The organism is Streptomyces sp. ISL-98 (assembly GCF_018614055.1).
Classification (GTDB): Bacteria; Actinomycetota; Actinomycetes; order Streptomycetales; family Streptomycetaceae; genus Streptomyces; species Streptomyces spiramyceticus.
On record NZ_JAGGPB010000068.1, the window covers coordinates 1 to 99877 of the forward strand.

Below are 99877 nucleotides of genomic sequence, written 5' to 3' on the forward strand. Positions count from 1 at the left end.
AAAATTGTATTAGAGACAGTTCCAGGGGTTATTGGGCTTATTGGGTCGCCTCGGCGCGTGCGGGATGGCAGCATCGGCGGCATGGAACACGTGATTCGGCCCGTGGGCGCCGGGGAGTGGGAGAAGGTGCGCGAGCTGAGGCTCGCCGCGCTTCAGGATCCGGTCGCGCACCTCGCCTTTCTGGAGACGTACGAGAAGGCCGTCGCTCAGCCGGATTCGTACTGGCAGGAGCGTACGGACAAGGCTGTCCAGGGCGTCGAGGTACGGCAGTTCGTCGCGGAGGCGCCCGACGGGCGGTGGGTGGGGTCGGTCACCGCGATCGTCGAACGGGCCGGTGCGCCGGCGAGTTTCGTCGAGGCGGCGGAGGTCGACCAGGTGCATGTGGTCGGCGTGTTCATACGGCCCGAGACGCGCGGCGCCGGGCTGGCGGAGGAGCTCTTCCGGGCCGCGCTGGAGTGGGCGTGGTCGCTGAACGAGCCGCGGATCGAGCAGGTCAGGCTGTTCGTGCACGAGCGCAACACGCGGGCGGAGGCTCTCTACCGGAAGGTCGGGTTCGTAACGAGCGGTGCGACAGCGCCGGTTCCGGGTGACGCTTCCGCGAAGGAGATCGAGATGGTGGTCCCGCGGCCTTCGGTGTCCTAACCGGTCGTCAAGGTGTGGTCCGGCCAGCGGGCTCGGCCCTGTTCCTGCGAGCGGAGCAGGACCAGAGCCGACAGACCCTGGTCCTGGCCGGTCGACAGCAGCTCCGGAAGCAGGGGAAGCGGTGCCACAGCCGCAACGTCGTCGAGAACGAACGTCATTGGTGGGTCGAGCCGACCGTCGGTTGACCGTGCGGCCATGCGGCGGCCGTGCTCGACCACGCTTGATGCCAGTGCGGTGAGCAGAGGCATTGCTCCCGGGCGCGACTTGGGGTCCTCGATTGCTTCACCCACCACATAAAGGGTGCCCCCCTCGTCGATAAATGATTCCAAAGTGAGCGAATCGGTTCGGTTCGGGGTGCAGGCCTCGCGGATGTGGATCGAGGACAGCGCGGCGAGAGCACGGACCGTCAACTCCTGTGCGACTTCGCGACGTTCGGGGTACGCCGTGAGCGCCGACTCCAGGAGGCCCGCGGCGCCGCTCGACGCCTTGGGATGCGTACGGAGGATACGTACCGCCTCATGTGCACTGCTGCCCTGCGCCCAGCGGTGCACCTGCCGGAAGGGGCGCCCGTCCACGGCGGCGGCATGCAGCCAACTGCTCAGCAGCGTCTCGGCGGTGTCGGCCATGGCGGCGTCCAGGCGGGCCTGGGGACGTACGGGCGCCAGGAGGGCCACTGCCCGTGCTGCTGCCACGTCGGGGTGCTCGCAGCCGGTGGTGGGGGACCAGTGGAGGCGGGCCGGGGTGTCGCAGAGGTGGCCCGGGTCGTAGACGAGGACGGGGCCGAGCTTGGCGCGGGCGTCCTTGGTCTCGGCCCACACGGTGGGGTCGGAGGTGACGACGAGCGCGGCGCCTTCGGCGTCCAGGACGGCCTGTACGGCGCTGGGGCGGCGGGTCTCGGGGCTGCCGTAGAGGACGCGGGGGATGCGGGGCGTCGGGACGGCCGGGGTTGTTGGGGCTGCCGGAGCGGTGGGGACGGTTGCGGTGGTCGGGGCCATCTGGACCGATGGGACCGGGGGGATGGCCGGAGTGGTCTGGTCGGTGGGCGTCGTCGCCCCGGGTTCCGGTCTGCTCTGCGCCTTGTCGTCCACCCCGGCGTCCACCCCGGCGATCACCTTGGTGTCCGCCCTGGTGTTCTCGACTGCGGTCGGCGGTCCGGCGACCGCACCCGCGCCCGCCATCGCACGCTCCCGGGTCACCGCTCGCTGCACCTTCAGACGCGCCAGCACACCCAGCACGAAGATGGTCAGTACCACCAGGACCATCAGCTCGCCGATCAGCAGGCCCCAGAACAGCCCGTACCCCGAAAGCTGGTCCGCCGGCGCGTCCGGCCATGCCCCCGGGATGTTGTGCGGGGCGCCCATCAGGTGGCGCAGGGCCAGTGGCGTGCGGGTGAAGGTGACGCCGTCCGGCCACGCGCCGTGGGTGAACAGGGCCGCCAGGCCGGTCGCCAGCCATGTCAGTACCGTCAGGGCCAGCAGGAATCCCAGCAGGCCGATCAGCAGTGAGTCGGGAATTCCGCGTTCCGGCGCTCTCCGGCGCTCGCTGTCGTACATCTCAGGCGACCGTCGATTCGTTCGACTCGTTTATCTGCTGCTCGATGAGTGTCGCCCTCTGCTCCGCCTCCAACTCCGCGGCTCGCATGTCGTCGGAGATCATGTTGTCGCGGATCATGTCCGCCGAGGTCTCCGTCATCGCGCGGTCCGTGAAGACCAGTGGTCGTTCCGCCTCTGTGATCAGGTGTTTGACCACCTGGACGTTGCCGTTCACGTCCCACACCGCGATGCCGGGCGTCAGGGTGGGGATGATCTCGACCGCCCAGCGGGGCAGGCCGAGTACCCGGCCCGTCGCCCGTGCCTCGTCCGCCTTCTGGGCGTAGATCGTCCTCGTCGACGCCATCTTGAGGATCGCCGCTGCCTCTCTCGCCGCCGCGCCGTCCACCACGTCCGACAGGTGGTGGACCACCGCCACGAAGGACAGACCGAGTCGGCGGCCGAACTTCAGCAGCCGCTGGAAGAGCTGTGCCACGAAGGGCGAGTTGATGATGTGCCACGCCTCTTCCACCAGGAAGATGCGCTTCTTGCGGTCCGGCCTGATCCAGGTGTGTTCGAGCCATACGCCCACGATCGCCATCAGGATCGGCATCGCGATCGAGTTGCGGTCGATGTGGGAGAGGTCGAAGACGATCAGCGGCGCGTCCAGGTCGATGCCGACCGTCGTCGGGCCGTCGAACATGCCTCGCAGGTCACCGTCGACGAGACGATCCAGGACGAGGGCGACGTCGAGGCCCCAGGCCCGTACGTCGTCCAGGTCTACGTTCATCGCCTCGGCCGACTCCGGCTCCGGGTGGCGCAGTTGCTCGACGATGTCCGTCAGGACCGGCTGCCGGTCGACGATCGTCTCGTTCACGTACGCGTGCGCGACCTTGAGCGCGAAGCCGGACCGCTCGTCGAGGCCGTGGCCCATCGCGACCTCGATGATCGTACGGAGCAGGGCCAGCTGGCCCGTCGTAGTGATCGCCGGGTCGAGCGGGTTGAGGCGGATTCCGCCGTCGAGCGCCGCCATCGGGTCGAGCCGGATGGGGGTTATACCCAGCTGCTGCGCGATGAGGTTCCACTCGCCGGCGCCGTCCTCGCCCTGTGCGTCCAGGACGACCACCTGCCGGTCCTTGAAGCGCAACTGGCGCAGTACGTACGTCTTCTCCAGCGCCGACTTGCCGTTGCCGGACTCGCCGAGGACCAGCCAGTGCGGCGCGGGGAGCTGCTGTCCGTACAGCTGGAAGGGGTCGTAGATGTACCCCTTGCCGCTGTACACCTCGCGGCCGATGATCACGCCGGAGTCGCCGAGGCCGGGCGCCGCGGTCGGCAGGTAGACGGCCTGGGCCTGCCCCGTCGACGTACGGACGGGGAGTCTGGTCGTCTCCACCTTCCCGAAGAGGAAGCTGGTGAAGGCATCCGTGAGGACGGACAGCGGATCTCGCATGGCGGGTCTGCCCTCTCGGCTAACGACGGATGCCGGTGGCGAACGGCAAGGTGTTGACGAACGCCCGGTGGTGCTCTCGGTCGCACCACTCCAGCTTCAGATACGACTTGCCCGCCGAGGCCCTGATGGTCCGCTTGTCACGGGCCAGCGCCTCGGGCGAACGGGACGACACAGTGATGTACCCGACCAGGTTCACCCCCGCCGCACCGCTCGCGAGATCTTCACCCCGCTGGTCGAGCCGGCCGTGGGCCGCGATGTCGCGCGGGTCGACCGTCCGGTTCATCTTGGCCTGGCGGCTGGCCTCCGCCTCGTCGTTCGTCTTCTCCGTCAGCATGCGCTCGATAGCGACCTCGGTGGGTTCGAGGTCCATGGTGACCGCGACGGTACGGATCACGTCCGGGGTGTGAACGAGCAGCGGCGCCAGGAAGTTCACACCGACCGGCGTCATCGGCCACTCCTTCACCCACGCGGTGGCGTGGCACCAGGGTGCGCGTGTTGACGACTCACGCGTCTTGGCCTGGAGGTACGTCGCCTCCATGGCGTCCAGCTCGGCCGGCCAGGCGTTGCGCTTCGTCATGGCCTGGATGTGGTCGATGGGGTGGTCCGGGTCGTACATCGAATGGACGAGGGACGCCAGCCGTCCCTGTCCGAGCGGCTGGCGGACCCGGATGTCGGCCTCCGCGAGCCGCGCGCAGATGTCGGTCAGCTCGCGCGCCATGACGACGGCGAGACCGGAGTCGCGGTCGAGCTTGCGGCCGCTGTGGGGGCGGGCGGCGCGGGCCATGGCATGGGCCTCGGCGGCCAGCTCGCGGGAGTAGTGCATGCAGGCGACGAGGTACGCGCGGTGCTGCTCGCTCGATGTCGACACCATGGACTGGAGCTGCTCGTACGACTCCTGCAGCCATCCGGGGGCATGCGCGTCACCGCGCTGGGCGACGTCCTTGGCGTGCGCGTCGGGGTCGGCGGGGAGGGTACGGGCGAGCATCTGAAGGCGGGTCACAAAGCCGTCGCCGTTCGCCACATGCTTCAGCAGTGTGCCGAAACGGTCCACCAGCGCTTCTTGGTCCTCGCTGTCGCGCAGGCCGACGCCCGGGCCCTCGATCTCGATGGCGGCTGTGACGGTTCTGCGGTCGGCGTGCAGGAGTACGGCGATCTCGTCGGGGCCGAAGGGGGCGGCGAGCCAATTGATACGCCCGATGCCGGGCGGGGGCCCGACCTCGACCTCGCGGCCGTCGCTGCGTACGCCCGCTTCCATGGCGGAGCTGCGGTACGTCGTGCCGTTGCGCAGGGTGCGCTTGTAGCTGCGGTTGATCTCGAACCACTTGTAGAAGGTGCGGTGCTTGAACGGGACGTACACCGCCATCAGTGCGATCAGCGGGAAGCCCATCAGCAGCACGATCCGCAGGGACAGGACGGGGACCAGCAGCCCGCTCATCATGCCGAGGAACGCGCCGGCGATGATCAGCGCGATCTCGCCGGTCTCGCGGTTCTTGCCGACGATCGCGTTCGGCCGGGCTCGGCCGATCAGATACGTACGGCGGGGCGCGATCGGTTGGGACTGGGTGGTCAACGCCCTCCACCTCCTGCTCCTGTGCTGTTGGTGCCGGTACCCGTGTTGCCGGTACCCCGGTTCGTGTGGGTGCTGTTGCTACGGGCCGAGGGTGCGGCGGAGGGGACAGTTCCGCCGCCTCCTCCGGTCCCGCCGCCGCTGGCGCCGGAGGCGCTGGGTCCGGCGGAGCTGCGGGCGCTGTGGGCGGCGACGCCGCCGCTGACGGGGTTGGCCTGGCGGGGCGGCGAGGTGCTGCCACCCTTGCCGCCGTCGCCGCCTCCGCCGCCTCGGCTGCTGTGGGTCTTGATGCCCTGCGAGACGAGTGCGGCGGGGGAGCTGATGACGGCGGCCGCCTGGGCGCCGTCGGTGGCCTTGTTGCGGTTGCTGCGGGCGCTCGCGATCTCGTCGCCGAAGCCGGGGACGAAGCGGTAGATCATCCCGGAGGCGAAGATCGCCAGCAGGATGATGGCGAGGCCGGACACGACGGCGGAGAAGGCGTTCGGCCCGTCGTCGGAGGAGAGGGCCCCGGCCAGGCCGAGGACGATGACGATGACCGGCTTGACCATGATGATCGCGATCATGATGCCGGCCCAGCGGCGTACGTGACCCCACATGTTCTTGTCGACGAGTCCGGCGTAGACGACCACGCCGAGGAGTGCGCCGACGTAGAGGAGCAGCGCGCGGATGAACAGCTCGAGGAAGAGGATGCCGGCGGCGAGGACGGTCACGAGCGAGACGACGATCAGCATGATCGGCCCGCCGCCGATGTCGTCCCCCTTCTTCAGCGCCTCGGCGAAGGACCCGAAGAACACGTCGGTCTGGCCGCCGCTGCTGGAGGCGATGACCTCGGTGATGCCGTCGGTGGCCGATACGACGGTGTAGAGGATCAGGGGCGTGAACGCGGACGCGAGGACGGTGAGCCAGAGGAAGCCGATGGCTTCGGAGAGCGCGGTGCTGAGGGGCACGCCACGGATGGCCCGCTTTGCGACGGCCAGGAGCCAGAGGACGAGCGTCAGGACGGCGGAGGCGGCGAAGACGACGGCGTACTGCTGGAGGAACTTGGGGTTGGTGAAGTCGACGGTCGCGGTCGACTTCACGGCTTCGGAGAGCTTCCCGACGATCCAGGCGGCGGCGTCGGCGCAGCCTTTGGCGAGGGAGGAGAGGGGGTCGAGGGACTCGGCGGGGTCGGTGGGGGCGCGGAGGCGGGAGCCGCCGCCGTCGCCGCCTTCGCAGTAGTCCTTGGCGGGACCCCGGATGAGGTCGCAGGGATCGTCACTCTTGTCGGGACCCGGGGTTGGGGTCGGCGCTGCGAACGCACGGCTCGCCATCAGTACGAAGGCGGTTTGCACGGCTGCTGCCACTGCCGCGAGGGAGAGGACGCGACGGGATCGCTTACCTGGCATAGGTGAACCCTCCGAACTGTTCCACGGCCTCGGCCATGTCCTCTGCAGTGGAGGCGGCTTGATCCCGGCCGACAGGCGCCGGGCCGTCCTTCTGGGTGAAGTCGGCGACCTTCCAGTCCCCGTCGACCCACTTCAGCTTGAAGGTGTTCGTGTACCAGCTCTCGGCCACGGGGTTCTTGGACCCCTCGCCGGCCAGCCCGAAGAGGGCCGAGTACCAAACGGAGACGCTCGCGGCGTCGCCTGTGAACTCCTCGGCCTTCGCACCCACGGGGTTGAAGCGCGAGATGAAGGTCAGGCCCTTCGGTGCGGTGCCGTCTGTGTTCAGCCCGATGCTGGTGAGGAACGCCTTGTCGGAGTACACCTTGTCCAGGTCGGCTTCGCGGGCAGCGGCCACGTCAGGCGCATAGACGGTGTCCACGATTGCACGGCGGCGGTTCTTGTCGTACATACCGTCAGAACCGAGGGCGATGAGGTAATTGGTCGCAGCTGACTGCGCGCCCTGTTCGTTCTGCGCGAAGCCGGAAGGGATCGTCCCGTTCTTGTTCGTGACCGGTCTCACGCCCGACGCCGCCGTCGGTTCCGCCCCGCCGCCCCGCTTCGCCTCGTCGACCGAGCCGTCGACGCCGCCGTCGCCCCGGTTCGCGAATGCGATAGCCGCGATCAGCAGCACCACCACGCCGACCACCGTAATCAGGGAGCGCGAGGTCCGTACGGGCCGCCGCGCACCCCCGTACACGTCGCTTCCACCGCCTCCGGGCAGGCGTGTGCGGGTCTGGCCGGAGCCGCCGACACGGTCCGTACGACCCGTGTCGCTGCCGTAGCCGTGCTCGTCGCCGAGACTCATGCCGCGTACGCCCCCTCAACCGTTTGCAGTTCCGCGTAGTACGACGGTAGCCGTGCTGGTTCCCGCGCGGGCGCGGTGTGGTGACTCGACATCAGGGAGACGCAACCTCAGCCGGTGGGCACGACGGACGGGTGGGGTGGGGGAGTGGAGCCGGGAGCACCGGTGATGGCTGACGGCGCGTTAAACAGCCATCCCGTACACGATGGTGAAGAGCGTGCCGAGCGAGCCGATGATGAAGACGCCGGTGAGACCGGCGACGATCAGCCCCTTGCCCTGCTCCGCGCTGAACGTGTCCCTCAGCGCGGTCGCCCCGATCCGCTGCTTTGCCGCGCCCCAGATCGCGATGCCGAGGCAGAGGAGGATGGCGATGGCCATCACGACCTCGATCATGACGCGGGCCTCGTTGCCGAGGGTTCCGAACGGACCCCAGTTCGGGGCGATTCCACCGATGATGGTGGTGATGTCGCCCTTTTCGGCTGCCAGGTTCATGTAAGTCACCGCCCCTGTTGGGTAGTTCGTCGCCCCCGTCGCACGACAGGGGTCACGTCCTATCTTCGCTGATGAACCGCACTCGTATGTCGACTTGGCGGCGGTCTTTACCCGAGCTCCGCACGTATCGCCGGCCGGACCGCGCTGACCTGCGGTGCCGACCGGTGTATGCGCAAACGCGTATGGTCACTCTGTGTATCACGGAGGGTGACTCCGGGCAATGACTGGCGTTATGCACCTTTACGCGGTGCCCGCTGTGGCGTCAGTCCTCGCCGAGGCTGAGCAGGTCGCCGGGCTCGCAGTTCAGCTCGCGGCAGATCGCGGTCAGCGTGGTGAAGCGGATCGCTTTGGCCCGGCCGTTCTTCAGGATGGAGAGGTTTACGACCGTCACGCCGACCCGCTGCGCCAGCTCGGCCAGGGTCATGCCCCGGTCCCCCAGTAGCTGGTCCAGGTGGACCTTGATCCGGTGTTCTTCCTCCGGCGGCATCAGACAAGCCCCTCCGTATCGGCTCGCAGCTTCGCACCGCGCGTGAAGGCTTCGGCGAGAGCGAGGATGAGGAGGGCGGCGAGTACGGGCAGGCCGGAGACGGTGTACGAGAAGGGGATCTCCTCCGCGGCCGGCGTTCCGCTCACCAGGGCGTCCGTGGTGGCCGCCGTCAGCAGGGGGACGGCGTAACCCAGCAGCAGTGCCGTGACCCCGATGATGCGCAGCCGTCGGGCGTTCTGCGGTACGAAGACGTCGCCGTCGCGCAGGGTGTGGGCCATGCGGAGCAGCAGGCTGAGGATCAGGACGATCAGCAGGCTGTCGACGATCTCGGGCAGCGCGAGCAGCAGGCGCTGAAGTGCGTCGGGGTCGTCGAGGACGAGGTCTGCGTTGCGCGTGCCGACGAGGGACACCTGACCCTCTGTCACCGGGCCCGCCAGCTGTGTCGTGCCGTCGATTGCGACCTCGCGGACGTGTATCGGATCGAAGGGGCCTGTCACTCCGAGGACGGGGAGGAGTACCCCGAAGAGGCTCACGAGCAGGATGGCCAGAGCCAGGCCGCCCTCCAGGAGCCGGTTGTCCGTGCGGCTCCACCATGACTTCGTACGCATGACGCTCCCCCGTGCTTGCCCTTGCCCTTGCCCTTGCCCTATCGCTTATCGATACTATCGATAAGCGATAGGCGGCTCAAACGATGGGAGCGCCGCCCCCGTCACCCACACGGGTCGAACTCGTGGCATATGCGCATAGTGCGACGCTCCCGGACACGAACCTCTCCGGCACTTCAGCCAAATCGGCTTCAAACAGGGAGAGTTGCTCATGCTCACACCTCATCGGGTCGCCCTCGCCACCGCCGCAGTCCTCGGCGCGCTCGTCATGTCCGTCGCACCCGCCGCCGCCCATTCCGCAACGGCCGCCGCCCCTGTCTCTGCCGCCCAGCTCGCCCCGCCCGGGTACTGCGGCTACTACGACGGCACTGCCACGACCCAGCGCGGTGATTTCGGCGACCAGGTCCGGGAGGTGCAGTGCCTCATCAATCTCTGGAGCGGCTACGAAGCGCTTGCCGTTGACGGGACTTCGGGCCCCGTACCGAGAGCTGGATCGTCCACTACCAGGACGTGAACGGCCTCCAGGTCGACGGCATCGTCGGTCCCCAGACATGGGACGCCCTGCGCGCTCTCTGACCCGTAAGCAACCAACGCCGCGTCCGCCGCCCTGGCGGGCGCGGCGTTTTGGCTGAAGGAAGAGCGGAGTCGGCGGGCGCGCGGCGAAAACGGTAGTGAACCCGGACCGCATGGGGGAGGGTTGTGGGGTGCGAAAAGTCTGGGTGGCCTCGGGGGTCGGGATAGGGCTCTGCTTGAGCTTTGTCGCGCTGCTCGTCGTCGGGACCTTCTCCGCCGCCGCGGGGCTGGCCGGCAGTGCGGGTGGCGGGCGGGCGGTCGGGCTGGCCAAGGGGGCTGTGCCCGCGCTCTATCAGCCGCTCGTACAGAAGTGGGGCAACCTCTGCCCGGCCATCAATCCGGCCTTGCTCGCCGCGCAGTTGTACCAGGAGAGCGGTTGGAATCCGCAGGCCAAGAGCCCGGCGGACGCCCGCGGCATCGCGCAGTTCATTCCCGGCACGTGGGCGACCCACGGGGTGGACGGGGACAAGGACGGGGACCGGGACATCTGGGATCCGGCGGATGCGATTCCGTCAGCGGCCTCGTACGACTGCGAACTGGCCGGGTATGTGAAGAAAGTGCCTGGGGATCAGACCAAGAACATGCTGGCCGCCTACAACGCGGGCGCGTACGCCGTCATCAAGTATGGGGGCGTACCGCCGTATCGTGAGACGCAGAATTATGTGAAGGTCATCACCACCCTGGAGCAGAGCTTCGCGAAGCCCGTCGGGCGGGTGCAGCCGTCGCGGCAGGCCGCTGGGGCCATCTACTTCGCGCAGAAGAAGCTCGGCACGAAGTACCTGTGGGGCGGGAACGGGACGCCCGAGCAGGGCGGGCGTTTCGACTGCTCCGGGCTCACGCAGGCGGCATACCGGACCGTCGGGATCGAACTGCCGCGCGTGGCGAACGACCAGTACAACGCCGGGCCGCATCCTTCGAGGGACGAGCTGCTGCCCGGGGACCTGGTGTTCTTCTCGGACGACCTCACCAACTCGCGTGAGATCCGGCACGTCGGGCTGTACGTCGGCGGCGGCTACATGATCAACGCGCCGTTCACCGGCGCCGTCATCCGCTTCGACAAGATCGATACGCCGGATTATTTTGGTGCCACCCGGGTCACCGAGGATGGCGCAAAGGCGCTCCCGAAGAAGCGTCCGGAGTAGGAACACACCGGTGGCACCCTGTCCTGAGCTGCGACTACGCATCTCTCTTCGATAACGTCATGGTGATCTTTCGGTGGAGAGTGGAACGGCAGGGGCGGGCGGAGCGTTCCCTGAAAACGGGACAACTGCACTGACCATGCACTGACCCACCGCACAGCAGCAGACACGGACCACCGGGGGATTCGCAGAAGCGGCACGCACACGCGCGTGCCGCGCAGCAGGCAACAAGGCAAGGGGCCGCGGCAGATGGCTGGACTCGCACTCGATGGGGCCAACCCCGATGTCAGTCTGCTCTACGACATCAACGGACTGGCTGCGGACGCCCCCGGCTGGTTCGACCGGGTCATGGAATTCATCGGTGAGTACGGGATCATGCTCGGCATGGTCCTGGTGGCGCTCGGGTGCTGGTGGAGCGTGCGCCAGCGCGAGGACGCGGTTGCCTCGGTGGCCGGGCTCGTCTGGGCGCCGCTCGCGGCGGGGATCGCGCTGCTGATCAATATTCCGATCCGTGGGTTTGTCGAGCGGCCGCGGCCGTTCAAGGACCACACGGGGCTCGAGGTCCTCGTCGCGGGCAAGACGGACTACTCGTTCGTCAGCGACCACGCGACGATGGCGATGGCGATCGGCGTCGGAGTCTTCATCGCCAACCGGAAGTTCGGGCTCGCCGCGATCGGGCTGGCCGTGCTCGAGGGCTTCTGCCGCGTGTACATGGGTGTGCACTACCCGACCGACGTCGTGGGCGGCTTCGCGCTCGGCACGGCCGTGGCCCTGCTGCTCGCGCCGCTCTCGATGGCGCTGCTCACGCCGCTCATGGCTGCCATCTCGCGCTCGGAGAAGGTGGGTTGGCTCGTACGGGCGAAGGGGGCGGCGGCTTCGGAGGGTGCGGAGCCGGAGGGCGTGCCCTCGTTCCCCGGCCAGCGGGTGGCCGGGGACGACGAGCGCAGCGATCTCGCGGCGTGACGGTTTTTACGTTCTTGATGTGCCGTACGTAAGTCAGAGTGCCTGTGGGAAGTTGAAGAGCCTGTCGGGGTCGTAGCGCTTCTTGAGGTTGGTGAGGCGGCTGGCTGCCGGGCCGTAGTACGCCTTCCGCCAGTCCGTCAGGGTCGCGTCCGTGTAGTTCTGGTACGCCGCCCCCGAGGCGTACCGGCGCATCGCCCCGTGGGCGTTTTTCAGCCAGGCCTGCTGGGCTGTGCCGGCGGTGCCTGCGCGCCATGAGCCGATGTACTGGGCGAGCATGCGCGAGCGGCGGTGCACGAAGGCCGTCGCGAGCGGGTCCACGCGGTTCACCGCACCGCCGAGCGCGGTCAGCGCGATGCTGCCGCCGCCACCGCCCTGGTCCACGGGGATGCGGGTGAAGGCCTCCGCCTGGGCGAGCAGGGCGCGTATCCCGGCGGGCGAGAGTGAACGGTTGAAGAAGTCGGAACGGGCGGCGTAGGTCTCCCGGCCCAGGGCGCCCTGCGGGGTGCGGCCGGGGGTGGTGCCGGGGAGGTGGCACTGGGCGTCGGTGAAACCGGCGCAGCCGGCGTAGATCAGCATCGACTCCTGGTACGTGCGGCGGCGCAGGGAGACGGAGCGGGCCGGGGCGCCGATCTTGTCGGCGAGGCGGTCGACGGCGTTCTGGAGGTCGGTGTACGTACCGAGGGAGAACGCGGAGATGCTGACCGTGGGCTGGCGGCCGCCGGCGCCGGCGGCGAGGTGCGCCGACGACCAGATCTCGTCGGGCTGGGACGGGCCCCATTCCTGCCAGGCGTTGATGACCGCCTGGGCCTTTGACCAGGGCCAGGAGAGGAATGCGGTCACCGCGGCGGGGGCGGGGTGGGTGCGGAAGGTCAGGTCGGTCACTACGCCGAAGTTGCCGTTGCCCGCTCCGCGCAGGGCCCAGAAGAGGTCCGCGTTCTCGGTGGCGGTGCAGTGGAGGCGCTTGCCCGCGGCGGTGATGAGCGTGGCGGAGGTCAGGCTGTCGCAGGTCAGGCCGTACGCGCGGGAGGCCACGCCGTGGCCGCCGCCGAGGGTGAGGCCGGAGATGCCGACGGTGGGGCAGGAGCCTGCGGGGATGGTGCGGCGGCCGTTGCGGGCGAGGCCCTGGTAGACGTCGATGAGCTTGGCGCCGGCGCCGATGGTGGCGGTGGTGCCGTTCGCTTTGATGCGGGCCAGCTTGGATACGTCGATGACGAGACGTCCGGTGCCGGAGGACCAGCCGGCGTAGGAGTGGCCGCCGTTGCGGATGGCTACGGGGGAGCGGTGCCTTCTGGCGAAGGCCAGGCACTCCTTTATGTCCGCCTCCGTGGCCACGTAGGCGACTGCGGCGGGCTTCAGGTTGTCGAAGCGGGTGTTGTAGAGCTGGCGGGCGGTTTTGTAGGCGGCGTCGCCGGGGCGGACGAGGGGGCCGTCGAGGCCGCGGGCCAGGGCGGTCCAGTCGGGGGTGGCGGCGGTGGCTGCGGTGCGGGTTGCTGTGCCTGTGGCCGTTGTTGTGGCGGTGCCTGTGCCTGTGGCCGCGCCGGTGGCCGTCCCCGTGGTTGTGCCTCTGCCCGTCGCCGTGCCGGTGCCTCCGGTGCAGGCGGTTGCTGCTGCGGTGGCTGCGATCGCCGCTGCCGAGGTGAGAAGTGTGCGCCGTTCCATATGTTTGTTGCCTCCCGGAGGTCGAGACGGCTTTGCGGGGGAACGGGTTCCATGTGCCCGGCGCGGGGCTGCGGGTACAGCGGTGGAGTTTCCCCAACCCCGCCCCTTCCCGAAACCGTGGGCAAGCCCCCGGACCCCCGGGTGGGTGGCGCCGGCACGGTGCGCGAACGCCCCGGCCCAGTGCGGCCGCTCCGCGGCGCACGGACCCCCGGTCGGGTGGGGCTTGGGTGGGTGGCGTCCCCGGCCCCGGTGCCGCCGCTTCGCGGGTACGCGGACCCCCGGGTCGTGGGTGGCGTCCCCCGGGCCTGGTGCGGCCGCTTCGGGGCGCACGGGTGTGCGGGCAGGTGTGGGGCTTCCGCGTGCACTGGCGTGTGCGTCGGGTGCGTGTGCTCGCCTGGCGGGTGCTTCGTGCTGCAGGGGGCCGGACAGGTGGCGTCGCGGTGCGGGGCGCTTGCGGTGCAGGTCAGGGGGTTGTTTCGTGCAACTCTGCGTCGGTACGTGCCCGTTCGCGGGAGCGGCGGGCCGGACCTCGCCAGCCGCAGGTGCAATGGGCGAAGCAGAAGGAGCCGCGTTCGGTTGTGCCGGTGCGGTGGGTGGAGGCGTCCGGAGAGGCTTCTTGGAGCACGTGCCTACGGTACCGGTGTTGCGCTCGCCGGTCGCCGGTCGCCGGTCGCCGGTCGGAGGCCGGCTTAGCGGTTGGAGTACGTGCCTGCGGTGCCGGTGTTGCGCTCGCCGGTCGGAGGCCGGAGGCCGGCTTAGCGGTTCGAAGCTCAGGAGGCCCGCAGAGCGCGTTGGGGAGGGGCGGCTTCTTGGAGTACCTGCCTGCTGTGCCGGGGGCGGGCTCGGTGGTCTGCCCGTCGGGGGTTCGGGGGCCCTGGGGCGTGTGGTGCGTGGGGGGTGTCGAGGGGGCGGCGCGTGACCGGGAGTGGGCCGTGGTCGTTATGCAGGGCGGGATCTTACTGGTGCGTTGGGGGTTGGCGGCGATGGTGGTGCGGCAGCACAGGGTTAAGGGTGGCGCGGTCGCCGTGACCGTCGTCGTGGGGCTGATCGCGTCCGCCGGGTGCTCCGGTGCCGGTGCGGTGGACGGGGATCAGCGCGGCGGCGACCCCGTCGATGCCATGCGCCGGGCAGCCGATGTGCTGGCCGCCGCCGGGAGTTCCAAGGCGCGTACGTCCATGGAGATGGCCACCGGCGGTACCCGGGTCACCATCCGGGGCGAAGGGGCGTACGACTTCCGGAAGCACGTGGGGCGGCTCAAGGTGCTCCTGCCGCCCGATCCCGCCGGGGCCGACAAGCGCCGGCCCATCACCGAGCTGCTCGCGCCCGGCGCGCTCTACATGAAGAACCGGGGCGCGGGCGTGCCTGCCGACAAGTGGGTGCGGGTCGATACGACCGGGCTGGCGGACGGGAATCTTGTTACGGGTGGGGCTACCGATCCGCTGGCCGCTGCCGAGTTGCTGCGGGGTGTGAAGGATGTGGCTTATGTGGGGCAGGCCACGCTGGGCGGCGATGACCTTCGGCATTACCGCGGGGTGACCGACATCGGCCGCGCCGCCCGCGCCGCCTCCCCACACGCCCGCGCCGCGCTCGCCGCCGCGGCGAAAGGCTTCGCCAACGACGTCGTCGCGTTCGACGCCTACCTCGACGAACGGGGGCGGCTGCGCAAGGTGCGCCACCGGTTCAACTTCGTCAACGCCGGGCGCAGCGTCGCTGTCGCCTCGACGACCCTGCTGTACGCGTTCGGGGCCGCGGTCGAGGTGCGGCTGCCCGCCGGACGGGACATCTTCGCCGGGAAGATCCAGTCGTAAATGGTCCGTCCGTGCCATGCGCGGTGCGTGTCGTGCTGCCTACGCTAGGAATTCGACGACGGCTGAAAGAGGTGATGCACGTGGCTCCGATGCGCAGTACGCCCGTCCAGGACCACATCGCCCTCGCCGAGATCGAGCTGTGCGGTGAGTTGATGATCGCGGCGTCCGCCGCGGACGGGGAACGGCTCAGCCCGGACCGTATCGACGAGGTACTGAAGGTGGGCGCGGACGTAGTTGTCGAGTGGCCCCGCCAGCGCCGCCGCAGCTGTGGTGGTGGCGGCCGGAGCTGACCGCCGGTCCTGACGGCCCGGGAGGGGGCGGTGCGCCGCCGCCCCCCGGAGCCGGGCCGTAGCCCTCAGGTCCGCAGCAGGCGCGCGATCGCCTTCGTCGCTTCCTCCACCTTTTCGTCGATCTCGCCGCCGCCCTTGACCGCCGCGTCGGCGACGCAGTGCCGCAGGTGCTCTTCGAGGAGCTGGAGCGCGAAGGACTGGAGCGCCTTCGTCGACGCCGAGACCTGGGTGAGTATGTCGATGCAGTAGACGTCCTCGTCCACCAGGCGCTGCAGACCGCGGATCTGGCCCTCGATCCGGCGCAGGCGCTTGAGGTGTTCGTCCTTCTGCTTGTGGTAGCCGTGGACTCCTGCTGAGATTTCGGAGGGCGCTTCGGTCGTCGTCGCGCCGGTCGCCTCGGTGGTAGACATCGCGTCCTCCCGTTGTCCTGAAAGGGGCTGTATACCCCTCGTGGGTATATCGTAACGAATTTTGCGGGTAGGGGCTCGGGGGCCCGTACGGAGCACTGTGCCTGATGGGCGACACTGAAGAACGCCGGTTAGCCGTGGCCGGATGATGCGCCTAGCATCAGCCTGACCAAATCCAATGCACCCCGAGGACCCCACGTGCGCTTTCGTCTGACCCCCAGGGAGACGAGCTTCTACGACATGTTTTCCGCATCCGCGGACAACATCGTCACGGGCTCCAAGCTCCTGATGGAACTGCTCGGTGCGGACGCCTCCGCCCGGGTCGAGATCGCGGAGCGGATGAGGGCAGCGGAGCACGCGGGGGACGACGCGACCCACGCGATCTTCCACCAGCTGAACTCCTCGTTCATCACGCCGTTCGACCGCGAAGACATCTACAAGCTCGCTTCGTCCCTCGACGACATCATGGACTTCATGGAGGAGGCCGTCGACCTGGTCGTGCTGTACCAGGTCGAGGAGCTGCCGAAGGGTGTCGAGCAGCAGATCGAGGTGCTGGCACGGGCGGCCGAGCTGACCGCCGAGGCCATGCCGCACCTGCGGACCATGACCAACCTCACCGAGTACTGGATCGAGGTCAACCGCCTCGAGAACCAGGCCGACCAGATCCACCGCAAGCTGCTCGCGCACCTGTTCAACGGCAAGTACGACGCCATGGACGTGCTCAAGCTGAAGCAGATCGTGGACGCGCTGGAGGAGGCGGCCGACGCCTTCGAGCACGTCGCCAACACGGTCGAGACGATCGCCGTCAAGGAGTCCTGACCTCCGGTGGACACCTTTGCGCTCATCGTGACCATCGGGGTCGCGCTCGGATTTACGTACACCAACGGCTTTCACGACTCCGCGAACGCCATCGCGACTTCGGTTTCCACGCGGGCGCTGACCCCGCGCGCGGCCCTCGCCATGGCCGCCGTGATGAACCTCGCCGGTGCCTTCCTCGGCAGCGGCGTCGCCAAGACCGTCAGCGAGGGGCTGATCGAGACGCCGCACGGCGACAAGGGGATGGGCATCCTCTTCGCCGCGCTGGTCGGCGCGATCGTCTGGAACCTCGTCACCTGGTACTTCGGTCTTCCTTCGTCCTCCTCGCATGCGCTCTTCGGCGGCATGGTGGGTGCGGCGCTCGCGGGCGGGACCGAGGTCATCTGGTCCGGGGTGCTGGAGAAGGTCGTCATCCCGATGTTCATCTCGCCGTTCGTCGGGCTGCTGCTCGGCTACCTCGTGATGGTCGTCATCCTGTGGATGTTCCGTAAGGCCAACCCGCACAAGGCCAAGCGCGGCTTCCGTATCGCGCAGACGGTTTCCGCGGCCGGCATGGCGCTCGGGCACGGTCTCCAGGACGCGCAGAAGACCATGGGCATCGTGGTGATGGCGCTGGTCATCGCCGACGTCGAGGACCAGGGCGACGCGATCCCGATCTGGGTCAAGATCGCCTGTGCGCTGACGCTTTCGCTCGGTACGTACGCGGGTGGCTGGCGCATCATGCGGACGCTGGGGCGCCGGATCATCGAGCTGGACCCGCCGCAGGGCTTCGCTGCGGAGACCACGGCCGCGTCCGTGATGTACACGGCCTCGTTCATGTTCCACGCGCCGATCTCGACGACGCATGTCATCACCTCCGCGATCATGGGCGTCGGCTCGACCAAGGGGTCGCGTGCGGTGCGGTGGGGCGTCGCCAAGAACATCGTGATGGGCTGGTTCATTACGATGCCGGCCGCTGCGTTCGTGGCTGCGGCGAGCTACTGGATCGTGCTGCTGGCCTTCGGCTAGTTGCCGGTTGCAAAAATGGGCCCGCCCCCGCTCCTTGTGAGGAGTTGGGGCGGGCCCTTTGCCTTGCGGTGGCACCGCCATGCAGCACCGCAGGACATCGAGTGCCGGCTCAGCCGAAGCGGCCGGAGATGTAGTCCTCCGTCGCCTGGACGGACGGGTTGGAGAAGATCCGCTCGGTGTCGTCGATCTCGATGAGCTTGCCGGGCTGGCCGACCGCCGAGAGGTTGAAGAACGCCGTACGGTCCGAGACGCGCGCCGCCTGCTGCATGTTGTGCGTCACGATGACGATCGTGAAGCGCGACTTGAGCTCGCCGATCAGGTCCTCGATGGCGAGGGTCGAGATCGGGTCAAGGGCCGAGCACGGCTCGTCCATGAGCAGGACCTGCGGCTCGACCGCGATCGCGCGGGCGATGCACAGACGCTGCTGCTGACCGCCGGAGAGGCCGGAACCGGGCTTGTTCAGGCGGTCCTTGACCTCGTTCCAGAGGTTGGCGCCGCGGAGGGACTTCTCGACGACCTCGGCCAGCTTGTTCTTCTTGTACGAGCCGTTCAGGCGCAGGCCGGCCGCCACGTTGTCGAAGATCGACATGGTGGGGAACGGGTTCGGACGCTGGAAGACCATGCCGACCGTACGGCGCACGGCGACGGGGTCGACGTCCTTGCCGTACAGGTTCTCGTCGTCCAGGAGGACCTTGCCCTCCACGCGGCCGCCCGGGGTGACCTCGTGCATGCGGTTGAGCGTGCGCAGGAAGGTGGACTTGCCGCAGCCGGACGGGCCGATGAAGGCCGTCACCGAGCGGGGCTCGACGGTCATCGAGATGTCGTCGATCGCCTTGTGGGTGCCGTAGTAGGCCGAGAGGCCGCTGATGTCGATTCGCTTGGCCATCTGAATCACTGCTTCTTTCCTGAGCCGCGTCAGCGGCCGGTGCTCGGGGCCTTCCAGCGGGCGATGCCGCGGGCCACCAGGTTGAGGATCATGACGAAGGCGATCAGGACCAGGGCGGCGGCCCAGGCGCGGTCGTACGACGCCTCACTGCCGACCCGGTACTGCTCCCAGATGTAGAAGGGGAGCGAGGACTGAGCGCCGTCGAAGGGGTTCGAGTTGATCAGCTGGCTGCCGAAGACGAGCAGCATGATCGGCGCGGTCTCGCCTGCGATACGGGCGATCGCGAGCATCACACCGGTGGTGATGCCGCCGACCGCCGTCGGCAGGACGACCTTCAGGATCGTGCGCCACTTCGGTACACCGAGGGCGAGGGACGCCTCGCGCAGCTCGTTCGGTACGAGCTTGAGCATCTCCTCGGTGGAGCGGACCACGACCGGGACCATCAGGATCGTCAGGGCCAGGGCGCCCATCAGGCCGGACGGCTGGAGGTCGGCCATCAGCATGATCGACAGGATGAACAGACCCGCGACGATCGAGGGGATGCCGGTCATGACGTCGACGAAGAACGTCACGGCCTTGGCCAGGCTGCCCTTGCCGTACTCCACCAGGTAGATCGCGGTGAGCAGACCGATCGGGGCGGCGATGACGGTGGCGAGGCCGACCTGCTCCAGCGTGCCGACCAGCGCGTGATACACGCCGCCGCCGGTCTCGATGCTGGGGACACCCGCCATCGAGTGGGAGAGGAAGTACCCGTCCAGGACCTTCAGGCCGCGGCTGAGGGTGACCCAGATCAGGGAGAGCAGCGGGACGATCGCGAGGATGAAGCAGACCCAGACGACGCTGGTCGCGACGCGGTCCTTGGCCTGGCGCTTGCCCTCGACCACCGAGGCGACGGTGTACGTGATGAGGACGAAGAACAGGGCCGAGATCAGGCCCCACTGAATGCGGCTCTCCCAGCCGGCGACGGAGCCGAGGCCGCAGCCGAGCACGACGGAGACGACGGCGAAGGCGGCCGGTGCCCAGCGGGGCAGACCCTTGCGGGACAGGCTCTGCGGGCTCACGGAGGGAGTGGGGCGCTTGTCCTGTATGGCTACGTGGCTCATGCGTTGGCCCCCGAGTACTCCTTGCGGCGGGCGATGATGAGGCGGGCCGCGCCGTTGACCAGCAGAGTGAGCAGGAAGAGGACGAGACCGGACGCGATCAGCGCGTCGCGCCCGAAGCTGTTGGCCTCGTCGAACTTCGCGGCGATGTTCTGCGCGAACGTGCCGCCTCCCGGATCCAGCAGATGGCCGGAAATGAGGAAGTTCGGCGAGAGAACCGTGGCTACGGCCATCGTCTCGCCGAGTGCGCGGCCGAGGCCCAGCATCGAGGCGCTGATGACGCCCGAGCGGCCGAAGGGCAGCACCGACATGCGGATGACTTCCCAGCGCGTAGCGCCGAGCGCGAGTGCGGCTTCCTCGTTCATCTTCGGGACCTGGAGGAAGACCTCGCGGCTGACGCTGGTGACGATCGGCAGAATCATGATCGCCAGCAGGATGCCCACGGTGAAGAGGTTCCGGGCGGCGCCCATTTCCGTCTTCTCGAAGAGGTACGTCCAGCCCAGGTACTCGTTCAGCCAGGAGTTCAGGCCGTCGAGATAGGGGACGAGGAAGAGCGCGCCCCAGATGCCGTAGATGATGCTCGGCACTGCTGCCAGCAGGTCCACGACGTAGGCGAGGGGCGAGGCCAGCTTGCGCGGCGCGTAGTGGGAGATGAACAGGGCGATGCCGACAGCGATCGGAACCGCGATGACCATCGCGATGATCGAGCTGACGACGGTGCCGTAGAGCAGGACCGCGATACCGAAGACCGGCGGGTCGCCCGCCGGGTTCCAGTCGAAGGTGGTGAGGAAGTTGCCCTCGTCCTTCGAGATGGCGAGTACGGAGCGGTAGGTCAGGAAGGCGGCGATCGACGCCATGACCACCAGGAGCAGGATGCCCGAGCCGCGGGACAGGCCCACGAAGACCTTGTCGCCTGCGCGGCCCGTGGACGTACCGCTCGCTTCTATGACTGGCGGTGCCAGTGGAGAGTTCGTTGGGGTAATAGCCATGGTCTTTCCGGTCTGTGGTGGGGGAGCGGGGCTCCCCTGGCGGCGGTGCACCGGATGGGTGGTGGCGGCCGGCCCGGGATTGGTGCTCCGGGCCGGCCGCCGACTGCGTGTCAGGCCTTAGGAGAGGGAGCTGACCGTCTCGCGGACCTTGGTGTTGATCTCGGCCGGGATCGGCGCGTAGCCGGCGTCGGAGAGAACCTTCTGGCCCTCTTCGCTCGCCGTGTAGGTGAGGAAGGACTTGAGCGTGCTCAGCGTCTCGGCCTTGTTGCCCTTGTCGCAGGCGATCTCGTAGGTCACCAGGACGAGCGGGTACGCGCCCTCCGCCTTGGTGGCGTAGTCGAGCTTCAGGGCGAGGTCCTTGCCCTGGCCCTCGATCTTGGCGGCGGCGATGGCCTTCGAGGCGTTCTCGGAGGTGGCCTCGACGGGCTCGGCCGCACCGGTGTTGATCTTGACGGTGTTGATGTCCTGCGAGGATGCGTACGAGAGCTCGAAGTAACCGATCGAGCCGTTCTCCTGCTTGACCTGCGCGGCGACACCGGCGGAGCCGGAGGCGGCCTGGCCACCCGGGGCCGGCCACTTCTTCTCGGCCTCGTAGGGCCAGTCGGCCTTGGCGGTGGCGCCGAGGTACTTGCCGACGTTCTGCGTGGTGCCGGAGTCGTCGGAGCGGTGGAAGGCCTGGATCGCCGTGTCCGGGAGCTTGACGCCCGGGTTCAGCTTGGCGATCGCCTTGTCGTTCCACTTCTTGATCTTGTTGTTGAAGATCTTGGCGACCGTGGCGGCGTCGAGGTTCAGGTCGTCGACACCCTCCAGGTTGAAGCCGATCGCGACGGGGCCGCCGACCATCGGCAGGTTGATGCCCTGGCCGCCCTTGCAGATCTTCTTCGACTCGGCGACCTCGTCGGGCTTGAGCGCCGAGTCGGAGCCGGCGAAGCTGACGGTGCCCTGGTTGAAGGCGACGATGCCCTCACCGGAGGAGGAGGACTTGTAGTTGACCTCCACGCCCGTGCAGGCGGCCATGTAGTTCTTGACCCAGAGGTCCATGGCGTTCTTCTGCGCGCTCGAGCCGGACGCGAGGAGCTTGTCCTTCGCACCGTCGCACTTGATGTTGCTGGCGGCCTTGGTGTTCTCACCGGAGCCACCGGTGGAGCCGCTGTTGTTGTCCGAGCCGCACGCCGTGAGGACCAGGGCGCCGGAGACGGCGAGGGCGCCGAGCGCGGTGGCGCGAAGCCGGTTCTTGCGCTGAAGCTTCACTTTCGGGTGTTCCTTCCAGGAGCCGCCGGTCCGTATGTGGCTGGCGGCGTGCGAAGAGGTGTTTTTTCTCGGTGTTCAGCTACCCAGCGGCGGGCGTCTTGCGATGCGCCTCGCACTGTGCACGACCGAAATTAGGCAGAACAGGTGAAGCGGCCGACGGGGGAGAGTGAACGGAAGGTGAACCGTGCCGAACGGTGTGGTGTGGCTCCGCTCGGCTGATCCCCCCCGGAGCGCCGCCGAATGCCGCAGCGCTGCCGCCGAATGCCGCCGAGCGTCACTGCGTGTGGTGCAGGGACTCCAGCAGGGCGGCTATCAAGTGGCGGTCCCGCGGTTGCGTCAGGCGGTTCCCGGCTGCCATGGGCGGGAGCCAGACGATGCGGTCCACCTCGTTACTCGGGGCGAACGTGCCGTCCGTGGCCTCCGCCGCCCAGTACAGAACCCGCTTCGGGCGGCCGTGTGCGACGTAATACATCGTGGGGAGCGGTGCGCCGGGCGTGCAATGGTGGCCCGTCTCCTCCAGGACCTCCCGAATCGCCGCCGCCAGCGGGTCCTCGCCACGCTTGAGCTTGCCCTTGGGGTGCGACCAGTCGTCGTACTTCGGGCGGTGTACGAGGCAGATTTCCACGGCGTCGTCGAAGGGGGACCGGCGCCACAGCACGCAGCCCGCCGCCTGGACGGTGCCCTCGTTCATGAGGTCGCCACCGCCGCCCCCTGCCACACCTGCTGGAACGCGAAGCGCGCCGCCTCCACCTCGTGCCGCTGGTCGGCGTGCAGGACGCCCAGTGCGTACGCCGTCGCCGGGGCGATGCGCGGCGTACGGGCCGCCGACGCCGCCGCACCCGCCGCCTCCGCCGCGTCCCGGTGGCGGTCCAGCGCCTGGGCGGCCAGGAGTGTGCCGGCCGGGGCTCCGACGAGCTCCTGGGCGTAGCGGTGCATGCGCAGCAGCAGACGCACCTGGTGCCACGGGGCGTCCTGTGCCTCGCTGGTGGGCGCGGCGGCGAGACCGTGGACGAGGGCCTCCGCGTTGTACGGGTGCGCGGCACGCCCCAGCGGCAGTGCGGCCACCGCTTCCAGCAGCCGCTGCTCGGCGCCGACCGCGAGGGGCGAAAGCACCTCGGCGGCGGGCGCGGCGGCGGCAGGGCCGAGCGGAACGTCCGAGGCCAGTAACGCCACCGCGTCGGCGACCGCGTGGAACCGCGACGAGCCCAGGGCCTGAAGCGCCGCCGAGTGCGCCCGTGTCCTGGCCAGCGTCAGCTGCCGCTCCAGCAGTGCCCCGGCCCGCGCGGCCCCTACGGTCAGCGAGCCCCCGGGCTGCGCACCGCCGCCACTGCCGCCGCGCGCCCCTGGCACCGGGCCGGCCTGGGGCGGAGGCTGCGAACCCGGCCCCGACAGGCGGGTCAGCGCGTCCAGGAGCCGTGCCAGGCGGGCCGCGTAGGCGTGCTCGCGGGCCAGGGTACCCGAGAGCCAGGCCAGTTCCGTGCGCAGGGGGTCGGCCCACGCGGTGTCGGTCAGCGGGCGGAACGTATGCAGCGTCCCGCTGATCCGGCGTGCCGAGCGCCGTAGCGCGGCCGCCGCCTCCACGGCGCCGGCCGCCCCCTGGGGGTCCTGGCCGCTCTCGCGGTGCAGGCGCAGGCTGCGCAGGAAGTCCGATGCCTGCGCGTGAAGGTAGGGAGCCAGGACCTCGCCGGCCACGACGTCACCCCGTACGAGGTCGCCCGTAACGAGGTCACCCATTGCACCCTCCCCGGTTGCGACGTCGCGGGCTCGCGATGCGGTCTCACGGTGTTGCACGCCGGCGCCTCCGGGCGTCTATGAGCATCTCCTGTACGTTCCGCAGCGGCTGCCCGTCCGAGTCCGTCGCGTGCCGCGTCCAGTTGCCGTCGGGACCGAGGTGCCAGGAGGACGTGGTGTCGGACATGCCGGTCTCCAGGAACCGGCTCAGGGCCGCGCGGTGGGCCGGGTCGGTGACCCGGACCAGTGCCTCTATGCGACGGTCGAGGTTGCGGTGCATCATGTCGGCGCTGCCGAACCAGACCTCGGGCTCGCCGCCGTTGCCGAAGGCGAAGACCCGGGAGTGTTCGAGGAAGCGGCCGAGTATCGAGCGGACCCGGATGTTCTCGGAGAGTCCGGCGACCCCGGGACGTATCGCACAGATACCGCGCACCCAGATGTCCACGGGGACGCCGGCCCTCGCCGCCCGGTAGCAGGCGTCGATGATCGCTTCGTCGACCATCGAGTTGACCTTGATCCGCACGTACGCGGGGCGGCCCGCCTGGTGGTGCGCGGCCTCCTTGTTGATACGGGCGACCAGGCCGTCCCGCAGCGACTTGGGCGCCACCAGCAGCCGTCGGTAGGTCTCGCGGCGCGAGTACCCCGACAGCCGGTTGAACAGGTCCGACAGATCCGCGCCGACCTGCGGGTCGGCCGTCAGCAGCCCCAGGTCCTCGTAGAGCCTCGCCGTCTTCGGGTGGTAATTGCCGGTCCCGACGTGCGAGTAGCGGCGCAGGGTGTCGCCCTCCTGCCGGACCACCAGCGACAGCTTGCAGTGCGTCTTCAGCCCGACCAGCCCGTACACGACATGGCAGCCGGACTCCTCCAGCTTGCGCGCCCACTTGATGTTGGCCTGCTCGTCGAAGCGGGCCTTGATCTCGACGAGGACGAGGACCTGCTTGCCCGACTCGGCGGCGTCGATCAGCGCGTCGACTATCGGGGAGTCGCCCGACGTCCGGTACAGCGTCTGCTTGATCGCGAGGACGTCCGGGTCGGCCGCCGCCTGCTCCAGGAAGGCCTGGACGGAGGTCGAGAAGGAGTCGTACGGGTGGTGCAGGAGTACGTCGCGCTCCCGCAGGGCCGCGAAGACGTCCGGCGCGGACGCCGACTCGACCTCGGACAGATCCCGGTGCGTACCGGCGATGAACTTCGGGAACTTCAGCTCCGGCCGGTCCAGCGCGGCAATCCCGAACAGCCCGGTCAGGTCCAGCGGACCCGGCAGCGGGTACACCTCGGCGTCCGACATCTTGAGCTCGCGGACGAGGAGGTCCAGGACGTACGGATCGATGGACTCCTCCACCTCCAGCCGCACCGGCGGCCCGAAGCGGCGCCGCATGAGCTCCTTCTCCAGGGCCTGCAGGAGGTTCTCGGTGTCGTCCTCCTCGACTTCGAGGTCCTCGTTGCGCGTCACCCGGAACATGTGGTGCGCGAGGACCTCCATCCCCGGGAAGAGCTCTTCGAGGTGCGCGGCGATGACGTCCTCGAGCGGTACGTACCGCTGGGGCGACGCCTCCAGGAAGCGGGACAGCAGCGGCGGGACCTTGACGCGGGCGAAGTGGCGGTGGCCGCTGACCGGATTGCGTACGACCACGGCGAGGTTGAGCGACAGCCCCGAGATGTACGGGAAGGGGTGCGCGGGGTCCACGGCCAGCGGTGTCAGGACCGGGAAGATCTGCTGCCGGAAGAGCGTGAAGAGGCGTGCCTGCTCCTTCTCCGTCAGCTCGGGCCAGCGGATCAGGTGGATCGACTCGTCGGCGAGGGCCGGGGCGATGTCCTGCTGGAAGCAGGCGGCGTGCCGGGCCATGAGCTCGCGCGAGCGGGTCCAGATGAGCTCCAGGACCTCGCGGGGCTGCAGACCGGACGCGGAACGGGTAGCGACTCCGGTCGCGATGCGGCGCTTGAGTCCCGCCACCCGGACCATGAAGAACTCGTCCAGGTTCGAGGCGAAGATCGCGAGGAAATTCGCCCTTTCGAGCAGCGGAGTGGCCGGGTCCTCGGCCAGTTCGAGGACGCGCTCGTTGAATGCCAGCCAGCTGCGCTCCCGGTCGAGGAACCGGCCCTGGGGCAGCTCGGCGTCGGCCTCCGCGTCCTCGACGTACGCATCCGGATCGGAGTCCAGGTCCGGGTCCAGATTGGGCACCCGCGAGGCCGCCACGGTGTGCGAGCGGTGCGCGGCGATGGACCCGACGGACGGCTGAATGTGCTGGACAGGGGCATCGGCGCTCGGCTGCTGGCTCATGACCCCATTGTTCCGCGCCGGAGGGTCGGCAGGCGCGTCGAGAAGGGGTGATGTGCGGGCGGCTCTCCCGTTCCGGGAGGGTGGCACAGCGGGCTGCATTCCGAGAGGGTCGCAAGCGCGTCTGAATGCCCGGTAACGGGGACATGACGTCCGGGATGCGACGCAGGGGCTCACGGGGTGCGTTTCTGCGTCCCCGGGAGCCCTTGTGCGCTGGGTCGGGCGGACGTCAGGCGTGGCGGCGGCGCACCACGTAGAAAGCGGCGGCGGTGGCCAGGGCGGCGATGGCGAGCGCGATGCCGGTCTCTACGAGCTGGAGCGGCCAGAAGTGCGAGGCGGGGTGGTACTCGATGACCGAGCCGGTGATGTTGTGGACGTCCAAGCACTGCTCGAAGTCGTCGACATTCCAGCAGGCGTCATCGGAGACCCGCTTCCCGTCGGCGGTGGTCATCCACTCGCCTACGGGCATGGCGTTGTCGGGGAAGATGTCCAGCGCGTCCGGTTCGGTACTGGTGGCCGTCCTGGTGGCCCAGAGCCCGTCACGCGCGGTGCCAAGGACAAGCAGCAGGAACCCGGTGACGAGCCCGGTGGCAGCCATGGCGGGCACGGTGCGGCGCACCAGCAACCCGACGAGCGCGCCGATGGCGGCACCGAGGAGGCTGTTCGCGACGGCTACGGGGCCGATCGCCTCGTACACCTTGGACTCGTACCAGGGGCGGTACGCCTCCGACACTTGCGCCCAGCCGAGCCGGAAGGCCAGGACCAGGATCGTCGCGCCGATGACCACGACGACGGCGGGCAGGGCGAGCTTCGTCGCGAACCAGCGGACGGGGGTGACGGACTGCGTCCACAGCAGCTTGTACGCACCGCTCTCCAGCTCGCGGGCGATCATGGGGCCCGCCACGAACGCGCCGACGAACATCGGCAGGAGCACCATCGCCGTACCGCCGTAGTCCACGGCGATCTGTACGCCCCCGAGGGCCTGGTTGTAGTGGAGGCTGTCGGTGCCGAACATGTCGTCCCGGGCTTCGGCCAGCCACCAGCGCAGGCCGGCCATGGCGCCCGCCGACAGCACCAGCAGGGCGAAAACGATCTGCAGGGCGCGCCGGTGGGCGCGCACGGCCACCCAGGCCGGGCCGCGCAGTGCGAGCGCGCTCATTCGCTCGCCCCCGTCGCACTGGTGGTGAGCAGGGCAGGAGCTCCGGGGGAGCGGAGATGGGCGAGCAACAGTTCCTCCAGGGAAGGCTCCATGGTCTGCCAGTCCTTGTCGACGGGACCTTCGCGCCGTACCAGCGCGGTGAGCTGACGGCCTGTTGTGCGGGACTCGACCACCGTGTGCGGGGCAAGGTCCCGTACCGGACCGGTCAGCACGGCGTGCGCGGCGAGGATGTCCTCGGTCTCGCCGCCGAGCCTGACCCGGCCCCCGTCGACGAGCAGCAGGTAGTCACAGGAGCCCTCCAGCTCGGCGAGGACGTGCGAGGACATCACGATGGTCGTGCCGCTCTCGGCGGACTCCGCCATAAGCGCGCCCATCAACTGATGGCGGGCGAGCGGGTCGAGGTCGGCCATCGGCTCGTCCAGCAGCATCAGTTCGGGCCGCTTGCCGAAGGCGAGGGCGAGTGCCAGACGCGTGCGCTGGCCTCCGGAGAGGGTACGGACGCGGGCGCGCGGCTCCAGATTTCCCTCCCGTACGATCCGGTCCGCCACTGCCGCGTCCCAGCGCCCCGCGTTGAGTTCGAGCCCCATGCGCAGGGTTTCCCCCACGGTCAGCTGCGGCAGCAGCGGCTTGTCCTGGGCAACGTAGGCCACCCGGTCGCGAGCGGCGGCCGGGGCGGTCCCCAGGACCTGGACGGTGCCCTCGGTGGGGCGCAGGAGGCCGGCCGCCTGGGCGAGCAGCGTCGACTTGCCCGCGCCGTTCGGTCCGACGAGTGCGCAGATACGTCCGGTGGGCACCCGGAACGAACAGTCCCGCAGCGCCCAGCCGCGGCGCCTGCCGTAGGTCTTGCCGAGGCCGGCTGCCTCGATCGCCGGTGTCATGCGTCGTCCCCCAGGTTGTCAACAACGGAAGTGAAGAGCGCGGCCATGTCGTCCTTCTCCAGACCCGCCTTGCGGGCCCGCGCCACCCACTCGGTGAGCTCGGCGCGCAGCGGAGTGTCCGATGCCTGCGCGCCGAGTGAGCGTGTGACGAACGTGCCGAGCCCCCGCCGCGCTTCGACCAACCCCTCGCGCTCCAGCTCGCGGTACGCCTTGAGCACGGTGTTCGGGTTGATCGCGGTGGCCTCGACGACCTCGCGGGCCGTGGGGAGCTTGTCGCCCGGCTCCAACAGGCCCAGGCGGAGGGCGTGTTTGGTCTGCTGGACGATCTGCAGATAGGTGGCGACGCCGGAGCGCCGGTCGATTCTGAACTCGACCACGTGCTTGCACCCCCCTTTCACTAATTAAGTAGTGGAAGCATGATCCAAAGAAGGGGGCGGTGTCAACCGACCCCGCCCCCTTGGCCGTTCGCGGGCGCTACGACTCCGTGCGGTACATCAGATCCGTCTCGTGCGTGACGAAGCCCAGCCGTTCGTACACCGTCAGCGCCGCCGTGTTGTCCGCGTCGACGTACAGCATCGCCGTCGGCACCCCCTGCGCCGCCAGGTGCCGCAGGCCGGTCAGCGTCAGGGCCTTGCCCAGGCCGCCGCCCTGGGCGTCGGGGCGGATCCCGAGGACGTACACCTCGCCGAGCTGCTCCTCGGCGTGGACCTTGGTCCAGTGGAAGCCGACGAGTTCGCCGCCGCGCTCCGCCAGGAAGAAGCCCTTCGGGTCGAACCACGGCTCGGCCTTGCGGTCGTCCAGGTCCCGCTGGGTCATGCCGCCCTGCTCGGGGTGGTGGGCGAAAGCGGCGGCATTCACGGCCAGCCACGCCGCGTCGTCCTGTCCCGGCACGAAGGTACGGACGCTCACACCCGCCGGGTACACGGGCTCGGGCATGTCCGCCGTCGTCAACGGGCGCCGCATCTGCCGCAGTTCCCGGAAGAGGCTGAGCCCGAGGACCTGCGCGAGGTGCCGCGCCGCCGACTTCCCGCCGTGCGCCCAGACGCGCAGACGCTTCCCCGACGCGTCGAGCACGGTCGTCCCGAGCGTGCGCCCGTGCCCGTGCCCGCGGTACGCCGGGTGTACGACCAGCTCGGCGGCCGGCGCCTCCACGGGGTCGGTGTCCTCCAGCTGGGCGTAACCAAGGAGGGCGCCGTCGCCGACGTACAGCAGAAAGTGCCGGATGCCTTCACGGTGACCGCCGCGGAGCTGGAGCCTGCCCTGCTCGGAGACGGCCTGCATGCCGTCGACGCGGGCGGCTTCGTCGAGGAGGTCGATGACCTGCTGGGCCTGCTCCTCGGTGAGCTCGTCGAGGGTCTCGATCTTCCTGAGGGGGGCGGGGGCTGGTGGGTCAGTCGTCATGAGTACGAGCCTACGGCCGCCGCAAGGCAACCAGCTTGTAACCCGTCACCCCCTGTTGCGCTACGCGCGTTGACTTTAGGCTGCGGCTCGACCTTCACGCTGAACTCACAAGGGGACCGATGTCAGCGAACCCTCGTACGCACCACCGCGCGACCCGGCGAATACTCGCCTCGGCCGCCGGACTCGCCACCGCAGGCGCGCTCGTCGCCGCGATGCCGGCCGGCGCCGCTCCGGACAGCGCGCCGAGCCACAAGACCAAGCCGTCGCGCACCGTGGACGTGCAGCTGCTGTCCTTCAACGACCTGCACGGCAACCTGGAGCCCCCGGCGGGCTCGGCCGGCACCGTCACCGAGACGCAGGCCGACGGAACGACCAAGGCCGTACCGGCCGGTGGCGTCGAGTACCTGGCCACCTCGCTGCGCAAGGCGCGCGAGGGCCAGCGGTACTCCGTCACCGCGGCCGGCGGCGACATGGTCGGCGCAAGCCCGCTCATGTCCGGGCTCTTCCACGACGAGCCGACGATCGAGGCGCTGAACAAGCTCGACCTCGATGTGACGGCCGTCGGCAACCACGAGTTCGACGAGGGCGCCACCGAGCTGGCACGCCTTCAGAACGGTGGCTGCCACCCGGTCGAGGGCTGTTTCGAGAAGGGCAAGGAGTTCGAGGGAGCGGACTTCCCCTACCTCGCCGCGAACGTCACGAACGAGAAGACCGGCAAGCCGATCCTCAAGCCGTACACGGTCTGGAAGAAGGACGGCGTCAAGGTCGGCTTCATCGGGGTCACCCTCGAAGGCACGCCGGACATCGTCACGGCCAACGGCGTCAAGGGCCTCAAGTTCCACGACGAGATCAAGACCGTCAACAAGTACGCCAGGGAACTGGACCGCCAGGGCGTCAAGTCGATCGTCGCGCTGATCCACGAGGGCGGCTCGCCGGCCAGCGGCTCGTACAACTACAACTGTGACTCGCCGGGCGCGGGCGACGGCATCTCAGGACCGATCGTCGACATCGCCAAGGGCATCACCTCGAAGGTCGACGCACTGGTCACCGGGCACACGCACCAGGCGTACGTCTGCACGGTCCCGGACCCGGCGGGCAAGCCGCGCATGGTCACTTCGGCGGCCTCGTACGGCAAGCTCTACACGGACACCACGCTGACGTACGACCGCAGGACCAAGGACATCGTCCGTACGTCGGTGACGACTGCCAAGTCCGCGAACCACATCGTCAGCCGCGACCAGCCGAAGGCCGCGGACATGACCGACCTCATCGGGCGCTGGAACACCCTCGCCGCCCCGATCGCCAACAAGTCGCAGGGCTACATCTCCGCCGACATCAACGGCCGCGGCGCGACGACCCCCGAGAAGCCGCTCGGCGACCTGATCGCGGACGCGCAGCTGGAGGGCCTGGCGCCGGCCGACAAGGGCGGGGCGCAGATCGCCTTCATGAACCCGGGCGGGATCCGCTCCGACCTCGTCCACAAGGCGAGCGGCAGTGAGGGCGACGGTGTGGTGACCTACGGCGAGGCGTTCACCGTCCAGCCGTTCACCAACATGATGAACGTCGTCGACCTGACCGGCGCCCAGCTGATCACCGCGCTGCAGCAGCAGGTCAGCGGCCCGAACGAGGCCTCGCCGAAGATCCTTCAGGTCTCGAAGGGCTTCACGTACACGCTGGACATGACGAAGACGGGCGCGGCGCGGATCGACGCGGCGTCGGTGAAGCTGAACGGCGTGGCGCTCGACCCGGCGAAGACGTACCGGGTCGCGATGAACGAGTTCCTCGCGGGCGGCGGCGACGGCTTCCCGGTCTTCAAGGAGCACAAGAACAAGCTGGTCGGCGCATCCGACCTGGAGGTCTTCAACGCCTACCTGGCGAAGAACTCCAGCGCGGCAAGCCCGATCGCCCCGCCTGCGGCCGACCGGATCACGGTCGTCAAGTAGGCGCTGCGGAGCGATAGTTCAACGCGGGGCGGCATCCGGGAAACCGGGTGCCGCCCCGCGCTGCTGTTCACGCGGTCTCGGGCGGCGGCGTCGGCGCCCCCGGCAGCCTGATCAGGGCCTCCGTGCCGCCGGCTCCGTCCCTCGGGCGCCGCAGCGTGATCGCGCCGCCCGCCTGCTGGACCGTACGGGCGACGATCGACAGGCCGAGACCCGAACCGGGCAGGGCGCGGGCGGACGGGGAGCGCCAGAAGCGTTCGAAGACGTGGGGGAGTTCGCCTTCCGGGATGCCGGGGCCGTGGTCGCGTACGGTCAGCTCGCCGTGCTGGTTCAGCGCCACGTCGACCTCCCCGCCCGGCGGGCTGAACTTCACCGCGTTGTCCAGGACGTTGACCAGCGCCCGCTCCAGGGCCGCCGGCTCGGCCCGTACGTACCACGGGGAGAGGTCCGCGTTGATCGTCAGCTCGGGGCCGCGCAGCCGGGCCCGCTCCAGGGCGGCGGCGGCGATCTCGTGCAGTGCTACGACGCGCAGCGGGCTGCCCTGGTCGGCCGTGTCGGGGCGGGCCAGCTCCTGCAAGTCGCCGATCAGGGAGGCCAGCTCGGTCATCTGCGCCTTGACGGACGCCATGAGCGCGGCCCGGTCGTCGGGCGGAATGGCCCGCCCGGTCTCGTCGCTGCGCGCGAGCAGCTCCACGTTCGTACGCAGCGAGGTCAGCGGGGTGCGGAGCTCGTGGCCCGCGTCGGCGATCAGCTGGGCCTGGCGGTCACGGGAGGACGCGAGGGCGCTGGTCATGGCGTTGAAGGAGCGCGAGAGGCGGGCGATCTCGTCCTCGCCCTCGACGGGGATGCGTACGGTCAGGTCCTCCGTACGCGCCACATGCTCGACGGTGTCGGTCAGCTTGTCGACGGGACGCAGGCCCGCGCGGGCGACCCACAGCCCGGTCGCGCCCGCACCGAGCACTCCGATACCGGAGAGAACGAGCAGCACCCAGGCGAGCGAGCCCAGGGGATCGTCGACCTCGCTCATCGGGCGGGCCACGGAGACCGCGAGCGCGGAACCCGGGAACAGATTCTCCGGGCCGTCGTCGAACGGATAGGTGTACACCCGCATCTCCGCGCCGTCGTCGGCATCGGTGGTGTGCAGGGCGTCGCCCTGTCGGCGCGTGGCCACGGCGATGTCACCGGGCTGTGCGGGGATCGGCGAGGACCTCGGGGAGGTGCAGGTCTCGCCCGAGGCGAAGACGATCTGCACCCGGTAGGAGCCCTCGGGCGGCACGATGGGGGTGCCGCCCGCGCAGGCCTGCCGCAGGTTCCGCACATAGGCGTTGTCGACCTTGACGTTGCGCAGCGAGTCGTCCAGCTGTTCCTGCAGTTCCGCCCTGGTCACGAACCAGCAGGACGCGGCGACCGCCGCCACCGCGACCGCCACCGCCGTCGCCGTCAGCAGCGCCAGCCGGGACCGCAGCGGCAGCGCGCGGAATCTGCGCAGCGGACCGCTCACGCCTCACCCCCGCGCAGTACGTAGCCGACACCGCGCACCGTGTGCACGAGGCGCGGCTCGCCGCCGCCCTCCGTCTTGCGGCGCAGGTACATGACGTACACGTCGAGCGAATTCGAGCTCGGCTCGAAGTCGAAGCCCCACACCGCCTTGAGGATCTGCTCGCGGGTCAGCACCTGGCGCGGGTGCGCGAGGAACATCTCCAGGAGCGTGAACTCGGTGCGGGTCAGTTCCACCCGTCGGCTGCCGCGCGTCACCTCGCGCGTCGCGAGATCCATCCGCAGGTCGGCGAAGGACAGGATGTGGCCGGGCGGCTCCTCGCCGCCCGGACCCGTGGCCGCGTACGAACTGCGCCGCAGCAGCGCACGGATGCGGGCGAACAGCTCGTCCAGTTCGAACGGCTTCACCAGGTAGTCGTCGGCGCCCGCGTCGAGCCCGGTCACGCGGTCGCCGACCGTGTCGCGGGCGGTCAGCATCAGGATGGGGATGGTGTCGCCGGAGGACCGGATGCGGCGGGCGGCGGTCAGGCCGTCCATGCGCGGCATCTGGATGTCGAGGACGATCAGGTCGGGCTCGTACGACGCGGTCTTGGCGAGCGCGTCGATGCCGTCGACGGCGACCTCCGTCCCGTACCCCTCGAAGGCGAGGCTGCGCTGGAGGGCCTCGCGCACGGCGGGCTCGTCGTCGACGATCAGGATGCGCTCGGCGGGGCTGCTCATCGGTCTTCTCGGTCTTCCTCGGGATGGGGACCGGGACCGGGATCGGTCTCGGTCGCTGCGCGGGTCATCCAGCGTCGCACGGGCGTGCGGCGGCGCCAGTCGTCGTCAGTCGCTGTCGCCCGCGCGGAGCTTCGCCAGGTCGGCCTTGACCGTGTCGACCGGGATGGCGAAGCCGAGACCGACGCTGCCCGCAGTGGACCCGGTGGCTCCGCTCGGGGCGTACATCGCGGAGTTGATGCCGATGATCTCGCCGTTCATGTTGATGAGGGCGCCGCCGGAGTTGCCGGGGTTGAGGGAGGCATCGGTCTGGATCGCCTTGTACGTCGTCTTCGACGACCCCGTGTCGCCATTGAACTCCTGCCCGCCGAACTCGAACGGCCACTGGCCGCCGCCCTGCTGCCCCTGCCCTTCCTGGCCCTGCCCCTGGTCCTCCTCCTTGGACACCGTCACGTCCCGGTCGAGCGCGGAGACGATCCCGCTGGTCACGGTCCCGGTCAGTCCCTCGGGCGAGCCGATCGCGACGACCTGGTCGCCGACCTTCACGTCCTCGGAGCTCCCGAGCGTGGCCGCCTTCAGCCCGCTCGTGCCCTGGAGCTTGATGAGGGCGAGGTCCTTGTCCGGGTCGGTGCCGACCACATCGGCGGTGTACGTCTTGCCGTCGCTGAGCTTGACCTTGACCGAGGAGGCACCGGACACGACGTGGTTGTTGGTGATGATCTCGCCGTCGCCGGTGATGATCACCCCGGACCCGGTGGACGCACCGGACGCCGACGTCGCGCTGATCTCGACGATGCTCGGGCTCACGGCCTGCGCGACCCCGGAGACGGTTCCCTTGCTGCTCTGCGCGACGTTCGTACCGGTGACGCCGGTGCCGGTGCCCGAGCCGTTGTCCGTGAGGCCCCGGGCGAAGGCCCCCGCGCCGCCGCCGATCGCGGCGGCGACGATGGCGACCGCGGCCAGCAGGGCCACGGGCCGCTTGGCCCGCTTGCGCCCGGCCCCGGGCCGGGCCTCGGGGGTGCCGGGGTGGGCCGGTTCGTATACGGGCGGCGGCGGGTACGCGGCGGCGTACGCCTGCGCCGCGCGATCCGCGTCGTACCTGGCGCGCTGCCACGCCTCGTCGCCTGATCCGTAGGAGGGCTGCTGCTCGGGCTCGGGGTACTCGCCGCTGCGGCGGGGGCTCTCGGTCATGTCCCAGAGCTTCGCCAGCGCTCATGAGAACCGTCTGAGGAGCCGCTGAGAAGCCCGACAGAACCGCGTATGCCCGATGTAAAGGACCGCCGGAAGCGGTTACGTCGTCCGACAGGCCCTAAGACAAGCGGCGCGTCTAGAGGCTGTCGCAGCCGCAGGAGCGGCGTACCACCAGTGCCGACGGGAACTGCTTCAGCCGCTCCCGCCGCGACCCCGCCACCCGCAACGCCTCGTCCAGCACCAGGTCCACCGCCGCCCGTGCCATCGCGGGCCGGTCGGAGTAGACCGTCGTCAGCGGCGGATCGGTCAGGGCCGCTTCCTTCACGTCGTCGAAGCCGGCCACCGCCAGATCGCCCGGTACGTCGATACGCAGCTCACGCGCCGCGCGCAGCACACCGATCGCCTGGTCGTCCGTGGAGCAGAAGATCGCGGGCGGCCGGTCGGGGCCCGCCAGCAGGGTCAGGGCGACCTGGTAGGCGTCGTACCTGTTGTACGGGGCCTGGAAGAGGCGGCCCTCGGTGGCCCGCCCCGATTCCTGCATCGCCCGGCGCCAGCCCTCGACGTGGTCGGCCACCGGGTCGCCGACCGCCGGTGTCGATTCCACCCCGCCCAGGCAGGCCACGTACGCGTGACCGTGTTCGAGCAGGTGACGGGTCGCGAGCTGAGCGCCGCCGATGTCGTCGGTCACGACCGCCACGTCGTCGATCGCCTCGGGCCGCTCGTGCAGCAGTACCACCCGCGCGTCCCACGCCTCGATCTCGGCGGCGGCCCGCTCGCTCGGGCCCTGGCTGACCAGGATCAGTCCGGAGACCCGCATTCCGAGGAAGGCCCGCAGATAGTGGACCTCGCGCTCGTCGCGGTAGTCGGAATTCCCGACCAGGACCATTTTTCCGCGGTCGGCGGCGGCCCGTTCGACCGCGTGCGCCATTTCGGCGAAGAAGGGCTGCCGCGCGTCCGGGACGATCATGCCTATGAGGTCCGTACGCCGGGACGCCATGGCCTGCGCGACCCGGTCCGGCCGGTAGCCGAGCTCCTTGATCGCGGCGAGGACACGCTCGCGCGTGGCCGGGGCGACCGGCCGGGGTCCGTTGTTGATGACGTAACTGACGACCGCGGTCGAAGTCCCCGCCAGTCGTGCCACATCGTCCCGCGTCACCTTGGCCACGCGCGGCAGTCTACGCGTGGTGACCTACCGCTGGGCAGGCCGTACGGCTGCTTCCTCCAGGGAGGCCGTGTCCGCCACATGAGTGACGGGCGAAGCGGTCGCGGCCGCGGGCTCCGACGCGGCCCGGGAATCGGCCTTCGCCTTCGCCTTGGCCTCCTCGGCCGCCGCCGCGCGCTCGACCTTCTCGGGCGTCACGAAGCGGTAGCCCACATTGCGTACGGTCCCGATCAGCGACTCGTGCTCGGGGCCGAGCTTGGCCCGCAGCCGCCGTACGTGCACGTCGACCGTGCGCGTACCGCCGAAGTAGTCGTAGCCCCACACCTCCTGGAGGAGCTGTGCGCGCGTGAAGACCCGGCCGGGGTGCTGCGCCAGGTACTTCAGCAGCTCGAATTCCTTGAAGGTCAGGTCCAGGACCCGCCCCTTGAGCTTCGCGCTGTACGTCGCTTCGTCGACCGACAGGTCTCCGTTGCGGATTTCCATCGGGCTGTCGTCCGAGGTGATCTGCTGGCGGCCCGTCGCGAGCCGCAGCCGGGCCTCGACCTCGGCCGGACCGGCGGTGTCGAGCAGTACGTCGTCGATGCCCCAGTCGGCGGTGACGGCCGCGAGACCGCCCTCCGTCACGACGAGGATCAGCGGGCAGCCGGGTCCGGTGGACCTCAGCAGCTGGCACAGCGACCTGACCTGCGGGAGGTCGCGGCGGCCGTCGATCAGGATCACGTCGGCACCAGGGGTGTCGACGAGGGCCGGGCCCTCGGCGGGAGCCACCCGCACACTGTGCAGAAGCAGGCCGAGGGCGGGAAGCACCTCCGTCGACGGCTGGAGGGCATTGGTCAGGAGCAGTAGAGAACTCATCGTCGGCCACCTGCCCGGGTCGTCCGGTCATGCACGTTTCGCTCGCCCATTACGTCGGTTCCTCCTCGGTCCCTGCGAGGACGTATGCGGCACTGCTTCGTACGATGCGGCTTCGCGCCCTGGAGCCGCCCGCGTCATCTGTCCGTAACAACGGTCAGAAAACACAAAAGGACCCGGGGGCAACATTGCCCAGGTCCTCTTGCCATCAGAATAGCTCACATGGGTTCCGAGGCAGAGGGGCAAAACCGCAGATCAATTGTTCCCTTGATCACGCGCAGGCCCCGGCGCACGACTCTGCGTACGGATGACGGCGTACGTATCGAGGCGCTGTACGAGCCGTGGGACGGCACGCCGGGCGGCCTGTCGGGGGGCGCCACGGGGGAGTTGGCCATCGTGGTCGCGCACGGCTTCACGGGGTCGGTCGACCGGCCCGCGGTGCGGCGCGCGGCGCGGGTATTCACGCAGTATGCGGCGGTAATCACATTCTCGTTCCGCGGCCACGGCGGCTCCGGCGGCCGCTCCACGGTGGGCGACCGCGAGGTGCTGGACCTGGCGGCGGCGGTGCGTTGGGCGCGCTCGCTGGGATACGCGAGGGTGGTGACGGTCGGCTTCTCGATGGGCGGCTCGGTGGCGCTCCGGCACGCGGCGCTGTACGGGAACGGGCCGGGTGTGCACGGGGGGCGCACAGAAGCGCGTACGGCCATGGCTGTGTCGTCGAGCGCCCCCGCGCACACCGACGCGGTCGTGGCGTCGAGCGGCCCCGCCCACACCGACGCGGTCGTAGCTGTCAGCGCCCCCGCCCGCTGGTACTACCGCGGCACCGCCCCCATGCGGCGGCTGCACTGGGTCGTCACCCGGCCCGTGGGGCGCCTCGTCGGGCGCTTCGGGTTCCGTACGCGGATCCACCGCCGGGAGTGGGATCCGGTGCCGCTCTCGCCGGTCGAGGCGGTGGCGCGGATCGCGTCGGCCACGCCGCTGCTGATCGTGCACGGCGACCGCGACCCGTACTTCCCGCTGGACCATCCGCGCATGCTGGCCGCCGCTGCCGCCGGCACCTCCGGCCTGCACGAACTCTGGATCGAGCCCGGCATGGGGCACGCCGAGAACGCGGCCCACGAGACGCTCCTCACCCGCATCGCGGCCTGGCTCGCCGGGGTCACGGCGGCATAGCCCATCATGGAAGCCGAACGGACCCCGACGTAAGGAGCGCCGCCATGGCAGTGGGCACCATCCGCTACTGGGCCGCGGCCAAGGCCGCCGCCGGGATCGCAGAGGAGCCGTACGCGGCCGGGACGCTCGCCGAGGCGCTCGACGCCGTGCGCGAACGCCACCCCGGGGAGCTGACGCGCGTACTCCAGCGGTGTTCGTTCCTCATCGACGGTTCCCCCGTCGGGACCCGCGGTCATGAGACCGTACGGCTTGCCGAGGGCGGCACGGTCGAGGTGCTCCCGCCGTTCGCAGGAGGATGACCCCCAGATCATGAGCAACCAGCAGCCTTACCCGCACGAGGGGAACGACGGGTACCCGGAGCAGCAGCCGTACGCCCAGGAGCCCCACACGCAGACCTGGGACGCCCAGACCTGGGACACGCAGCACCAGCCGGTCCAGCAGCCGTACGGTCAGCAGCAGCCGTACCAGGCGCAGCCCCAGGCCGCCGACACCGCGTACTTCCCGCCCCAGAGCGGCGCCTACCCGCTGCCGCCCGAGGCGCCCTCGCCGACCACGTACGCCCAGGACCCGGCGCCGTACGAGCCCGTCCGCGCACCGGAACCGGCCGCCGCCTCCCCCGCCTCCTCCTCCGCGGCGTACAGCTCCCCGACCACCGCGGGCAACGCCCGGATCACCGACGCCCAGCGCGCCCGCGCCGAAGGACGGTCGCCGATCATCGCGCCCGGGATGCAGCCCGCCGCGCTGACCGCCGCTCTTGCGCTGCTGATGGCCGTGGCCGCGGCCGTCGGCCAGTACGCCCTCGTCGTGCCGCTGGTGCTGCTGCAGGCCGTCACCGCCGCGGGCTGGTTCCGGCTCAACGGGATGTGGCCCGCCAGGCAGGGCATCGCGCTCGCCTTCCTCGGCGGCGTCACCGCGGACATCGCGCTGCTGGCGGTCGGCGCCGAGCACGCGCCCGCCGCGATCCTGGGCACGCTCGGCGTCTGGGTGCTGCTCGCGCTCGTACTCCAGCTGCGCAATCGCGCACCCGCCGACGAGCGGATGTACGGCCTGACGGCCACCGTCACCTCGGCCGCACTCGCGGTCGTCGCGGCCGGGCACCTCGCGGCGGCCCACGAGGCCGTGACGGTCGGTGGCGTGGCCGTCGCCGTGGCCGTACTGGCCCGCGCGCTGCCGCTGCCCGGCATCGCGTCGGTCGTCGTCGCGCTGCTCGCCGCCACGGGCGCCGGTGTCGCGGCCGGCGGGATGACGGACGTGGGCACCGGGGGTGCGCTGCTCGGGCTCGGCGCCGGGGCGTGCGCGCTGATCGGGCTGCGGGTGGCGAGCTACGACTATCCGTCCCGGTTCGTCCATATGACGGCCGGTGTGGCGCTGCCGCTCACCGCCGCGGCCCCTGCCGTGTATCTGATCGGCCGGGCCGTCGCCTGAGCCCGAGTGGTACCTACCAGTAGGCTCGCAAAGGTCAAGGGGGCGTGAACGGGCCGTCGTACGGCGGCCCGGCGAGACAGGTGGGGGAACCGCAAGCAATGCGTGCACTGCGAATACTGCTGGTCGTCGGCGTGATCCTCGGCGGCATCTTCGTCGCCCTGGACCGCTGGGCGGTCAGCATGGCCGAGTCCGAGGTGGCGGAGCGGGTCCAGGCCCAGCAGGGGCTGGCCGGTGGCACCGAGGTGTCGATCAAGGGCTTTCCCTTCCTGACCCAGGTCATGTCCAAGCGGCTCGACCAGGTCGACGTCACCCTCGAAGGCATCGAGGCGAACGCGGCCGGCCGCAAGGTGCGGGTGAGTGAGATGACCGCCCAGCTCCACGACGTAAAGCTCCAGGGCAGCCTCACCGGCTTCTCCAGCGCGAAGGCGGCGCGCGCCACGGGCACGGCGAATGTCTCGTACGAGGACCTCTCCGAGGCATCCGAGAGCGACGTGACCCTCTCGTACGGCGGCAACGGCAAGGTGAAGGTCACCGGCACCGTCGCCATCCTCGGCCGCAATGTCACGCGCAGCGTGCTCTCCACCGTGAGCCTGGTCGACGGCAATACGATCCGGGTGCGGGCCGACGCGGTTCCGGGTGAGGGCATCCCCGGGCTGGAGGGAATGGTCCGCCAGAAGACCGACTTCGACCGTCAGATCGGCGGTCTGCCCGACGGGCTGGAGCTCGAAAAGGTCCAGGCGGCCCAAGGTGGCGTAGAGATTTCCGTCACGGGTACGGATGTGAACCTGGCCGGATGAGCCGGCCGGAAGACCATATGGCCGGATAGTGAGACGCAGGCGTCCGCCCCTCAGATGACGGGCGGACGCGGCGCGTTCGGGGGCATGGCCGGCGGCCCGCACCCCACCTCACATCCCGGAATGTGGACGATCGCGTCTCAACATCCGACACACCGGTGACACGTCGGACGTGACGTCCCTACGATCGGACCCATGCAGAAGCGACAGGCGGACCTCACGAAGCGGCGGGCAGTAGACCTGTGCCGCGTCGCCGCCATGCTCTGTCGCACTGTCTGAGTGGGTTTGTCCGGAGAAGCGGAAGCCTCCGAAACCCCGCGTTCCCCGGCCCTCCCGACCTACGAAGGTCGCCTCAGGGCCACCCCGGTACGGCCGTACGCCCCTCGCTCGGCGTACCCGCACACCCGCACCCCCCTCGCGCATAACCGCCGCACACTGCCCCGGAGGAGAACAGCATGAGCCGCAGCGACGTACTGGTAGACGCAGACTGGGTCGAGGCCCACATCGAGGACCCGAAGGTCGCCATCGTCGAGGTCGACGAAGACACCTCCGCGTACGAGAAGAACCACATCCGCAACGCGATCCGCATCGACTGGACCAAGGACCTCCAGGACCCGGTCCGTCGCGACTTCATCGACCAGGCCGGCTTCGAGAAGCTCCTGTCCGGGAAGGGCATCGCGAACGACACGACGGTCGTCCTCTACGGCGGCAACAACAACTGGTTCGCCTCGTACGCCTTCTGGTACTTCAAGCTCTACGGTCACCAGGACGTCCGCCTGCTCGACGGCGGCCGCAAGAAGTGGGAGCTCGACTCCCGCGACCTGGTCGCCGAGGTCCCTCAGCGCCCGGCCACGGACTACAAGGCCAAGCCGCAGGACACCTCGATCCGCGCCTTCCGCGACGACGTCGTCAACGCGATCGGCAACACGAACCTCGTCGACGTGCGCTCCCCCGACGAGTTCAGCGGCAAGCTGCTCGCCCCGGCGCACCTCCCGCAGGAGCAGTCGCAGCGCCCGGGCCACGTCCCGTCCGCCCGCAACATCCCGTGGTCGAAGAACGCCAACGACGACGGCACCTTCAAGTCGGACGAGGAGCTCAAGGCCCTCTACGAGGACGAGCAGGTCGACCTCTCGAAGGACACCATCGCGTACTGCCGCATCGGCGAGCGCTCGGCCCTGACCTGGTTCGTGCTGCACCAGCTGCTCGGCCAGGAGAACGTCCGGAACTACGACGGTTCCTGGACCGAGTACGGCTCGCTCGTCGGTGTTCCGATCGAGCTCGGCGCCAACAAGTAATCCCCCGACCTTCGAGAATCTGGAGAACAACATGTGTGGAGCGAAGGCCGGCGGCCCCGACGCCTCGACGATCAAGCCCGGTGAGACCACCATCCAGGGCAGCGTGACCCGCAACGGCGAGCCCGTCACCGGTTACGTCCGACTGCTGGACTCGACCGGCGAGTTCACCGCCGAGGTCCCGACCTCGGCCACGGGCCAGTTCCGCTTCTACGCGGCCGAGGGCACGTGGACCCTGCGCGCACTCGTCCCCGGCGGCACGGCCGACCGTACAGTCGTGGCGCAGACGGGCGGCCTCGCAGAGGTGGCCATCGCAGTCTGATTCCTGCGAATCCTGCGCGAATACTGGCCGAAGGGCCGCACCCCAGGGGGTTGGACGCTACCTGGACCGGGTGCGGCCCTTCGGTCGTACCGTGGAGGTATGTACGCGCGGCGCCGTCGCAACTATTTCCTGCTGATGGGCGGATGCCTCTTCCTCTTCGTGTCCGCCTGGTCCGTCGTGCGCCTGTGGTCCGTGCCGGTGGCCGTCGGGATGTGCGTCGTCGCCATGGTCATACCGCCGATCGCGGCGATGATCGCCAACCGGCGGGGCCCGGAGGACCGCTGGTGGGACGATCCGTCCGGGGACCCGAAGTCCGACGAGTGGTGGGACGAGCTGGACGGCAAGAAGCACCACCCGTAAGCCGTCGCTCAATACACCAGCCGCTCAGTACACCAGCGCCTGGACGCCTTCGCCCATGATCTCGCTGACGAAGACCTGCGCGCCCGCGATCCGTACGCCTTCGATCACGTCCTTCTCGGTGATCTCGCGCCGCGCCGCGCATTGCGTGCACAGCGTGATCTGCCCGGTGGCCGTGATCGACTCGATCAGATCCGGCAGCGGCGCCGCATGCGGCAGTTCGAACTCGGCGGCGCGGCCCGGCAGCGCGAACCACGAGGACTCGCCGGTCAGCCAGAGCGAAACCTCCACCCCACTGGCCACGGCCACCGCCGCCACCGTGAAGGCCTGCGAACACCGCTCCGGGGCATCGGCCCCGGCAGTCACCTTGATCACGAGCTTCTTCGCCATGTCCGAACTGTAATCCGCCTGTACGACGAGTCGACGCCGCACGGTGCCGTGCACGTCCGGCACGCGTACATCTCCTGCAGAACCAGCTGCTCGGCCGAGCCCCCGCACGCCCCTCGCAGAGAACGCCGGGCCCCCGCCCATTAAGCTGGGGCCCGGTCCCGTACCGCCCACCGCTCACGCAAGGAGCACCCCGTGACGATTTTCTTCGAAGCTCTGCTGGTTCTGGTCTGCGTCGGCGTTCTCGCCTTCACCGCCCTGGCAGTGAAGAAGCTCTACCAGGGTCAGCGCTAACCCACCCCTCCCCTCACAGATCGCCTGAGCAGCTCATGATCGAGATCCCGTCCGACCTCCACCCGGACCTCGTCCCCCTCGTCTTCCTCCTCGGAAACTGGACGGGCGCGGGCGTCACCGACTTCCCCGGCGAGGAGAAGGCCAACTTCGGCCAGGAAGTCACCTTCAGCCACGACGGCCGTGACTTCCTGGAGTACGTCTCGCACTCCTGGATCCTCGACGCCGAGGGCAACAAGGTGAGGCCCCTGGAGACCGAATCCGGCTACTGGCGCATCGACAAGGACCGCAAGGTCGAGGTCGTCATGGTCCGCGACCAGGGCGTCGTGGAGATCTGGTACGGCGAGCTGGCCGACCAGAAGCCGCAGATCGACCTGGTGACGGACGCGGTCGCACGCACCGCCGCATCGGGTCCGTACAGCGGTGGCAAGCGGCTCTACGGGTACGTCAAGAGCGACCTGATGTGGGTCGGCGAGAAGGCCACCCCGGACGTCGAGCTGCGCCCGTACATGTCGGCGCATCTGAAGAAGGTCGTCACGCCGGAAGAGGTCGAGCAGATGGCCAAGAGCCTCGGTGACCTCCCGGACGACGGCATCGCCTTCTTCAAGTAGGCCTTCACCCCGTCCCCCTACACTGGGGGCGTGGTGAGCACCGACTGGAAGAGTGATCTGCGGCAGCGCGGTTACCGGCTGACACCGCAGCGCCAGCTTGTCCTCGAAGCCGTCGACGCGCTGGAGCACGCGACGCCCGACGACATCCTCACCGAGGTGCGCAAGACCGCGTCCGGCGTGAACATCTCCACCGTCTACCGGACGCTGGAGCTGCTCGAAGAGCTCGGACTGGTCAGCCACGCGCACCTCGGGCACGGGGCGCCGACGTACCACCTGGCCGACCGCCATCACCACATCCACCTGGTCTGCCGCGACTGTACGAACGTGATCGAGGCCGATACCGAGGTCGCCGCCGATTTCATCGGCAAGCTGCGCGAGACCTTCGGCTTCGAGACGGACATGAAGCACTTCGCGATCTTCGGCCGCTGCACGAAGTGCGCCGCGGCGGCGTCGGCCGCCGAGTCGTAGGCAAGTCGTAGGCTGACCGGTATGAAGAGTCCCCTGCTCTCCCTGCCCGGCGCCGTCCCCGCCGAAGGGCGCGACGAAGGCGTCGCCGCGCACTACGGCGATCTGTTCCGCGAACAGCGCGCGCTCGCCGGCGGCACCGGTTTCGTCGACCTCTCGCACCGCGGTGTCGTCACCGTCACCGGCGACGACCGGCTGAGCTGGCTGCACCTCCTGATCACGCAGCACGTCAGCGAGCTGCCCGCGGGCCGGGCCACCGAGGCGCTGATCCTCACCGCGCACGGGCACGTCGAGCATGCGATGTATCTCGTCGACGACGGCGAGACGGTGTGGATGCATGTCGAACCGGGCACGCAGGGCGATCTCATCGCGTACCTGGAGTCGATGAAGTTCTTCTACCGGGTGGAGACCGCCGACCGGACCGACGACTTCGCCGTCGTCCACCTCCCCGCGGGCTCGATCGCGGAGGTACCCGAAGGCGTGGCCGTACGGGAGACCTCGTACGGCCGTGACCTCTTCCTGCCGCGCGGCGACCTGGAGTCGTACGCCGAAAGCCACGGGCCCGCGATCGGCATCCTGGCGTACGAGGCCCTGCGCGTCGAAGCGCACCGGCCCCGCCTCGGCTTCGAGACCGACCACCGCACCATCCCGCACGAGCTGGGCTGGATCGGCAGCGCCGTACACCTCCAGAAGGGCTGCTACCGGGGCCAGGAGACCGTCGCCCGCGTCCAGAACCTGGGGAAGCCGCCGCGCCGGCTGGTCTTCCTGCACCTGGACGGCAGCGAGGTCCTGCTGCCCGGTCCCGGTACTCCGGTGCGGCTCGCGGCGGACGGCGAGGAGGGGCGCCAGCTGGGGTTCATCACCACGTCGGCCCGCCACCACGAGCTGGGGCCCATCGCGCTCGCGCTCGTGAAGCGCAATGTGCCGGTCGATGCCGAGCTGCTGGTGGGGAACACCGCAGCCGCGCAGGAAGTCGTCGTAGAGCCGTAAGCCCGTGGAAGAGCCGATCCGTCGAAGCCGTAAAGCGGGCCCTACACCTCGACGATCACCGTGAACGGGCCGTGATTCGTGAGCGAGACCCTCATGTCCGCTCCGAACCGGCCCGTCTCCACGTGCGCGCCCAGCGCCCGCAGCTGCGCCACTACCTCGTCGACCAGCGGTTCGGCCACCTCGCCGGGCGCCGCGGCGTTCCAGGTGGGGCGGCGGCCCTTGCGGGCGTCCCCGTAGAGAGTGAACTGTGAAATGACCAGAAGCGGCGCATTCACATCGGAGCAGGACTTCTCGCCCGCAAGGATCCGAACCGACCACAGCTTGCGGGCGAGCTGTGCCGCCTTGTCCTTTGTGTCCTCGTGGGTCACTCCCACCAGCACACACAGGCCTTCGCCGACGATCTCGCCGACCGTCTGCCCCGCCACGACGACGCTCGCGCCGTCCACCCGCTGAACCACTGCACGCATACGGACCAACCTATCCGGGGCTGAACGGGCGACGAGCGCCTGCGTACCCCCCGTCAGGAGTGGCACGATGCACGGAGGCGGTGCGCGCCGCACCGGTGCGCACCGGTCGAGGGGACGGAACATCCATGAGCACACCTGGCATCGGGCAGCCACCCGGGCCCGTACCTATGCCGCTGATCCAGCTGGCGTCCGCCGCTGCCGCCTCCGCCGCACGACCACCGGCGCAGCGGACCGGCGACAGCGATGCCGGTGTCCTGTCACTGCTCCGGCTGCCCGAACTGCGCGCACTGCGCCGTGACTCGCAGCGGAACGAGGCGGACCTCAGCTATGTGCGGCGCCTGCTGCACGGGCGGATCGACATCCTCAGGGCCGAGCTCTCACGGCGTACGGGGCCGGAGTCCCCGGTCGTGGACCGGCTTTCCGAGATCCTCGCCGACGCCCCGTCGAGCCACCGCTCCTCCGCCCGGCACGTCACGATGTCCACGCCGCACAGTGAGGAGTCCCGGCTGCTGGCCGCCGAGATGCTCGCGGATGTCGAGCTGTCGGACCTCGGCGCGCGTACGGACGAGGAGCTGCACGAGGCGATGGGACGGCTGGTCCGTTACGAACAGCAGGTCTCGCGGCGCAGGCAACAGCTTCAGCGGACGGCGGACGATTGCAGTGCCGAGATCGCCCGCAGGTACCGTGATGGGGAAGCGCAAGTAGACGACCTGCTGACCTGAGGCACTGACCTGGCCTTACGGGGAGCCTGGTCCAGCCCTCCTCGGAAGGTCGAAGATGTCATCGAGCACCGCCGTCCCCGTCATATCCCCCTCCCCGGTCCTCGCCGAAGTCGTTCGTTCCGGTTTCGTCGAGGGCCATCACCGGGGATCGCTCGTCGTTCTGGCGGCGGACGGCAGTGTGGACCTGGCGGTCGGTGACCCGTACGCCCCCGTCTTCCCGCGCTCCAGCAACAAGCCGATGCAGGCGGCCGCGGTGCTGCGGGCCGGTCTGGAGCTGTCGGGGGAGCGGCTGGCGCTGTCGGCCGCGAGCCACTCCGGGGAGCCGTTCCACCTGGATCTCGTACGGAAGATGCTGGCGGAGGCGGGGCTCGCGGAGTCGGACCTCCAGACTCCGCCGGACCTGCCGCTGGACCCGGTGGAGGCGGAGACGTACCTCGCCGCGGGCGGGGTACGCGAGCGTCTCACCATGAACTGCTCGGGCAAGCACGCCGCGATGCTGGCCGTGTGCGCCGTCAACGGGTGGGACGCAGAAACGTACCTGCACCCCTCGCACCCGCTTCAGCAGCTGGTCCTGAAGGTGGTCGAGGAGGCGAGCGGCGAGCGCGTCACGGCGGTCGGGACCGACGGCTGTGGCGCCCCGCTGATGGCCATCAGCCTCACCGGCCTCGCCCGTGCCTTCCGCCACTTCGTCGTCGCCGAGCCGGGCACGGCGGAGCGCCGCGTCGCGGACGCGATGCGCGCCCACCCCGAGTACGTCGCCGGTACGCGCCGCCCCGACACGTGGCTGATGCGCGAGGTGCCGGGAACGCTCTCGAAGATGGGCGCCGAGGCGGTCCAGGCGGTGGCTCTGCCGGACGGCCGCGCCCTCGCGTTCAAGATCGATGACGGTGCGACGCGGGCACTCGGCCCGGTGCTGGCCGGCGTACTGCGCAAGCTCGGCGTGGACGGGCCGGTCGTCGACCGCATCGGGCGGTCGCCGCTGATGGGCGGGGCGGCGGAGGTCGGGGAGATACGCGCGGCGCTCTGAGGACCTGCCCGGGGCCGACGGCCGGGGCGTGGGCTCGGAGCGAGGGCGTGTAATTTGCGGGCGTTTCAATACGGGCGACAGGCGGCGTCTCGTGTGCCTAGCGTGTGCGCATGAGTGTCGACGTCCGTACGATCACCGCGTCCGAGTACCCCGACTGGCTCGCCGCCCTGGCCACCGGCTTTCTCCGCCGGACTGTCGCCTCGGAGGCCGAAGTCGCCGAACGCATGGCGTATACGGGCCTGGAGCGTGTGCAGGGCGCGTTCGACGACGGGCGGTGCGTCGCGACGTACCGCTCCTTCGCGCAGGAGCTCACGGTGCCCGGCGGCGCACAGCTGCCTGCGAGCGCCGTGTCCAACGTGACCGTGACGGCCACGCACCGCAGGCGCGGTCTGCTCAGCCGGATGATGGACACGGACCTGGCGGCGGCGAAGGAACGCGGCGACGTCCTGTCGACCCTGATCTCCGCCGAGTACCCCATTTACGGGCGGTACGGATTCGGGCCTGCTGCCGGCTTCACCGAGTGGGAGGTCGACGTGTCCCGGTCCGGGCTCGACCCGCGCTGGGCGGGGCCCGACGACGGCGGCCGGGTCGATCTGACCGACGGGGCCGACGTACGCAAGATCGGGCCCGAGCTGTACGAGCGCTTCCGGGCGGTGCAGCACGGTGCGATCGACCGGGACGAGCGCTGGTGGCAGCTCAACACCGGGCAGGTGACCCAGGCGCACCAGCCCTGGAGCAAGCCGTTCTACGCCGTCTACCGTTCGGCGCACGGCGAGGTCGAGGGCCTGATGGTCTTCGATTCCGACGAGAAGTGGGCGGACGCCAAGCAGCCGCTGAACACGGCGACCGTACGCGGCATGATCGCGGTGACGCCGACCGCGGAGCGTGCGCTGTGGCACTTCGTCTGCGCGGTCGACTGGATCACGTCGGTACGGTCCGGATACCGCGCCACTGACGATCTGCTTCCCCTCCTGCTCCCGGATCCCCGGGCTGCCAGAATCGTCAGTCAGGCAGATTTCCTGTGGGTGCGGCTGCTGGACGTCGTACGGGCCCTTGAGGCCCGTACGTATGCGGTGCCCGCCTCGCTCGTGCTGGAGGTGCACGACGCGGCGGGGCTTGCGGGCGGGCGCTTCCGGCTGGACGCGGCGCCGGACGGGGCGGTGTGCGTCCCGTCGTCCGAGTCGCCCGGTCTGACGCTGGATGTGCGGGAGCTGGGTGCGCTGTACCTGGGTGAGGAGTCCGCGGTGCGGCTGGTGGCGCTGGGGCGGGTGACGGAGGAGGTGGCGGGCGCCGCCGTCATTGCCGACGCCTTGTTCCGTACGTCCAGGCGGCCGTGGTGCCCGGACATCTTCTGAGACCCGGCTAACCGAACGCGGGCTGTAAGAGCAGGACCAGAACGATGGCGCCGAGGCTCAGGCATGCCGTGTTCTTGGCCTTTACGCCGATGGACAGCAGGGCGACGGCGACCAGACCCATGGCGCCGAACTGCCACTGGATGAGCTCTTCGAGGGTGAAGAAGACTGCTGCGAGGAGGATGGCGATGAGCGGCATTGCGGTCCCTCCCTGGGATTCGTCCCACTTGGCAGCTGGTTGGCCAGGTTGTTCAAGTTGGCCACCAACTCTAAGGAAGTTGTCCCCTACTTGGACCGAGAGGTAACCATTCCGCTTCCAACTCCCGCTAAATGGTGCGGAGTTGGAGAAGTTGTGTCGGAGATGTGGTTCAGGCCGTCGGGCCTGTCACCTGCATGGCGATCACCACGGCGCCGATTCCGGCGCAGGTGGGACTCTTGGCCTTGACGCCGACGGCGATCAGCAGCAGCCCTACGGCGCTGAGGGCGCCGTACTGCCACTCGGCGAACTTCTCGAACCCGACGACGACAACGGCGGCGAGCAACAGGAGTGCGGGCATGGTGGTCCCTCCTTCGGGGCGGGGCTGCGAGGGGCTGGTACTGGCATCGCCAAGTCGGGTCGAGTTGGCAACCAACTACACCAAGTTTGTGCCCACTTGGCCGGGGTCAATAAACAACTTGCAAACAACTCCCGCTAGATGGCGAGTAGTTGTAGCGTCGAGTTGTGAACCAGGAGAAGCTGACAGTGAACGGCAGAAAGCTCTCGTACGTGGAAGTGGCGGACGCCCTGCGCGAGCGCATCCACAGCGGTGACCTCAAGGCCGGGAACCCCATGCCGACGCAGACCCGCCTGGCCGGCGAGTTCGGCGTCGAGCGCGGCACGATCCGCAAGGCGCTGCGGGTCCTCCAGGAGGAGGGCCTCCTCACCGGTGTCACACGCGGCGCTCCGGCCCGTATCGCGGACGCACCGCCCGGCGCACCTGCGGCGCCGGAGCAGGCGCAGCCGACGATGGTCAGCCTGGGGCCGCGCATCACCACGGCCTTCGCGGAGCCCCAGGTGCGCATCGACGCGGTCAGCCTGACCTCGGAGTCGCTGACGATTGCGCTGGGTGAGCCGCTGCGGCTGATCCACGAGGGCCGCATAAGGCCGGAGACCGTGGAGGCCCGGATCCTGCTCCCTAGCCGGGAGATCGCGCTGGCCTTCCCCACCCCGGTGGTGGACCCGACCGACGACGGCCCGGTCCACGAGCGCTGGCTCGCCCAGCGCAACTCCCAGGGGCAGGTGCTGCGCCACAACCTGCTGGCGCTGCGGCGCTCGCACGGCATCGACGTCAGGGTGACGTTCCGGGCGCTGCCGTTCACGCCGCCCGTGAAGCTCTACCTCCTCAACGGCTCCGAGGCGCTGTTCGGCTACTACATGATCCAGAAGCGGGAGGAGGAGATCGAGGACGTGACGACGGAGATGTACGACACGCTCGGCCTCAAATCGCTGCTGTTCTCGTTCGGTTCGGACGAGGGTGCGCGCAACGCCAAGTTCGTTGAGGAGTCCCAGACTTGGTTCAACGCACTCTGGAACACCATCACGTCGGACCTGACACTCTCTTAGTGACTTCTGACGCGACTCAAACCGGACAGGCGGCATCGGTGATCGAAAAAGTGCGGAATTTGATCACGGGTGCGGAGTGTGTGCTCTTCGATTTCGACGGCCCCATCTGCCGGCTGTTCGCCGGCCACCAGGCGCACCAGGTGGCGGACAGCCTGGTCGACTGGCTGGAGAAGCGCGGCCGGCATGTGCTGCTGACGGAGGAGGAACTGGCCTCGGACGACCCGCAGGACGTACTGAAGGCCGTGGCCCGGATGCATCCCGGCAGCGACCTGGTCGAGGCGCTGGAGGAGAAACTCACCCGCGAGGAGCTGCGGGCGGCCGCCACCGCCCGCCCCACGCCCTATGCCGACCCGCTGATACGCACCTGGCGCGCTGTCGGAAGCCGCCTCGCGATCACGACGAACAATTCCCCGCTGGTGGCCGAGCAGTACCTGACCGGCCGCGGCCTCGCGGACTGCTTCAGACCCCACATCTACGGCCGCACCACAGACCTGGACCGGCTCAAACCGGCCCCGGACTGCCTCAACCGCGCCCTGACCGCGCTGGGCGCCCGCCCCGCCGCCTCCCTGATGATCGGCGACACGCCTTCGGACCTGATCGCGGCCCGGCGGGCGGGCGTGAGGTTCCTCGGCTACGGACGGGACCAGCCGCGCATGGAACGCCTCCACAAGGCGGGCGCGGACACGGTCGTCGACGATCTGGGGCAGGTACTCCACCTGGTACGGACGCTGGGCCGGGCCTGAGCCGTCACCCGTACCCCGTTCGGAGCAGGCGTCACCCGCTAGGCCTAAGGTGCCCCAAGTCACGGTGTAACCAAGGAACTTCGCAGTTACTCTGTGCGCATCGTCATAGATCCCCCCGCGCGAGTATCCAGGAGAGGCCCGTGGGCAGTCTCCCTGCGGCCGTGGTGATCAGGACCTGGCAGGATGAAGCCCAGGTCCTTGCCGCCGTCAGAAAGGTGCTGCCCCACGCACCGGACCCTGTGCATAGGTATGCGGAAGGCGTGCGGCTCTCCAGCATCAGTGAGAACGGCAAGCCCGTCGACTCGTGGCTGATCCAGGCACTGGCCGGACTCCTCGCGCAACTGGCCGTACTGCGCCGGGAGGACCTGCCCAGGCTGCCCCCGGAGTGGCCCCGCGACGGACACGGCCGGTCGTTCCTCCGCAAGCTGGCCCTGCTCACCGAACAGCACGTATGCCGGCCGAACCGGCCCGAATTCGGCGGGCTGTTCGCGGCCCTGGGAATCCCGGAGGACGCGCTGACGGCGTTCGCCGCGCGGGTGCCGCCCATGGTCGGCCGCCCGTTCGGCCTGCTCCACACCGACCTGCACCGGGACAACGTGATCGTCTCCCCGCATGCGGACCCGCCCGTGACCTGCGCCGACTGGAGGCGGGCCACGTACGGGGATCCGCTGCACGATCTGGCCACCCACCTCGTGCGGATGCGGTACCCGGATAAATCTCAGCGGCAGGAGGCCGAGCGCGCCTGGTACCGGGCCATGCTCCGGATCAGACCGGCGGCCGCCAACGGCCTGGAATCCGACCTGCGCCACTACGTGGACTTCGAGTACGCGCAGTCCGTATATCCGGACGTGATGCGCGCGGCCAGATCCCTGGGGCGGGAGCAGCGGCCGGAGGGACTGGAGACGGCGGCGGAGGCCGTGGAGCGGGCGCTCGGCCTCGCGCTGCAGCCGCTGAGGCTGTCCGATGTGCCCGGCAGAGCCGAGATCGAGAGACTCCTCTACCGCTGGCACGCGGCCCGCGTCGGCCGGTCCGGCACCTGCCTGCCCGCATCCTCGCCCGCCGTCTCCTGGGTGACGGACGAGCACATCCCCGAAGACCCCGCCTTCCCCTGGAGGGCGGTGACCGAGGCCCTCGCCGCGGAGGGCGCCGCCCCCGCCCGGCGGGTGTTCAAGGGCACCGGGCACCTCAATACCGTCGTACAGGTCGAGAGCACCAGTGCCACCGTCGTCGTACGCCGCAAACTCAACGCCGCCGGTCGCAGGGAGCCGTGCTTCCTCGACGAGCATGTGGTGCTGAAGGCACTGGAAGAGCTGCGCGGCAGGGTGCGGGCGCCCAGGATCTACGCGACGGGCGTCAGCGCACTGTCGGACCGGTTCGCCGTCCACTCCTACGAAGGCCCCGCCGACGGGTCACGGCCGCCGAACCACCCGGTCAACGGCCTGCTGCCGCACGAAGCCGACGATCTCGTCGACCAGCTCTGCGCCCTGGTCGACGTGGACGCCGCCGCCCTCGACCCCACCATGGGCAAGGACGGCTTCTATCACTGGCTGAGCGACCGTCTCGTGGAGATGGTCGGAGCCCTGCCCAAGGAATCCCTCCAACTGGCCCGCGTTCTCGGGCTGCCCGGCGCACAGCGGCTGAAGCAGATCCTGGCGCGGCACACCGTCACCCCGCGCGCCCCGGTGCTGCTGCACGGCGACCTCAACCCCTGGAACCTCGTCCGAGGCGACAGGTCCGGCCAACTCGTCCTCATCGACTGGGAGATGGCGATGGTGGGCGACCCGCTGTACGACCTGGTGCGCCATCTGCACCTGACCCCGCACCGCCCTGAGATCCGGCGGCGGATGTACGAGCGCTGGGAACGCAGGCTGGGGACGCGCGGCGACGCGTACGTGGACGGCTGGGAGCAGGACTTGCGCACGTACCGCTGGATCGAGATCGTCCGCTCCGCCTACGTGGACCTCGACCGCCTGGTGACCGGGGCGAGCCTGGACGCGCCCAATGTGCGCCGGGCCGTCGACTCGTACTCGATGACCTTGCAGGCGGCCACGGCTTCCCTCGGCCTGCGTGGCGCCAGGACGAACAACCCTTGCCTTGCCCTGGCGACACTTGCGCCGTCCGCCTCCTGAACAGCCTCTCCGGTTTCGAGTTCTCCTTCGGGCTCGACCGGCTGCTGGACTGGGTCGAGGTGCTGGTGCGGAAGCGGAAGCGGGCCGGAGGGTAGCCGGAGTCGCGCTGCCGGGGCAGGTGGCGGGGCCGGTGGGCCCGCATGTGAGACACGTTCGGGTGCACTCTTCATCTTATGTGATTGACATATGCCTGCTCATGGGGAAATTCACGGTCCTACCCGGCCGCAGACGAGCGGTAGCCCGTACGGGGCATCGCATGACCTTGAGGGGCGGTCCGATGGCAACGCTGTGCAGACCGGCTGTTTCCGTACCCGAGCACATCATCACCGTCGCGCAGACGCTCGACCTGGCCCGGACGTTGCACGCCGATCATCCTCAACTCGCCCTGGCACTAAGGCTGATCGAAAACACCGGCGTACGGAAGCGCCACCTTGTCCAGCCGATCGAGGAGACCCTGCGCCATCCAGGGCTCCGGGCACGCAACCTGCGATACGAGTCCGAGGCGAAGGCGCGGGTGCCGGAGGTCGTCCGGCGCGCGCTGGACCACGCCGAACTGCGGCCGGCCGACATCGGCCTCATCGTCTACGTCTCGTGCACCGGCTTCATGATGCCGTCCCTGACAGCCTGGATGATCAACACCATGGGGTTCCGCTCCGACACCCGGCAGATGCCGATCGCCCAGCTCGGCTGCGCGGCGGGCGGGGCGGCGATCAACCGGGCCCACGACTTCTGCACCGCCTATCCGGGCGCCAACGCGCTGGTGGTCTCGTGCGAATTCTGCTCGCTCTGCTACCAGCCCACCGACATCGGCATCGGATCGCTGCTCTCCAACGGGCTGTTCGGTGATGCGGTGGCGGCCGTCGCCCTACGCGGCACCGGAGGCACCGGCATGTCGCTGGAGCGCAACGGCTCCCATCTGGTGCCCGACACCGAGGACTGGATCGCGTACAGCGTCCGCGAGACCGGATTCCACTTCCTGCTGGACAAACGGGTCCCCGGCACCATGGAGCCGCTGGCCCCGGCACTCAAGGAACTGGCCGCCCAGCACGGCTGGGACGCCGGACAGCTCGATTTCTACGTCGTGCACGCCGGCGGTCCGCGCATCCTGGACGACCTGTGCCGCTTTCTCGACGTACCCCCCGAGGCATTCCGCTTCAGCCGGGCGACGCTGACCGAGTACGGCAATATCGCGAGCGCCGTGGTGCTGGACGCCTTCGGCAGATTCTTCGACGAAGGCTCCGCCGTCGACTCCGCGCGGGGTCTCATCGCGGGCTTCGGGCCGGGCATCACGGCCGAGATCTCCCTCGGCAGCTGGGTCACGGACACGGCCCCTGCCCCCGTACGCACCTTCCTCTCCCCGGTGACCGCCGGGCTGCCTGCGGTCGCGGTGCTGGACGAGGAATGCCCCGCAGTCTGAACACAGGACCGTGAACCCAGGCCGTGAACTCAGGACCGTGAACTCAGGACCGTGAACTCAGGACCGTGAACTCAGGACCGGAGATGACCGAGTTGCTTTCCCCCACCGTCACCACACCTCCCCCGGTCCACCCCTGGGACCTGGACGACGTACCGGAGCTGGAATTCGACCCCTTCCTCGCCCGTCAGCTGCGCGAGGAGCCCGTCTCCCGCATCCGGCTGCCGTACAGCACCGGCCACGCCTGGCTGGTGACCCGCTACGAAGACGTCCGGCTCGTCACCTCCGACCCGCGGTTCAGCCGGACCGCGGTCGCCGGGAAGGACGTCACCCGTATGACGCCGCACCAGATCGCGGCGAACGAAGCCGTCGGGTACGCGGACCCGCCCGAGCACACCCGGCTGCGCCGGACCGTGGCGAAGGCGTTCACCTCCCGTCGCATGGACAGCCTGCGGCTCCGGGCCCGCAGGATCGCCGACGAACTGGCGGACACCATGGCCGACCACGGACCGCCCCTGGACCTCGTCGCCCATCTGCACATGCACAAGCCGCTCCTGCCGGTCGTCTGGTGACTCTCGTCAGCCCTCCGGAGGGCCTGGTCGTGCCGCCGGGCGAGGGGCGCACTCTGGCCGCTGCGGCGCAGCGGGTGACGTTCAAGGTGACCGGGGAACACGCGCGCGGCGCCTCCAGCTTCGAGGTCGTCGTCCCGCCCGGGTTCGATGTCGGGGCGCACGCGCATGCCCGCAGCGAGGAGTTGTTCTACGTACTCGAAGGCGAGCTCGACGTGCTCGCCTTCGAGCCGCGCGTGCGGACGCCCGACAACTGGCGGGAGTGGGAGTCCGCGTCCGGGCGCCGGTACGTACGGGCCACGGCGGGCACGGTCATCCTCGTCCCGCCGGGCTGCCCGCACGCCTTCGCCAACCCGACGTCGGACCCTGCCCGGATGTTCTTCCAGGCGTCGCCGCCCCCGGACCACGAGAAGTACTTCGAGGAACTGCTCGACATCCTGAACAGTGCCGGTGACTCGGGCGTCGACCAGGCGGCGATTGCCGCTCTGCGCGTGCGCTACGACATCGAACAGATCACGCCGCTGCGGCACGAGGGCTGAATGGTGCGGCGCGCTGCTGGGGTGCGTTGCGTGGCTTGGGCCCCTTGCGTGCTTGGGCTCCCCGCGCCACTTGGACCCCTCGCGCTACCTGCGCAAGGTGTCCTCGCCGACCGTGAGCAGCGCCTTGCCCGCCACCGACCGCGCCTCGATCGCCCTGTGCGCATCCGCCGCCCCCTCCAGCGGGAATGTCGTGGCGATCACCGGGCGAAGCCGTCCCGCCGCCGCCTCTGCCAGCGCCCTCGCCGACAGTCGCGTGATCGTCTCCGCCGTGAACTGGACCTCCGCGATGCCCCGCAGCGTGATGCCGCGGCGCTCCGCCTCGCCCGCGTCGATCGCCGCGAAGCCGCCGCTCGGTGCGCCGTGCGCCGATACGCGGCCGCCGTCGGCCGTCAACGCGAAGGCTGCGAGGCCGAGTTCGCCGCCCACACCGTCAAGGAGGACATCCGGGCCGGAGCCGCCCAGGGCCTCGCGGGCCCGCTCCGTCCAGCCCGGCTCGGAGTAGTCCACGACCGCGTCGGCTCCCAGCTCCCGTACGAGGTCCAGCTTCTGCTTGCCCCGCGCCGCCCCCACGACATGCGCCCCTGCCGCGTGTGCCATCTGCACCAGCAGCGTGCCCATGCCGCCCGACGCGCCCAGGATCAGGACCCGCTCGCCCGCCCGGATGCGTATCGCGTCGAGGATGCCGGTGCCGGTGACGCCGTCGTGGGCGAGTGCGGCGGCCTCGCGCAGGCCGAGGCCGTCCGGGACCGGCGTCAGCCGGTCGACGGGGGCGACGACCCGCTCGGCGTACGTCCCGCTGACACCGGGGCCCGCCACGACCCGGCGCCCGACCCACCCCGGGTCCACGCCCTCGCCGACGGCCAGCACGGTACCGGCGGCCGCGCCGCCCGGCACGTAGGGCGGGGTGACGTCGAAGTACTCGCCCCAGCCGCCGCGGATCTGCGTCTCGACGTAGAGGGTGTCGGCCACCGAGACCCCTACGACGGCCTCGCCCGGCCCGGCCACCGGATCCGGCAGCTCGGCCGCCACCAGTACCTCCGGACCGCCGAATTCCGTCACCTGAATTGCGCGCATGACGCTCTCCCCCACTCACTCGGTGCGTGTGTGCCTGTGTGCTGCGCCCGAGTCTGTGACCTCAAGTCCGATTGAGGTCAAGCACGTACGCTCCTGGTCATGGGTTTGCGGGAGCGTAAGAAGCAGCAGATGTACCGGGTGATCTCCGACGCCGCGATCGCCCTCTTCCTGGAGAAGGGCTTCGACAACGTCTCCGTGGCGGAGGTGGCCGCCGCGGCCGACATCTCCAAGCCGACCCTCTTCCGCTACTTCCCCTCCAAGGAAGACCTCGCGCTGCACCGGTTCGCCGACCACGAGGACGAGCCGGCCCGGGTGGTGCTCGCCGGGCGGACCGAGGGGCTTTCGCCGCTGGACGCCCTGCACCGGCACTTCGTGGCCCGGCTCGAAGCGCGCGATCCGGTGACCGGGCTGAGCGATGCCGCCGAGGTGCTCGCCTTTCATCGGCTGCTGTACGGGACTCCGAGCCTCGTCGCGAGGCTCTTCGCCTACGTGAACCGTTCCGAGGAGGCACTGGCCGCCGCCCTCGGCGGGCCCGACGCACTCGCTTCGCGGCTCGCCGCCGGGCAGATCGTCGCCGTACAGCGGATCCTCGCCGAGGAGAACTGGCGGCGGATCGAGGCGGGGGAGCGCGCGGAGGCGTTGCTGCCGGGCGCGGTGGAGGTGGCGGACCGGGCGTTCGGGCAGTTGCGGGAGGGGCTCGGGGAGCAATTTTAGGGCTCGCTCTATTTTGTAACTCGGTAACGTTATTCTGGGTGGATGACGTCACCCGACCACGCACTCAGCCATGCACTCAGCCAGGAACGGACCTTCCACGACGCCTGCCGGGCCGCCCTGACCCGGATGACCGAGGACGCCGGTGAACAGGTCGTCACCGGCGAGGACGTCTCCGCCTCCGGCGCCGACGCCGAAGTCCTCGGCTTCCATCTGCGCAGCTATGCCAAGGAGTTGCGGGAGGAGCCCGAGAGCCCGCTCTTCTTCGGACGTATCGACCTGGCCGACGGGCAGAGCCACCACATCGGCCGCCGCCGCATCGCCGAGCACCCGGCGGATCCGCCGCTGGTGATCGACTGGCGGGCGCCTGTGTCCCGCGCCTTCTACCAGGCGAGCGTGCGCGACCCGCAGGGTGTCGTGGTGCGACGCCGGTTCGGCTGGGCGCCGTGGAGCAAGGGGGCGTCGGAGGATCTGACGGGGCTGGAGGACGAGTGGCTGGTGGAGGGCGCTCCTGGTGGCGGCCCCGGTGGCGTACGGGATGGCGGCCCCGGTGGTGCACCGGGTGGCATCCTCGCCGGGGAGATCGAGCGGCCCCGCGTCGGCCCGATGCGCGACATCGCCGCCACGATCCAGCCCGAACAGGACGATCTCGTACGCTCCGAGCTCGCCGCGTCGGTGTGCGTACAGGGCGCACCCGGCACCGGGAAGACCGCCGTCGGGCTGCACCGTGCCGCGTACCTGCTCTATACGTATCCGCAGCGCCTGCAGCGCAGTGGGCTGCTCATCCTCGGGCCCAACCGGACCTTCCTCTCGTACATCTCCGAAGTGCTTCCGGCTCTTGGCGAGGCGGGCATCCGGCAGTCGACCGTCGACGACGAGCTGGCCCGCCATCCCGTCCGCGCGCAGGACGAGCCGGCGGCCGCCGCCGTCAAGCACGATGCCCGGATGGCGGCCGTGCTGCGGCGCGCGCTGTACGGGCGGGTGTCGGCGCCCGTCGAATCCGTTGCCGTACCGGACGGCTCGTACCGCTGGCGGATTCCGCTCGGCGAGCTGGAGCGGATCGTCGCGGAGGTACGGGCGGAGGCGCCGCCGTACGCCGTCGGCCGTGAACGCGTCCGTACGCGTGCCGTCCGCGCCCTTCAACTGCAGGCCGAGCGACGGGCGGGGCCGCCGGGGAACGAGTGGCTGAGGAGGATGGGGCGGGCTCGGGCGATCGGGGCGTTCGTGGACTCGGTGTGGCCGAAGGTGCGGGCGGAGGAGGTGGTGGCGGGGGTGCTCGCGGACCCCTGCGACCCGCTTCTTACGGACGCTGAGCGGCGGGCGATCCGGTGGGCCGGGCCGCCACGCTCCTGGAAGAGCGCCAAGTGGTCGGCCGCGGACCTGGTGTTGATCGACGAGGTCGCGGGCCTGATCGAACGCCCCGAGAGCTACGGCCACATCGTCATCGACGAGGCGCAGGACCTCTCCCCGATGCAGTGCCGGGCGATCGCCCGCCGCGTCGACTTCGGCTCGGTGACGGTGCTGGGCGATCTTGCGCAGGGTACGACGCCGTGGGCGGCCCGTACGTGGCCGGAGCTCCTGGCGCACCTGGGCAAGGACACGGTCGCGGTCGTCCCGCTGACCACGGGGTTCCGCGTACCGAAGGCGATCGTGGCACTGGCGAACCGGCTGCTCGGGGCGCTGGACGTCGACGTACCGCTCGGGCGGTCGCTGCGTGGGGGAGGGGAGCTGACGGTACGTGAGGTGACGGATGTGGTGGCGGCGACGGTGGATGCGGTGCGGGCGGCGCTGGCGAAGGAGGGATCGGTGGGGGTGATCGCGGATGCGGGGGAGGTGGGGGCTTTGCGGGAGGCGTTGGGGGCGGCGGGACTGGCTCAGGAGGCCCGGGTGTCTGTGGTGGCTGCGGCGATGGTCAAGGGGCTGGAGTACGACCATGTCGTGGTGGTGGAGCCGGCTGCGATCGTGGGGGCCGAGGGGCGGGGGTTGCACCGGCTGTACGTGGTGCTGACGCGGGCGGTCAGCCGGCTGGTCGTCCTGCACAGGCTTCCGCTGCCGGGGGAGATGGCGGGCTGAGGTCGTCCGTCGGGTGCGGGGTCGGGCCGGTGGCCCATCCGGCCCCGCTCGCTTGGCGGTTGGTCCGTTAATGGCTCGACAGGGGACCTGGGGCCGAAGACTATTCAGCTCAATGACACGAACCGACATGCCAACGACGTTCGACGAGCGGGCCTCGTTGACCACCTTCCTCGACTACGTCAGGGACACCGCTCGCGCGAAGTGCGACGGCGTATCGGCCGAAGACGCGCGCAAGGCGCCGCTGCCGGGGTCGCCGCTGATGACGCTCTGCGGGCTGATCAATCACCTGCGCTGGGTCGAGTACTACTGGTTCCAGGTGGCGTTCCTCGGGGAAGAGGACCAGGGACCGTGGACGGACGAGGACCCCGACCGCGAGATGCGGATCGCCGTCGACATCCCGCTGGCGGAACTTCTGGCGGAGTACGAGGCACAGAGCGCCCGTTACCGAGAGCTGGTCGCCGCGACCGATCTCGATGCGAAGGCCAAGACGCCGTCGCGCAACGGCACGCACGTCAATCTGCGCTGGGTCATCCTGCACCTGATCGAGGAGACGGCCCGGCACAACGGCCATCTCGACATGCTGCGGGAGCTGGCCGACGGTCAGACCGGCGTCTAGGAGGGCCGGGATACGGCCTATCCGGTGGCGTAGGACACTATTGCAAGCGTTCGCTTGCAATAGTTAGCACCGATGGCGCACCATCGAGGTATGGCATCACTCAACGTCGGCAATCTCGGTGAGTACCTGCGCGAGCAGCGGCGCAGTGCGCAGCTGTCGCTGCGGCAGCTCGCCGAAGCCGCCGGGGTGTCCAATCCGTACCTGAGTCAGATCGAACGCGGCCTGCGCAAGCCGAGTGCGGACATCCTGCAGCAGCTTGCGAAGGCGCTGCGGATCTCCGCCGAGACGCTGTACGTCCAGGCCGGGATTCTTGACGAGCGGGAGCGCGAGGAGCTGGAGACGCGTGCCGTCATCCTCGCCGACCCCTCGATAAACGAGCGGCAGAAGCAGGTGCTGCTGCAGATCTACGACTCGTTCCGGAAGGAAAACGGAACGGATCCCGCCGGTAGTGATGCCCCCTCACCCTCGAACGAGAACTGAGATCCGGGAGGACCACAGTCATGGCCATCACCGATGACCTGCGTAAGACCCTCACCGACCCGACTCCCCTCTACTTCGCGGCCGGCACCGCGGACCTCGCCGTCCAGCAGGCCAAGAAGGTGCCCGCGCTGATCGGGCAGCTGCGCGCCGAGGCTCCGGCCCGTATCGAAGCCGTGCGCAACACCGACCCCAAGGCCGTACAGGAGAAGGTGGCCAGCCAGGCCAAGGAGGCGCAGGCCACCGTCCAGGCGAAGGTCAGCGAGGTGCTCGGCACCCTGGACACCGACCTGAAGAAGATGGGCGAGCAGGCCCAGCACCTGGCGCTGCGGAGCGTGGGCGTGGCCGCCGAGTACGCGGTCAAGGCGCGTGAGACGTACGAGAAGGTCGCCGAGCACGGCGAGCAGAGCGTGAAGGCGTGGCGCGGCGAGGCCGCCGAGGAGCTCACCGAGATCGCGGTCGCAGTCGAGCCCGACACCGAGCCCAAGGCGGAGTCGGAGGCCAAGGCCGAGGAGCCCGAGGCCGCCGAGTCCAAGGCCGCCCCGGCCAAGAAGGCGCCCGCGCGCAAGCCGGCGGCGAAGAAGGCCACGCCGCCCGCCGACAAGTAGGCAGGCGGGGTCAGCTCTGCCGGGGTCAGCTCTGCGGCGCCGGGGTTAGCTCTGCGGCGCGGGCCGGGCACCTTTCTGGGTGTCCGGCTCGTTGTCCAGGTACCTTGGCCGCGAGGCGCTCATCCACTTTTTAGGCGGTGCACAGCATGTTGCTCTCGGGATTCGGCAATCTGGTGTCGTTGCTCTACCTCGCCATGCTCGTCCTCGCCGTGGTGGCGCTGTTCTTCGCCGCGACGTCCCGTGAGGATGCGTACCGTGCCGCCGACAAGCAGACCAAGGTCTTCTGGCTGGTCATCCTGGGCGTCACGGTGGCCGTGAACCTGTTCGTTCCGATGCTGTTCCTGCAGATCGCGGGGCTGGTCGCGACGATCGTCTTCATGGTCGACGTACGGCCGGCGATCAAGCAGATCTCGGGCGGCGGCGGCCGCGGCGGACGCCGGGGCGGCAGCAGCAGCGACGGCCCCTACGGGCCGTACAACGGCGGGCGCTGAGCGCCCAGGGCCTCGGGCGCTGAGCACCTCGGGGCCGGGAGTGCCTCGGGCTTTTGAGGACCTCGGGGCCGGGAGCGCGTCGGGCCTTTGAGGACCTCGGGCCCTGGAGGACCTCAGGCCCGAGTGCCTCGGGCCCTGGAGGGCCTCAGGTCCTCTCTGCGGTCGAGCAGCAGGAGCGCCACGTCGTCCGTCAGCTCACCGCCGTTCAGGTCCCGCGCCTCGTTGACCGCGGCCTCCAGGAGCGCCTCGCCGCCGAGACCGGCCGCCAGCTGGCGGTTGATCATTTCGACCATTCCGTCCTGACCGAGCCGCTGCTTCGCCTCCGGCGGGCCGACGCGTCCCTCTATCAGGCCGTCCGTGTACATCATCAGGCTCCAGGAACCGCCCAGTTCGACCTGGCGGCGCGACCAGCGGGCACGCGGAAGCAGACCGAGCGCGGGGCCCCCGTCGTCGTACGGGAGCAGCTGCGCGGGCCGGCCGTGGCGGGCTATCAGCGGTGACGGGTGGCCGGCCAGGCACATTCCGGCCCGCCGTCCGTCCGGCGCGATGTCGATCGTGCAGAGCGTCGCGAAGATCTCGTCGTTCTCCCGCTCGTGCTCAAGGACCTGCTGCAGCGTGGAGAGCAGCTCGTCGCCGCACAGGCCGGCGAACGTCAATGCCCGCCAGGCGATCCGCAGTTCGACGCCGAGTGCGGCCTCGTCCGGGCCGTGGCCGCAGACGTCGCCGATCATCGCGTGGACCGTGCCGTCGGACGTACGGACCGTGTCGTAGAAGTCGCCGCCGAGCAGCGCGCGCGAGCGCCCCGGCCGGTAGCGGGAGGCGAAGCGCAGGTTGGAGCCTTCGAGCAGCGGGGTCGGCAGCAGGCCGCGCTCCAGGCGGGCGTTCTCCTGGGCGCGCAGCCGCGACTCGGCCAGCTTGTGCTGCGCGGTGTCGGCGCGCTTGCGCTCGACCGCGTACCGGATGGCGCGGCTGAGCTGGCGCCCGTCGAGCTCGTCGCGGAACAGGTAGTCCTGCGCGCCGACGCGCACCGCGTCAGCGGCCCGCTCGGCGTCGGTCTCGGCGGTCAGCGCCAGCACGGCGTGACCCGGCGCGAGCCGCAGTACGTGCCGCAGCGTGGCCAGCTCGTCGCCCTCGTCGGCGCCGGACGGGGTCGGGAGGGACAGGTCCAGGAGGATGCAGTGGACGTCGTCCGTGAGCAGCCGCTCGGCCTCGGTGAGGTTGCGGGCGGTGCGGATACGTACCCGGGTCCCGGCGGCGTCGAGCAGCGAGGGCACGGTGAACGTCCCTGCCGGGTCGTCCTCGATCACCAGCAGGGTGAGGTCGTGCTTGTTCGCGGACACGGCAGAGACGGCGGACAGGGCGGGCGCGGTGGGCGCCGTGGCCTCTCTGCCGTCCAGGGCGCTCCCGGTTTGCTGCTTCGGCAGGACGGCCTGACCGTTCTCCACGGCCGGACTCTGTCGCTGCCGCGGTACGGGTACGGGCATCGGTTCGGTTTCCTTCCCTCCCCCCGAGGGCGCGGCGACACATCGATCGACGCGCCGCCAAACGGGGACCTTAGCGTTACCGGGCGCCGCAACGGAATGGCGATCTGAAAGCCGCCGCAGTCATATGCCGCGTCCCGCAACGCATCCGGAGGGGTTGGGGCGGAACAGCCCCATGACGAACATCACGCCCGGAGCGCCCGTCCAGGACGCCCCGCGTGATCCCCGTTACTCCCGTTTCTCCCTTTTGCGCACCGGCTTATTCGCCCGGCTTCACCTGTCCGATTTCACCGGCGCGATTCACCTGTCCGGCCGTACGACGCCGAGGATCGGCATCGAGCCCGCCCCCGCGATCGTCACGTCCCGGCCCGGACGCGGGGCATGGACCATCGCTCCGTCGCCCACATACATCCCGATGTGGCTCGCGTCGTCGAAGTACACGATCAGGTCACCGGGGCGCATGTCCTTCACGTCGACGCGCGGCAGCCGCTTCCACTGCTCCTGCGACGTACGCGGTATGCCGCGCCCGGCCGCCAGCCACGCCTGCGACGTCAGGCCCGAGCAGTCGAAGGACCCCGGGCCCTCCGCTCCCCACACGTACGGCTTGCCGATCTGCGCCGTCGCGTATGCCACGGCCGTCTTCCCGGCTTCCGAAGCCTCGCCGCCGATGCCCTTGAGCGCGCCGGAGTCGAGCCAGGCGGTCTGCGCCTTGTACGCCGCGTCCTGCTCCATCTTGAGGAGCCGCTCGCGCTCCTCCTTCTCCAGCGTGGCTTCGATCTTCTCGGCGGCGGAGATCTGCTTCTTGATCTCCTTCTTCGCCGCTTCCTTCTTCTTGCGGCCGGCCTCCAGCTGCTCCCAATGGGAGGTCGCGTCCTTGGTGTAGGCCTGCAAGTCGGCCTGTGTGCGGGCCAGTTCGCCAAGGAGCCCCTTGGCCGCCTGCTGGCCCTCACGGATCCGGCCCGCCCCGTCCAGGAAGTGGCTGGGGTCGCCGCTGAGCATCAACTGGGCCTCGGGCGGCAGGCCGCCGTTGCGGTACTGCTCGCGCGCCTCGGCGCCCACCCGCTTCTTCAGCCCGTCGATCCGCTTCTGGCCCTTGACGATCTCCTTGGCCAGTTTCACGATCTCGGCCGACTGCTTGTCGGCCCGCTCCTCGGCGAGGTTGTACGCGTCCGTGGCGGCCCCCGCCTTGCGGTAGAGGGCGTCGATCTCGCCGCGTACCTCCTGGAGGCTCTTCTCGCTTCTCGGAGGCTTGACCGGCTTCGGGTCGGCGAACGCCTGCCCAGGTGCCGCCAGCACGGTCAAGGCGCAGACCAGCGCGATTGCGGCAGCGGCGCTGCGACGTCGGTTCACGATCTCCCCCCGGGTCCCAAATCCCACATCCCGAATCCCGAATGTGATTTACCGTCAGTAACTTGGCTGGCAATGCCGTGATGCTGCCACGCCGCCCGTAAAAGCGACAGAGGCCCCCGCCCACAGGTTTCTGACGAACAGGCAGCAGTCCGCGTTCCCCGTTCCGGGTGACCTTTCGAGTGATCCGATCCGGGTTTCAGGCGGTGCGGGGCTGGAGAGATGCCCAGTTCACCGTGACTTCGCCCTGCCGCCACCGGCGCTCCCCGTCCGCCAGTGGCCAGTCCGCCGAAAGGTCACGCACGGCCTTGATCCAGCGCTGCCGGGCGCCCAGTGAGGCGTACGGAGCTGCCGCCGCCCACGCCCGGTCGAAGTCCCGGAGGAAGGCGTGCACCGGCTCGCCCGGCACATTGCGGTGGATCAGCGCCTTGGGCAGGCGCTCCGCCAGATCGGACGGGCGGTCCAGCGACCCCAGCCGGGTCGCGAAGGTGACCGTGCGCGGTCCCGCCTGGTCGAGCGCGACCCACACGTGCCGCCGCCCGATCTCGTCGCACGTCCCCTCGACCAGCAGGCCGCCGGGCGCCAGCCGCGCGCACAGCCGCGCCCAGACGGCGGCGACCTCCCCCTCGTCGTACTGCCGCAGGACGTTCGCCGCGCGGATCAGGGCGGGCCTGCGGCCGTCGGGCAGGGGCACCTCGAAGCCGCCGTGCCGGAAGGTGAGGCCGTCGCGCTCGTACGGCCTCGCGGCGGCCACCCGGGCCGGCTCGATCTCGATGCCCACGACCTCGGTGGCGGGCGCGGCGGTGCGCAGGCGGCCGAGCAGCTCGACGGCGGTCCAGGGTGCGGCCCCGTACCCGAGGTCGACTGCGACCGGCGCCGCGGCGTGGCGGCGCAGCTCGGGCCCGTGGACGGCGGCTATCCAGCGGTCCATGCGGCGCAGACGGTTGGGGTTGGTCGTCCCGCGGGTTACGGCGCCGACGGGGCGCGACGCGGGAGTGCGGGAGGCCATGAAGCGAGGGTAAGCGTCCGTGAGGCCGTGCCCTGCCGCGTATTGCCGCCTCCTGCCGCGTAAAGGTTGAGCCAGCTGAAGTAATGATTTGGCAAAGCGGAAATGGGAAGGGGGCATTCCGCTGTTTGGCCTGATCGGAGGGGAACCACGCGCGGGAACCTGCGTCGCCTCCGTGCCATGCCCCGAGTGCGAGGAGGACCGCCGACGTGAGCCAGTACGTCTCCCGACTCGCCGGCACACTGGCGACCCCGCCCCGACTCCGGCTCCCCGGCGGCCACCACCGCAAACCGCGCCGGGTCGCCATGCTCAGCGTCCACACCTCCCCGCTGCACCAGCCGGGGACGGGCGACGCGGGCGGCATGAACGTCTACATCGTCGAGCTCGCCAAGCGCCTCGCCGCCATCAATATCGAGGTCGAGATCTTCACCCGGGCGACGACGGGCGGCCTGCCGCCGAGCGTCGAGCTCGCGCCCGGCGTCCTGGTCCGCCACATCGACGCTGGCCCCTACGAAGGCCTCGCCAAGGAGGAGCTGCCCGCCCAGCTCTGCGCCTTCACGCACGGCGTGATGCAGGCGTGGGCCGGCCAGCGCCCCGGCTACTACGACCTCGTCCATTCCCACTACTGGCTCTCCGGCCACGTCGGCTGGCTCGCCGCCGAACGGTGGGGCGTTCCCCTCGTCCACGCCATGCACACCATGGCCAAGGTCAAGAACGCCGCCCTCGCGGACGGTGACACCCCCGAGCCCGCCGCACGGGTCATCGGCGAGACGCAGATCGTACGGGCGGCCGACCGGCTCATCGCCAATACGGACGAGGAGGCCGACGAGCTGGTCCGCCACTACGAGGCCGACCCGGGCGGAGTCGCCGTCGTACACCCGGGAGTCAATCTGGAACGCTTCCGTCCGGCCGACGGCCGGGCAGCGGCCCGCGAGCGCCTCGGGCTGCCGCAGGACGCACTGATTCCGCTCTTCGCGGGCCGCATCCAGCCGCTGAAAGCTCCCGACATCCTGCTGCGCGCGGTCGCGCTGCTCCTCGACGAGGACCCGTCGCTGCGCTCCAGGATCGTCGTACCGGTGGTGGGAGGCCCCAGCGGCAGCGGCCTCGCCAAGCCCGAGGGCCTCCAGAAACTCGCCGCACGCCTCGGCATCGCCGACGTCGTCCGCTTCCGCCCGCCGGTGGGCCAGGACCGCCTCGCGGACTGGTTCCGCGCGGCGTCGGTGCTGGTCATGCCCTCGTACAGCGAATCCTTCGGCCTCGTCGCGATAGAGGCGGAAGCCTCCGGTACGCCGGTGGTCGCGGCGGCGGTGGGCGGCCTTCCGGTCGCCGTACGGGACGGCTCGACGGGCTTCCTGGTCGAGGGCCACGACCCGGCCGGGTACGCACGGGCCCTGCGCCGCTTCATCGACGACCCCGGCCTGGTGAACCGCATGGGCGCGGCGGCCGCCCGCCACGCGCAGTCCTTCGGCTGGGACACGGCCGCGTCCGGCACGGCCGACGTGTACACGGCCGCGATGCACGAACATCGCCGTCGCGTACGCTCGCACCATGGCTGACGCACTCCCGCCGATCACGCAGATCACCGAGACGCTAGAGCAGGCGCTGAAGGACGCGGAGCTGGAGTGGGAGAGCCCGGAACCCGGCTCGTACGTCGTAAAGCTCCCCGGCACGCGCAAGCTGTCCACGACATGCTCCCTGCGCCTGGGCCGCCATTCCCTGTCGATCAACGCCTTCGTGATCCGCCACCCGGACGAGAACGACGCGGCCGTCCACCGCTGGCTGCTGGAACGCAACCTGCGCCTCTACGGGGTGAGTTACGCGATCGACAGCCTCGGCGACATCTACCTCGCGGGCAAGCTGCCCCTCGCCGCCGTAACCCCGGACGAACTGGACCGCCTGCTGGGCTCGGTCCTGGAAGCCGCGGACGGCAGCTTCAACACCCTGCTGGAACTGGGCTTCGCGAGCGCGATCCGCAGGGAGTACGCGTGGCGGGTGTCGCGCGGCGAGTCGACGAGAAACCTGGCGGCGTTCACACACCTGACGGAACGCCCGACCGACTGACCACCGCCCTTCAGGGCCAGGTAGTTGACCCACTGGAACGTCACCGTCACGAACGCCCGCGCCGGGCTCGTCAAAATCGACCGGATCGCCCCGTACAGCGCGACCGTAGGCATCAGCGAGGTCCGCGAGTTCGACCAGACCGACGTACCGGACTTCACCGGCGGCCTCCACACACGTCTGGAGGCGTACGGCACCCCCGTGTCCGTACGCCCCCAGAACCTTTACGAGGCGCAGCGCGCCCTTATGCGCTGACTTCCTTCGAGGCGACGGGATTCGAGGCGACGGGAGAGGAGGGGGACGGAACAAGGGCCTCCCCCTCCGACTCCTCCTCCGGCAGGCTCCGCATCAGTAGCCAGTACCCCAGCGCCGCCCCCGTCCCCAGCACCGCGCACACGCCCCACAGCCAGTCCGCCCCCAAGCGGTCGATGACGAAGCCCGACATCAGCGGGGCGACCAGCGCCGCCGCCGACCAGGACAGGGTGTACATCCCCTGGTAGCGGCCGCGTCCGTGCACCGGCGAAAGCCGCACGACGAGCCCGGTCTGGGTCGGCGCGTTCACGATCTCGGCCAGCGTCCATACGCACACCGTCAGCGCGTACACCGCGATCGACCCGGCGAAGGCGGTGAGCCCGAAGCCGTACCCCGCCACCACGGCCGAGATGATCAGCAGCTTCCGCGGATCCCGATGCTCTATGAAACGCGTCACGGGGATCTGCAGCACCACGATGAGCACGCCATTGACCGCGATCGCCAAGCCGAAGTCCGCCGCCGAGAATCCCGCCTCGCCCATCGCCACCGGCAGCCCCACATGAGCCTGCATAAAGATCAGCGCGATCAGGAACGACAGACCCACGACACCCATGAAGCGCCGGTCGCGCAGCACCGTCCCGAGCCCGACCTCCGGCTCGGCCTTCGCCCCCGCCGAGGTATCCCGTACGGGCCGCGTTTCCGCCACCTTGACGAAGACCAGCACCGCACACGCCAGGGTCAGCGCGGCCTCGCCCAGGAAGCCCGCGAGATAGCTGTACTCGGCGATGAAGCCCGCCGCGGCCGAGGAGATGGCGAACCCGAGATTGATCGCCCAGTAGTTCAGCGAGAACGCCCTCACCCGGTCCTCGGGCTTCACAATGTCCGCCATCATCGCCTGCACGGCGGGCCGTGACGCATTGCTCGCCATACCCACCAGGAAGGCGACCGCGGCGATCGCCATCGGATCGGTCATGAAGCCGAGCAGTGCCACCGAGAGCGCGGTCGACACCTGCGCGATCATCAGGGTCGGCCGACGCCCGAGCCGGTCGGTCATCACGCCCGCGCCGAGCGAGGAGACGACCCCGCCGAGCCCGTGGAGCGCCGCGACGAGACCGGCGTACGAAGCCGAATACCCCCGCTCCACGGTCAGGTACAGCGCCAGGAACGTAGCGACAAACGCGCCGATCCGGTTGATGAGGGACGAAGTCCACAGCCACCAGAACTCGCGGGGCAGACCCGAGACGCTCTCTCGTGCGGCCCGTCTGAGACTGGCGACAGACATGGCGGTTCCCCCGGTTTGTAAGTGGCGTGGCAAGCATCCGCAAGTTACCCACCGCCACTTCTCGCCCGCCAGTCAATTGACGGCAACCGTCAAGCGTCGACCGCCCACAAGAGGTCGATTAGGCTCGTCCGCATGGCCGAAGCACCGTACAAGCTGATCCTCCTCCGCCACGGCGAGAGCGAATGGAACGCGAAGAACCTGTTCACCGGATGGGTGGACGTCAACCTCACCGAGAAGGGCGAGAAGGAGGCGGTGCGCGGCGGTGAGCTGCTCAAGGACGCCGGCCTGCTGCCCGACGTACTGCACACCTCGCTCCAGAAGCGCGCCATCCGCACCGCCCAGCTCTCGCTGGAGGCCGCGGACCGCCACTGGATCCCCGTCCATCGCTCCTGGCGCCTGAACGAGCGGCACTACGGCGCGCTCCAGGGCAAGGACAAGGCGCAGACCCTCGCCGAGTTCGGCGAGGAGCAGTTCATGCTGTGGCGCCGCTCGTACGACACCCCGCCGCCGGTCCTCGAGGACGGCACGGAGTTCTCGCAGAGCGACGACCCGCGCTACGCGACGATCCCGAGCGAGCTGCGCCCCCGCACCGAGTGCCTCAAGGACGTCGTCGAGCGCATGCTGCCGTACTGGTACGACGGCATCGTCCCCGACCTGCTGGCCGGCCGCACCGTCCTGGTCGCCGCCCACGGCAACTCCCTGCGCGGCCTGGTGAAGCACCTCGACGGCATCTCCGACGAGGCCATCACCGGCCTGAACATCCCGACCGGCATCCCGCTCTACTACGAGCTCGACGCCGACTTCCGCCCGGTCACCCCGGGCGGCAAGTACCTCGACCCGGAGGCCGCGAAGGCCGCCATCGAGGCCGTGAAGAACCAGGGCAAGAAGAAGTAAGCACCGCAAACGGAAGGGCCCCGTCCGAAAGATCGGACGGGGCCCTTTTCCGTTTACGTACGGTCAGGCGCAGCAGCCACCACATCGGCACGGCGCACCCGACTGGCAGCCGCAGCCGCAGCCCGAGCCGCAGCCGCAGGCACCGAGGATGGGCAGGGTAGGCAGGAGGGTGACTTCGACGTGCGGTTCCTGCGTGGGCGTGGGCGTGGGCGTGGGGGAATCGGCCATGGGGTTCCTCCTCGAAGAGGTACGCGGCGTACTCCTGTTGCCCATTCCATGCCCATTCCGGCGGGCGCATCAACGGCGCACACGCGCAATGACGCGTTACGCCCTTGGATGGGCCGTTACTCAGGCCCCTTCGGCCGGTGCCGCGGCCGCCGCCTGGATCTCGTCCGCGACCCCTTCCTCATGCGTCCCTCGCACTGTTCGGCGCCGTGGGCGCCTCGCAGGCTTCGGGGCGCTGCGCCGGACTCCGTCCGTCGGGCCGTGTGGCTCAGGCCCCTTCGGCCGGTGCCGCGGCCGCCGCCTGGATCTCGTCGGCGTACTCACCCGTCACCAGGTACACCACCCGCTTCGCGACCGACACCGCGTGGTCGGCGAAGCGCTCGTAGTAGCGGCCGAGCAGCGTGACGTCGACCGCCGTCTCGATGCCGTGCTTCCAGCGGTCGTCCATCAGGTGCTGGAACAGCGTGCGGTGCAGCAGGTCCATCTCGTCGTCGTCCTGCTCCAGCTGGAGCGCCAGGTCGACGTCCTTCGTGATGATGACCTCCGCCGCCTTCGCCATCAGGCGCTGCGCGAGCTGGCCCATCTCCAGGATGGTCGCGTGCAGGTCGTTCGGCACTGCCGTGGCCGGGAAGCGCAGCCGGGCGAGCTTCGCCACGTGCTGGGCCAGGTCGCCGGAGCGCTCCAGGTCGGCGCTCATCCGCAGCGACGTGACAACGATCCGCAGATCCGTCGCCACCGGCTGCTGGCGGGCCAGCAGTGCTATCGCTCGGGCCTCCAGGTCGTGCTGCAGATCGTCGACCTTCTGGTCGCCGGCGATCACGCTCTCGGCGAGCTTGAGGTCGGCGTCGAGCATGGATGTGGTGGCCCGCCCGATCGCCGAACCGACGAGCCGGGCCATCTCGACCAGGCCTTCGCCGATCGAGTCAAGTTCCTCGTGGTACGCGTCGCGCATGAAAGTCCCTCTCTCGTCCTTCTGAGGCCTCTGAACCCCACGCTCCCACGTTCTGTCCGTTACGCGTCCGTTTCCGGCACCACAAGTGAACCAGCCCCATCCCCTCGGTGAACTCTGAGCGACGAGTGTTCGAGCGGCCACCCGTTTGGCTGGGGGACTGTCCGAGACCCCGCTTAACCTGGGTGCATGGACGTGAACGCGGCAGTCGCCGCAGCAGCAGCGATCGCCGGTCTGTGCACCGGCGTGATCGCCGTGCTGACGTTCCGCTGGAGTGAGCGCGAGCAGGCCAGGCCCACCCGGTCCTCCCTGCGCCCCGACGTCAACGCCGTGCTGCCACCGGGCGTCGACACCGTGCTGTCCGTGCTGCGCTCCTCCGCCGTCGTACTGGACGAGAGCGACAGCGTCGTCAAGGCCAGCTCGGCGGCGTACGCCCTGGGGCTCGTCAGGGGCGGAAAACTGGCGGTCGACCCCATGCTCCACATGGCCCGCGACACCCGCCGCGACGGTGAGATACGACAGGTCGAGCTGGACCTGCCACGCCGCGGCACAGGCCGGGGCGACGCCCTGGCCGTCTCCGCCCGCGTCGCCCCGCTCGGCTCCCGCCTGGTGCTGCTGCTGGTGGAGGACCTCACCGAGGCCCGCCGCATAGAAGCGGTACGGCGCGACTTCGTCGCGAACGTCAGCCACGAGCTCAAGACCCCCACCGGCGCGCTCTCGCTGCTCTCGGAGGCCGTCATGGACGCCTCCGACGACCCCGAGGCGGTCACCCGTTTCGCGGGCCGCATGCAGATCGAGGCGACCCGCCTCACCAACCTGGTCCAGGAGCTCATCGACCTCTCCCGGGTCCAGAACGACGACCCGCTGGAGGACGCGGAGCCGGTCCGCGTGGACGAACTGGTCGCCGAGGCGATCGACCGCACCCGCCACGCCGCGTCCACCAAGAACATCACGATGGCCGCAGGCGGCACCGCGGACCTGCACATCTGGGGCAACCGCGGCCAGCTCGCCGCCGCACTCGGCAATCTCGTCGAGAACGCCGTCAACTACAGCCCGGCCCGCACCCGGGTCGGGATAGCCGCCCGCCGGGTCTCCGCGCCCGGCGGCGACCTGATCGAGATCGCCGTGACCGACCAGGGCATCGGAATCTCCGAGAAGGACCGCGAGCGCGTTTTCGAGCGCTTCTACCGCGTCGACCCCGCCCGCTCCCGGGCAACCGGCGGTACGGGACTCGGCCTCGCCATCGTCAAGCATGTGGCTGCCTCGCACGGCGGGGAAGTCACAGTGTGGAGCTCCGAGGGACAGGGCTCCACGTTCACCCTGCGGCTGCCCGAGGCAGCCGCACCGCGCGGCCGGTCGACGGCCGCCGCACCGGACGACGGCGTCGATGAGGACGACGGCGGCCCGCACGAGACCACTGCACGCGAACCCATTCCTGCCCCGGAGGTCCTTCCGTGACCCGAGTGCTCGTCGTCGAGGATGAGGAATCCTTCAGCGACGCCCTGTCCTACATGCTGCGCAAGGAGGGTTTCGAGGTCGCCATCGCGGCCACGGGCCCCGACGGGCTCGACGAGTTCGAGCGCAACGGCGCCGACCTCGTCCTGCTCGACCTCATGCTCCCGGGCCTGCCCGGCACCGAGGTCTGCCGCCAGCTGCGCAGCCATTCCAATGTTCCGGTCATCATGGTGACGGCCAAGGACAGCGAGATCGACAAGGTCGTGGGCCTGGAAATAGGAGCCGACGACTACGTCACGAAGCCCTTCTCCTCGCGGGAGCTGGTCGCCCGCATCCGCGCGGTCCTGCGCCGCCGCGGCGAGCCGGAGGAGGTCACGCCGGCGGCCCTGGAGGCGGGCCCGGTGCGGATGGACGTCGACCGCCACGTGGTCACGGTGGGCGGCGGCAAGGTCGACCTCCCGCTGAAGGAGTTCGACCTCCTGGAGATGCTCCTGCGCAACGCGGGCAGAGTCCTCACCCGCATGCAGCTGATCGACCGCGTCTGGGGCGCGGACTACGTGGGCGACACGAAGACGCTGGACGTCCACGTGAAGCGCCTGCGCGCCAAGATCGAACCCGACCCGGGCGCTCCGCGCTACCTGGTGACGGTGCGAGGCCTGGGCTACAAGTTCGAGCCGTAAACCGACTCCGACCCTGAAAGCCGGACGGAGTCCGGACGCGGCTTTGCACGGCCTGTACGTAATGGGGGCGCCCCGCCGGAGATATCCGGCGGGGCGCCCCCATTACGTATGTGTACGGGCGTCAGTGCCCGGTTCCCGCGTCGTGCTCCTCGGCGGACCCCTCCGTCGGCGTCGAGGACGCCGAGTGGCCCTCGCCACCGGCAGGCGGCTCCGTCGGCGTCCCGGTCGGCGTGCCCGAGGGCGTCGCGGTTGCCGAGCCGGTCGGCGTGGCGGCCGGCGGCTTCGGCGCCTCGGACGGGCCGAAGCCCTTGAAGTAGTGCGTCGCCGGGGTCACGAAGGCCCGCAGTTCCACCGAACCCGTGGAGCTGAGCTCGAAGACCACGGGCTGCGCGTCGCCGTCCCTGGCGGCCTCGCGGCCCTTCTCGATCACGGCGGAGGCGTTGCCCTCGCCGCCGAGGAGGAGCGAGCCGCCCGCGGGCACGGTCACCGGGCCCGAGCCCTTGGCGGGCTTGAGCTTCACGGGTACGTCGGTGCCCGGCAGCTTGATGGACTCAAGGGTCTCGGCCTTGGTGCCGTTGTTGAACAGCTTCGCGGTGACGACCGCGGGCCCCTCGGCGTCGAGCTTCGGCTGAGTGACGATCGCGGCGTTCTGGATCTTGATGTTGTCCACGGAGGTCGCCGCGTTGTCCGGCTTGACCCCCAGCGACTGTGCGTCGTTGCCCGCTCCGCAGGCGGCGAGCGAAGCGATCGAGAACACGATGGCGGTGGCGGCGAGGGCACCGCGTCGAAGGCTGCGGCTCACGGCGGCGGCATCTCCTCTTGACGGGGTCGAGCGGCGTTGAGCCGCCCAAGGGGTGTTTCGGCGCGCTTAGGTTACCGAGCCGTCGCCCGGCCCTTGCACCCGACCCGCCCCACCCGGCCCGTCCGTACAGGTCCTGCCCATGGACTTGTCGTAGTCCTGCCGTGGTCCTGTCCGCCCGTGCGGTCGGTTTCGTACGCCGTTCACATATCGCGGGGACGGCACGAGAGCGACCCGAGTGCGGATTATCCGTAAGGAATGTATGGGGGTACGGAGAATTGATCACGGCGGCCCCGTGATCAATTCTGGATTCGGGCCGAACGGGTGACCGATCTCCGAACGGAGTACTCGAAGTTCACCGCTTCGAACCCGGCAAAACGGGACGTTCGGTCCGTCATGAGGGGTTCGCGGTGCGTGTACCGTACGCGTTTCTCTCGCCCCGCGCAGCCGCTCCGACCTGCGAATACCCGCTTCCGGAAGCCCTGCGCAGCACGTTCCTGTTGCTGTTGTCAAGCCCCGAGATATGCCCTGACCTGCGGAAACGCCATTCAGAAGAAGCCTCATCCGTGTTACTCTGGATAGCCACGGAAGGGGTACCTGTCACATGACGTTCAAGGTTGGCGACACCGTGGTCTATCCCCATCACGGGGCCGCGCTGATCGAGGCTATCGAAACTCGCCAGATCAAAGGCGTGGACAAGACCTACTTGGTGCTCAAGGTCGCCCAGGGTGACTTGACTGTTCGTGTGCCTGCGGACAATGCGGAGTTCGTCGGTGTACGCGATGTAGTCGGTCAGGAAGGGCTCGACCGGGTCTTCGAGGTGCTGCGCGCACCGTATGCCGAAGAGCCGACGAACTGGTCCCGACGCTACAAGGCAAATCTCGAGAAGCTTGCCTCGGGCGATGTCATCAAGGTTGCCGAGGTAGTGCGCGACCTGTGGCGTCGTGAGCGTGAGCGCGGTCTCTCCGCAGGTGAGAAGCGCATGCTCGCCAAAGCGCGCCAGATCCTGGTGAGCGAGCTCGCACTCGCGGAGAACACCAATGAAGACAAGGCCGAGGCTCTGCTCGACGAGGTCCTCGCGTCCTGACTCCGGGTCCGGGGGCGCTCCCCTGACACGCAGTGATTTGATGCCGTGGTGCCCGCTGACAAGGCCGTCCAGCCTTTGTCGCCGGGCACTGCGGCATCTCTCCGTTCACCCCGAGGTACCCCTGATGAAGCTCTGGCGTGCCGGGCCCGGGCAGCTGGCTCGACCAGTCGTCACGGAAGGGGCCGGTCAAGGCGTCGCGCCCGGCACGCTGTGGCCATACCCACCTCGGGCGCGGACACAAACCTGGCGGAGCCAACCCGTCCCCGAAGCCAGTCGGCCCCGGAGCTACCGATGACAGACGTACCGCGCCCCACTCCCTCTCCCCGCACCGCCGCCGTGATCCCGGCGGCCGGCCGCGGCGTACGGCTCGGCCCGGGCGCCCCCAAAGCGCTCCGCATGCTGAGCGGCACCCCGATGCTGATCCACGCGGTACGCGCCATGGCCAACTCCAGGGCCGTCTCCCTCGTCGTCGTGGTGGCCCCACCGGACGACGCCGTCGAGGTCAAGAACCTCCTCGACGAACACGCCCTGCCCGAGCGGACCGACTTCCTCGTCGTACCGGGCGGCGACACTCGCCAGGAGTCGGTGCGCCTCGGCCTCGACGCACTGCCCCCGGGCATCACCACCGTCCTCGTGCACGACGCGGCCCGCCCGCTCGTGCCCGTAGACACGGTCGACGCGGTCATCGAAGCCGTACGGGACGGAGCGCCCGCCGTCGTACCGGCCCTGCCGCTCGCCGACACCGTCAAGCAGGTCGAGCCCCGGGAGAAGGGCGAGCCCGAGCCGGTCGTCGCCACCCCCGAGCGGGCGCTGCTGCGCGCCGTACAGACCCCGCAGGGCTTCGACCGGGCCACCCTCGTCCGCGCGCACCAGGCGATCGCGCCGAACGGCGAAGGAGCGACGGACTGCGCGGGCATGGTCGAACAGCTCGGCGTGCAGGTCGTGGTCGTACCCGGCCACGAAGAGGCATTCAAGGTGACCCGGCCCCTGGACCTCGTCCTGGCCGAGGCAGTACTCGCCCGCAGGAGGGCCAACGATGGCTTCTGAGAACCACCGGGCCGAGATCCCGGCTCTCCCCCCGCTGCCCCTCGTCGGCATCGGCACCGACATTCACGCTTTCGAGGAGGGCCGCGAGCTCTGGTGCGGCGGCCTGCTCTGGGAGGGCGAGGGCCCCGGCCTGGCCGGCCACTCGGACGCCGACGTCGTCGCCCACGCCGCCTGCAACGCGCTCTTCTCCGCCGCCGGCCTCGGCGACCTCGGCGCCCACTTCGGCACCGGCCGCCCCGAGTGGTCCGGTGCGTCCGGCGTCACACTGCTGACCGAAGCCGCCCGGATCGTACGGGCCGAGGGTTTCGCGATCGGCAATGTCGCCGTCCAGGTCGTCGGCGTGCGCCCGAAGATCGGCAAGCGCCGCGACGAGGCGCAGAAGGTGCTTTCGGCCGCCGTCGGCGCCCCTGTCTCACTGTCCGCCGCCACCACCGACGGTCTCGGATTCACCGGCAGAGGTGAAGGGCTCGCGGCCATCGCCACGGCGCTGGTGGTCCGTACCGGTTGAGTTTCCCCCACCGGGCCACCCGGGTATGAGAAAGGGTCGCAGGGCACTGTCGTGCGCCCACTACCCTGGTGTAGTGACTATTCGGCTGTACGACACCAGCGCCCGGCAGACTCGCGACTTCTCCCCGCTCACGCCGGGCTGCGTCTCGATCTACCTCTGTGGCGCTACCGTGCAGGCCGCCCCGCACATCGGCCACATCCGGTCGGGGCTGAACTTCGACATCATGCGCCGCTGGTTCTCCTACCGCGGCTACGACGTGACGTTCATCCGCAATGTCACCGACATCGACGACAAGATCATCCACAAGTCGGCCGTCCAGGACCGCCCCTGGTGGTCCATCGGGTACGAGAACGAGCGCGCCTTCAACGACGGCTACGACGCCCTCGGCTGCCTCCCGCCCACCTACGAGCCCCGCGCCACCGGCCACGTCACCGAGATGGTCGAGATGATGCGCGGCCTCATCGAGCGCGGGCACGCGTACGAGGCCGACGGCAGCGTCTACTTCGACGTGCGGTCCTTCCCCGAATACCTGGCCCTGTCCAACCAGGACATCGACGACCTGCGCCAGCCCTCCGAGGACGGCATCACCGGCAAGCGCGACCCGCGCGACTTCGCCATGTGGAAGGCGAGCAAGCCCGGGGAGCCCGACTGGGAGACCCCGTGGGGACGCGGGCGCCCCGGCTGGCACCTGGAGTGCTCGGCCATGGCGCACAAGTACCTGGGCAGCGCCTTCGACATCCACGGCGGCGGGCTCGACCTGATCTTCCCGCACCACGAGAACGAGATCGCCCAGGCCAAGGCCTACGGCGACGACTTCGCCTCGTACTGGGTGCACAACGCCTGGGTCACCATGAGCGGCGAGAAGATGTCGAAGTCCCTCGGGAACTCGGTGCTCGTCAGCGAGATGGTCAAGCAGTGGCGGCCGATCGTGCTCCGCTACTACCTCGGCACCCCGCACTACCGCTCGATGATCGAGTACAGCGAGGAGGCCCTGCGCGAGGCGGAGTCCGCCTTCGCGCGCATCGAGGGCTTCATCCAGCGCGTCGTCGAGAAGGCGGGGGGCGTTGTCGAGCCCGCCGCCGAGGTGCCGCTCGCCTTCGCCGAGGCGATGGACGACGACCTGGGCGTCCCGCAGGCGCTCGCGATCATCCACACCACGGTGCGGCAGGGCAACTCCGCGCTGGCCGCCGACGACAAGGAAGAGGCCGTCGCCCGGCTGGCCGAGGTACGGGCCATGCTCGGCGTCCTGGGCCTCGACCCGCTCGACGACCACTGGTCGGGCGGCGGCGCCGACCGCGGCGAGGACCTCCACGGAGTCGTCGACACGCTCGTACGGCTCGTACTCGACCAGCGCCAGTCGGCCCGCGACCGCAAGGACTGGGGCGCGGCGGACGCGATCCGCGACCAGCTCCAGCAGTCCGGCCTCGTCATCGAGGACAGTCCGTCGGGCCCGCGGTGGACGCTCGGCCCGCGCTGACCGGCGCCGTTCGCCGCACACCTTCGAGAAGCGGCACACTCTTAAATACGTACGCACGTCTGAAAGCAACGAAACAGGTAGGTCATGGCCGGGAACAGCCAGCGCAGGAACCGCCGCACGTCCAACAAGAAGGGCATGCAGGTCGGCAGCGGTGGCCAGCGACGCCGCGGCCTGGAGGGCAAGGGCCCGACGCCGCCCGCGGAGGCCCGTACGAAGCACAAGAAGAACCGCATCGCCACGGCCAAGGCCAAGCAGGCCGCGGCCCGCCGCCCCGCGCCCCGGCGCGGCGGTGTCAAGGGCACGTCCGAGATGGTCGTCGGCCGCAACCCCGTCTTCGAGGCGCTGCGCGACGGCGTCCCGGCGACCACGCTGTACGTCCAGCAGTACATCGACAACGACGAGCGGGTGCGCGAGGCGCTCCAGCTCGCGGGCGAGCGCGGCAACATCAACCTGATGGAGGCCCCGCGTCCGGAGCTCGACCGGATGACGAACGGCCTGAACCACCAGGGCCTCGTCCTCCAGGTCCCGCCGTACGAGTACGCGCACCCCGAGGACCTGACGGCCGCCGCGTACGACAAGCACGAGGACCCGCTGATCGTCGCCCTCGACGGCGTGACCGACCCGCGCAACCTCGGCGCCATCGTCCGCTCCGTCTCCGCCTTCGGCGGCCACGGCGTGGTCGTGCCGGAGCGCCGTGCGGCGGGCATGACGGCGGGCGCGTGGAAGTCCTCCGCGGGCACTGCCGCCCGTACGCCGGTCTCCCGCGTCACGAACCTGACCCGCGCCCTTGAGGGCTACCAGAAGGCCGGCATCACGGTCGTCGGCCTCGCGGCGGACGGCGAGCACACGGTCGAGGACCTGGAAGCGCTGGCCGGCCCGGTCGTCATCGTGATCGGCAGCGAGGGCAAGGGCCTGGGCCGCCTCGTCGGCGAGACCTGCGACTACCGGGTACGCATCTCGATGCCGGGCGGTGCGGAATCGCTCAACGCGGGCGTCGCGGCGGGCATTGTGCTGTACGAGGTGGCACGCCGCCGGGGGTGACGCAGTCGCCGGGCGTCGCGCGTCCTGGCTCGCCCCGAGGCGGCAGGCAGAGGTGACGCGGCGCAATGCTCTGGGCTGGGCGGTATGTCCGGTAAGGGAGGCTTGACGGGTCTCGGACAGATCCGGGGTGTCAAAGCAGTGTCCTAACCACACGTCACTCGGTTAGATGAGTGTGGACACCAGAACACCCGGGTTCGACGATCAGCCCGCCCTGAGCATGGTCAAGGTGCCCTGCGATCCGGCGCAGGTCATCGTCAACCATGCCAGCTTCCGCGTGCAGCTCGCCCCGACCAAGAGTCGGCGCCCCACCCCGCCGTACGGGGGCACGGGTGGCGCGGGCAGTGGGATGGGGGACACCGCGCGTATCCCGGCCATGAGCAGTGCGGCGGGCGCCGGGCGCCGTCGTGCGCCCGTCGTGTGGAGCGGCAGATCCGAACCGGGAGACCCCGGCGCGACCGGGCTGCTCCAGGCCGTACGCGACTCCACCGCCGACGGCCGCTACGACGCGGGCGCCACCCAGGTCATCCCCCGGATCGACACGGGCGAGGACACCGCGGCGATCCCGACCGTCGTCGGCCCCCGCAGCTCCGAGCCGTCGATGACGCCGATGGTGCCCAGGGTGCGGCAGGCGGTCGGCGCGTACGACCACCCCGAACCGGACGGCGAAGGCGCCTACGGGGACGCTGAGTTCGCCGAGTTTGACGACTTCGACGAACTCGACGACGACGACGCCGTGGACGAGCGCGGCCAGCGGCACGGCGCGGACACCGTCCGGCACGCCTACTACCCCGGGCGGCGGATGAACCTCGGTGTGGTGCTGCTGCCGCTCCGCGTGTTCCTCGGCTTCATCTCCGTCTACGCCGGCATGGGCAAGCTCTGCGACCCCGTGTACTTCGACGGCGGCGAGCGCGGCTCGATGGTCAAGTGGCTTACGTCGCTGCATCCCTGGGCCCTCGCCGAGCCGCTGCGCGACTTCGCGCTGACCCACCCGGTGGGCGCGGGCCTGACCGTCGCGTTCCTCCAGGTCGTCGTCGGCGTGCTCACGGTCCTCGGGCTCTGGCAGCGGGTCGCCGCCTGCTTCGGCACGCTGCTGTCGGCCGCGCTGATCATGACGGTGAGCTGGAAGACCCTTCCGGCGTACGACGCTCCCGACATCATCTACCTCGCCGCCTGGTCCCCGCTGATCATCGCGGGCGCCCCCGTCTACTCGATCGACGGACGCCTCGCGGGCGAGGCCTGGCGCAAGCTCGGGCCGCGCTCCGAGCTGTGGGAGCTGCGGCGGCGCGTACTGCGGCGCGGCACCGTCGTCGCCTCCCTCGTGGTCGGGCTGACGCTGCTCATCGGCTCGATGCTGGGCGGGGCGGTACGTTCCTCGGACCTGGTGACCGTGCCCGGCCCGAACGACGACCCCACCAACCACCTCCCCGGCGCCCCCCTGCCCCGCCAGACCGGCGGCACCGGCCGCGCCTCGCAGGGCCCGACCGGCCAGAACCCGTCGCCGTCCGTCAGCAGCTCCGCACGGCCGTCGGCCCCGGCGACGACGCCCGGCGCCGTCCGCGAGAGCGCCACGGTCGGCAGCGACGCGCAGCTGCCCAGCCCGACGCAGGGCAGCACGGCCGGCCAGGCGCCCCCGCAGCAGCCCGCACCGCCGCCGCAGGCGCCCACCACCAGCGCGGGCCCGACGTCGACCGGCGGGGCCGGAAGCGGCGGCACTACGGGCGGCACTACGGGCGGCGGCACCACTGGCGGCACGGACGGCAGCACCGGAGGCGGCAGCAATGGCGGCGGAGGCAGCGACGGCGGCAGCGGCCGGGTGATCGGCGGCCTGCTCGGCTAGGACCCGCGAGGTACGAGAGAAGGGCCCGGCGCACATCCCGTGCGCCGGGCCCTTCTCTCGTACCTAAACGGGGGAGCAGGCTCAACCGCGCGCGGCGGCGAGTTCCTTGGCGGCCTCGCTCAGGTCCTTCGCGGTGTCGATGGCCCGCCAGTACGCGCCGTGCGGCAGCGGGAAGCCCGCCAGGCGGCGCTCTCGCGCCAGCCGGGGGAAGGTGGTGCGTTCGTGGTCCCCGAGGTCCGGGAGAAGCGCTCTGAAGGCCGCTGAGAAGACATACACGCCCGCGTTGATGAGATACGGCGAGGGCGGCGACTCGATGAAGTCGGTGATGTGGCCGAAGGTGTCCGTCTCCACCGCACCCCACGGGATGCGCGGGCGGGCCAGGGCCAGGGTCGCGACGGCGTCGCGCTCGGCGTGGAAGGCGGCCATGTCGCGCAGCGAGAAACGCGTCCAGATGTCGCCGTTCGTCGCGTACCAGGGGCTGCCCGGGTCGGGAAGATGAGCGGCGGCGTACTTGAGGCCGCCGCCGCGCCCCAGCGGCTCGCTCTCCACCACGGTGGTGACGCGCAGGGGGAGGTCGGCCGATTCCAGCCACTCCTGAAGGACGCCGGCGAGATGGCCGCAGGAAATCACCGCGTCGGTCACGCCCTCGTCAGCCAGCCAGGCAAGCTGATGGCCGATGATCGGGGTCCCGGTTCCCGGGATCTCGACCATCGGCTTGGGGCGGTCGTCGGTGTACGGGCGCAGCCGCGAGCCCTGGCCGCCGGCCAGGACCACAGCCTGCGTCGGAGACGTAGTCATGGACGAAGTCATACGGGGCACGATATGCGGCGCGTCGTGCGGGCGCCGATGCCCGGCCCCGGTGGGCCGGTTTCAGCGTCGCTCAGCCGGCCTGCTGCGCCACGCCCGAGGCGTACGAGGTGTCACAGACGGGCCGCGAGTACGACTGGGCACGCGTGGGGCCGTAGTGGACGACCGCGGCGCGGCCGAGGGCGCGGGCGAGCGACATGCAGTGCCGGGCCAGCGAAGGACGGCGCTCGACCTCGCGCTGGAGGTGCGTGAGCGCCACGCCCGGGTCCTTCTCCTGGAGTTCGAGGAGAAGCTTCTCGCGCAGGATGTCCTGCGGAGCGCGGGGCTTGGCGCGTACGTTTACCTTCTCGGAGGAAGCGGTAAGGATCTGCGACTCGGGTCCGCTTGTGGACCACGGGACGCGGGTGACCGCGAGGGTCCCGGAGAGGACCAGGACGACGGGCAGGACGAGAGCGAGAGTTCGGCCGATTCGGCGGGCTGTGTGCGTCACGCGAGTGAGCGTAGCGGGCCGTAATGATATGGCGACATTTAGTCACTCTCGCGGGGGATGGTTCGAAGCCTCTTTTCGAATTACGCGTTGACGCGGGAGTCCGAAATGGCCGGTGTGCCGGGGTATTTGTCGACACGCGAGAGCGCACGCAGACGGCCCCGCACCAGGGGTGCGGGGCCGTCTGCGGGTGGCGCATGTGGCGCGTGCGACGTTGTCAGTCGCTGAGGCGCTCGCCCGTCGAGGTGGAGAAGACGTGGGTCTCGCCCGGGCGCGGAACGACGTGCAGCTCGGCGCCCTTGTCCGGTACGGAGCGGCCGTTGACGCGGACCACCAGGTCCTTGTCCTCGCCGCCGACCCGCGCGCTGCCGTAGACGTAACCGTCGGCGCCGAGCTCCTCGACGACGTTGACGGTGACGGCCATGCCGGCCGGGGCGTCCGCGCTCTCCTTGGACAGGGCCTTCGCGGCGGTGCCGTTCTGCTCGACGATGTCGAAGTGCTCGGGGCGGACGCCGACCGTGACGGTGGTGTCGCCCTTGTCGGCGGCGGCGCTCAGGGCCTCGCGGCTGACCGGGATGACGCTGTTGCCGAACTTCACGCCGCCGTCGGTGATCGGGACCTCGACCAGGTTCATGGCGGGGGAGCCGATGAAGCCGGCGACGAAGAGGTTCGCGGGGCGGTCGTACATGTTGCGCGGGGAGTCGACCTGCTGGAGCAGACCGTCCTTCAGCACGGCGACCCGGTCGCCCATCGTCATGGCCTCGACCTGGTCGTGGGTGACGTACACCGTCGTGATGCCGAGACGGCGCTGGAGCGAGGCGATCTGCGTACGCGTCGAGACACGGAGCTTGGCGTCTAGGTTCGACAGCGGCTCGTCCATGAGGAACACCTGCGGCTCGCGCACGATGGCGCGGCCCATCGCTACACGCTGACGCTGACCGCCGGACAGCGCCTTCGGCTTGCGGTCCAGATACTCGGTGAGGTCGAGGATCTTCGCGGCCTCTTCGACCTTCTTGCGGATCTCGCTCTTGTTGATGCCGGCGATCTTGAGCGCGAAGCCCATGTTGTCGGCGACGCTCATGTGCGGGTAGAGCGCGTAGTTCTGGAACACCATGGCGATGTCCCGGTCCTTCGGCGGCAGGTGAGTGACGTCACGCTCGCCGATACGGATGGCACCGCCGTTGACGTCCTCAAGACCCGCGAGCATGCGCAGGGAGGTCGACTTGCCGCAGCCGGAGGGACCGACGAGGACGAGGAATTCGCCGTCCTCGACGTGAAGGTCGAGCTGGTCGACGGCGGGCTTGGTGGATCCCGGGTAGACCCGGGTCGCCTTGTCGAATGAAACCGTGGCCATGGTGAATCTGCTCCTTCACCGGCAGGAACGTGCCGGACGATCCGAGTAAGGGAGTGGTCTGGTCCACAGGTGTGGACCTGCCGTGACGCTACCTGGCGATGTCTGTCCTGTCAGTAGCGGGAAGGCGCTGAAATTTTCGAGCGGGGTGCGTGGGTGATCCGGTTAGACTGCTCTGACGCGCCTCCTTAGCTCAGCTGGCCAGAGCAACGCACTTGTAATGCGTAGGTCGTCGGTTCGAATCCGACAGGGGGCCCTGGAAGGGCACGGAGGGGCCCCGGTCACCGTTGTGTGACCGGGGCCTCTCTGCGTTCAGTGCCTGCGTTCAGTGCCTGCGTTCAGTGCCTGCGTTCAGTGGCGGCCGGAGAGGCGGTTTGCGTACTTCGCCAGGGGGTCTGTTTCTGCGCTGTGGCCTGTGAGCTCGCGGCGGTCTGCCGTGCGGTAGGCGGCGTACATGCCCTGGACGCCCAGCCAGCGGAAGGGCTCGGGCTCCCACTTGCGGACCTTGTGGTTGACCCAGGGGAGGGTGGTGAGGTCGGTTGCGCCGCCCTGGCCGGAGTCCTGGAGGATCAGGTCGCGCAGGGTGCGGGCGGCGAGGTTGGTGGTGGCTACGCCGGAGCCCACATAGCCGCCTGCCCAGCCGAGGCCGGTGGAGCGGTCCAGGGTCACCGTGGAGCACCAGTCGCGGGGGACGCCCAGGACGCCGGACCAGGCGTGGGTGATCTCGGTGCCCGCGAGGGAGGGGAAGAAGCGGGTGAGGATGTCGCGGAGAGCCTCGATGGTGTCGGGATGGGTGCGGCCGTCGTTGTCCGTACGGGAGGCGTAGCGGTAGGGGATGCCTCGGCCGCCCAGTGCGATGCGGTCGTCTGCTGTGCGCTGGGCGTACATGTAGGCGTGGGCCATGTCGCCGAGGGTCTCGCGGCCGTCCCAGCCGATGGTTTCCCAGGCGGAGGCGGGGAGGGGAGCGGTGACGATCATGGAGGAGTTCATCGGGAGCCAGGCGCGGCGCTGGTTCTTGATGGAGGCGGTGAAGCCCTCGGTGCAGCGCAGGATGTACGGGGCGCGGACCGTGCCGTAGGGGGTGACGGCGTGCTTCGGCTGGATCTCCGTGACCGGGGTGGATTCGTGGATGGTTACGCCCAGGGACTCGACCGCTGCGGCCAGGCCCTTGAGGAGCTTGACCGGGTGCAGGCGGGCTCCGTGCGGGGTCCAGGTGGAGCCGACGGCGCCGGTGACGCGGATGCGGTCGGCGGTTTCGCGGGCTCCGTGGAGGGTGCGTTCCTTCTCGCCGAAGGCGATTTCGGCGGCGTGGAAGTGCTTGAGGCGGGTCAGTTGGGCCGGGGTGTAGGCGACTTCGAGTACGCCGCCCTGGTGGATGTCGGCTTCGATGTTTTCGGCGGCGGCGGTGCTGATCACCTCGGTGACCGTGTCGTTCATGGCCTGCTGGAGGCGTACGGCGGCGTCGTGGCCGTGGAGTTTGGCGTAGCGGTCGCGGCCCGCGATGCCGTTGTAGAGCCAGCCGCCGTTGCGTCCGGAGGCGCCGTAACCGCAGAACTTGGCTTCCAGGACTGTGATGTTGAGGAAGGGGACGGCCTTCTTGAGGTAGTACGCCGTCCAGAGGCCGGTGTAGCCGCCGCCGACGATGCAGACGTCGGCTGTCGCGTCACCGGACAGGGGTTCACGGGGGGCGGGTATGCCGTCCTGCGCGTACCAGAAGGAGATGCCGCCGTTGATCGTGCTCATGGGGGTTGTTCGTACACCCATGGTTGTGACCCTGTCCAGATACGGAATTCGTAGGGCTGGAGAGAGAAGGGGGGCTGGCGGTCCAACAGCTGGAACTTGCCGGGTTGCTGCTCGGGCGCTGACGTAGCGTGCCCGCATGATTCGAAATGCGATTCCTTCCGACGTCCCTGTCATCCACGAAATGGTCCGGGAACTGGCCGACTACGAAAAGGCGCTGCACGAGGCCAAGGCCACCGAGGAGCAGCTGCGCGAGGCGCTCTTCGGGGAGCGGCCGGCGGCGTACGCGCACATTGCCGAGACCGAGGAGGGCGAGGTGGTGGGATTCTCGCTGTGGTTCCTCAACTTCTCCACGTGGCGCGGAGTGCACGGTATATACCTCGAAGACCTTTATGTGCGGCCACAGTTGCGCGGTGGCGGGCACGGCAAGGCGCTGCTGAGGGAACTGGCGCGGATCTGTGTCGAGCGGGGATACGAGCGGCTGGAGTGGTCCGTGCTCGATTGGAATGCGCCGTCGATCGACTTCTACCGTGCGCTGGGCGCGAAGCCGCAGGACGAGTGGACGGTCTACCGGCTGACGGATCAGGCGCTGGCGGAGCTCGGGGCGCAGTCGGGCGTGTAGTGGGCGAGGAGTACGCGGGCCGCCTCCTGGGCGTGGCGGGCCGGTTCCCGGGAGCCCGAGATGCCGGCGGACGCCATCGCGCCGTTGGCGAGGACGGCGAGCTGGGGGGCGAGGGCCGGGGGTGCGCCTGCGGCGGCAGCCAGTTCGGCGAAGTGCGCCGCGAAGGCCTTCTTGTGCGTACGGGCGACCTCGGCCACGCCTTCGGAGACTCCGCCCAGTTCGCCGAAGGAATTGATGAAGTTGCAGCCTCTGAACGCGGGCGAGCCGAACCACTCGTGGAGGTAGTCGAAGACCGCCAGGATGCGTTCCTGGGGGGTCTCGCCGCGGGCGTCGGCGTAGCGGGGGATTTCGTCGAGCAGGTCCCGGCTGCGGCGTCGTAGCACCGCCTCTACCAGGTCTTCCTTGGACGGGAAGAGCTGGTAGAGGCGCTTGAGGGAGACGCCGGACGCGGTGCGGATGGTGTCCATGCCGACGGCTTGCACGCCGCGCTCGTTGAAGAGGGCCGCGGCCGTGTCCAGGAGTCGTGTCTCGGCGGTCGTCGCGTCCATTTTCTGATCACCCCTTGCATGGAGAACCATCGTTCTCGTACTCTACACGGCATGGGGAGAACGATCGTTCTCCGTTGATAGGGGGAGGGGCTATGCCTGTTTTCGGTACGCGCCACAAGGTCGAGGTCATCGACGGCCTTGAGGTCTTCTACCGCGAGGCCGGAGACCCGTCCCGGCCCACGCTGGTGCTGCTCCACGGCTTTCCGTCCAGCTCGCACATGTACCGCGGGCTGATCGCCGAGCTGAGCGACGAGTTCCATCTGATCGCGCCCGATCACGTCGGATTCGGGCGCTCTGCCATGCCGTCCGTCGCTGAATTCCCGTACAGCTTCGAGAAGTTGACCGAGGTCACGCTGGCGCTGCTCGACCGGATCGGGGCCGAACGGTTCGCGCTGTACATCCAGGACTACGGGGCGCCCATCGGGCTGCGCATCGCGTCGCGGCAGCCCGAGCGGGTCACCGCGCTGATCAGCCAGAGCGGGAACGCGTACAGGGAAGGCTTCACACCCTTCTGGGACGTGCTGTTCGCCCACGCCGAGGACCGTGCGACGCACGAGCCCGCCGTGCGTGAGCTGCTGACCGCCGGGGCGACCAGGTGGCAGTACGAGCACGGGGTGCCGGCGGACCGGCTCGACCGGATCGGGCCGGAGACATGGACGCTGGACCAGGCCGGGCTCGACCGGCCGGGGAACAAGGAAGTGCAGCTGCAGCTGTTCTGGGACTACCGGTTCAACCTCGACAGCTACCCGGCATTCCAGGAGTACTTCCGTACGCATCGGCCGCCGACGCTCGTCGCGTGGGGCCGCAACGACGAGATCTTCGGGGCGGCGGGCGCGGAGGCGTTCGCCCGGGACCTGCCCGACGCCGAGATCCACCTGCTGGACGCGGGGCACTTCGCACTGGAGACGCACGGCGCGGAAATCGCCGCTCTCGTACGTGACTTCCTGCGGCGTGCGCTGTGAGGGATGCGGTGGGTGGGGGTGCCGGGAGGAACGCCGGGAGGAATGAAGTCGTTGCGTCGCTGATCGTGGGGGGCGTGGCGCTGGGGGCGGTGCTGCTGCTCGCCGCGACCCAGAGCCTGGCCGGGCTGCATGTCTTCGCCATCCCGTTCATAGCCACCGCGGCGGTGCTCGCGACGGCGCCGCACGCGCCGCTCGCCAGGCCCCGGGCGGTCCTCACGGCGTACCCGGTGGCCGTGGCGACGGCGCTGGTGGTCACCGCCGTCGCCGGGCCCTCGACGTACACGGCGGCGGTCGCCGCGGCGCTGTCGATCACGGCGATGGCGCTCCTGAAGGCACCCCACGTGCCGGCGGTACCGGCGGCGGCCGCGATCGGGCTGACCGACCCGGGAGTTGGGTACGTGCTGGACCCGCTGGTGCCCGGGGTGGCGCTCGTACTCGGGGCCGCGCTGCTGGCCGGGCGGGTGCTGCCGGGGTACGAGTACCGGTGGGCGTGAGGGGGCCTGGTGGGCGGCCTACGGTACGAGGACGACCTTGCCCATCGTGCCGCGCGTCTCCAGCGCCCGGTGCGCGGCGGCCGCCTCCGACAGGGGGAAGCGCTGGACCGCCGGGACCAGACGGCCCGCCGCCGCCTCCGCAAGGGAGCGGTCCTCCAGGGTCCGTACGGGGTTGTCGCCGCCGGCCTTGCCCAGCATCGCCGGGCCGAGCACGCCCTCGGAGGTGATGCCGCGCTCGGCGAGCTCCTCGTCGGTGAAGGTGAGCGGGCCGCCGTCGTGCAGGCCGCCACTGGACCAGCCGAAGACGATGTGCCGGCCGCCCCTGCCGAGGAGGTCGACAGTGGCCCGGCCGGTGTCCCCGCCGACCGAGTCGAAGACGACGGTGGCCCGGCGGTCGCCGAGGTATGCGCGTACCTGCTCCGGCCAGTCGGGGAGCGTGTAGTCGACGGCGAGGTCTGCGCCGTTCTCCCGTACGCGGGCGACCTTGGCGGGGCCGCCGGCCAGGCCGATGACGGTGCCGCCGAGGTTCTTCATGTACTGGACGAGGAGGGTGCCGATGCCGCCTGCCGCTGCGGGGACGATCGCAACGGTCTCGGCGGAGAGGTCGGCGAACTGGAGGATCCCCATGGTCGTACGGCCCGTACCGATCATGGCCACGGCCTGGCCCTCGTCGAGGTTCTCCGGGATTTCCTGGAGGCGCTCGGCATCGGTGACGGCCAGCTCGGCGTAGCCGCCGGGGTTCATGCCCAGGTGGACGACCACGCGCTTGCCGAGCCACGACGGGTCGGTGCCCTCGCCGAGCGACTCGACCGTGCCGGCGACCTCGCGGCCGGGGATGGTCGGGAGGTCGACGGGGACGGGGTACGGGCCGGTCATGCCCTCCCGCAGGGCGGTGTCGAGCAGGTGCACGCCGGACGCGGCGACGGCGATCCGTACCTGGCCGGGGCCGGGCACGGGGTCGTCGGTCTTCTCGTAGGTGAGGTTCTCGGCGGGGCCGAAGGCGTGGAGGCGGATGGCGTGCATGGCGGGCTCCTGAGGGTCTGGGCTGGGCTCGACTCGGTTGCCGACGGGCTTGGTCCGGTGGCTACAGCGCCAGCCTCGGGCCTCAAGCGCGGTTGAGGTCAAGCCCGTTCAGGCGACTGGTTCGCAGGGCGAGCGTGGCCGCCTCCAGGCCGCTGTTGAAGGACACCTCCGCCAGCAGGCCGGGCGCCGCGACCCGGTCGCCCGCGACGTACACGCCGTTGCCGCGGTCGATGGCCGGGCGGTCCCGCCAGGTGGTGCCCGGCCGGTCCAGCGCGCCCGTACGGCCCGCTGCCAGGGCCTCGCGCCGCCACGTGGTGCGCTCGCGCCAGCCAGGGAAGCCGAGGTCGAGCAGGCGCTCCGCGCGTGCGATGCCGTCCGCCTTGGACTCACCGGGGGCGACGGGAATCTGGCTCTGGATGAGCTGTTCGCCGGCCGGGGCGAGGGACGGATCCTGGGCGGTGTACCGCTCGATCCAGCCCGGGGTGTCCAGGTCGGAGATGACGAACGGGTCGCCCTTCCGCGTTCTGACGGCCAGGTCGAGGAGCGCTGTACGGCCGCTCTCCCAGGTCAGGGTTTCGTCGCCGAGGAGCCTGCGGGCGGCCTCCAGGGACGTCGCGACGATGACCGGGCCGCCACCGCCGTCCGGGTTCGCGGGGAGTTCGGTGACGCGTTCCGTCGTTTCGATCCGTACGCCCAGATTCCAGGCGAGCGCGGCCATACGGTCGACGACCGAGGCCCAGCCTCCGCGCGGGTAGTGGGCCTCAGGCGGAAGCCTGAGGGCGCGGCGCAGCCGCTCCTGGACGAAGCGCGCGGAGAGGGTGCCCGGGGCGTGGTGGAAGAGCGCGACGCCGATGTAGTTCGCGGCGGCGCGTGCGCCCTCTTCGCCGACCTGGCCTGTGGCCCAGGTGAGGAAGTCGGCGTCCACCGGCGCCTTGGCGGCGGACTTCAGGGCCAGCTTCATCATCGCGAGGGGCGGGGTCCTGCGGACGGCGCCGTGGTGGTGGAAGCGGAACCGGGTGCCTTCCAGGAGGGGTACGGACAGGATCTCGCCCAGCAGGTCGCGCTGCTGGAGCCAGGTCCAGAGCGGGCCGCCGCTGTAGAGGGCGTGCGGTCCCTCGTTGGTCTTGTACGGTCCCTCGGCGGTGCGGGCGCGGCCGCCGAGCGTGTGGTGGGCCTCGTACAAGGTCACCCTGGCGCCGGACTCTGCCGCCGTGATGGCTGCGGTGAGGCCGGCGAAGCCGCCGCCGATGACGGTGATGCGGTGGTGGGTCTGGTTCATTTTCTTCCGGTCTCCTTGCCGCGCGCCTGTCGCGTCGCCTGTCGCGTCGGTCGACGCTCTCGCGGGTTGTGACGGATGGCGGGGGCGCGGATGTGACATCGGGGCCGGGGGATTGTCAGTGGGGTGGTCCAGCATGGGTGGATGGCACGGAACACGAAGGCGAAGAAGTCCCCGGTCCCGGTGGTACGGCCCGTACGGCGGCCCGAGGTGCGGCTGCCGCCGCTCGCGCCTTTCGGGGGCGGGGAGCTGGAGTCGGAGGGGGACTACGACGGGGTCGAGTTCCGGGACCTGGACCTGGTGGGGCAGGAGGGGCGCGGCGCGCGCTTCATGGACTGCGGGCTCTACGGCGTCGCACTCGACGAGACCCTGCTGGGCCGGGCGCGCTTCGTCGACTCGGTGCTGGACGGGGTGCGCGGCGTGGGCACGGACCTGGCCGAGGCGTCACTGCGCGACGTGGAGGTGATCGACGCGCGGCTGGGCGGGGTCCAGTTGCACGGGGCGTCCCTGGAGCGGGTGCTGGTGCGCGGCGGGAAGATCGATTACCTGAACCTGCGTACGGCGCACCTGAAGGACGTCGTCTTCGACGGCTGCGTGCTGGTCGAGCCGGACTTCGGGAGTGCGCGGCTGGAGCGGGTGGAGTTCCGCGACTGCGTGCTGCGGGGGGTGGACTTTACGGGCGTGACGATGCGGGATGTCGATCTGCGGGCGGTCGCGGAGCTGGAGATTGCGCGCGGGGTCGGGCGGTTGGCGGGGGCCGTGATCAGTCCGGCGCAGCTGGTGGACTTGGCTTCGGCGTTTGCTGCGGAGATGGGGGTGCGGGTGGAGGGGGCGGGGGGAGAGTAGGTGCGGGTGCGGGTGCGGGCGCAGATGCGGGTGCGGTGCGCGGGCGCCCGGTGCGGGTTGCCTGAGCGCGGGTGCGGTGGGGTGCGTGGGGTGGGGTGCGACCGGTTCGGTGGTGCGGGTTGCCTGCGGCGCGGGTGCGGTGGGGTGTGCGGCGCGTACGGTACGCGGGCGCCGGTGCGCGTGCGGGTGCTTGCGGCGCGGGTGCGGTGGGGTGCGACCGGTTCGGTTGTGCGGGTTGCTTGCGGCGCGGGTGCGGTGGGGTGTGCGGCGCGTACGGTACGCGGGCGCCGGTGCGCGTGCGGGTGCTTGCGGCGCGGGTGCGGTGTGCGGCCCCGGTGCGGGTTGCCTGCGGCGGTTTCCCCTCCCCGCCCCTTCCCGGCTGTGACATTTTGCGGCTGCCGCCGCGTGGGGGCTCCGCCCCGGACCCCGGTCCTCAAACTCCCCCATGGACTACGTCCAGGGGACCCCCAGGGGCTGAGAGTGCCCGGGGGTTAAGACTGCACCCGGGGGAATCTCGCCTGCAGGTCCCAGATCGCCGGGTTGTCCGCCAGGCCGTCGTGCATGTCCGTCAGGTCCGCGATCAGGTCGTGCAGGAAGTCCCGCGCCTCCCGCCGCAGCAGCCGGTGGCTGAAGGTGAGCGGAGCCTCCTCGACCGGCATCCAGTCGGCTTCGATGTCGACCCAGCCGAACCGCCGCTCGAAGAGCATCCGGTCCGTCGACTCCGTGAAGTCCAGCTCCGCGTACTGCGGCTTCGCCGACCGGCTGCCGCGCGGATCCTGGTCGAGCTGCTCGACGATGTCGCACAGCGCCCACGCGAAGTCGAGCACCGGCACCCATCCCCAGGCTGTGGATACTTCGCGGTCCGCCTTCGTGTCCGCGAGGTACACGTCGCCGCAGAAGAGGTCGTGCCGCAGGTCGTGCACGCCGGCACGCCGGTAGTCCGTCTGCGGAGGGTCCGGGAAGCGGCGGGAGAGGGAGTAGCCGATGTCGAGCACGTGGTCGATGGTGTCATGCCCCGTGGCGCTTCCCGTACGACCAGGCCACGGCGGCAAGAAGCGGGCCTACGGCGAACAGGGGGGCGTAACAGAGACCTGTCAGGACGTTCCAGTTGCCGCTCATGTTCGGGTCGCCCTCGACGAAGAACAGCAGCACCAGCTGACTCAGCGCGAACAGGGTCACCAGGAGCGAAATCGCCCCTGCCGCCCCGGCGACCGCCCTCGGGCGAGGCAGCCGCCGCCGGTCGCTCACCAGCAGCAGCGGGACCAGCGCGGCGCACTCCTGGACGATCGCCAGGCCCACGACGTAGGCGATGCCCCAGCCAGGGATGCCGTAGACGTCGCGCAGCACCTCGTCGCTGTAGCCGACGTAGATACCGGAGGCCATCGCGAGGCGCCACAGGCCCGAGGGGACCGCGCACAGCACGATCGCGTGGGCGGTGCGGCGTGCCCAGCGGGGCGCGGGCGGCGCGACGCTCGCCCTGGCTGTCGTGTCCCTCGTGTCGCTCGTGTCCGTCGCGTCTGTCGTGGATGCCCTGGCCGGCGTGGCTGTTGTCATGGGGTACAGGCTCGCCCCGCGCCGGGCAGCTCCGCTTCCTCCCCTGCGGCGGACCCTCTCCGCCTCCCGGCGGAGGGACCCGCGCTCACGGGAGGAGCCGCTGCTCCTTCGCGACCGCCACCGCGCCCGAGCGGGTGTCCACGCCCAACTTGGCGTAGATCCGGCCCAGGTGGGTCTTCACCGTCGCCTCGCTGATGAACAGAGCGCGGGCGATCTCCCGGTTGCCCAGGCCGTGCGCGAGCTGGCCCAGGATGTCCGTCTCCCGTTCCGTCAGCGTCGGCCGACCCGCCCCGCGCATCCGGTCCATCACGCGGCTGGCGACCGGCGGCGACAGCGTGGTGCGGCCCTGGGCGGCCGAGCGGATCGCCGCGAAGAGTTCCTCGGGGCGTTCGGCCTTCAGCAGGTAGCCGGTGGCGCCCGCCTCGATGGCTCGGGTGATGTCGGCGTCCGTGTCGTACGTCGTGAGCACCAGGACGTGGACGCCGGTCGGGGCGATACGGCGGGTGGCCTCCACGCCGTCGATGCCCGCGCCCAGCTGGAGGTCCATCAGGACCACGTCCGGGGTCAGCTTCGCGGCCATCGCCACCGCCTCCTCGCCGCTGCCCGCCTCGCCGACGACCTCGATGTCCGGTTCGCTGCCCAGGAGTGCGAGCAGTCCGGCGCGTACGACGGCGTGGTCGTCGCAGAGCAGGATGCGTACAGGTGCGGTCGAAGACGCGGTCACGAGGTGTGCTCCAGGGGGATCGCGGCGGACAGCACCGTGCCTTCGCCGGGGGCCGATTCGATCGTCAGGGTGCCGCCGAGCTGGCGCACGCGGGCCCGCATCGCGGGCAGGCCGTGGCCGCGTACGCCGCCGGTGGAAGCGGACGTGGCTTCCACAAAGCCCGTGCCGTCGTCGGCGATGTCCAGGACCACCTGGTCGCCCAGGTACGTCAGGGTCAGCGCCGCCGCCCGCGCGTTCGCGTGCTCCCGTACGTTCGCCAGCGCGCCCTGGGCGATCCGCAGCAGCGCCGACTGCACCCGGTCGGGCAGCACGGCCGGCGTCCCGTCGACGCGGAACGCCGCCGACTCGCGGGCCGCCACCCTGCGCAGCGCCTCCTCCAGTCCGCCGCCCTCCGCCAGGTCGGCGGGGGCCAGGTCGTGGACGAAGCGGCGGGCCTCGGCGAGGTTGCGTTCCGCGATCGATTCCGCCGTACGCACATGGCGGCGGGCCGTCTCCGGGTCCGCGTCCCACGTCCGGTCCGCCGCCTGGAGAAGCATCTGCTGGCTGGACAGGCCCTGGGCGAGGGTGTCGTGGATCTCCATGGAGAGACGCTGGCGCTCGGCCAGCGTGCCTTCGCGCCGCTCGGTGGCGGCCAGTTCGCGGCGTGTACGGATCAGGTCGTCGATCAGCGTGCGCTGCCGCGCGGCCTGCCGCTGCATGTGGACGAACACGGCGGTCGCGACGGCCGCCACCGCGGGCGGCGCCACCACCAGGTTCGGGTCGAAGCCGCCCTGCGCCAGCTGGAGCTGCGCGGCGACCACGAACGCGGTGAGCAGCGCGACCAGGGCGAGTGCGGCGCGCGACGGGAGCGTACGCAACCCCGTGTAGAACAGCGGCACCGCGCACCAGGCGAAGCTCGGCGCAAGGACGACCAGCACCACCCACACGGCCACGACCGCGCCCAGCCAGACCAGCCGACGGGGCGCGGGGCGGGAGGCGGCGGGGGCGGTAGGGGCAGTGGTGACGGCGGTGGGGCCCAGGACCGGCCCCAGTACGTACAGCAGCGCCAGCGTGATGCTCAGCGCGATGATCCACGGGGTGCGCGCCTCGCCGGGGTGCCGCAGCAGGAACCGGGCGAGCGAGGCGCCGAGCAGCAGGAAGAACGCCGCGTGCATCACGGGCGCGAGCCAGCGCGCGTCGGGGTCGTGCCGGTCGTGCTGCGGCTGCACCGTTCTCTCCTTGCTGACCTGCGCTTACGTCCCCATGGTGACCCGGCGGGACCAGACCCGCATCAACCGATCGGCTGACGGAGACGTAGCCGGTACGCCGACCGTACGGGCCCGGTGGCGGCACCAGGATCGATGGCAGAGACAGCAAGGCCGAACACACCACCCCCTTGGAGCCACCATGAAGAAGCTCTCGCTGCGCGCCCGTGTCCTGACCGGTGCCGTCGCCGCTGCCGCCCTCAGCGCAGGCACCTTCGGCGCGATGTCCGCGAACGCCACCGAGCCCGCCGCCGCGCCCGCCGTCGCCGTCAAGGCCGACACCCCCGGTGCAAGCACCGGCTCCACTGGAGCGGCTCACGCCGCGCCCTCTTCTGAGAACCTCCAGCAGTCCACCCACCTGACCGTGGCCGCCGCCACCCGGGCCGCCCAGGCCACCCTGGAGGCCGCCGAGAGCGAGAACCAGCGCATCACCGTCGCCGTCGTCGACCGCAACGGCAACACCGTCGTCACCCTGCGCGGCGACGGCGCGGGCCCGCAGTCCTACGAGTCCGCCGAGCGCAAGGCGTTCACCGCGGTCTCCTGGAACGCGCCCACCTCGGAGCTGGTCAAGCGCCTCGCCACGGCCCCCAACCTGAAGGACATCCCCGGCACCCTCTTCCTCGCCGGCGGCGCCCCGGTGCAGGTCAATGGCGCTCCGATCGCGGGCATCGGCGTGGCCGGTGCGCCGAGCGGCGACCTGGACGAGAAGTTCGCGCAGGCGGGTGTCGCGGCGCTGGCCAAGTAGGCAGCCCGAGTGCGAAGGCGGGCGGCCTGCGGCCGGGAAAGCGGCGTAATCCACGCATAAGATCCCTGGTGTGGATCAATGGACTCGCGTACGCCGCTGTGCCCCGGCCGCCGTTGCCGCCCTCCTCGCCCTCACCTCCTGCACCACCAGCGCCAATGGTGAGGCCAACGGCCGCGCAACCGCCGCATCAGGCACACCAGGCGCCCCCGGCGTACACGACCCGTACTTCCCCGAGCTCGGCAACGGCGGCTACGACGTCACGCACTACGCCCTGACCCTCGACTACGACCCCAAGGCCCACCGCCTGGAGGCCACCGCCGAGATCACCGCCCGCGCCACCCAGGACCTCAGCGCCTTCAACCTCGACCTGCACGGCATGAACGTCACCTCCGCGACCGTCGACGGCCAGAAGGCCGTCGTCAGCCGCGCGGGCGACGAGCTGACCCTGACCCCGCGCTCCGGCGCCGGTCCCACCGACGGCGAGACCTTCCGTACCGTCGTCGGCTACTCCGGCCGGCCGGCCACCATCACCGACGCGGACGAATCCGAAGAGGGCTGGCTGCGGACGGCGGACGGCGCGCTCGCGCTCGGCGAGCCGCTCGGGTCCATGGCGTGGTTCCCCGGCAACCACCACCCGAGCGACAAGGCGTCGTACGACATCACGGTGACCGTCCCCAAGGGGCTGAGGGCCATCTCCAACGGGGAGTTGAGGAGCGAGCGCACCCGGGGCGACCGGACGGCCTTCGCGTGGCACTCCGGCGAACCGATGGCCGGTTACCTCGCCACTGTCGCCATCGGGAAGTTCGAGACGAGGGCGACCCGGACCCCGTCCGGACTGCCCGTGTTCACCGCCGTCGACCCGGCCGTCGCCAAGGGCAGCGCCGAAAGCATCGCCGGCATCCCGGACATCGTCGAGTGGGGGATCAAGACCTTCGGCCCCTACCCCTTCTCGTCGGCCGGCGCGATCGTCGAGCGGGACGGCGACGCCGGGTACGCACTGGAGACCCAGACGAAGCCGGTCTTCCCCGGCCCGCCCTCCGACGGGCTGCTCGTCCACGAGCTCGCCCACCAGTGGTTCGGCAACTCCGTCACGCCCAAGTCCTGGCGGGACATGTGGCTCAACGAGGGCTTCGCGACGTACGCACAATGGCTCTGGGACGAGGACTTCGCGAACATTCCCGCCGACCGCAACTTTGCCGAGGCCTTCGACAACAAGGCCAACTGGGCCTTCCCGCCCGCCGAGCCGCCCTCCGGGGCGGACCTCTTCGGCGACCCCGTCTACGGGCGCGGCGCGATGGTGCTCCACAAGGTGCGTGAGGCGGTGGGCGACGATGCCTTCTTCGGCATCGTCCGGGGCTGGGCAAGCACCCACCGCCACAGCAACGCGTCCACGGACGACTTCACGGCGTACGTCGAGAAGAAGTCCGGCAAGGACCTGAAGGCCCTCTGGGACACCTGGCTCTACGGCAAGAAGAAACCCGCTACTTCACGTTGATCGCGGTCCAGGTGGCCGCGACCGCCTGGTACTCCGCACTGCTCGCGCCGTACAGGTCGCCCGCCGCCTTGAGCGTCGCGACGCGCGCGCCCGCGTAGTCGGTGGACGAAGTCATGTAGGTGGAGAGGGCCTTGTACCAGATCTGGTACGCCTTGACCCGGCCGATGCCGGTGAGCGTCGAGCCGTCGGCTGTCGGGGAGTCGTAGGAGACACCGTTGATGGTCTTCGCGCCGCTGCCCTCCGACAGCAGGTAGAAGAAGTGGTTGGCCGGGCCCGACGAGTAGTGGACGTCGAGGCGGCCGACGTTGCGCGACCAGTAGTCGGCGGAATTGCCGTCCCTGCTCGGCTTGTCCATGTAGCGCAGCGGGGTGCCGTTGCCGCGGATGTCGATCTTCTCGCCGATGAGGTAGTCGCCGACGTCGCTGCTGTTCGCCGCGTAGAACTCCACGGACGTGCCGAGGATGTCGCTGGTCGCCTCGTTGAGGCCGCCGGACTCGCGGCTGTAGCGCAGGCCCGCGGTGGCGGACGTGAGGCCGTGGGTCATCTCGTGGCCCGCGACGTCGATCGAGGTGAGCGGCTTCTGGTTGGCCGCGCCGTCGCCGTAGGTCATGCAGAAGCACTGGTCGGACCAGAAGGCGTTGACGTACGCGTTGCCGTAGTGGACGCGGGAGTACGCCGCGGCGCCGTCGCCTCTGATGCCGTTGCGCTGGAACTGGGTCTTGTAGAAGTCCCAGGTGAGCGCGGCGCCGTAGTGGGCGTCGACGGCCGCGGTCTGGCGGTTGGCGGGGGTGCCGTCGCCCCAGGTGTCGTCGGCGTCGGTGAAGAGGGTGCCGGTGCCGCTGGTGCCCTGGTTCAGGTCGTACGTCTTGTGTCCGCCGCGGGTGGCGTCGGTGAGGGTGAAGCCGGAGCCGCCGGTGGAGCTGCCGAGGGTGACGGTGCCGCTGTACTGGCCGGTGCCGGAGCCCGTCTCGATGGCCTCGAAGTCGTACAGCTTCTTGCCGGTGGTGGCGTCGGTGATGACGTGGAGTTCGCTGGGCGTCCCGTCGTGCTGGAGACCGGTGACGACGGTCTCGAAGGCGAGGACGGGCTTCGAGCCGTTCCCGGCCCACACGATCTTGCGCGGCGCCTTGGCCGTGGTGTCCTTCTCGCCGGAGGCGGCGAGCGCGGACTTCTTCGCGGTGGCGGTGGATATCGCGGCGTCCGTCGACGCCACGGCTATACGGGACTTGCTGGCCTTGTCGACGCCCTTGAGCGCGCCGCTCCTGGCGGTGTGTGGGTGACGAGGTCGCCGCCGAGGACGGGCAGGCCGTCGTACGTCCGCTCGTAGCGGGTGTGCACGGTGCCGTCGGCGTCCTTGATGACGTCGCGTACGACGAGTTTCTCCTTGCCGCCGAGCCCGATCTTCCCGGCGGTGGCAGCGGCCCCCGCCTGGGCGTCCTTGACGGCGGCGGCCCGCTGGGAGGCGCTGAGCGGGAGGGCGGTGGCAGCCGTCGCGCGGTCGGCGGCCTCGGGGGCGGCGGTGGCGGAACCGGCCTGTACGCCGACTACGACCATGGCGGCCGAGGCGGCGAGTGCGGCGGCGCGGACCGCGGTCTTGCGCGAGAGGGCGCGGGGAGCGGGGGACTGCTGGCTCACTCGGACTCCTTCAATCGGGCCGTGGGGGGCGGCGCGAGAGAGAATGTCACCGAATGAACGGTCGTTGACAGTGACTCGACAAGTTCTTGACCGGTTCTTGTCCGAAAGGTGCGGACCTCTGTCCGTTATGCGGGAAAGGCACAGGGCCCCGACCGAAGTCGGGGCCCCGTACGGCTACTTGGCGCGCAGACGCGAGAGGGCCCCGGCCGCTAGAACCTAAGCATCGGCCGGGGCCTCTCAGTAACACACCTGCATACGTCGGACGTTAGACGTTGACGCCGAAGTCCTGGGCGATGCCCGTCAGACCGGACGCGTAACCCTGGCCGACCGCGCGGAACTTCCACTCCGCGCCATTGCGGTAGAGCTCGCCGAAGACCATGGCGGTCTCGGTGGCGGCGTCCTCGCTCAGGTCGTAGCGGGCGATCTCGGAGCCGCCGGCCTGGTTGACGATACGGATGTACGCGTTCCGCACCTGGCCGAAGTTCTGCGAGCGGCTCTCGGCGTCGTAGATCGAGACCGGGAAGACGATCTTGTCGACGTCGGCGGGCAGGCCCGCCAGGTTCACGTTGATCGCCTCGTCGTCGCCGGCGCCCTCGCCACTGCGGTTGTCACCGGTGTGGACGATGGTCTGGTCCGGCGTCGACTTGTTGTTGAAGAAGACGAAGTGGCCGTCGGAGTAGACCTTGCCGGTGGGGTTGACCGCGATCGCGGAGGCGTCGAGGTCGAAGTCCGTACCGGTGGTCGTGCGGACGTCCCAGCCGAGTCCGACCGTGACGGCGGTCAGGCCGGGGGCCTCCTTGGTGAGCGAGACGTTGCCGCCCTTGGACAGACTTACAGCCATCGGGATGTCCTCTTCCTTGAAGTCGTGCGGGCTTCGCAGCACATGTCGGATCCGAAGCTACCGTCACCCGTCATAACGCGGACAGGACGCCGCCCAGTTCCCCCGTAAGCCGAAAAGAGGGTGACGCGACCGCCGCAAGCACGGGATCATTGGACACATGTCCGGTCCCCACATCATCCGCGGTTCTGTCTCCCTGCCCGAGCCAGAGCTCATGTGGCGTTTCTCCAGGTCGTCCGGACCCGGCGGACAGCACGTCAACACCAGCGACTCGCAAGTGGAGCTGCGCTTCGACCTCGCCAAGACGGAAGCGCTGCCGCCGGTCTGGAAGGAGCGTGCGCTGGAGCGGCTCGCGGCCCGGCTCGTGGGCGGCGTCGTTTCCGTACGGTCGTCCGAGCACCGCTCGCAGTGGCGCAACCGCGAGACCGCGCTCGTCCGGATGGCAGCCCTGCTCGCCGAAGCGACGGCGCCGCCGCCCAAGCCCCGCAAGGCCAAGAAGATCCCCCGAGGCATCAACGAGCGCCGCCTGCGCAACAAGAAGGCGCGCAGCGAGACGAAGCGCGGGCGTGCGGGCGGCTGGGACTAGCCCGACCCACCGGGGGGACCGGCCCAACTGCGGGGGGGGGGGGGGGGGGGGGGGGGGGGGGTC

The 99877-nt window shown here is 70.0% G+C and carries 103 protein-coding genes, 1 tRNA gene and 2 pseudogenes; 56 read left to right on the plus strand and 50 right to left on the minus strand.

The features are described 5' to 3' along the window. Positions 1-81: 81 nt before the first annotated feature. Positions 82-642: a GNAT family N-acetyltransferase gene (locus J7I98_RS34465; protein WP_214928992.1), complete on the plus strand. Its 561-nt coding sequence runs from the start codon at positions 82-84 to the stop codon at positions 640-642. Here J7I98_RS34465 and J7I98_RS34470 read toward each other — a convergent pair. The 8 genes from J7I98_RS34470 to J7I98_RS34505 all read right to left on the minus strand — a co-directional run bounded on the left by J7I98_RS34470 (position 639) and on the right by J7I98_RS34505 (position 9001). Next, entirely contained in the window at positions 639-2195 is a 1557-nt protein-coding gene (locus J7I98_RS34470; RefSeq protein ID WP_214928993.1) for a type VI secretion protein, read from the minus strand. The genes J7I98_RS34465 and J7I98_RS34470 overlap by 4 nt on opposite strands. 1 nt (position 2196) lies before the next feature. Continuing rightward, the gene (locus J7I98_RS34475; RefSeq protein ID WP_214928994.1) at positions 2197-3621 is read right to left on the minus strand and encodes an ATP-binding protein; all 1425 of its coding nucleotides are present in this window, start codon (positions 3619-3621) and stop codon (positions 2197-2199) included. Between the two features lie 19 nt (positions 3622-3640). Continuing rightward, positions 3641-5191 carry an SCO6880 family protein gene (locus tag J7I98_RS34480; protein WP_214928995.1) on the minus strand — a complete coding sequence of 517 codons (1551 nt, stop codon included), beginning with the start codon at positions 5189-5191 and terminating at the stop codon, positions 3641-3643. Further along, a complete protein-coding gene (locus tag J7I98_RS34485; RefSeq protein ID WP_214928996.1) occupies positions 5188-6573 on the minus strand; it encodes a hypothetical protein in 1386 nt (461 codons plus the stop codon). Before J7I98_RS34485 ends, J7I98_RS34480 begins: the two co-directional genes overlap by 4 nt. Further along, positions 6563-7417 carry a hypothetical protein gene (locus tag J7I98_RS34490; protein ID WP_214928997.1) on the minus strand — a complete coding sequence of 285 codons (855 nt, stop codon included), beginning with the start codon at positions 7415-7417 and terminating at the stop codon, positions 6563-6565. Before J7I98_RS34490 ends, J7I98_RS34485 begins: the two co-directional genes overlap by 11 nt. A 180-nt stretch (positions 7418-7597) precedes the next feature. After that, complete coding sequence (locus J7I98_RS34495) at positions 7598-7906, minus strand: hypothetical protein (protein ID WP_138904791.1); 309 nt, start codon at positions 7904-7906, stop codon at positions 7598-7600. A 262-nt stretch (positions 7907-8168) separates the two neighbouring features. Then, on the minus strand, positions 8169-8393 hold the full coding sequence (locus J7I98_RS34500) for a helix-turn-helix transcriptional regulator (RefSeq protein ID WP_214928998.1): 225 nt from the start codon (positions 8391-8393) through the stop codon (positions 8169-8171). Next, positions 8393-9001 carry a DUF2975 domain-containing protein gene (locus J7I98_RS34505; RefSeq protein ID WP_214928999.1) on the minus strand — a complete coding sequence of 203 codons (609 nt, stop codon included), beginning with the start codon at positions 8999-9001 and terminating at the stop codon, positions 8393-8395. The genes J7I98_RS34500 and J7I98_RS34505 overlap by 1 nt, the downstream gene beginning before the upstream one ends. Positions 9002-9209: 208 nt before the next feature. Between J7I98_RS34505 and J7I98_RS34510 the strand changes: the two genes are divergently transcribed. The 4 genes from J7I98_RS34510 (at position 9210) to J7I98_RS34525 (ending at position 11673) form a co-directional block, all read left to right on the plus strand. After that, the gene (locus J7I98_RS34510; RefSeq protein ID WP_214929000.1) at positions 9210-9512 is read left to right on the plus strand and encodes a hypothetical protein; all 303 of its coding nucleotides are present in this window, start codon (positions 9210-9212) and stop codon (positions 9510-9512) included. Further along, positions 9509-9574 (plus strand): peptidoglycan-binding protein, encoded by a 66-nt coding sequence (locus tag J7I98_RS43125; RefSeq protein ID WP_374225204.1) that lies wholly within the window; start codon positions 9509-9511, stop codon positions 9572-9574. The genes J7I98_RS34510 and J7I98_RS43125 overlap by 4 nt, the downstream gene beginning before the upstream one ends. A gap of 128 nt (positions 9575-9702) precedes the next feature. Beyond that, positions 9703-10713 (plus strand): NlpC/P60 family protein, encoded by a 1011-nt coding sequence (locus J7I98_RS34520; RefSeq protein ID WP_374225202.1) that lies wholly within the window; start codon positions 9703-9705, stop codon positions 10711-10713. A gap of 246 nt (positions 10714-10959) precedes the next feature. Continuing rightward, positions 10960-11673 carry a phosphatase PAP2 family protein gene (locus J7I98_RS34525; RefSeq protein ID WP_214929002.1) on the plus strand — a complete coding sequence of 238 codons (714 nt, stop codon included), beginning with the start codon at positions 10960-10962 and terminating at the stop codon, positions 11671-11673. 33 nt (positions 11674-11706) lie between these two features. On the opposite strand, the gene J7I98_RS34530 is transcribed toward J7I98_RS34525, so the two are convergent. Next, positions 11707-13332: an FAD-binding oxidoreductase gene (locus tag J7I98_RS34530; RefSeq protein ID WP_214929003.1), complete on the minus strand. Its 1626-nt coding sequence runs from the start codon at positions 13330-13332 to the stop codon at positions 11707-11709. 983 nt (positions 13333-14315) lie between these two features. Here J7I98_RS34530 and J7I98_RS34535 point away from each other — a divergent pair. After that, positions 14316-15140 (plus strand): hypothetical protein, encoded by an 825-nt coding sequence (locus tag J7I98_RS34535; protein WP_214929080.1) that lies wholly within the window; start codon positions 14316-14318, stop codon positions 15138-15140. 74 nt (positions 15141-15214) lie between these two features. Next, positions 15215-15430: a hypothetical protein gene (locus J7I98_RS34540; protein ID WP_251021619.1), complete on the plus strand. Its 216-nt coding sequence runs from the start codon at positions 15215-15217 to the stop codon at positions 15428-15430. Positions 15431-15495: 65 nt separating this feature from the next. On the opposite strand, the gene J7I98_RS34545 is transcribed toward J7I98_RS34540, so the two are convergent. After that, positions 15496-15840, minus strand: coding sequence for a metal-sensitive transcriptional regulator (locus J7I98_RS34545; RefSeq protein ID WP_251021620.1), 345 nt, complete (start codon positions 15838-15840; stop codon positions 15496-15498). A 195-nt stretch (positions 15841-16035) separates the two neighbouring features. On the opposite strand from J7I98_RS34545, the gene J7I98_RS34550 reads away from it, so the two are divergent. Both J7I98_RS34550 and J7I98_RS34555 read left to right on the plus strand, forming a co-directional pair. Further along, positions 16036-16656, plus strand: a complete 621-nt coding sequence (locus tag J7I98_RS34550) for a DUF47 domain-containing protein (RefSeq protein ID WP_214929005.1) — start codon at positions 16036-16038, stop codon at positions 16654-16656. Between the two features lie 6 nt (positions 16657-16662). After that, complete coding sequence (locus tag J7I98_RS34555) at positions 16663-17661, plus strand: inorganic phosphate transporter (RefSeq protein ID WP_214929006.1); 999 nt, start codon at positions 16663-16665, stop codon at positions 17659-17661. Positions 17662-17770: 109 nt separating this feature from the next. Here the strand turns inward: J7I98_RS34555 and pstB are convergent, their stop codons facing one another. From pstB to mshD, 11 genes are all read right to left on the minus strand, one after another. After that, positions 17771-18547 carry a phosphate ABC transporter ATP-binding protein PstB gene (gene pstB, locus J7I98_RS34560; RefSeq protein WP_214929007.1) on the minus strand — a complete coding sequence of 259 codons (777 nt, stop codon included), beginning with the start codon at positions 18545-18547 and terminating at the stop codon, positions 17771-17773. Between the two features lie 29 nt (positions 18548-18576). Beyond that, positions 18577-19650, minus strand: coding sequence for a phosphate ABC transporter permease PstA (gene pstA, locus J7I98_RS34565; RefSeq protein ID WP_214929008.1), 1074 nt, complete (start codon positions 19648-19650; stop codon positions 18577-18579). Then, positions 19647-20636, minus strand: coding sequence for a phosphate ABC transporter permease subunit PstC (gene pstC, locus J7I98_RS34570; RefSeq protein ID WP_214929009.1), 990 nt, complete (start codon positions 20634-20636; stop codon positions 19647-19649). The genes pstA and pstC overlap by 4 nt, the downstream gene beginning before the upstream one ends. A 117-nt stretch (positions 20637-20753) precedes the next feature. Beyond that, positions 20754-21887, minus strand: coding sequence for a phosphate ABC transporter substrate-binding protein PstS (gene pstS / locus J7I98_RS34575; RefSeq protein ID WP_214929010.1), 1134 nt, complete (start codon positions 21885-21887; stop codon positions 20754-20756). A 274-nt stretch (positions 21888-22161) separates the two neighbouring features. After that, positions 22162-22578, minus strand: coding sequence for an NUDIX hydrolase (locus J7I98_RS34580; RefSeq protein WP_214929011.1), 417 nt, complete (start codon positions 22576-22578; stop codon positions 22162-22164). Beyond that, positions 22575-23621: a CHAD domain-containing protein gene (locus tag J7I98_RS34585; protein ID WP_214929012.1), complete on the minus strand. Its 1047-nt coding sequence runs from the start codon at positions 23619-23621 to the stop codon at positions 22575-22577. Before J7I98_RS34585 ends, J7I98_RS34580 begins: the two co-directional genes overlap by 4 nt. Positions 23622-23664: 43 nt before the next feature. After that, the gene (locus J7I98_RS34590; RefSeq protein WP_214929013.1) at positions 23665-25896 is read right to left on the minus strand and encodes an RNA degradosome polyphosphate kinase; all 2232 of its coding nucleotides are present in this window, start codon (positions 25894-25896) and stop codon (positions 23665-23667) included. 226 nt (positions 25897-26122) lie between these two features. After that, positions 26123-27052, minus strand: coding sequence for an ABC transporter permease (locus J7I98_RS34595; RefSeq protein ID WP_214929014.1), 930 nt, complete (start codon positions 27050-27052; stop codon positions 26123-26125). Further along, positions 27049-27930: an ABC transporter ATP-binding protein gene (locus tag J7I98_RS34600; RefSeq protein ID WP_214929015.1), complete on the minus strand. Its 882-nt coding sequence runs from the start codon at positions 27928-27930 to the stop codon at positions 27049-27051. The genes J7I98_RS34595 and J7I98_RS34600 overlap by 4 nt, the downstream gene beginning before the upstream one ends. After that, the gene (locus J7I98_RS34605) at positions 27927-28307 is read right to left on the minus strand and encodes a GntR family transcriptional regulator (RefSeq protein ID WP_214929016.1); all 381 of its coding nucleotides are present in this window, start codon (positions 28305-28307) and stop codon (positions 27927-27929) included. Before J7I98_RS34605 ends, J7I98_RS34600 begins: the two co-directional genes overlap by 4 nt. Before the next feature lie 97 nt (positions 28308-28404). Further along, positions 28405-29331 (minus strand): mycothiol synthase, encoded by a 927-nt coding sequence (gene mshD / locus J7I98_RS34610; protein ID WP_214929017.1) that lies wholly within the window; start codon positions 29329-29331, stop codon positions 28405-28407. Between the two features lie 119 nt (positions 29332-29450). Here mshD and J7I98_RS34615 point away from each other — a divergent pair, with 119 nt between their 5' ends. Beyond that, positions 29451-31274 (plus strand): bifunctional UDP-sugar hydrolase/5'-nucleotidase, encoded by a 1824-nt coding sequence (locus tag J7I98_RS34615; protein WP_214929018.1) that lies wholly within the window; start codon positions 29451-29453, stop codon positions 31272-31274. Between the two features lie 67 nt (positions 31275-31341). Here the strand turns inward: J7I98_RS34615 and J7I98_RS34620 are convergent, their stop codons facing one another. The 5 genes from J7I98_RS34620 to J7I98_RS34640 all read right to left on the minus strand — a co-directional run bounded on the left by J7I98_RS34620 (position 31342) and on the right by J7I98_RS34640 (position 36693). Further along, a complete protein-coding gene (locus tag J7I98_RS34620) occupies positions 31342-32772 on the minus strand; it encodes a cell wall metabolism sensor histidine kinase WalK (protein WP_214929019.1) in 1431 nt (476 codons plus the stop codon). Further along, complete coding sequence (locus tag J7I98_RS34625) at positions 32769-33488, minus strand: response regulator transcription factor (protein WP_214929020.1); 720 nt, start codon at positions 33486-33488, stop codon at positions 32769-32771. Before J7I98_RS34625 ends, J7I98_RS34620 begins: the two co-directional genes overlap by 4 nt. Positions 33489-33593: 105 nt before the next feature. Continuing rightward, positions 33594-34676 (minus strand): S1C family serine protease, encoded by a 1083-nt coding sequence (locus J7I98_RS34630; RefSeq protein ID WP_214929021.1) that lies wholly within the window; start codon positions 34674-34676, stop codon positions 33594-33596. Positions 34677-34812: 136 nt separating this feature from the next. Then, positions 34813-35841 (minus strand): LacI family DNA-binding transcriptional regulator, encoded by a 1029-nt coding sequence (locus J7I98_RS34635; protein WP_214929022.1) that lies wholly within the window; start codon positions 35839-35841, stop codon positions 34813-34815. A gap of 24 nt (positions 35842-35865) precedes the next feature. Next, complete coding sequence (locus J7I98_RS34640; protein WP_214929023.1) at positions 35866-36693, minus strand: response regulator transcription factor; 828 nt, start codon at positions 36691-36693, stop codon at positions 35866-35868. Between the two features lie 294 nt (positions 36694-36987). Here J7I98_RS34640 and J7I98_RS34645 point away from each other — a divergent pair, with 294 nt between their 5' ends. From J7I98_RS34645 to J7I98_RS34675, 8 genes are all read left to right on the plus strand, one after another. Next, positions 36988-37863: a S9 family peptidase gene (locus tag J7I98_RS34645; protein ID WP_251021631.1), complete on the plus strand. Its 876-nt coding sequence runs from the start codon at positions 36988-36990 to the stop codon at positions 37861-37863. Positions 37864-37907: 44 nt separating this feature from the next. Continuing rightward, positions 37908-38162 carry a MoaD/ThiS family protein gene (locus tag J7I98_RS34650; RefSeq protein WP_214929025.1) on the plus strand — a complete coding sequence of 85 codons (255 nt, stop codon included), beginning with the start codon at positions 37908-37910 and terminating at the stop codon, positions 38160-38162. Continuing rightward, positions 38098-39288, plus strand: coding sequence for a hypothetical protein (locus J7I98_RS34655; RefSeq protein ID WP_214929026.1), 1191 nt, complete (start codon positions 38098-38100; stop codon positions 39286-39288). Before J7I98_RS34650 ends, J7I98_RS34655 begins: the two co-directional genes overlap by 65 nt. Before the next feature lie 98 nt (positions 39289-39386). After that, positions 39387-40085, plus strand: a complete 699-nt coding sequence (locus J7I98_RS34660; RefSeq protein ID WP_214929027.1) for a DUF2993 domain-containing protein — start codon at positions 39387-39389, stop codon at positions 40083-40085. Positions 40086-40277: 192 nt separating this feature from the next. Beyond that, on the plus strand, positions 40278-40361 hold the full coding sequence (locus tag J7I98_RS43130) for a putative leader peptide (protein ID WP_374225205.1): 84 nt from the start codon (positions 40278-40280) through the stop codon (positions 40359-40361). Between the two features lie 176 nt (positions 40362-40537). Then, a complete protein-coding gene (locus J7I98_RS34665) occupies positions 40538-41377 on the plus strand; it encodes a sulfurtransferase (RefSeq protein WP_214929028.1) in 840 nt (279 codons plus the stop codon). Positions 41378-41408: 31 nt separating this feature from the next. Next, a complete protein-coding gene (locus J7I98_RS34670) occupies positions 41409-41696 on the plus strand; it encodes a DUF1416 domain-containing protein (RefSeq protein WP_185029473.1) in 288 nt (95 codons plus the stop codon). Between the two features lie 99 nt (positions 41697-41795). Continuing rightward, a complete protein-coding gene (locus J7I98_RS34675; protein ID WP_214929029.1) occupies positions 41796-42056 on the plus strand; it encodes a DUF3099 domain-containing protein in 261 nt (86 codons plus the stop codon). A gap of 24 nt (positions 42057-42080) precedes the next feature. On the opposite strand, the gene J7I98_RS34680 is transcribed toward J7I98_RS34675, so the two are convergent. Next, positions 42081-42443 (minus strand): DsrE family protein, encoded by a 363-nt coding sequence (locus tag J7I98_RS34680; RefSeq protein WP_214929030.1) that lies wholly within the window; start codon positions 42441-42443, stop codon positions 42081-42083. 326 nt (positions 42444-42769) lie between these two features. Here J7I98_RS34680 and J7I98_RS34685 point away from each other — a divergent pair, with 326 nt between their 5' ends. From J7I98_RS34685 to J7I98_RS34695, 3 genes are read left to right on the plus strand one after another with little or no spacing between them, the layout of a single operon-like run. Further along, complete coding sequence (locus J7I98_RS34685; protein ID WP_214929031.1) at positions 42770-43342, plus strand: FABP family protein; 573 nt, start codon at positions 42770-42772, stop codon at positions 43340-43342. A 30-nt stretch (positions 43343-43372) separates the two neighbouring features. Next, the gene (locus J7I98_RS34690) at positions 43373-43810 is read left to right on the plus strand and encodes a Fur family transcriptional regulator (RefSeq protein ID WP_214929032.1); all 438 of its coding nucleotides are present in this window, start codon (positions 43373-43375) and stop codon (positions 43808-43810) included. A gap of 21 nt (positions 43811-43831) precedes the next feature. Next, positions 43832-44797 carry a folate-binding protein YgfZ gene (locus J7I98_RS34695; RefSeq protein ID WP_214929033.1) on the plus strand — a complete coding sequence of 322 codons (966 nt, stop codon included), beginning with the start codon at positions 43832-43834 and terminating at the stop codon, positions 44795-44797. 41 nt (positions 44798-44838) lie between these two features. Here the strand turns inward: J7I98_RS34695 and dtd are convergent, their stop codons facing one another. Next, the gene (gene dtd / locus J7I98_RS34700; RefSeq protein ID WP_214929034.1) at positions 44839-45264 is read right to left on the minus strand and encodes a D-aminoacyl-tRNA deacylase; all 426 of its coding nucleotides are present in this window, start codon (positions 45262-45264) and stop codon (positions 44839-44841) included. A gap of 125 nt (positions 45265-45389) precedes the next feature. On the opposite strand from dtd, the gene J7I98_RS34705 reads away from it, so the two are divergent. The 3 genes from J7I98_RS34705 to J7I98_RS34715 all read left to right on the plus strand — a co-directional run bounded on the left by J7I98_RS34705 (position 45390) and on the right by J7I98_RS34715 (position 48368). Further along, on the plus strand, positions 45390-45986 hold the full coding sequence (locus J7I98_RS34705) for an ABC transporter substrate-binding protein (protein ID WP_214929035.1): 597 nt from the start codon (positions 45390-45392) through the stop codon (positions 45984-45986). 55 nt (positions 45987-46041) lie between these two features. Continuing rightward, positions 46042-47013 (plus strand): asparaginase, encoded by a 972-nt coding sequence (locus J7I98_RS34710; RefSeq protein WP_214929036.1) that lies wholly within the window; start codon positions 46042-46044, stop codon positions 47011-47013. Positions 47014-47123: 110 nt separating this feature from the next. Further along, entirely contained in the window at positions 47124-48368 is a 1245-nt protein-coding gene (locus J7I98_RS34715) for a GNAT family N-acetyltransferase (RefSeq protein WP_214929037.1), read from the plus strand. 7 nt (positions 48369-48375) lie between these two features. Here the strand turns inward: J7I98_RS34715 and J7I98_RS34720 are convergent, their stop codons facing one another. Further along, complete coding sequence (locus tag J7I98_RS34720) at positions 48376-48564, minus strand: hypothetical protein (RefSeq protein ID WP_214929038.1); 189 nt, start codon at positions 48562-48564, stop codon at positions 48376-48378. Positions 48565-48733: 169 nt separating this feature from the next. Further along, complete coding sequence (locus tag J7I98_RS34725; RefSeq protein ID WP_214929039.1) at positions 48734-48922, minus strand: hypothetical protein; 189 nt, start codon at positions 48920-48922, stop codon at positions 48734-48736. Between the two features lie 164 nt (positions 48923-49086). Between J7I98_RS34725 and J7I98_RS34730 the strand changes: the two genes are divergently transcribed. The 6 genes from J7I98_RS34730 to J7I98_RS34755 all read left to right on the plus strand — a co-directional run bounded on the left by J7I98_RS34730 (position 49087) and on the right by J7I98_RS34755 (position 55362). Further along, the gene (locus tag J7I98_RS34730) at positions 49087-49968 is read left to right on the plus strand and encodes a winged helix-turn-helix domain-containing protein (protein ID WP_308378038.1); all 882 of its coding nucleotides are present in this window, start codon (positions 49087-49089) and stop codon (positions 49966-49968) included. Next, entirely contained in the window at positions 49968-50711 is a 744-nt protein-coding gene (locus J7I98_RS34735) for an HAD family phosphatase (protein WP_308378039.1), read from the plus strand. The genes J7I98_RS34730 and J7I98_RS34735 overlap by 1 nt, the downstream gene beginning before the upstream one ends. 140 nt (positions 50712-50851) lie before the next feature. Then, complete coding sequence (locus tag J7I98_RS34740) at positions 50852-52840, plus strand: aminoglycoside phosphotransferase family protein (RefSeq protein WP_308378040.1); 1989 nt, start codon at positions 50852-50854, stop codon at positions 52838-52840. 277 nt (positions 52841-53117) lie between these two features. Then, positions 53118-54257, plus strand: coding sequence for a type III polyketide synthase (locus J7I98_RS34745; protein ID WP_214929041.1), 1140 nt, complete (start codon positions 53118-53120; stop codon positions 54255-54257). 83 nt (positions 54258-54340) lie between these two features. Then, the gene (locus tag J7I98_RS34750; RefSeq protein WP_214929042.1) at positions 54341-54826 is read left to right on the plus strand and encodes a cytochrome P450; all 486 of its coding nucleotides are present in this window, start codon (positions 54341-54343) and stop codon (positions 54824-54826) included. Next, complete coding sequence (locus tag J7I98_RS34755) at positions 54823-55362, plus strand: cupin domain-containing protein (protein ID WP_374225203.1); 540 nt, start codon at positions 54823-54825, stop codon at positions 55360-55362. Before J7I98_RS34750 ends, J7I98_RS34755 begins: the two co-directional genes overlap by 4 nt. Positions 55363-55446: 84 nt before the next feature. Here the strand turns inward: J7I98_RS34755 and J7I98_RS34760 are convergent, their stop codons facing one another. After that, positions 55447-56436, minus strand: a complete 990-nt coding sequence (locus J7I98_RS34760) for a zinc-binding dehydrogenase (RefSeq protein ID WP_214929043.1) — start codon at positions 56434-56436, stop codon at positions 55447-55449. Positions 56437-56535: 99 nt separating this feature from the next. Between J7I98_RS34760 and J7I98_RS34765 the strand changes: the two genes are divergently transcribed. From J7I98_RS34765 to J7I98_RS34790, 6 genes are all read left to right on the plus strand, one after another. After that, entirely contained in the window at positions 56536-57150 is a 615-nt protein-coding gene (locus J7I98_RS34765) for a TetR family transcriptional regulator (protein WP_214929044.1), read from the plus strand. A 42-nt stretch (positions 57151-57192) separates the two neighbouring features. Beyond that, entirely contained in the window at positions 57193-59220 is a 2028-nt protein-coding gene (locus J7I98_RS34770; protein ID WP_214929045.1) for an AAA family ATPase, read from the plus strand. Between the two features lie 112 nt (positions 59221-59332). After that, the gene (locus J7I98_RS34775; protein ID WP_214929046.1) at positions 59333-59836 is read left to right on the plus strand and encodes a DinB family protein; all 504 of its coding nucleotides are present in this window, start codon (positions 59333-59335) and stop codon (positions 59834-59836) included. A gap of 90 nt (positions 59837-59926) precedes the next feature. Continuing rightward, positions 59927-60316, plus strand: a complete 390-nt coding sequence (locus J7I98_RS34780; protein WP_214929047.1) for a helix-turn-helix domain-containing protein — start codon at positions 59927-59929, stop codon at positions 60314-60316. Positions 60317-60336: 20 nt separating this feature from the next. Continuing rightward, positions 60337-60921: a hypothetical protein gene (locus J7I98_RS34785; protein ID WP_214929048.1), complete on the plus strand. Its 585-nt coding sequence runs from the start codon at positions 60337-60339 to the stop codon at positions 60919-60921. A 146-nt stretch (positions 60922-61067) separates the two neighbouring features. Next, the gene (locus J7I98_RS34790; RefSeq protein WP_214929049.1) at positions 61068-61412 is read left to right on the plus strand and encodes a DUF2516 family protein; all 345 of its coding nucleotides are present in this window, start codon (positions 61068-61070) and stop codon (positions 61410-61412) included. Positions 61413-61525: 113 nt separating this feature from the next. On the opposite strand, the gene J7I98_RS34795 is transcribed toward J7I98_RS34790, so the two are convergent. From J7I98_RS34795 to J7I98_RS34805, 3 genes are all read right to left on the minus strand, one after another. Next, entirely contained in the window at positions 61526-62896 is a 1371-nt protein-coding gene (locus J7I98_RS34795; RefSeq protein WP_214929050.1) for a PP2C family protein-serine/threonine phosphatase, read from the minus strand. Positions 62897-63193: 297 nt separating this feature from the next. Continuing rightward, positions 63194-64243 (minus strand): C40 family peptidase, encoded by a 1050-nt coding sequence (locus J7I98_RS34800; protein WP_214929051.1) that lies wholly within the window; start codon positions 64241-64243, stop codon positions 63194-63196. A 196-nt stretch (positions 64244-64439) separates the two neighbouring features. Next, entirely contained in the window at positions 64440-65249 is an 810-nt protein-coding gene (locus tag J7I98_RS34805) for a class I SAM-dependent methyltransferase (RefSeq protein ID WP_214929052.1), read from the minus strand. Positions 65250-65455: 206 nt separating this feature from the next. Between J7I98_RS34805 and mshA the strand changes: the two genes are divergently transcribed. The 3 genes and pseudogenes from mshA to J7I98_RS34820 form a co-directional block, all read left to right on the plus strand. Continuing rightward, entirely contained in the window at positions 65456-66802 is a 1347-nt protein-coding gene (gene mshA / locus J7I98_RS34810) for a D-inositol-3-phosphate glycosyltransferase (protein WP_214929053.1), read from the plus strand. Further along, positions 66795-67307 (plus strand): YbjN domain-containing protein, encoded by a 513-nt coding sequence (locus J7I98_RS34815; protein WP_214929054.1) that lies wholly within the window; start codon positions 66795-66797, stop codon positions 67305-67307. The genes mshA and J7I98_RS34815 overlap by 8 nt, the downstream gene beginning before the upstream one ends. 27 nt (positions 67308-67334) lie before the next feature. Further along, positions 67335-67559, plus strand: a pseudogene (locus J7I98_RS34820) (hypothetical protein); the annotation flags it as partial. Here J7I98_RS34820 and J7I98_RS34825 read toward each other — a convergent pair. Continuing rightward, on the minus strand, positions 67549-68838 hold the full coding sequence (locus J7I98_RS34825; protein WP_214929055.1) for an MFS transporter: 1290 nt from the start codon (positions 68836-68838) through the stop codon (positions 67549-67551). The pseudogene J7I98_RS34820 and the gene J7I98_RS34825 overlap by 11 nt on opposite strands. 132 nt (positions 68839-68970) lie before the next feature. On the opposite strand from J7I98_RS34825, the gene J7I98_RS34830 reads away from it, so the two are divergent. Then, on the plus strand, positions 68971-69732 hold the full coding sequence (locus J7I98_RS34830; RefSeq protein ID WP_214929056.1) for a phosphoglyceromutase: 762 nt from the start codon (positions 68971-68973) through the stop codon (positions 69730-69732). A gap of 493 nt (positions 69733-70225) precedes the next feature. On the opposite strand, the gene phoU is transcribed toward J7I98_RS34830, so the two are convergent. Further along, positions 70226-70909, minus strand: coding sequence for a phosphate signaling complex protein PhoU (phoU, locus tag J7I98_RS34835; protein ID WP_214929057.1), 684 nt, complete (start codon positions 70907-70909; stop codon positions 70226-70228). A 186-nt stretch (positions 70910-71095) separates the two neighbouring features. On the opposite strand from phoU, the gene J7I98_RS34840 reads away from it, so the two are divergent. Next, positions 71096-72364, plus strand: coding sequence for a cell wall metabolism sensor histidine kinase WalK (locus J7I98_RS34840; RefSeq protein WP_214929058.1), 1269 nt, complete (start codon positions 71096-71098; stop codon positions 72362-72364). Next, positions 72361-73041 carry a response regulator transcription factor gene (locus J7I98_RS34845; RefSeq protein WP_028814608.1) on the plus strand — a complete coding sequence of 227 codons (681 nt, stop codon included), beginning with the start codon at positions 72361-72363 and terminating at the stop codon, positions 73039-73041. Before J7I98_RS34840 ends, J7I98_RS34845 begins: the two co-directional genes overlap by 4 nt. 121 nt (positions 73042-73162) lie before the next feature. Here the strand turns inward: J7I98_RS34845 and J7I98_RS34850 are convergent, their stop codons facing one another. After that, positions 73163-73843, minus strand: coding sequence for a DUF461 domain-containing protein (locus tag J7I98_RS34850; RefSeq protein ID WP_214929059.1), 681 nt, complete (start codon positions 73841-73843; stop codon positions 73163-73165). A gap of 601 nt (positions 73844-74444) precedes the next feature. Here J7I98_RS34850 and J7I98_RS34855 point away from each other — a divergent pair. From J7I98_RS34855 to J7I98_RS34880, 6 genes are all read left to right on the plus strand, one after another. Beyond that, positions 74445-74927 carry a CarD family transcriptional regulator gene (locus J7I98_RS34855; RefSeq protein ID WP_006380568.1) on the plus strand — a complete coding sequence of 161 codons (483 nt, stop codon included), beginning with the start codon at positions 74445-74447 and terminating at the stop codon, positions 74925-74927. Positions 74928-75218: 291 nt separating this feature from the next. Continuing rightward, positions 75219-75974: a 2-C-methyl-D-erythritol 4-phosphate cytidylyltransferase gene (ispD, locus tag J7I98_RS34860; protein ID WP_214929060.1), complete on the plus strand. Its 756-nt coding sequence runs from the start codon at positions 75219-75221 to the stop codon at positions 75972-75974. After that, on the plus strand, positions 75964-76482 hold the full coding sequence (gene ispF, locus J7I98_RS34865; RefSeq protein WP_214929061.1) for a 2-C-methyl-D-erythritol 2,4-cyclodiphosphate synthase: 519 nt from the start codon (positions 75964-75966) through the stop codon (positions 76480-76482). The genes ispD and ispF overlap by 11 nt, the downstream gene beginning before the upstream one ends. Positions 76483-76555: 73 nt before the next feature. Continuing rightward, a complete protein-coding gene (cysS, locus tag J7I98_RS34870; RefSeq protein ID WP_214929062.1) occupies positions 76556-77959 on the plus strand; it encodes a cysteine--tRNA ligase in 1404 nt (467 codons plus the stop codon). Positions 77960-78043: 84 nt separating this feature from the next. Then, entirely contained in the window at positions 78044-79000 is a 957-nt protein-coding gene (gene rlmB, locus J7I98_RS34875) for a 23S rRNA (guanosine(2251)-2'-O)-methyltransferase RlmB (RefSeq protein WP_214929063.1), read from the plus strand. A gap of 166 nt (positions 79001-79166) precedes the next feature. After that, a complete protein-coding gene (locus tag J7I98_RS34880) occupies positions 79167-80837 on the plus strand; it encodes a DoxX family membrane protein (RefSeq protein WP_251021624.1) in 1671 nt (556 codons plus the stop codon). 81 nt (positions 80838-80918) lie between these two features. Here J7I98_RS34880 and J7I98_RS34885 read toward each other — a convergent pair whose 3' ends face one another. The 3 genes from J7I98_RS34885 to J7I98_RS34895 all read right to left on the minus strand — a co-directional run bounded on the left by J7I98_RS34885 (position 80919) and on the right by J7I98_RS34895 (position 83485). Continuing rightward, positions 80919-81635: a nucleotidyltransferase family protein gene (locus tag J7I98_RS34885; RefSeq protein WP_214929064.1), complete on the minus strand. Its 717-nt coding sequence runs from the start codon at positions 81633-81635 to the stop codon at positions 80919-80921. Between the two features lie 82 nt (positions 81636-81717). Continuing rightward, positions 81718-82134, minus strand: a complete 417-nt coding sequence (locus tag J7I98_RS34890; RefSeq protein WP_214929065.1) for a hypothetical protein — start codon at positions 82132-82134, stop codon at positions 81718-81720. A 214-nt stretch (positions 82135-82348) separates the two neighbouring features. Beyond that, positions 82349-83485, minus strand: a complete 1137-nt coding sequence (locus J7I98_RS34895; RefSeq protein ID WP_214929066.1) for an ABC transporter ATP-binding protein — start codon at positions 83483-83485, stop codon at positions 82349-82351. Positions 83486-83664: 179 nt separating this feature from the next. Between J7I98_RS34895 and J7I98_RS34900 the strand changes: the two genes are divergently transcribed. Next, positions 83665-83738, plus strand: a tRNA-Thr gene (locus J7I98_RS34900). 95 nt (positions 83739-83833) lie between these two features. Here J7I98_RS34900 and J7I98_RS34905 read toward each other — a convergent pair. Then, positions 83834-85225: an FAD-binding oxidoreductase gene (locus tag J7I98_RS34905; protein ID WP_214929067.1), complete on the minus strand. Its 1392-nt coding sequence runs from the start codon at positions 85223-85225 to the stop codon at positions 83834-83836. A 136-nt stretch (positions 85226-85361) separates the two neighbouring features. On the opposite strand from J7I98_RS34905, the gene J7I98_RS34910 reads away from it, so the two are divergent. Next, positions 85362-85844: a GNAT family N-acetyltransferase gene (locus J7I98_RS34910; RefSeq protein WP_214929068.1), complete on the plus strand. Its 483-nt coding sequence runs from the start codon at positions 85362-85364 to the stop codon at positions 85842-85844. On the opposite strand, the gene J7I98_RS34915 is transcribed toward J7I98_RS34910, so the two are convergent. Then, positions 85805-86392, minus strand: a complete 588-nt coding sequence (locus J7I98_RS34915; RefSeq protein WP_214929069.1) for a TetR/AcrR family transcriptional regulator — start codon at positions 86390-86392, stop codon at positions 85805-85807. The genes J7I98_RS34910 and J7I98_RS34915 overlap by 40 nt on opposite strands. A gap of 92 nt (positions 86393-86484) precedes the next feature. On the opposite strand from J7I98_RS34915, the gene J7I98_RS34920 reads away from it, so the two are divergent. Beyond that, entirely contained in the window at positions 86485-87354 is an 870-nt protein-coding gene (locus tag J7I98_RS34920) for an alpha/beta fold hydrolase (RefSeq protein WP_214929070.1), read from the plus strand. Between the two features lie 74 nt (positions 87355-87428). Continuing rightward, complete coding sequence (locus J7I98_RS34925) at positions 87429-87848, plus strand: HPP family protein (RefSeq protein WP_214929071.1); 420 nt, start codon at positions 87429-87431, stop codon at positions 87846-87848. Between the two features lie 18 nt (positions 87849-87866). On the opposite strand, the gene J7I98_RS34930 is transcribed toward J7I98_RS34925, so the two are convergent. Further along, on the minus strand, positions 87867-88871 hold the full coding sequence (locus J7I98_RS34930; protein ID WP_214929072.1) for a zinc-binding dehydrogenase: 1005 nt from the start codon (positions 88869-88871) through the stop codon (positions 87867-87869). A gap of 82 nt (positions 88872-88953) precedes the next feature. Continuing rightward, complete coding sequence (locus J7I98_RS34935; RefSeq protein WP_214929073.1) at positions 88954-90150, minus strand: FAD-dependent oxidoreductase; 1197 nt, start codon at positions 90148-90150, stop codon at positions 88954-88956. 141 nt (positions 90151-90291) lie between these two features. Here J7I98_RS34935 and J7I98_RS34940 point away from each other — a divergent pair, with 141 nt between their 5' ends. After that, positions 90292-90993, plus strand: coding sequence for a pentapeptide repeat-containing protein (locus J7I98_RS34940; protein WP_214929074.1), 702 nt, complete (start codon positions 90292-90294; stop codon positions 90991-90993). 491 nt (positions 90994-91484) lie between these two features. Here J7I98_RS34940 and J7I98_RS34945 read toward each other — a convergent pair whose 3' ends face one another. The 4 genes from J7I98_RS34945 to J7I98_RS34960 all read right to left on the minus strand — a co-directional run bounded on the left by J7I98_RS34945 (position 91485) and on the right by J7I98_RS34960 (position 94425). After that, positions 91485-91988 (minus strand): hypothetical protein, encoded by a 504-nt coding sequence (locus tag J7I98_RS34945; RefSeq protein ID WP_214929075.1) that lies wholly within the window; start codon positions 91986-91988, stop codon positions 91485-91487. Between the two features lie 13 nt (positions 91989-92001). Next, positions 92002-92547: a hypothetical protein gene (locus J7I98_RS34950; RefSeq protein WP_251021626.1), complete on the minus strand. Its 546-nt coding sequence runs from the start codon at positions 92545-92547 to the stop codon at positions 92002-92004. An 85-nt stretch (positions 92548-92632) separates the two neighbouring features. Further along, a complete protein-coding gene (locus tag J7I98_RS34955; protein ID WP_214929076.1) occupies positions 92633-93271 on the minus strand; it encodes a response regulator transcription factor in 639 nt (212 codons plus the stop codon). Continuing rightward, positions 93268-94425, minus strand: a complete 1158-nt coding sequence (locus J7I98_RS34960) for a sensor histidine kinase (protein WP_214929087.1) — start codon at positions 94423-94425, stop codon at positions 93268-93270. Before J7I98_RS34960 ends, J7I98_RS34955 begins: the two co-directional genes overlap by 4 nt. Positions 94426-94657: 232 nt before the next feature. Between J7I98_RS34960 and J7I98_RS34965 the strand changes: the two genes are divergently transcribed. Further along, positions 94658-95260 carry a heme-binding protein gene (locus J7I98_RS34965; RefSeq protein WP_214929077.1) on the plus strand — a complete coding sequence of 201 codons (603 nt, stop codon included), beginning with the start codon at positions 94658-94660 and terminating at the stop codon, positions 95258-95260. Positions 95261-95330: 70 nt separating this feature from the next. Further along, positions 95331-96755, plus strand: a complete 1425-nt coding sequence (locus J7I98_RS34970; RefSeq protein WP_214929078.1) for a M1 family metallopeptidase — start codon at positions 95331-95333, stop codon at positions 96753-96755. Here J7I98_RS34970 and J7I98_RS34975 read toward each other — a convergent pair. Together J7I98_RS34975 and J7I98_RS34980 are read right to left on the minus strand one after the other, a co-directional pair. Beyond that, positions 96742-98309 (minus strand): annotated as a pseudogene (locus J7I98_RS34975) (M4 family metallopeptidase). The gene J7I98_RS34970 and the pseudogene J7I98_RS34975 sit on opposite strands and share 14 nt — an antisense overlap. 346 nt (positions 98310-98655) lie before the next feature. Beyond that, positions 98656-99231: a TerD family protein gene (locus J7I98_RS34980; RefSeq protein WP_214929088.1), complete on the minus strand. Its 576-nt coding sequence runs from the start codon at positions 99229-99231 to the stop codon at positions 98656-98658. 148 nt (positions 99232-99379) lie between these two features. On the opposite strand from J7I98_RS34980, the gene arfB reads away from it, so the two are divergent. Beyond that, a complete protein-coding gene (gene arfB / locus J7I98_RS34985) occupies positions 99380-99814 on the plus strand; it encodes an alternative ribosome rescue aminoacyl-tRNA hydrolase ArfB (protein WP_214929089.1) in 435 nt (144 codons plus the stop codon). Positions 99815-99877 lie beyond the last annotated feature (63 nt).

Coding starts and splice junctions, on each gene's coding strand:
- J7I98_RS34655 (WP_214929026.1), top strand. CDS start 38,098: ATGAGACCGTACGGCTTGCCGAGGGCGGCACGGTCGAGGTGCTCCCGC.
- pstB (WP_214929007.1), bottom strand. CDS start 18,547: ATGGCCAAGCGAATCGACATCAGCGGCCTCTCGGCCTACTACGGCACC.
- J7I98_RS34545 (WP_251021620.1), bottom strand. CDS start 15,840: ATGTCTACCACCGAGGCGACCGGCGCGACGACGACCGAAGCGCCCTCC.
- J7I98_RS43130 (WP_374225205.1), top strand. CDS start 40,278: ATGCAGAAGCGACAGGCGGACCTCACGAAGCGGCGGGCAGTAGACCTG.
- J7I98_RS34630 (WP_214929021.1), bottom strand. CDS start 34,676: ATGACCGAGAGCCCCCGCCGCAGCGGCGAGTACCCCGAGCCCGAGCAG.
- J7I98_RS34500 (WP_214928998.1), bottom strand. CDS start 8,393: ATGCCGCCGGAGGAAGAACACCGGATCAAGGTCCACCTGGACCAGCTA.
- J7I98_RS34980 (WP_214929088.1), bottom strand. CDS start 99,231: ATGGCTGTAAGTCTGTCCAAGGGCGGCAACGTCTCGCTCACCAAGGAG.
- J7I98_RS34585 (WP_214929012.1), bottom strand. CDS start 23,621: ATGGGTGACCTCGTTACGGGCGACCTCGTACGGGGTGACGTCGTGGCC.
- J7I98_RS34530 (WP_214929003.1), bottom strand. CDS start 13,332: ATGGAACGGCGCACACTTCTCACCTCGGCAGCGGCGATCGCAGCCACC.
- J7I98_RS34775 (WP_214929046.1), top strand. CDS start 59,333: ATGACACGAACCGACATGCCAACGACGTTCGACGAGCGGGCCTCGTTG.
- J7I98_RS34880 (WP_251021624.1), top strand. CDS start 79,167: ATGAGTGTGGACACCAGAACACCCGGGTTCGACGATCAGCCCGCCCTG.
- J7I98_RS34905 (WP_214929067.1), bottom strand. CDS start 85,225: ATGAGCACGATCAACGGCGGCATCTCCTTCTGGTACGCGCAGGACGGC.
- J7I98_RS34705 (WP_214929035.1), top strand. CDS start 45,390: ATGAGCACACCTGGCATCGGGCAGCCACCCGGGCCCGTACCTATGCCG.
- J7I98_RS34815 (WP_214929054.1), top strand. CDS start 66,795: ATGGCTGACGCACTCCCGCCGATCACGCAGATCACCGAGACGCTAGAG.
- J7I98_RS34760 (WP_214929043.1), bottom strand. CDS start 56,436: ATGCGCGCAATTCAGGTGACGGAATTCGGCGGTCCGGAGGTACTGGTG.
- rlmB (WP_214929063.1), top strand. CDS start 78,044: ATGGCCGGGAACAGCCAGCGCAGGAACCGCCGCACGTCCAACAAGAAG.
- J7I98_RS34795 (WP_214929050.1), bottom strand. CDS start 62,896: ATGCCCGTACCCGTACCGCGGCAGCGACAGAGTCCGGCCGTGGAGAAC.
- J7I98_RS34720 (WP_214929038.1), bottom strand. CDS start 48,564: ATGCCGCTCATCGCCATCCTCCTCGCAGCAGTCTTCTTCACCCTCGAA.
- J7I98_RS34495 (WP_138904791.1), bottom strand. CDS start 7,906: ATGAACCTGGCAGCCGAAAAGGGCGACATCACCACCATCATCGGTGGA.
- J7I98_RS34485 (WP_214928996.1), bottom strand. CDS start 6,573: ATGCCAGGTAAGCGATCCCGTCGCGTCCTCTCCCTCGCGGCAGTGGCA.
- J7I98_RS34715 (WP_214929037.1), top strand. CDS start 47,124: ATGAGTGTCGACGTCCGTACGATCACCGCGTCCGAGTACCCCGACTGG.
- J7I98_RS34625 (WP_214929020.1), bottom strand. CDS start 33,488: ATGAGCAGCCCCGCCGAGCGCATCCTGATCGTCGACGACGAGCCCGCC.
- J7I98_RS34765 (WP_214929044.1), top strand. CDS start 56,536: ATGGGTTTGCGGGAGCGTAAGAAGCAGCAGATGTACCGGGTGATCTCC.
- phoU (WP_214929057.1), bottom strand. CDS start 70,909: ATGCGCGACGCGTACCACGAGGAACTTGACTCGATCGGCGAAGGCCTG.
- J7I98_RS34660 (WP_214929027.1), top strand. CDS start 39,387: ATGCGTGCACTGCGAATACTGCTGGTCGTCGGCGTGATCCTCGGCGGC.
- J7I98_RS34670 (WP_185029473.1), top strand. CDS start 41,409: ATGTGTGGAGCGAAGGCCGGCGGCCCCGACGCCTCGACGATCAAGCCC.
- J7I98_RS34665 (WP_214929028.1), top strand. CDS start 40,538: ATGAGCCGCAGCGACGTACTGGTAGACGCAGACTGGGTCGAGGCCCAC.
- J7I98_RS34770 (WP_214929045.1), top strand. CDS start 57,193: ATGACGTCACCCGACCACGCACTCAGCCATGCACTCAGCCAGGAACGG.
- mshD (WP_214929017.1), bottom strand. CDS start 29,331: ATGACGACTGACCCACCAGCCCCCGCCCCCCTCAGGAAGATCGAGACC.
- J7I98_RS34895 (WP_214929066.1), bottom strand. CDS start 83,485: ATGGCCACGGTTTCATTCGACAAGGCGACCCGGGTCTACCCGGGATCC.
- J7I98_RS34580 (WP_214929011.1), bottom strand. CDS start 22,578: ATGAACGAGGGCACCGTCCAGGCGGCGGGCTGCGTGCTGTGGCGCCGG.
- J7I98_RS34950 (WP_251021626.1), bottom strand. CDS start 92,547: ATGACAACAGCCACGCCGGCCAGGGCATCCACGACAGACGCGACGGAC.
- J7I98_RS34790 (WP_214929049.1), top strand. CDS start 61,068: ATGTTGCTCTCGGGATTCGGCAATCTGGTGTCGTTGCTCTACCTCGCC.
- ispF (WP_214929061.1), top strand. CDS start 75,964: ATGGCTTCTGAGAACCACCGGGCCGAGATCCCGGCTCTCCCCCCGCTG.
- J7I98_RS34920 (WP_214929070.1), top strand. CDS start 86,485: ATGCCTGTTTTCGGTACGCGCCACAAGGTCGAGGTCATCGACGGCCTT.
- J7I98_RS34930 (WP_214929072.1), bottom strand. CDS start 88,871: ATGCACGCCATCCGCCTCCACGCCTTCGGCCCCGCCGAGAACCTCACC.
- J7I98_RS34650 (WP_214929025.1), top strand. CDS start 37,908: ATGGCAGTGGGCACCATCCGCTACTGGGCCGCGGCCAAGGCCGCCGCC.
- J7I98_RS34710 (WP_214929036.1), top strand. CDS start 46,042: ATGTCATCGAGCACCGCCGTCCCCGTCATATCCCCCTCCCCGGTCCTC.
- J7I98_RS34640 (WP_214929023.1), bottom strand. CDS start 36,693: ATGAGTTCTCTACTGCTCCTGACCAATGCCCTCCAGCCGTCGACGGAG.
- J7I98_RS34825 (WP_214929055.1), bottom strand. CDS start 68,838: ATGTCTGTCGCCAGTCTCAGACGGGCCGCACGAGAGAGCGTCTCGGGT.
- J7I98_RS34540 (WP_251021619.1), top strand. CDS start 15,215: ATGCACGTGGCTCCGATGCGCAGTACGCCCGTCCAGGACCACATCGCC.
- J7I98_RS34960 (WP_214929087.1), bottom strand. CDS start 94,425: ATGCACGCGGCGTTCTTCCTGCTGCTCGGCGCCTCGCTCGCCCGGTTC.
- J7I98_RS34595 (WP_214929014.1), bottom strand. CDS start 27,052: ATGAGCGCGCTCGCACTGCGCGGCCCGGCCTGGGTGGCCGTGCGCGCC.
- J7I98_RS34685 (WP_214929031.1), top strand. CDS start 42,770: ATGATCGAGATCCCGTCCGACCTCCACCCGGACCTCGTCCCCCTCGTC.
- J7I98_RS34600 (WP_214929015.1), bottom strand. CDS start 27,930: ATGACACCGGCGATCGAGGCAGCCGGCCTCGGCAAGACCTACGGCAGG.
- J7I98_RS34675 (WP_214929029.1), top strand. CDS start 41,796: ATGTACGCGCGGCGCCGTCGCAACTATTTCCTGCTGATGGGCGGATGC.
- J7I98_RS34780 (WP_214929047.1), top strand. CDS start 59,927: ATGGCATCACTCAACGTCGGCAATCTCGGTGAGTACCTGCGCGAGCAG.
- J7I98_RS34615 (WP_214929018.1), top strand. CDS start 29,451: ATGTCAGCGAACCCTCGTACGCACCACCGCGCGACCCGGCGAATACTC.
- J7I98_RS34750 (WP_214929042.1), top strand. CDS start 54,341: ATGACCGAGTTGCTTTCCCCCACCGTCACCACACCTCCCCCGGTCCAC.
- J7I98_RS34745 (WP_214929041.1), top strand. CDS start 53,118: ATGGCAACGCTGTGCAGACCGGCTGTTTCCGTACCCGAGCACATCATC.
- J7I98_RS34470 (WP_214928993.1), bottom strand. CDS start 2,195: ATGTACGACAGCGAGCGCCGGAGAGCGCCGGAACGCGGAATTCCCGAC.
- J7I98_RS34725 (WP_214929039.1), bottom strand. CDS start 48,922: ATGCCCGCACTCCTGTTGCTCGCCGCCGTTGTCGTCGTCGGGTTCGAG.
- J7I98_RS34965 (WP_214929077.1), top strand. CDS start 94,658: ATGAAGAAGCTCTCGCTGCGCGCCCGTGTCCTGACCGGTGCCGTCGCC.
- pstA (WP_214929008.1), bottom strand. CDS start 19,650: ATGAGCCACGTAGCCATACAGGACAAGCGCCCCACTCCCTCCGTGAGC.
- J7I98_RS34940 (WP_214929074.1), top strand. CDS start 90,292: ATGGCACGGAACACGAAGGCGAAGAAGTCCCCGGTCCCGGTGGTACGG.
- J7I98_RS34840 (WP_214929058.1), top strand. CDS start 71,096: ATGGACGTGAACGCGGCAGTCGCCGCAGCAGCAGCGATCGCCGGTCTG.
- J7I98_RS34535 (WP_214929080.1), top strand. CDS start 14,316: ATGGTGGTGCGGCAGCACAGGGTTAAGGGTGGCGCGGTCGCCGTGACC.
- J7I98_RS34935 (WP_214929073.1), bottom strand. CDS start 90,150: ATGAACCAGACCCACCACCGCATCACCGTCATCGGCGGCGGCTTCGCC.
- J7I98_RS34590 (WP_214929013.1), bottom strand. CDS start 25,896: ATGAGCCAGCAGCCGAGCGCCGATGCCCCTGTCCAGCACATTCAGCCG.
- J7I98_RS34915 (WP_214929069.1), bottom strand. CDS start 86,392: ATGGACGCGACGACCGCCGAGACACGACTCCTGGACACGGCCGCGGCC.
- J7I98_RS34910 (WP_214929068.1), top strand. CDS start 85,362: ATGATTCGAAATGCGATTCCTTCCGACGTCCCTGTCATCCACGAAATG.
- J7I98_RS34510 (WP_214929000.1), top strand. CDS start 9,210: ATGCTCACACCTCATCGGGTCGCCCTCGCCACCGCCGCAGTCCTCGGC.
- J7I98_RS34525 (WP_214929002.1), top strand. CDS start 10,960: ATGGCTGGACTCGCACTCGATGGGGCCAACCCCGATGTCAGTCTGCTC.
- ispD (WP_214929060.1), top strand. CDS start 75,219: ATGACAGACGTACCGCGCCCCACTCCCTCTCCCCGCACCGCCGCCGTG.
- dtd (WP_214929034.1), bottom strand. CDS start 45,264: ATGCGTGCAGTGGTTCAGCGGGTGGACGGCGCGAGCGTCGTCGTGGCG.
- J7I98_RS34505 (WP_214928999.1), bottom strand. CDS start 9,001: ATGCGTACGAAGTCATGGTGGAGCCGCACGGACAACCGGCTCCTGGAG.
- J7I98_RS34830 (WP_214929056.1), top strand. CDS start 68,971: ATGGCCGAAGCACCGTACAAGCTGATCCTCCTCCGCCACGGCGAGAGC.
- pstC (WP_214929009.1), bottom strand. CDS start 20,636: ATGGCTATTACCCCAACGAACTCTCCACTGGCACCGCCAGTCATAGAA.
- J7I98_RS34785 (WP_214929048.1), top strand. CDS start 60,337: ATGGCCATCACCGATGACCTGCGTAAGACCCTCACCGACCCGACTCCC.
- J7I98_RS34490 (WP_214928997.1), bottom strand. CDS start 7,417: ATGAGTCTCGGCGACGAGCACGGCTACGGCAGCGACACGGGTCGTACG.
- J7I98_RS34680 (WP_214929030.1), bottom strand. CDS start 42,443: ATGGCGAAGAAGCTCGTGATCAAGGTGACTGCCGGGGCCGATGCCCCG.
- J7I98_RS34475 (WP_214928994.1), bottom strand. CDS start 3,621: ATGCGAGATCCGCTGTCCGTCCTCACGGATGCCTTCACCAGCTTCCTC.
- J7I98_RS34805 (WP_214929052.1), bottom strand. CDS start 65,249: ATGGCCTCCCGCACTCCCGCGTCGCGCCCCGTCGGCGCCGTAACCCGC.
- J7I98_RS34885 (WP_214929064.1), bottom strand. CDS start 81,635: ATGACTACGTCTCCGACGCAGGCTGTGGTCCTGGCCGGCGGCCAGGGC.
- J7I98_RS34465 (WP_214928992.1), top strand. CDS start 82: ATGGAACACGTGATTCGGCCCGTGGGCGCCGGGGAGTGGGAGAAGGTG.
- J7I98_RS34855 (WP_006380568.1), top strand. CDS start 74,445: ATGACGTTCAAGGTTGGCGACACCGTGGTCTATCCCCATCACGGGGCC.
- J7I98_RS34695 (WP_214929033.1), top strand. CDS start 43,832: ATGAAGAGTCCCCTGCTCTCCCTGCCCGGCGCCGTCCCCGCCGAAGGG.